Below are 110,170 nucleotides of genomic sequence, written 5' to 3' on the forward strand. Positions count from 1 at the left end.
TGATCTGTGGCAATTGAGTAACACCTCAAAGCCAGTGCTGGCACATGGGGCCTGCTTCGGTGGCCCCGGTGGCCCTGCTTCCGTAGCCTTGCCCTTCTAACGAACATTCCCGTCGATGACCGGCCGGCCACGTCGCGCCGGCCGGTCGATTTCATGTCAAAGAGAGCAGGGGGCTCCCATCCTTACGAAATTCGCAAACGGCGCGTCGGTCGGCGCGCTGGCAATCGCATTATTTTCACCCACGCTCGTGCAAGCGCAGAGCACCGATTCCACCCCGGCCGCCGGAGAGCGCGAAGCGCAGCCCTCCGCGTCGTCCCAACAACCACGCCAAGGCGGCGTGCAGACCATCGTGGTAACTGCGCAGCGCCGCAGTCAGGACCTGCAGGACGTGCCGGTCTCGGTTCAGGCGCTGGGCGAGGAAGGGCTGGAGCAGCTCAACATCAATACTTTCGAGGACTATCTCGAGCAGCTGCCCACCGTCACCGCCGGCGGAAGCGGGCCGGGCCAGAGCACGATCTACATCCGCGGCCTTGCCTCGACCACGCCGAACCTGGGCACTGCGGGCGTCGCCGGGCTCGCGCCCAACGTCTCGCTCTATCTCGACGAGCAGCCGCTGGCGCAGCCGGGCCGCAACCTCGATGTCTATGCCGCCGATCTGGAGCGGATCGAAGTTCTGTCCGGCCCGCAGGGCACGCTGTTCGGGGCCAGCTCGCAGGCGGGTGTCGTGCGGCTGATCACCAACAAGCCCGATCTGGCCGGCTTCGACGCCAAAGCGACCATGGGCACATCCTTCACCAAGGGCGGGGAGCAGAGCTACAAGGCCGAGGTCATGCTCAACGTGCCGGTCACGCAGAACTTCGGCTTGCGCGCGGTGGCCTTCGTGGACGACCAGGGCGGCTATATCGACAATGTGCAGGGCACGCGTTCGCTGCGCGACAGCGCCCGGTTCCGGCCTGAAGGCACGGTGCGCGACAACGGCGTGCCGGTCTCCGCGAACCGTGCCGGCTTCCAGTCTGATCCCGCGTCGCTGGCCTATGTCGACAACGACGTGACCTTCATCGAGGCGAACAACGCGACGCTGGTGGAGGACAATTTCAACGACACGCAATATTCGGGCTTTCGCGTCAGCGCGCTCTACGAATTCAACCCGGACTGGCGCCTCACCGTGGCGCACACCCGGCAGGGCATCGAATCGGACGGCGTGTTCTTCGCTGACCCGGAACTCGACCTCGACGATCTGGAAATCCAGCGCTATTCCGACGACAGCCTGCAAGACGATTTCTCGAACACCAGTTGGTCGATCGAGGGACGGCTCGGGACGCTCGATCTGGTCTATAACGGTGCCTACACCGACCGCGAGACGCAGCAGAACATCGGCTATTCCGATTATTTGTTCGTTGGCCAGTATATCCCATATTATGCCTGCGACACCGCTGTCGCCTATCCGGCGAGCGTGGATTCGGCCCCGGCCGATCCGACCTGCTACGCGCCCGATTTCTCGATCGGCTCGACCACCGATACCACCGTCTTCACGCAGGAATTCCGCGTCAGCACGCCGGAGCAGGACCGGCTGCGCGCGACGGCGGGCGCGTTCTATTCCAATCTCGTGCTCAAGGAACGTAACGACTATTTCTACGCCCGGGATATCTCGCGCGGCTCGGATGGGGTGACGCGCGGCTACGCCCCGATCTATCCCTTCACCAACACCGAGGTGACAGGGACGACGGGCAACGCCTTTCCCGGCTATTTCAGCGATCCCGGCCCGCTTCCCGTGGATTCCGGCTTCCGCAACGACGTGAAGCGCACGGACAAGCAGTTCGGCCTGTTCGGCGAGGTGTCGTTCGACATCGTGCCCGACACGCTCAGCATAACGGGCGGTGCGCGTTACTACGACGTGGAAGTCGACATCGAGGGTGCCGCGACCTCTGCCTTCTGCAAGAAGAACTCGCCCATTTTCGGAGCGAACGCGGGTGTTCCGGTGGAAGATCAGGTTAACATTCCCGGCTGCGGCGGCACCAATCTCTCGCTGATCTATGGCGAGGACAACGCGTTCGGCAATCCCGACAAGGCCAGTTCGGAAGGGGTGATCTTCAAGGGCACGCTGACCTGGACGCCGACGCGCGACCTGTTGTTCTACGGGACCTATTCCGAAGGCTTCCGTCCGGGGCTGCTGAATCGCCCCGGAGGCGCGCAGGGGCCGGGCGGCTTCACCGTACCGTTCGAACTCGACACCGATGACGTGAAGAATTACGAAATTGGTTGGAAAACCGAGATTCTCGACCGGCAGCTGCGCTTGAACGGCAGCGTATTCTACGTCGATATCACCGACCTTCAGACGACCATCTTCGATCCCAGCATCACCAACCTGTTCTTCTCGGACAATGCGGCGAATGCGGAGATCATGGGCATCGAGGCGGATTTTACCTATGCCCCGTACTCGCTGCCCGGGCTGTCGGTATCGGGCGCGCTGTCGATTCTCGATACCGAGGTGACCGAGGTCCTGACCCCGACCGACGACGTGGTGGAAGGCTCCGACCTGGCCTATGCACCGTCCTTCCAGGGCAATCTGCGCGTGCGCTACGAATGGGACCTGTCGGACGCAGTGGGTGCCTTCGTGCAGCCGCAGGTCAGCTATTCGGGTTCGAAATTTACCGACATTATCCAGATCAACCGGCTCAAGCTGGAAAGCTACACGCTGGTCGACCTGGCGCTGGGCGTGGAAACCGAAAACTACAGGGTTGAGCTGTATGGCCAGAACCTGTTCGACAAGCGGGCGCAGATCGCCGGCAATTTCAACTTCGATCGTGCGCGTATCACGGTCAATCGGCCGCTGACGGTAGGTGTGCGGGCGACCTACTCCTACTGATCGGCAACCGATCCGAACGGCTTCACGGCGGGAATGGGCTCCTTGCGGGGGGGCATTGCCGCCGTCTTGCTGTTTAGGGAAAGGGCGATGACCGAACGCGACGAGACATTGGCGGGCGCGCGCAAGGCGTTGGAAGCGGGTGATTTCGAGCGCGGCTTCGCGCTGGTCGAGCCGATGCTCGAAGGCGAGAGCGAGGGCGAGGACGAACAGGCGCTCTATATCGGGGCAGTCGCCGCCCGCTACCTGAAACGATACGATGTGGCAGCATCCTGCCTCGATCGTCTTGGCGCCGTCTCTCCAGAATACGGCCGGGCATGGCAGGAGGCGGGGCACCTGGCACGTGCCCGGGGTAACGCTGCGGCGGCGGAGCAGGCCTATATCCGCGCGACCCAATTCAACCCAGCGCTGGAGGCGAGCTGGCGCGCATTGTCCGCATTGCAGGCGGCGGACGGGCGACGCGAACCGGCGCAGGCCGCGCTGGCCCAGGCGCAACGGATCGCATCGCTCCCGCGCGAACTGCTGGCGGTCACGCACCACCTGCACGAAGGTCGCGTGGCGCGGGCGGAGGAAATCTGCCGCCACTACCTGCGCCGCCATCCGCGCGATGTGGAGGGCATGCGGCTGCTCGCCCAGATCGGGGTGAAGCTGGCAGTGCTCGACGATGCCGAGTTCCTGCTCGAAAGCGCGGTGACCTTCGCGCCCGACAATATCCGGTTGCGGCTCGACTATATCGACGTGTTGCGCAGACGCCAGAAATTCGCGCAGGCACGCGACGAGGCGGAGGCGCTGCTCGCCCGCGATCCAGCCAATCCGCTGTTCCAGTCGCATCTCGCGGTGGAGAGCATGCAGACCGGGGATTACGACCGCGCCTTCGCGCTGTTCGACGCCATTCTGGCGAAGCTGCCGAACGACCCCGCCACATTGACCACGCGCGGCCATGCGCTCAAGACCACCGGCCGGCAGGACGAAGCCATCGCCAGCTACCGCGCGGCCATCGCGGCGAAGCCCGACCATGGCGATGCCTACAACGCGCTTGCCAACCTGAAGACCTATCGCTTTCCCGACGCGGAACTCGCGGCCATGCGGGCGCAGGCGGCGCGCCCCGGCCGCACGTTGATGGACCGGGTCTATCTCTCCTTCGCGCTGGGCAAGGCGCTGGAAGATCGCGGCGCGTATGAGGAGAGCTTTCGCCATTACGAGGAGGGCAACCGCCTCAAACGTGCCCAGACGCGATACGATGCCGATACGATGAGCGCCGAGCTCGCGCGGCAGCGCGAACATTGCACGGCGGACCTGTTCGCCGCGAAGGCAGGGGCCGGGCATGACGCGCCCGACCCCATCTTCATCCTCGGCCTGCCGCGCGCGGGCTCGACGTTGCTGGAGCAGATCCTTTCCAGCCATTCGCAGATCGACGGCACGCTGGAACTGCCCAATATCCTCTCGCTCGCCCAGCATTTGCGTGGACGCAAGGCGGGGCAGAGCCAGTACCCGGCGATCCTGCACGACCTGCCGCGCGAGAAGCTGGAGGCGTTCGGTCGCAAATTCATCGATGAGACGCGCATCCACCGGCAGGGTGCGCCGTTCTTCATCGACAAGATGCCGAACAATTTCCGGCATATCGGCCTGATCCACCTGATCCTGCCCAATGCCACCATCATCGATGCCCGGCGCGATCCGCTGGATTGCTGCTTCTCAGGCTTCAAGCAACTGTTCGCCGAGGGGCAGGAATTCACCTATGGTCTTAGCGAGATCGGGCGTTACTACGCCGACTACGTCAGGCTAATGGAGCATTGGGACCGAGTCCTGCCGGGCCGCGTTCTCCGGGTAGATCACGAGCACGTGCTGGACGATCTCGAAGGCCAGACGCGCCGAATGCTCGAGCATATCGGGCTGCCCTTCGAGGACGCCTGCCTTGAATTTCACCGCACAGATCGCGCGGTGCGCACCGCAAGTTCGGAACAGGTTCGTCGCCCGCTCAATCGTTCAGGCCAAGGGGCTTGGCGATCTTACGATCTGTGGCTGGATGAATTGCGCGAAGCGCTTGCGGATTGTCAGCGGACAAGTTGATCGCGGCTCAGTCCGCTTCCGGGAATGTCCGGTTCCGGGGTGACTTCGGCTAAGCACGAAAGTCCGCAATGAAGGCGCAAAGCTGCCGCAAGTGTTACCTCTAATAAATCGCAGTTTTATTGGGAGGATTACGCGATCTTATTGGAAGAATGTCGAGGCCCAGTGTGATGATGAAACGCAACTTCCTGTTAAAAAAACTTGATCGGTTATTCCTGTGCGGGCTGAGCGGAGCGAAAGATGAGTTCCACCTCGCCGCTTTGACAGGCTCTGGTGACCCTCAGGTTAGTCAGCACTTCGCCAGAACCTATATAATTCCCGCTTGCTCCATTTCCGTTAGCTCTTCGGCCTTTATGCCCAACAAATCTGAATATACTTCGACGTTATGCTGGCCAACTTTCGAGGCTGCGGAACGGCGAACGGCAGACGGAGTATGCGAAAGCTTGGGGAAGGCGGCTTGCATTTTCAGCGGCCCATATTTTTCAGTCTCGACCTCGATAATCGCTTCGCGAGCCTTGAAGTGCGGATCGGCGAGCATGTCCGGCGCGCGATAAACCCGGCCCGCGGGGATCGAGTGTGCGATCATCAATTCATCGAGTTCCGCGATCGTCAGGGTCGCGGTCCAGGCGTTGATGAGATCGTCCAGTTCGTCCTGGTTTTCGCCGCGAGCGATATGCGTGGCATAGCGCGGATCGGTGCCAAGTTCCTCACGCCCCATCGCCGCCGCGAGGCGCTGCCACAGCGAATCCTTGTTGGCGCCGATCATGAACGAACCGTCCTTGCAGGTGTAGACGTTGGAGGGTGCAACACCCTTCAGGATCGAGCCTGTACGTTCGCGGATCAGGCCCATGTGATCGTATTCGGGCACCAGCCCTTCCATCACCTGCAACACGCTTTCGTAGAGCGCCGCGTCGACGATCTGACCCTTTCCGGTCCGCTCGCGCACATGCAGGGCTGCCAGCACGCCGAGACAGCCATAAGTCGCGGTGAGCGTGTCGCCGATCGAGATGCCCATGCGCGCGGGCTGGCGGTCCGGTTCGCCTACGACGTAGCGCCAGCCGCCCATCGCTTCCCCGATCCCACCGAAGCCGACCCGCGTGGAATAGGGGCCGGTCTGGCCGTAACCGGACATCCGGGCGATGATCAGCCCCGGCTGTTCTTCAAGCAGGCGCGCGGGGTCGAGGCCCCATTTCTCGAGCGTGCCCGGCTTGAAGTTCTCGATCAGGACATCGGCCTGCGCGATCAACTTTCGCACCAGGGCCTGCCCTTCCGGGACACGCAGGTTGGCCGATACCGAACGCTTGTTGCGGCCGATGACTTCCCACTGGACCTTTTCTTCGCCCTGTCCCCAGACGCGCATCGGATCGCCCGCGCCTGGCGGTTCGACCTTGATGATGTCCGCGCCCATGTCGCCGAGCAGTTGCCCACAGAACGGGCCAGCCAGGAGCTGGCCGAGTTCGACTACGCGAATGTCGCTGAGAGCACCCTCGCTCATCGCCTCGCTCCTTCCAGTACGTTAGCCCAGCGTGGCTGGATCGGCGCGGGAAGATCGGTTTCCGCTTCGCAATTGGCGCGCAGTTCCTCGATCGGGGGCCCCTTGTCGAATACCGGAACCGGCCCGCGTTCAGCGCGAAGGCGCTCGCGCAGTTCCCGGGTCGCCAAGGCATCGACCGCTCCGTCTTCGGTGATGACGACACCATAGGCCAGCGCGCCCTCAGCGGTGACGAGCCCCTGGACAATCTCCCTGGCGATCAGTGCAGGGTCGCGTTCGAATGGATCGCCCCAGCCGCCGCCGCCCCACGTTATGAAATGCAACTGGTCGTTCACGTCCACTTCCACGTCTTCCACCTTGTTGCCGATCACGCGCGTCGTCCCGTCGGCTTTTTCGAGAATCTTGCGCGCCCGCTTGCCGGGAGCGCCGCCATTCACGCCCCAAGGCGGAACGAACCATCGATCGTCGTGGACCGAGATCGTGCCGGGCGCGAGGAAGCGGTAGACCATGTGGATGCCGTTGCCGCCGCGATGAAGGCCCGCGCCGCCCGAATCCGGCTCGGTCTCGTAGCGTTCGATCATCATGGGAAAATAACGCTCAAGGAATTCGTTGGGCACGTTGGTGAAGCCCGGCCACAGCGAATGGCCATCAGGGCCATCGCCCAGAGGACGGCCCGGTATGCCGCCGAACCCGATTTGGAACAGCTGGAACCACTCGTTGCCACGCCCAGGTCGGGTATCGTTGCCAGAATAGAAGAGGTGCGGGCTCGACGAGAAACCGGCAGCGTTTAGAAATTCGGGCGTCTTCTGGCCCAGCAGGCCACCGAGGATGTCGAAAATCCGCCCCAGCGCGTGCGTCCGCCCCGACAGTGCCGCCGGAAATTCCGGCTTGAGCAGGGAGCCTTGCGGGATGCGGACGTCGATCAGATCGTAGAACCCGTCGTTGAACAGGACGAGCGGGTCGAAGACCATGATCATGTAGATCCCGAAGAACATCTTGAACATGTTCTCGTTCAGGAAGAAATTGATCGAAGCGGCCGATTGCGGGTCCGTTCCCACGAAATCGAGCACGACCCTGTCGCCCTCCCGCCACATCGTGCACCTGATGCGGTACGGGCCGTAACCCATGCCGTCGTCGCAGATGTAATCCTCGAAGCTGACCGGTTCCTCGCCCACCGCCTGCGCCAGCAGGTTCTTCATCGCCCGATGGTTGCGCGCGAGCAGTTCCTGCGTCGCGGAAACGTACACGTCGTCGCCGAACCGGTCGGCCATCTCGACCACGCGGCGCGCTGCGACCCGGCACGATGCGATCAGCGCATTCAGGTCCGCCGCGCACCAGTCCGGCTTGCGCGTCTGGTGCATGACCAGCTTCATCAGGTCGGCGTTGTATTCGCCGTTCTTCCATATCTTCACCGGCGGGATGCGGACGCCTTCCTCGAAGATCGACCGCGCCTTGATCGGCATGGAGCCAACCACCTTGCCGCCAATGTCGGACTGGTGGCCGAACATCGAGGTATAGGCGATCAGCCGCCCGTCCTTGAACACCGGCAAGAGCACCAGCCAGTCGTTCGAGTGGCTGATCGCGCCGCCGACGGAATAAGGGTCCGACAGGAAGATCATGTCGCCATCCTCGATCGTCCCGCCGAACTGCTCGAGAAACGGGCCGATGTAGCTGCCGAACTGCCCGACGATCATCTTGCCGTTGTGGTCTGCGATCAGCGGGAACGCGTCCCCCTGCTCGCGGATGCCCGGCGACATGGCCGTGCGGACCAGCGTCGCATCCATCTCCACGCGTGCGTTGCGCAAGGCATTCTCGACGATATCCAGCGTCACGGGATCAACCTCGACGCGCTGAAAGGGCTGTTCGTTGTCCTGGACGATTACCGCTGGCATGGTTGTGCCCTTCCGTTCAAGCGAGGTTGATCAGGATGTTGCCGACGCTGTCGACAGTTGCGACGCAGTCGCTTTCGATCAGGGTGGTCGAGTCCATCTCGCACACGATCGCGGGGCCCGGCACGATGTCGCCGGCCCGCAGTTTCGCCCGGTCGTAGATCACCGCATCCTGCTCGCGCCCATTCATCCACAGCGTGTGGTCGCGGATCTTCGCGGCAGCCGGATCCCCGTCGCCCTGCTCGAGCTGCGCTGCCGGCAGATCGAGCCCGCTGCCGAGGCCGACCGCACGCAGGTTCACGATCTCGTGCGGGGTTTCCATATTGAACGTGAACAGCCGTTCGTGCTCTTCGTCGAAACGCGCCAGGATGCCTTCGATTCCATCGCCGGAAAGCAGGTCCGGGGTGACGGACAGCGGAACCTCGAACGCCTGCCCCGCGTACCGTACGTCGATCTCGAACGTCGTCGTGATCTCGCCCTCAGGTACGCCATCGGCCAGCAATTCGCCGCGCACCTGCTCCGCCATTTCATCCAGCATGGCGATCAGGTCATCGACCTGCGTGGCCGAGGCCAGCCGCGACCACGACCGCGCCGTCTCGGTCCGCATCCGGGTCGTCGCATCGCCCAGCGCGCAAAGAACGCCCGGCGAAACCGGAGAAATGGCCGGCCACGAACCCATCAGGCGGGCGACCGCATTGACGTGGAGCGGCCCGGCCCCGCCGAAGCCCATCACCGCGAAGTCCCGCGGGTCGTATCCCTGTTGCACGGAGATCATGCGCAGCGCGCCGAACATGTTCTCGTTCACGATGTCGATGATGCCGCGCGCGGCATCCATCAGCCCGATCCCCAGCGCGTCGGCGATCGTCTGCACGGCCGCCTTTGCGCCATCCCGGTCGAGTTTGAACGCACCGCCGAGCAGGTTTTCCGGCAGATAGCCGAGCACGACGTTCGCATCCGTGACGGTCGGCAGTTCGCCGCCCTTGCCATAGGCGACGGGCCCTGGCACGGCCCCGGCCGATTGCGGCCCGACCCGCAGGGCGCCGGTCAGCTCCGGCACGTAGGCGATCGAGCCGCCTCCGGCGCCGACGGTCTTCACGTCGAGCGCCGAGGCGCGGACCGACAGATGGCCGACCTCGGTATTACGCTGCCGGCGCGCTTCAAGGTCCTCGATCAGCGCGACGTCGGTGGAGGTGCCGCCCACGTCCAGCGTCAGGATATTGCGGATGCCGGCATTCTGCCCCACCCAGATCGCGCCGGTGACGCCGCCGGCCGGCCCGCTCATCAGAATGTTGACTGGATGCTCCTCGGCTTTCTCGGAACTCATCAGGCCGCCGTCCGATCGCAGGAGCGACAGCCTGCCGTTCATCCCCTCGTCCGCCAGGCGGTTGCGGAGGTTCGAGACGTAGCGGGAGACGACCGGCCGCACAGAGGCATTGGCGACGGTGGTCAGCGCCCGCTCGTACTCCTGCATTTCAGGGAGGACCTCGTGGCTCACCGAAATAGGCACGTCCGGCAGGATTTCGGCCGCGAGTTCGCCGACACGCTTTTCGTGCGCACCATCGGCATAGGCGTTTATCAGGCAGACCGTCACGGCCTCGACGCCGTTGTCCCTCAAGCGTGTGAGGGCGGCGCGCACGTCACTTTCCACCAGCGGCCGAACCTCCTCGCCCGCCGCGTTCATGCGGCCTTTCACCGTGACGGTATTCTCCAGCGCGGCCAGCGGTTCCGGCTTGGGCCAGACGATCCAGCCCGCGAGGCCGCCGGGCACGAAGCTGCGCGCGATCTGCAGGATGTCGCGATAACCCTCGGTCGTCACCAGGCCGACCTTCGCCCCCTTGCCTTCCAGCACCGCGTTGGTGGCCACGGTCGTGCCATGGAGGAAATATTCGATCTCGCCGGCATCGATGCCCGCCTCGGCGCAGATCGCGGTCACGCCCGTCAGGATGCCTTCCGAACTGTCGGCGGGCGTGGAAGGCGTCTTGTGCCGCCAGAAATTGCCCGACGCCGCATCGAACAGCAGCAGATCCGTGAACGTACCGCCGACATCCACACCCAGTCTGTATCCCATGAGCCGGAATTCCCTTCTTCAGATTGACTTCGGGAAAGGTGGCGCACCGGCGACCATTCCCGGCAGGGAACGGCCCATCAGGCCGCTCAACCAGTGGTTCGTTTCGATCAGGCTCGCCAGATCGAGCCCCGTCCGCACGCCGGCGCGCTCGAACATGTAGAGGACATCCTCGGTGCACACGTTGCCCGCGGCGCCCGGCGCGAACGGACAGCCGCCAAGCCCGCCGATCGATGCATCCACCGAAACGGCCCCGGCCAGCACCGCGGCCCATACATTGGCGATCCCGGTCCCGCGCGTGTTGTGAAAGTGCACCCGGACCGGCACGTGCGGCACGGCATCGCGCAGTTTCATGACGAGCGACGTCACCCGCGCCGGATCGGCCACGCCGATGGTGTCGGCGATCGCGATTTCGACCGGCACCGCCTCGGCCAGCGCGCGAGCCATCCCGATCACGCGATCTTCGGCGACCTCCCCTTCGAACGGGCAACCGAACGCCGCGCCGATCGTGACCTGGCCGGTCTTGCCGGCATCGCGCGCGGCAGCGACGATTTCCTTCGCCGCATCGATCGAGCCATCGCTGCTCTGCCCCTGGTTCGCCATGGCGAAGGTATCGGTGGCGACCGCGACGGCGCCGAGTTGATCGATGCGACCGGTGGCCAGCGCACGATCCGCGCCGCGCCGGTTCATCACCAGCCCGATGAAGGTGACATCATCGCGCTGGGGCAGGCCGGCGCAGACCGCCTCGGCATCCGCCATCTGCGGCACCGTCCTGGGATTGACGAAGCTGGTCACCTCGATCCGGCGGCTGCCGCCCGCGATCGCACGTTCGATCAGCTCGATCTTGTCGGCGGTCGAGATCGACGCCTTCTCATTCTGAAGCCCGTCACGCGGCGAAACTTCGACCATTTCGATCGTGCGGCCGCCCTGCGTCACGGCCCCACCTGCCCGGTGCGGGGGCCGCACTGGCCTTCGGTCGACGGGATTGGATAACGTGTGCACCACATGGGCACGGTCTATTTGGGCCGGTCGCCCCGGCAAAGAATGAAGCCGATAATTTCCGCACAGCGGAACAACGGCTTCGCAGCCTCTATTTGCGTCCGGGAGTGGTGAATGGGCAGGACTTCAGGCGTTCGAGCAGGTCGAAGGCCAAGATGAACTTCGCCATGCCGGTTAGGATCGCCATGATCATCCCAAATTCCACCAATTCTCCCGTCGAGAAGGAGGTGCGCAATCGCGCATGGAGGTCCGGCTCCACGACATCGGCTGCATTGGCGAGCGACATGACGGATGCCAGCGCGAGAATGGCCTTCTCGCGTTCCTCGAACGGTCCGTTCTCCGGGTCGTGCAGGCTATCGAGTTGTTCCTCGGTATAGCCCGCCGCCAGCGCCGCGGCCCAGTCGCTGCGGTTGCACGAAGCGCAGCCGTGCCGGCCGGCAAGATAGAGGCGGACGAGTTCGACCAGCTTGCGGTCGACACGGCCCGAGTAGAACAGATCGCGATAGAACGCATCATTGTACCAGTCGTAGGCATCGGGGGCGTTGGCCAGCACTTCCACGAAGGTCGTGTCGCCGTGCAGCTCTTTTGAGCGATCCCATGAGGCCTTGTGCCGATCGCTCATGGCTTCTCGGTTCACTCGTTCGAACAAGGTGTCTGGCGACATGGCGGCTTCCATCCCTTCTTTTCTCAGTCTGCTATGCGAATGATCACGCGCCCGATATCCGCGGCTTTCTCGCCGCTGAGCAACGCGAACGCGTCCGCGGCGCGATCGAAGGCGAAGCGACGGCTGAGCGCCGACATCACGTCGAGACGGCCGTCAGCGATCATCGCCAGCACCTCCGCCTGTCCCGCGCCCGCACGAACTCCGAAAAGACGCAATTCGCGTTCGACGAGCGTCCATCCACCGATGCCGAGATCGCTCCCACCGGTAATGGCGATCGCGCCGCCCATCGCTGCGAGGCGAAAGGCCTGTTCATTGCCCCAAGGCGAAGCGGTGCTTTCGAAGATCGCATCGCTTGGGCCCTGAGCCTCGATCACCTCTGCGGCGACATCATAGCCGTGCACCGGTATCGGGTAGACACGATCCGCCCCGATCTCGCGGGCGATATCTGCGCGTTTCCCGCTTCCACCGACGGCCGTCACTTGCAGGCCGAGCGCCTTGGCGGTCGCGATTGCACCAAGGCCCATCGCACCGACCCCGATCACTGTCACCGCCCCCCCGGCGGCGAGCCCCATCAGCCTGAAGCCATTGAGCGCGTCGACTGGGCCGGCGAGCATCGCAGCCTCTTCGAACGATACTCCGTCGGGCAAGCGGCAAAGCTTGTTCGCGGACACGAGCGTATATTCCTCGCACGCGGTCTGTCGCACCTGCACCGCAAAAGCCGGGTCGATGCACTGGTTAGTGCGGCCTCCCAAGCAACGCGCGCATTCGCCGCAATGATCGAGCGACAGTGCCGAAACTCGTGTGCCAGGGGCCGGGCCGGTTACATCGGGACCCAATTCCTCGACAATACCGGAAAAGTCGGCCCCGATCCCGACCGGGTATTGCTGGACGTAGCGCCCACCGCGGTTGAGAAACGTGCCGATGTCGGTGCCGTAGGGCGAATAGGCGACAACCCTCACCAGCGCCTGCCCGGGGCCCGGCACCGGCCGCGGCACATCGTCGATCCGCAGGTCGGCGGGTCCGTGCAAGCGTGCCGCTTTCATCGGGCGCCGTCGAACATCCAGACCATCACCGTAGCGCCGCGCTCGCTGGCGGACGCGGCAAGCAGACCATCAGCGGCAGAACCGACCGTGTAATCGCCGTCGCCATATCGATGCGCCGCGCCCGCGACATCGCCGTCGAGCACGAAGGCTTCCCAGTCGCCCGCCATAGCTGGAGCCGAGCCAGTCCAGCCCGGCGGAACGATGGTCATGAAAGTCCGCGCTCCGGTTTGCGGATCGCGGCTGAGCGATTTGATCTTCCATTCGCGAGGAAAAGCCGGATCGCATTCCGCCGGAATGTCGTCCACCTTGACCGAAAACACGTGCCCGCGCGGATCGGTTTGTCCGGGCAGCGGATATTCGGTGCTTCTTTCCGGTTCGGGGACGAGCAGAAGTTCCAGCATCCGGTCGCAACGCACCAGCGCGCGGGCTCCTTCCTGCGAGCTTTCGGCAAGGCCATGCACCACATGCGCGGGGCGGTAGAAATAATCTCCGCCATGCCAGTGGTGCTGCCCGTCGAGCGTGACCGAGCCGGACAGCATCAGGACCTCTTCGAAGCCTTCGTGGTAATGCGCCACCCCTCCGCCGTGCCAGCCGCGCGGGATATCCAGCAAAAACGTTACGTGCCCAGTCGATACGTCGTGACCCAGCCGCTTGCGCCGCAGCCCATGCGTGCCCAGCACTTCCCAATCGACGTCGGCCGTGCGAACCGGTGCCAGCGGCGTTTCCAGCTTGGCGAGGGCAGTCATGCTGATGTCTCCCGTTCTGTCGAGGCCATGACCCGGCGGAAGCAGTAGCCGCACACCACGGCGACCGCGATCAGCGCGGTGCACACATAGAAGCCGGGACGATAGCTTCCGAAGACGTCGAACGTCGCGCCCGCCGCCCAGACGCCCATGCCCGAGGCGATGGCTTCGAACACGATGAACGCACCCGTGTATTGCCCGAGTCTCGGCCCCGCGAAGTAATCCGCGATCACCACCTGGGTCAGCACGTAGCATCCCGCCCAGCCCGCACCGAGCAGCAGCAGGCCGAGGAATGCGAACGCGGGCGTCGTGATGCTGAGCACCAGCGCGCCTGCCAGCAGGATCAGCTGCTGCGAGTTCCACACCCGGTTCGTGCCCCATTTCTCGGCCGCCATGCCGACCAGTACCTTGCCGACCAGGCCGGTGATGAACACCACGCTGAGCCCCATCGCGGCGCTGCGCGCATTCATTCCGATATCCTGCAGGTACAGGAAGAGATTGAGCAGGAACGCGGTCGACGCGAAGAACGTGCCGAACGTCGCCATCATGAGCAGCGCCAGCGCAAGAGGGCGGCGGAGGTGCGGAGCGGTGGCCTGCGCGGGCCGGGACCCGGCTTCGTCCGCCAGAGCCGCAGCTTGCCCGCCACGCACGAGAACCAGGGCCGCCGGCAGCACGACGAGCGGCACGATCGCGGCCCAGCGCACCACCTCGCGCCAGTCGAGCCCTTCCAGCGCCGCGACGGTTACGTTGGGAAAGATAGCCGCGCCGATACTGGTGCCGGACAGCGCGATGGATATCGCCAATGTGCGCTTCGTCGCAAACCATTCGCGAACCATCAGCACCACAATCACGACATGCGAGCACGCGAAGCAGAGACCGAGCAGAACATAAAGCAGGTAGATCTGCTCGATCGACGTGGCATACGAATAGGTGAACAGCGTCGCCGCCAGAAGAATCAACCCCAGGTGCACGATCCGGGCGGGCTGGACGCGCAGCGTCAGGAAGCCGATCAACAGGCCCGAGCAGCCCGACGACAGCAGAAAGATCGTTTCGCGCAGCTTGAGCGCCCCGCGTGATATTCCCAGATCTTCCAGGATCGCAGAATCGAGCGCGGGCAATCCCGCCGAGATGATGCCGTGGGAAACGGTCATCACCATCAGCAGACCGACAATCAAACCCCACGATCGCCAGCGCGAGGCGCCAGAAGGAGCGGCGGATCGGGCAATCGCAGTCATCGCGAGAGACGCTCGGCGCCGGGCGCACTGATCAGGTCCCATGGACCGTCATGCCATTCGAGCAGGACGCACCCACCCTCGGTGCGCTCGTCGAAACCATGGATAGAGCGAGCAGGATTAAGTAAGTACGAGCCGGTCCGCATCGGGCGCGTATCGTCGGGTTGAATATCCCCTGACACGCAGAATATTTCCTCGTTGACCGGGTGCCAGTTGGGCCCGCCCCCCGCGAATCCTCCCGGGACCTTGAGCAGGCGCGTGTCGGCGCCCGTCCGCGGATCCAGCCAGAGCACGCGCCGCTCGAATCCTTCGAGCAACCGGCCATTGATTGTTGGCACGAATGGGTCAACGGCGAAGCAGTCGGGGATATATACGGCCTCGGGGCAATCGCCTTCCGGCAAGACATCGCGGATCGCGACTACCGAAGCACCAGAAAGGGCCACGATCCGATGCGCGATCGCACCTGGCAAAACTGCGAAGCCATTTTCCCCGATGATGTTTCCGTCGACTATCAGAACGCCCTTCAGGACGAAAAGCTGCAAGGTTCCGCTGCAGGAAGGCCACTCCAACTGCTCTTCGCCGGCGAAATCGAGAATGGCACTGCGCAAACTGCCATCCGCTGCATTGTTCAACAGCTTGCCCTTCGCGCGGACGCCCTTGCAGAGCGTTATGACCTCGTCGGGCAGATCGGCTTGATGAAGGCAGATCGAGGTATCGATCGCCAGAGCGCCGGTTGCGGGGTCGGAATTCGTCGAGGTCATACCTGCCTGTTCGTCACCATCGCCCGACAATGAACCTCGAACTGCGGAGCAACCAAGGATTTTGCACTAATATCCACCAGGCGGAAACAGGGGCGCTTGGTCGATGGAGGAGTGTTGTGCGTGTGGTTTATTCTTTAACCACGCAAGCCGATCGCGGGAAGAGCAGCCATGAGACCCAGAATCGTAAACCTCGATGTCGATAGCCTCGAATGGAAGCCGTTGGGCCCCCCCGGCCTTTATTCGCGTGAGCTCAGCCGCGATCCCGAGACCGGCGCGCGCACGGCGCTGCAGCGCCTTTCGCCAGCGGATCGCTACGAGCCTCCCAAAGTCGCGCATTATCATCACACCTACGAAGAGATCATCGGGATATCCGGATGCTTCAGCTTCGATTCGCGTATTTGGGTCACTCCGGGCACGTATGTTTTCCATCCGCCCGAGACGGTCCACGGCTTCAAGAGCGCAATCCGCGAAGAATCGACATTCCTGTCACGCGTCGGCCGTGATCTGGACTTCAATTTCGTCGAGCAACCGGAGCAGGACGATCTCTATTGCGTCGCCGAAACAGCTCCCCCACGCCAACCGGTGGTCCACAAGAGCGAGGACAACACGGCATCCATGATTCCGGGCGAATTGCTCGGCGATCGGGTTCGCGCGAGAATCCTCAGCACGCATCCCGAAACTGGCGAGGGCTCGGCGCTGGTCGAACTGCCTGCCGGCTGGACCTCCAGAACAGCTCATTTGGGCTGTTATCTCGAAATATTCATGATGAGCGGCGGCATCGCGGTGGACGGAAACGCCCCGGTCAAGGGGCGCGGCTATTTCTTCTTCCCGCCCGGGAGCGAAATCGGGAAGCTTTGCGCAAACGAGCCGAGCCTCGCTTACGTGAATTTCGGCGGGGACATCGGCCTGTGAAGCCCTGTGGCATACTTGTCGTCAATGCCGACCACCCCTTCGGCCACCATGCCATAGCCGCCGCCACAAACGCAGGCTCGCGTGTGGTGGCGACCTTCCCGGCGGGGCGTCCCGCACCCGCATATGCCGATCTGACGGCCGTCGAGCTTTCCGGCGACGAGCGCGGCTGGACCGATCTCGTCAAACGCTCGGACGCAAGTTTCGATACCGTGATCCACTGTCCGTTCGGGGGTAGCGGTCGCGACGGCGCGGAAGGGGAAATCCGGTCCGCTTGGCTGACAGCTAAATTCGCCAACACGCTTTTGCCGGAAAACGGTGGAAAGCTGCTGACGCTCATCACCTCTCCTGAAGGAAACGATGCCGTCGATCGAGCGGCTGCGTCGGCCGCGATAGCTCAAGCCGGGCGCGCAGCCATGCTCGATGCCTCCAAGCTCGGCATCGCGATCTGCTCCAACCGCATGGAAATATCGCGGCACGCGCCGGCGATGCAGATCGAGCAGACGATCGAGGCATTCATCGGCGATCGTACCAGCTTCCTCGCCGGTGCGCAGGTGGCCCTCGGCCACGTCGTCGGCACTCCGGGTGATTTCGATCTCGCGGGACGTACCTATCTCGTGACGGGTGCGACATCAGGTATCGGACGCGCGACCGCGATTGAGATCGCCCGGCGGGGCGGCTGGGTCGCAGTCGGCGGACGCAAACTGGAACTGGCGCGGGAAACGGTGGAACTCGCGAGGGCGGCCGGTGGGGATGGCATGTTTGTGCCGCTGGATATCACGCAGGAAATCGACTGGCAGCGCGCGGTAACGTCCATCATGGCGGAGCGCGGGCAACTGGACGGCCTGGTGAATAACGCAGGGGATGCGAAGAACCTGCCGATCCAGGATCTGCCGGAAGAGACGCTGCGATATCTCGTGCATCTCAATTATGCGGGGTGCCGCGCTGGCATGATCGCCGCGGTGGACGCGCTGGCTGAAACCGGCGGCGCGATCGTAAATGTAGCCAGCGTGGCCGGAATACGCGCCGGCTACGGTGGATCGGCCTACGGTGCTTCCAAATCGGCCATGATAGCGCTGAGCAGCGCCTTTGCCGAACAGGTCGCGCAGCCGCGAGGCGTTCGTGTGAATTCGATTCAGCCCGGCCTGATTTGGAGCGACAGCGTTGTCGAATCGCTTGGCGAAGAAGGCGCGGCCGCTTTCCGTCGGATGGTGGAAGCGAAAACGCCTCTGGGCCGCGTTGGAACGCCCGACGAGGTCGCGCGCTTCATTGCGTTTCTCGTCTCCGGTGCGGCAGCTTCGATCTCCGGCCAGGCGATTCCGGTATCGGGCGGCCTTGAACTCCTCTTCCCCTGATCGCCGGGTCGCTATCGCGACACGCAAGAGAAAGGCCCCGCGCCTCGATCTGAGACGCGGGGCCTTTGCCATCACTCTCGACGGGGTCAGAAGTTCTTTATCAGTCGGATACCGATCTGGCGCTGAGCGGGTGCGGTGATGTACTCGCCGTTCGGCCGGCTTGGATTGAAGTTACCATAGTAGCGACTGAAATCCGGTGTCAGATCGTTGAGCAGGTTGTTCACGAACAGCAGGCCGGTGAAGCTGTCGGTTTTCACCCCGATCTGCGCATCAAGAGTAATCTTGTCGTCGAGTAAAACGCGATTGTCGAACCGCGCAAAGCGCTTCGAGCGATAGCTACCGGTCAACGACGCAAACCCGTCAAGCGCATCCGCCACCGGCGCTTCCACACGCGCGGTCCCGCTCGCAGAATGCTTGGGAATCAGTTGCACGCGGTTGCCGCCAAACTGACGGGTTGTGCCGGCAGGGGCAGGGAACACGTCGCGCGCTACGAAATCCTCGAACTTCGAGTCGGTATAGGCATAGCTCGCCGAGAGCGAAAACCAGTCCGTCAGCTGGGCGCTGGCGGCGAATTCCGCTCCCTTGACCTCGGCCGAATCCGCGTTGACGATGTAGTTGATCGAAACCGCGCCCGAAGTAGGGCATTCGGGCTCTGGGCCGAACGGACTGGCCGATCCATAGCAGATCGTCGTCGTCTGCACGTCCCTCCAGTCGGAATAGTAGGCCGACGCTTCCCATGTCACGGCATTGCTGAACGCGGAGCCTTTGGCGCCGATCTCGTACGACCAGATCGTCTCCTGGCCGAACGGACGGAGATCGTTGCGCACCTGACCAGTGTTGAACCCGCCGGGCTTCGAACCCTTGGCCACTGTAGCATAAAAGTTGAGGTCGGCGTTGACCTCGTAACCTACCGAAACCCGCGGGAGCCATGTGTCGTATGTAACCTCGTCGCGGAAATCGATCTCGTTGCTCCCGGTCAGGAACAGGATGTTCACCCCGGTCGCAGCAGCGGCTTCGATCTTCTCGTGATTGTAGCGAAGTTCGCCGGTCACAGTCAGCTGATCGGTGACGTCAAATTCCAGCGCGCCAAAGCCGGAATAGGTGTTCGTATTCAGCAGCGCTGGCCGGGCGGGAATATTATCCCTCGTGCTGGTGATGAAAGGGCGCGCACCGAGGAAACGGGTATAATCGATTTCCTCGTAATTCTCGTCGAATATGTAGCCGCCGATCATCGCCCGAAAACCGTCGGTCTCGTAGGCTAGGCGAAGTTCGCTACTGATCTGCTGCAGGTCGGTGTCGAAATCGAAGATGCCGACGCAGACATCCGGCAGACAGTTCACCAGACCGCCCGGCAGCTCCGTGCCTGACGGGATATTGTCCGGCTTTTTGTCGAAATCGAATTCAATCCGCGACTTGATCCGGTTGTATCCCGAAAGCGAATTGAGCGTCAGCCCGCCGCCGAGATCATATTCCAGATCAAGCACCGCACGATATGTCTTGGAATCATTGCCCGCGTATCGGTGGTCACTCGATATCGCGACCTGCGATTCGTCGAAGTCTTCTTCGGTTATGAGGTTCACGCCGTTCAGCGAGGTATCTTCACGCGGCAGAATGAAGCCCGCGCCGGTACCCGAATCCTGATCGATGAAGCTGCCACGGATCTTCGCTGTCAATCCGCCGGTTTCAATGAGCACGGCGCCGCCGATGCCCTTCGTCACGTAACCATCGAGATTATAACCGTCGCCCGGATTCTGGTAGAATCCATCGAACCCCCGGTAGGTCGCCGAGAGTTTCGCTGCCACGACATCGCCAACGATGGGGCCGGTGATATGGCCGGTCAACTCGCGCTGACCATGATCGCCCGCAGCAAGTTCGACCGATCCGCCAAGATCGAATTCCGGGTCCTTGCTTATGAAGTGGACAGCCCCGGCAAAGGCGCTGCGCCCGAAATAAACCGTCTGCGGTCCCTTTACGACTTCAACCCGCTCAAGGTCCATCAGTGCTGTCGCGGTCTGCGCGCCGCCACCGCCGATGACGGTGTTGAGCGAAACACCGGTAACATCGATACCGTCGACGATGATTGCGACGTTGGAGCGTCCCTCGACCAGTGCGATCCCACGCAGGGAGGGACGGATATCCGCAGGCGACGAGCCCGTGTCGAACTGCAGCGCCGGTGTCAGCGAAGCCACTGCGGAGACATCGTTTATGCCCTTCTCGGCGATAATCTGCTCGGACAGGACGTTGATGGCGACCGGGACTTCCTGAAGCGATTCGTCTCGGCGGCGCGCCGTCACAAGGATCACATTGGCATCCGAAGAGGCCGGATTGGCTTCGGCGACTTCATCGGTCGCGACTTCGTTTTGTGCGAGTGCTGGTTGAGCTGCGAGACAGGCGATTGCAATCGCCGGATAGCAGGCCGTGTAAACGAAATGTCGTTTCAAGGTCACCTCCCTGATATTTCCGTGTCAAAGTAACCTTGCATCGCGCAATACTCGTAGATGCCAGTCAGCTTTTATCCGCTTGGCGGAAATAAACCGCCATGGTTACCGTTCAGTCGATCGCCGCCGCATCCGCCAGGCTGCAGAACATGGCCTGCCTGAGCAAATAGGTCCGGCGCGCCTCATCGTTTTCGATCAGCGCCTGCATTTCGGCGCGACGACGTTCGTGCATTTCGCCCTGACCGTGTCGCATCATTTCCATGTTGCGAATCGTCTGCTGCTGGGTGAAGTCGTGCGTCACCTTGCGCCGCTGGCGATCGTAGAGATCGAGCAGTTCTTCCGGCTCGCCCCGGATTACTCGAACCAGCTTCTCGCACAGGTTGAAGGCATCATGAATCCCGCTGTTCATGCCGAAACCGCCCAGCGGATTGTTGAGATGCGCCGCATCTCCAGCGAGCAGCGCGCGACCGACCCGGAAGTTCTTCGCTACGCGCTGGTGTACGCGATAGATGGTGCTGTGTTCGGTCCGGACAGCCTCACCATCGGCGAGAAAGCCCCCGAATACCGCGCTCTTCTTCTCTTCCGACAACAGCTCGGCCGGGTTTTCCTCGTTCGCGGGCACGAGCACGCGCCAGAACCGCGGCACCCGCAACAGCACCAGCCATTCGTTCGGATCGGAGATGTAATTCACGTGGGCGAGATCGGGTATCTCATCGCGAATTTCCTGCTTCGTGGACAGACACAGAAAGCTCTCGGGATACGTGAACCCGTCGAACTCGACTCCGAGGCGCTTGCGGATGATCGAGTTCGCGCCATCCGCCCCGATGACGTAATCGGCCCGCACCTTCATCACGTCGGTCGGTGTTTCCAGCATCACGTCGACGCCGTCCGCATCCTGATCCATCCAGGTGACACGGTGATTGACCAGCACCTCGGCCCCGTCGCGTGACGACAGGCGGCTCGCCAGCCCCTGCGCGAGGTGCGACTGTTCGCACTGGAGCCGGAACGGGTACTTCGTGACGTCAGCGATCTCCGTCAGGTCGAACGACAGGAATTCGCCCGAGCGGCGATCACGCCATTGATAGACCGGGGCCTTGAGCCCGTTGGCCATCAGATGATCGGTTATCCCGAGCGTCTCCAGCATTTCCAGCGTGGGCGGGTGGAACGTGGAGGCGCGCAGGTCCAGCGCCGCTTCGGAACCGGCTTCGGCCAGAATCACGTCGATCCCCTGTCCCGCCAGATAAGCGGCGGCGACCGATCCCACCGGGCCGCCCCCGGCGACCAGCACCTGTGTTCGCTTCGTCTTCATTCTGGTTGCATTCCCCTGTGGGCTGAATTTCGTGCCGGATTCGCCGGGTGGATCAGAACTCGGCCATGAGGCGGCCGAAGCCGTCGATCTGGTCCGCGATCCCGGCCGTGCGCAGCGCATGCCAATACGTTGCCGTGTTGATCGCGATCACGGGCTTGCCGAGCCACGCCTCGGCACCGGCGGCGAAGCGCATGCAGTCGAGATTGGTGCCGACCTGAATCAGCGCATCGACGTCGTCGCCATCCAGGCGATGGAACGTGTCGCGCACCATGTCCTCGGTCGTCTCGGCGATGGCGATCCAGCTCGGCCGTTCGAGCGCGATGTCGCGCACGGTCTCGAAGCCGTAGTCGGCCAGGAAATTGCGCACCTCCGCATTGGCCGTGGGGAAATAGGGGGAAAGGAAGGCGATCTTCCTGATGCCGCCATAGGCCTGCAATGCCGCGGCGGTCGCTTCCGACCCGGTCGTCACGCCAAGGCCCGCGACCTGCTCCACCTGCTCGCGCCACTTGCGGCCGCCTTCGGCCCCGCCGAAGAATGTCACCGCCGACATTCCCATTACCAGGTGGTTGGGCTTGCACGTCAGCGCGCGGCGCACCGCGTCGTGGGTGTTGTCGCTGATCTTCCAGGCACCCGCCATGAAGGTCTCGTTCGAGATCGCCTGTGCGTTGTCGACATGGATGCGGGCATAGTGGTTGGTCACACCGCGTGGACGAAGATCGTCGAAATCGGGCTGGACGATCGTGTTGGTGGACGGGCCGAGAACGCCAAATTTCATCCGGTAGCCTTGCCGGTCCGCACTTTTTCGCTCGATCATCGCTTCATCCTCCGTGGCAGGGCAGCTGGCTCATGCATCGGCTGCAGTGCGGGGCGTGGGCTCGGCTTGCCCGGCATAGGGGACGTCGCGGGCGCCGAAGCGACGCACGCGGATATTGGCTTGCTCGCCATGCCCGGCGAACCCCTCGAGCGCGCACAGGCGCGAGCAGTATTCGCCGATCAGAGCGGAAGCCTCGTCGCTGGTGATGCGCTGATAGGTGCAGGTCTTGAGGAATTTTCCCACCCACAGCCCGCCGGTGTAGCGCGCGGCTTTTTTCGTCGGCAGCGTGTGGTTCGTGCCGATCACCTTGTCGCCGAACGACACGTTCGTGCGGCTGCCCAGGAACAGCGCGCCGTAGTTCGTCATGTTGGCGAGGAAATAGTCGGGATCGCGGGTCATCACCTGCACGTGCTCCGAAGCGATGTCGTCGGCGATCGCGACCATTTCCTCGTAACTTTCGGCCACGATCACCTCGCCGAAATCGTCCCATGCCTTGCGTGCGTGGTCCGCGGTCGGAAGGATTTCGAGGAGGCGGTCGATCTCGGCCATGGTTTCGTGCGCGAATGCCTCGCTGTTGGTCAGCAACACGCCCGGACTGTCGGGGCCATGTTCGACCTGGCCGAGAATGTCGGTGGCCGCCATCTCGGGATCGCAGCCGATCTCGTCGGCGATGATAAGCGTTTCCGTGGGGCCGGCGAACAGGTCGATGCCGACACGGCCGAACAACTGGCGCTTGGCTTCCGCGACGAAGGCATTACCCGGGCCGACCAGCATGTCGACCGGGTCGATCGTCTCCGTGCCGATCGCCATGGCGCCGACGGCCTGGATGCCGCCCAGCGCATAGATCGCATCGGCCCCTGCCAGCGCCTGCGCGGCGACGATCTTGCTCGCGAACTCGCCCTGAAACGGCGGCGCGCAGGTCACCACCCGCGGCACCCCGGCCACCTTGGCGGTGATGACGCTCATATGCGCCGATGCAAGCAGCGGATACTTGCCGCCGGGCACGTAACAACCGGCGGAATTGACCGGAACATTCTTGTGCCCCAGCACTACGCCCGGAAGCGTCTCGACCTCGACATCCAGCATCGAATCGCGCTGGATCTGTGCGAAGCCTTTCACCTGCGCCTGCGCGAACTCGATGTCCTTGCGTTCCTGCGCGGTCAGCCCGTCGACACAGGCGTCGATTTCCGACTGGCGGAGACGGTAGCTCTCGCGGTCCCAGCCGTCGAAGCGGATCGACATCTCGCGCACGGCCGCATCGCCGCGCTTCTCGATATCGGCCAGTGCCGCTTCCACGATGTCGCGCACTTTGCGGTCCGCATCCGCCTTCGCTTCCGCGGTCGCGCCGCGCTTCAGCCATTCAGCCATTTCGTATCGTCCTTCGGTTTTCGACCGTCATCAGCCACGGCGCATGCTCGCCCGCCTGTTGCTCGTGCGCAGCGATGAATTCTTCGTCGCCCAGCGTCAGCCCGATCTCGTTCAGCCCCTCGATCAGGCACTCGCGCCGAAATGGCTCGATATCGAAGCGCCACTGCGTACTTTCGGCGGTCGTAATCGTCTGCTCGATCAGGTTCACCGTGATCGGGCCTGCATGTGCAGCCTCCATCAAAGGCGGCAGCGCTTCTTCGTCGACCTGCGCGGCGAGGATGCCGTTCTTGAAGGCATTGCTCGCGAAAATGTCGGAGAAGCTCGGCGCAATGACGACCCGAATGCCGAAATCCGCCAACGCCCAGGCCGCGTGCTCGCGGCTGGAGCCGCAGCCGAAATTCGCACCCGCGACGAGAATTTCGGCGCCGGAGAATACCGGATCGTCGAACACGGTGCGCCGGTTCTCGCGCAGGGCGCCGAACACGCCCGCGCCGAGGCCCGTCTTGCTCACCGTCTTCAGCCAGTCGGAGCCGATGATGACGTCGGTGTCGATATTTGCCAGGCCGAGCGGGTAGGCACGGCTTTCCACGATCGTCAGGGTCATGCCGCTTGCCCCGCATAGTCGCGAACATCGGCGAGCCGCCCGGCCACGCCGGATGCGGCGGCCATAGCCGGCGAGACGAGATGGGTGCGCGCATCGGGCCCCTGCCGGCCGACGAAGTTGCGGTTGGAGGTGCTGGCACAGCGTTCGCGCGGAGGTATCTTGTCGGGGTTCATGCCGAGACAGGCCGAACAGCCCGGCTCGCGCCATTCGAATCCCGCGTCGATGAAGACCTTGTCCAGCCCCTCGGCTTCCGCCTGCAGTTTCACCAGCCCCGATCCCGGCACGACGATCGCACTGCGGATGTTCTCCGCCAGCTTGCGCCCGCGCAGGATCGCGGCCGCGGCGCGCAAGTCCTCTATCCGGCTGTTGGTGCACGATCCGATGAAGACATGCTGAATCTCGACCTCGCGCATCGCCTGCCCCGCGCGCAGCCCCATGTATTCGATCGCATTACGCGCCGAACGGGCCTTTTCCGGGCTTGCGAAATCGTCCGGGTCGGGGACGCTGCCGGTCACCGGCACCACATCCTCCGGGCTCGTGCCCCAAGTCACGAGCGACGCGATTTGCGAGCCATCGAGCACGACGGTGCGATCGAACGTCGCGCCCTCGTCCGTGCGCAGGTCGCGCCATGATGCGACGGCGCTGTCCCACGCGGCACCTCTCGGGGCCATGGGCCGCCCTTCCAGATAGGCGAAGGTCTTGTCATCCGGCGCGAACAGCCCGGCCCGCGCACCGGCCTCGATCGACATGTTGGCCACGGTCAGCCGTTCTTCGATCGTCATCGCCGCGAACACGTCGCCGCGGTATTCGATCACGTGGCCCACGCCGCCTGCGGTCCCGATCTCGCCGATCACCGCCATGATGACATCCTTGGCCGACACACCCGGGGGAAGCTGGCCGTCGATGCGTACTTCCATCGTCTTCGACCGGCCGAGGCGCAGCGTCTGGGTCGCCAGCACATGCTCCACTTCGGTCGTGCCGATGCCGAACGCCAGCGCGCCCAGTGCACCATGGGCCGCCGTATGGCTGTCGCCGCAGACGAGGGTGCAGCCCGGCAGCGTGAACCCCTGCTCCGGCCCGACCACGTGGACGATGCCCTGTTCGGGTGCCACGCTATCGAAGAACGGCACGCCGAATTCCGCGACGTTCGCTTCCAGCGTGGCGAGCTGCACGGCGCTAGCGGGATCGTCGATTGCGACCTTGCGGCCTTCGGCATCGATGCGCGGGGTGGTTGGCACGTTGTGATCCGGCATGGCCAGCGTCAGGTCGGGCCGGCGCACCGGCAGGCCGGCTTCGCGCAGCCCCTCGAACGCCTGCGCGCTGCTGACTTCGTGGACCAGGTGCCGGTCGATGTAGATCAGCGCGGTGCCGTCGTCCGACTGGCGGACGACGTGGGCATCCCAGATCTTCTCATAGAGCGTGCGCGGGGCGGCGGTCATGTCCGGTCCACCCATTTGCGCTCGAACTCCCAGACCTCCTCGAACCCTATAAGGCTGCAGAAATGGTTGAAATCGAACAGTTCGTTGTTGGTCGGCGCTTCCCCATTCTTGAGACGGGACAGCACATCGCGAACCGCAGCGGCGGCGGCGAGCGCGGTCATCGCGGGATATATCCCGATCGCATAGCCGAGCCGCGCGAGCTCGTCCGGCGGCGAGATGGGCGTCAGCCCGCCATGCGCCATGTTGGCGAGCAGCGGCGTATCGAACTCCGCTGTGATCGAGCGAACCTCGCCAGCGTCCGTCAGCGCCTCGGGAAACAGCACATCGGCACCGGCCTCGGCATAGGCTTCGAGCCGGCGCGCCACCCCGTCATAACCTTCCGACTGCCTGGCATCCGTACGCGCGATTACGAGAAAGCTGTCATTCCCCCGCGCATCCCCCGCAACCCGGATTTTGCGCGCCATCTCTTCGACAGGGATCAACCGCTTGAACGGTGTGTGCCCGCACTTTTTGGGAAACTCCTGATCCTCGATCTGAATCGCCGTAACTCCCGCCGCCTCGTAGGCGCGGACGGTGTGATGGACATTTAGCAAGCCGCCGAAGCCGGTATCAGCGTCAGCGATCACAGCGGCATTCGATGACGCCACCAGCGTGGCCATGCGGTCCGTCATCTGTGTGACCGAGGCGATCCCGGCATCCGGCAGACCGTGGGCTGAAGCGGCTAGCCAGTAACCCGAGCCGTATACGACATCGAACCCGATCTCGTTGGCGACGACAGCAGAAATCATGTCGTAGATGCCCGGCGCGGTGACGAACTCACCTCTAGCAATCTTTTCCTTCAGGATCGGCTTCGCCATGATATCCTTTCCTCCAGGCGTCGCGGCGATGCGCCCTTGATTTCGAGAAAGGGCATAAACCTTGGGATAGCGCCCCCTGCAGCGCCCTTGCAAAATACCTCCGCCCTGCGGATATCAAGCGGGGAAACGCCAGAAGAGATCTGCAATGGCCGGGAGATGCGAGAATGAGTTCGGACAAAGGTGTGCCAATCCGTTCGTTATCACGAGGCCTGTCGGTGCTTCAGGCGATCAACCGTGGCGGGTCGCTGACCATGACGGAGATTACTCGTGCCTGTGATCTACCCTTTCCCACCGCCACCCGCTTGATCCAGACACTTATCTACGAAGGATTGATCGAGCGCGAACCCAATAGACGGCGCTATCGGCCGACATCCCTGGTTCAGACGCTGTCGCACGGTTTCCAAGGCCACGGCCGGCTGGTGAAAGCCGCGCGTCCCCATATCGTGGAACTGACGCGCAGCGTCGCTTGGCCGATTACGCTGTCAACTCAGGTTGGACATTCGATGGTAATTCGGGATTCGACGCATTCGCTGAGCGCACTGACGTTTAATGAATATTTTCCGGGTTATGCGAGCCCGTTGCTCGAGAGCGCTGCGGGCCTCGCCTTTCTTGCTGCCATGGAAGAGCAGGATCGCGAAAATCTGCTACATTCCATGCGGATAAGCCACAATTCCGAGTGGGATCAGGCATTGGCATTGATCGCGGAAACCGAATTGCTTGACACCATCAGGGAACAGGGCTTCGCAGAGCGCAGTTTCAATCGGTTCACACGAAACCCGGGCAAGACTTCGTCGATTGCGGCGGTCGTTTTGGACGGGGGCAGGCCTGCCGGGGCTGTTTCTCTGGCCTATTTTGCGTCTTCGATGAAAGCCGACGAGGCTATCAATCGGTTCGCACCATACCTTCAGGCTTGCGCCGCTGCAGTAAGCGATAGCTTGGGTGCAAATGACGACTCGTCGGCTTGATCAGCGCGAGGCAAGCCAATCGAACACTTCGTCTACCGGTATCACATCGGCATATTTGAGCGAGAGATCGGTAAGATTTGCGAAGTGCGGACTCTCGTGCTTGTCGGCTGTGGTCTCGATGGGCACGATCGTGCGGTAGCCATGGCTTAAGGCATCGACAGCCGTTGCGCGGATGCACCCGGAGGTAGACCCGCCAGTGATGACGACCGTGTCTACGCGATGATACGTGAGCAGGCTGGGAATGATGGTCTCGTGGAAGGCGGACGCCATTTTTTTGTCGAGCACCGTGTCCGATACGAGATCAACCTCGCAGCGCGGATCGAACGCGTGTCGCTCCGAACCTGCACGAATATTCTGCAAAGCATCGGGGCCATCCTCGCGCGTCCCCCACACGCCGCAATCGCTCCCGTCCGCGGCATAGGCCACGCGCGTCCAGATTACCGGCATCCCGCAGTTTCGCGCTAAGTGGGAAACCTTATTGATATACTCGATTTGCCGAGGATCGGTTTCGTAGGCGGTGCGGAACAGGTCAGTTCGGGTATAAGCTTGTTGCACATCGACATTGATCACGGCCAATTTAGCGCCGAAACCAAACCGTGCCTTTACCGGATTGGCCATTACCTGCGCGAAATACTCGCGCGCGGTTAAATCCGAAAGTTCCATTGCTGCACCGGGCATCTGACAATCCTCATCGCTACCCGGCAAAATTGCGATTTTTTGCTGGTACTGCCAGTCCACCTCCACGCTCTCTCCGCCAGCCGGAAACTGCCAAAGGGCTAGTTGGCAAGTCACCCTATCTTTCCCACACGCTGGCCACGTTGACTAAGAATCCGGTGAACGGAAATGCGAATAGAATTTTTGGCGAGAACACGGACCATCCAAAAATTCCGAGACGAGCGGGATATGGGTATGAACGGGCGATCGATAGGCTGATGGCGCATATCGCAATCGTTGGATGTGGGTTTATTGGCGCATCGTGGGCCATGGTATTCGCCCGCGCTGGCTTCGATGTCGTTCTCTACGATCAGGCGCGGGGTTCCATGGATGCCGCGATCGCACTGGTTCGCCAACACGATGGCAACGCCGCAAAACTGGTTCGCGCGGCCCGGTCGCTTGAAGAAGCGGTCACGGGTGCTCGTTATGTGCAGGAAAATTGTCCGGAAGATTTGAAGATCAAGCGGCCTTTGTATGTCCAAATGGGCGAGTACACGTCGGACGATACGATCCTGGCGAGTTCCACATCGGGCTTTCCGGCGTCGGCTCTCGTTTCCGATCCGTCAATCAGCCACCGCTGCATCGTTGCGCACCCAATCAATCCACCGCATTTGATCCCCTTGGTTGAGATCGTTCCATCGCCCCGAACGCATTCCGCGATCGTTACGGCGACCCAACGTCTCATGCTGCGGACGGGACAAGTGCCCATTCTGCTTCAGCGGGAAATCGACGGCTTCGTTGCCAACCGGCTTCAGAGCGCGATCCTGGCTGAAGCGTTCAAGCTCGTAGAAGATGGAGTGGCGTCGGTCGAAGATATCGACCTTGCACTGACTGAAGGCCTGGCTCCCCGCTGGTTTTTCATAGGGCCATTTGAAACGATCGACCTCAACGCGCAGGGTGGGATCACCGACTATTGCCGCAAGCTCGGGCCGATGTACTACCGGCTGGCACAGCAGCAGGCCGAAGCGCGCACATGGTCGCGCGACCTTGTCGCCGATGTAGAGGCGCAACGCCGCACCAAGATTCGGTCTGACGAACTGGAGCAACGCCGCCAATGGCGCGATCGATGCCTTGCCCGGATGATTGCTGCAAAGCGCGAAATCTTCGAACTGGAGTCGTATAACGTACCGCGCTCCGCCGATGAAGCGAAGGTTCGCCCGACGACATTTAAAGCCGGTGACACATGATCGAAGAGCGCAACGACACGGCCCTTCCGACAACACCTGACCTGAGACTCGATGGTCGCCGTGCATTGGTGACTGGCGCCGGGCGCGGGATTGGGCTGGGTGCCGCTGCCGCCCTGGCGGAAGCGGGTGCCGAAGTGACGCTCGTTGCTCGAACCGTCTCCGAGATCGAGGATGTGGCGAAACGCATTGGCGAACGCGGACAGCAAGCCACTCCAGTAGGGCTCGACATATCCGATCATTCGGCGGTCGATACCTTCTTCGCATCGAGCGAGCCGTTCCATGTCCTGCTTAACAATGCCGGCACGAACCGGCCGATGCCGATGTGGGAGGTAACCGGAGATGACTACGATGCGGTCCTCGATCTCAATCTGAAATCCTCCTACTTCGTTGCGCAGGGTTGCGCGCGGCAAATGATAGACCACGGCATCAAGGGATCGCTCATTCACATGAGCTCGCAGATGGGTCATGTCGGCGGGGCCAAGCGCTCCTTGTACTGCGCCAGCAAATGGGCTGTCGAAGGTATGAGCAAGGCTTTCGCGCTGGATCTCGCCCCGCACGGCATTCGATCCAACACGATCGCTCCCACATTCATCGAAACGCCCATGACTAAACCATTTTTCCAAGACCGGGATTTTCGCGCAGAGGTGCTCGGCAGGATCAAGCTAGGCCGGATAGGCAAGGTAGAGGATCTGCTGGGCGCCGTCGTGTTTCTAGCGGGCGACGCATCGGGTCTTATGACCGGAGCATGCCTCAAAATCGATGGTGGCTGGACGGCAGATTGAGCAAATAGCTAAGCTCCACGCTTGAGAACGTCGCGTAAGCGATAATGGCACCGAACTGACCAGCATGGTGATTCCGCGCTGGTCGAAGGAGCGAAGCGTCGAGTGGCACTGCATCGCGGCGGGCGAACTAGACCAAAACGGGCTCATCGAGAGCTTCAGCGCGCGGCTTAGATACGAGTTCTAGAACGAGACGATCTTCACCAGCCTCGCCCATGCGCGCCAAGAGCTGTAAGCCTGGCGGCATGACCGCAACTATTGCGGCCCCACTCGAGCCTCGGGAACAGAACCTCGGCCGATATCGGGGCCGCATCGACCGGCAAACCGTGTCGGGGGCATGCCGCCCACGCACTCGTTGCCATCACGCCCAGCGATTGGAATCAAAACGGCCCACGGCTCTACTCGTAACTGGTAGAAACTTCGGGCTAAGACCAGACGCTTTTGCAAGGAGGCGACAGCTTTCGGGCATTAGCCAGGAAGTCCGGAATGACCGGGTCCAGGGCGCATAGCAGTCATTCGCCGACGCGCATTGAGGGTCATGCCATCTGACGAGCGCCACGGTAGCGACAGCCAGCATGCACACCAACTCGCAGACACTCTCGCTAGAGGGTTTGGATCCTCCTTCCTGAATTGCTGATCCAATGCGGTCTATGAAGCACTCGAGTCGAAGCTTTCTCGAACCTTGCTGGCCCGGGGGCGAGCAGGGAATGAAACTGCTACCCACATAGCGCTAGCTTTCTCAAGATCTCAGTTGTCGAATTTCGACGGACCGGTTGGAACATTTCCGGCTCGCGAATGAGTGCGTTTGAGTATATTCCGGGATAGTTCAGGGTGTGCGCTTCCAAAAATACAGGAAAGATCCTGCCCTGATAAATTGAAATATGTAATATCCTAAAACGTCCTGAGGATGATATTGCTATAAAAGCCACATTTACAGAATCTAAGTTTTCGAAAGGTGTGCTATGATTTATTGGATTTCGAAGTTGTACTTGGAGGATGTGAATGCTTAGTAATGATCTAATTTGCGGGGCGCTCGCCGCCGCAACCTATACGGGGCTGGAGCCGCGAACGATCTATCGGCTGTGTGCTCAAGATTATCTACCGTACGTCCGGCTCGGGCATCGGCTTTTCTTTCGGAAGAGCGAACTCGACCAAACGTTTGCGGGGGTGTCCCAGAAAGGCGGTGCGATCACATCCGGTTCGCAATCCTCCAGCAAAGGGGGGATGGCATGAGCATCCGAAAGCAAACTTGGGTGACTTGGGGGGTCAGCAGAAGACTGCTTGGGTGCTTGTATATTCTAACGGTAATGGAAAACGGAAACAGGAAACCTTCACCACGAAACGCGAGGCGGAGCGTCGGTGGAGTGAGGTTTCAGCCGAACTCCGTCGTGGATCACACGTCAGTCTTGCGGACTGTATAACTGTTGCCCAGGCTGGCGACCTCTGGATAGAGAGGGCAATCTCAGAAGGGTTGGAGAAATCTACCTACGAGGAACACCGCCGCGTTTTGAGGCTCCATATCGTTCCTCTCATCGGCAGCGTTAAGCTCGTTAGGCTCACTCGGGCAGATGTCGAGGATTTCAGAGATCAGCTGCTCAGTGAGCTTAGTCCCAAGAGCGCGATGCGGGTTTTCTCGTATTTCAAGATCATTATGAAACTGGCTGACGATAAGGGTCTAATTTCAACAAATGTAGCTGAAAAAGTGAAGCTGGTGACTTCGAAAAGGCACCGTCACCGCCCGGAATTTTTCCAAATGGACGAAGTAAATGCCGCGTTGGCCGCATCATTGGAGCTTGGCCCGGCGTTCAGTGCCTTTGCTCACCTCTTCTGGCTCCACGGTTTACGATCCTCCGAAGGACGCGGCCTAGCCTGGGAAGCGATAAATCTTGAGAAAGGGACGGTCACAATTTCACAACGGGCGGATCGATGGCGTACCATTGGGCCGCCAAAATCAGAATCCAGCTTTCGCACGATCCCGCTCACACCCAGTTGTCTTGAGGCGGTAGCGGTATTGAAGTCAAGGGCTAGACCAAGTTCCAACGACTTCGTTTTTCCGGATGGGAAAAGACGGCCGATGACCTATTTTCAGCAAATCAGTCAGCTATATGATCCAGTAATGTTCAAGGCTGGCCTGACAAAGGAGGTCAACGGCGCGGCCAAGCATCGTCGAAGCTTGCACGCTACGAGGCATGCTACAGCTTCGATATGGATTGAGATGGGGTTCTCAGCAAAGCGCGTCCAGAATCTTATCGGTCATTCCTCCATACAGATCACATTTGACCTCTACGGGCACCTCTTTGATCTCAAGGAAAGTGCCGCCGACATGATGCGTTCAGTGGATGATTGGGTTCACGAAAATCGTCCTTCTGAAGATGACTGTCCGCCTGGCGAGGACGGTTCTCCCGATCGCGACTAATCCCCAATGCAGCAAATTTGCGACATGGGGGCGCGAACGTTACTGTTTCTCGCAGTTTTCAACGGATGCCATATCCGTTCCAATGGGACTCTGACTCCGTCAATTGAGGTTCAAATCCTCACGGGGCATCCAGCTTCCCCAACATTTCGAAACGATCCGCCACGCTGCGCGCGCTGCCGTCGTGCACGTCTGCGACGTGCAAGCGGTTGACGGATGGTGAATCGCTCCATACACCGCTATTGAGAATTAATCGCAATATATGGCGGAGGAGATCGGTATGGCGCTCGGCAGGGACAGGTTCGCGCAAGGCATCGTCATTCGGCTCTTCCGCGCATGGTCGGCGCAGACCGAGGCTGGAGCCCCAGCGATGGCGCGATTGCAGCAGATCGTCGCGCCGCTGGGCCTGCCCGACGAAAGCGCGATCGCCTGCGCCAGCCTGTTCGAACTGATCGAAAGCCACCTTGGCCGACGGCTAGAGCGCGAATGCTGTTGCAGCCCGCGCTACTCGCGTGACGAGCGCGCCTTGCTGGGCGTCATAGAGCTCGCGCCTTCCCTGGGCTCGCTCGCCGGATCGGCCACGGGCTCGCGCGCGGTGCCGCATGGGCTGCCCGGCGCGATCGTCTGGGCTTGCGTCGCGATCCGGCGCGCCTTCGGCATGTCGGAGGGCGGGAGCGAGGCCGGGCATGCCGCCGCGCCGGACGGGCAATGTCCGTTCGCCGCAGGGCCGGCGGTGAGGGAGGTCGCGCATGGCGCTTGATCTCGCCGCGCTCACGAGCACGCCCGACCTGCGGCAGGTTTCGCCGGTCCACGCCCGGCTCGTCGCCGCGCTGCGCTATACCCACATCGCGCGGCGCACGAAGAGCTATCGCCAGGCCGACCTGGCGCAGCGGCTCGGGAGCCACTGCGCGGTGCACAGTTTCCACGTCTTCCTCGACGAGGCGGGCCGCGCGTGGCCCGAACCGATCACGCTAAACCCGCCGTGCCAGCCGCTTTTCAGCTACGACGAGATGCTGCTGGTCGATCTCGCGACCGCCGCTGCTCGGAGCGACCGGGGCGCGTTCGACGACCTCGTGCGCGACATGATCGGCCTCGGCGGACGCAACGCGATCTGGGCGGCCGGGCGGCGGCTGATGCGCCATCTGGTCACCGTCGTCGATTGACCGTCCCCGGCCGGAACCCTAGGGCTTCGGCAATGACCGACGAAGACAAGAAGAGCGAGCGCGATCTCGCCGACCGCAAGTTCTACCCCGCAGACCAGGAAGCCGCGTTCGAGGCCAAGGCGCCGAGCACACCGCAGACGCGGCACCCGGCCTACAAGCTGGCGTTCGCCGACACCGATTTCCTGTTGCGCGACGAGTTGCGCCCCGTCCGCTTCCAGCTCGAATTGCTGAAGCCCGAGATGCTGCTGGACGAGGCGGGGGTGGGGTCCACGCTGGTGATGTATGGGTCCGCCCGCATCCCGCCGCCCGAAGCGGTCGATACCGCGCTCGACGGCGCGAAGGATCTGCCCGATGACGAGCGCCGCGTGGTCGAGAACCTCGCCAAGAAGGCCAAGTATTACGCCGAGGCCTACAAGCTCGCCAAGATGGTCAGCGAGAAGTCGATCATCGAAGGCGGCAAGCGCCAGTTCGTGATCTGCTCGGGCGGCGGCCCTTCGATCATGGAAGCGGCCAACAAGGGCGCGAGCGATGCGGGCGCGGAATCGGTCGGCCTCAACATCGTGCTGCCGCACGAACAGGCGCCCAATCCCTACGTCACGCCGTACCTCAGCTTCCAGTTCCATTACTTCGCGCTGCGCAAGATGCATTTCCTGCTGCGCGCCAAGGCGGTGGCGGTGTTCCCCGGCGGCTTCGGCACGTTCGACGAGTTTTTCGAACTGCTCACGCTGATCCAGACGGGCAAGATGAAGCCGATGCCGATCCTGCTGTTCGGCAAGGATTTCTGGAACCGGGTGATCGATTTCGAGGCGCTGGCCGACGAAGGCACGATCAACCACAAGGATCTCGAGCTGTTCCGCTGGTGCGAGACGGCCGAGGAAGCGTGGGAGAAGATCGCCGGGTTCTACGGCCTCGAAGGGCGCAAGCCGCAGGCCGAGAGCTAGCCGCCGCGCACCGCGTGATGGCCGAGCGGGCCGTGGCCCGCGCCGAGGCCGGGCGCCTTGCGCAACGCCTCGATCACGAACCGCCGGGCCAGCCGCACCGCGTGCTCGAGCGACTGCTCGTGCCCCAACAGCGTGGCGATGGCGGAGGACAGCGTGCAGCCGGTACCGTGCGTGTGGCGCGTGTCGATCCGGGCATCGTCGAACGAGACGAAATCGCCATTGCTGTAGATCAACCGGTCGGTCACCCGGTCGCCTTCGCCGTGGCCGCCCTTGGCGAGCACCGCGCAGCCGTGATCGCGGGCCAGCGCCTGCGCGGCCGTGATGATTTCCTCGGGCGTGGCGCACGGCATCCCGGTGAGCGCGGCGAGTTCGGGCAGGTTGGGGGTGGCGAGCGTGGCGCGGCGCATCAGCGCGGCGAAGGCGGCGATCGTTTCCTCGCTCGCCAGAACCGCGCCGCTGCTCGCGACCATCACCGGATCGAACACCACGTGACCCTCGAAGCCGGCCAGCCGCTCGGCGACGGCATGGGCGCTCTCGGGGCTGCCGAGCATGCCGATCTTGGTCGCGTCCGCGCCGATATCGGCAAGGCAACTGTCGACCTGCGCGACCACCAGTTCGGCGGACAGCATCTCGACGCCCTGCACCCCGGTCGTGTTCTGCGCGGTGATCGCGGTGATCGCCGTCATCGCGTAGCCCCCGAGCATCGTGACCGTCTTGATATCGGCCTGGATGCCCGCACCGCCCGAGCTGTCGGACCCGGCGATGGCGAGGACACGGGGTGGGGCCCTCATGCCACGAACCTGCGCTCTTGCGAGGGCGGATACTTCTCGTGCAGCGCCGTCGCGCGCGTCGGGCGGTCCATCAACTCACCGCCGCAATTGGGACAGGCATCGTCGAGCGCCTCGGCGCACGGGGCGCAGAAGGTGCACTCGAAGCTGCAGATGAACGCGCCGGGTGCTTCGGCCGGGAGGTCCGCCCCGCAGCGCTCGCAATCGGGTCGCATTTCGAGCATCAGGCTGCCTCGCTCACCGCCGCGCAGACGCGTTCGACCACGCGTTCGACCTGCTGCGCGTCGTCGCCTTCGGCCATCACGCGGATCAGCGGTTCGGTGCCCGAGGCGCGGATGACGAGGCGGCCCTTGCCCATGAGTTCAGCCTCGGCATCGGCAATGCAGGCCTTCACCCGCTCGTCCGCCAGCGGCGCGCCGTCGTCGTAGCGCACGTTCCTGAGCAGTTGCGGCACCGGCTCGAACATGTGCAGCAGTTCGCTCGCCGGCTTGCCCGATTGCACCAGGCTGGCGAGCACCTGCAGCGCAGCCACGGTGCCGTCGCCGGTAGTCGCGTGATCGAGCAGGATCATGTGCCCCGACTGTTCGCCGCCCACGTTGAACCCGCCTTCGCGCATCCGCGCGAGCACGTGGCGATCGCCGACTTTCGTGCGCTCCAGCGTCAACCCCTGGCCGGCGAGATAGCGTTCGAGCCCGAGGTTCGACATCACCGTGGCGACCACGCCGCCGCCCGCGAGCGTACCTTCTTCGGCGAGGCGCGTCGCGATCAGCGCCATGAGCTGGTCGCCGTCGACCGTCTGACCCTTCTCGTCGACCACGATCAGCCGGTCGGCATCGCCATCGAGCGCGATGCCGATGTCGGCACCTTCGCGCACCACCGCATCCTTGACCGCATCGAGCGCGGTCGAGCCGACCCCGTCGTTGATGTTGGTGCCGTTGGGATCGACACCGAGCGTCACGACTTCCGCGCCGAGCTCCCAGATGGCAGAAGGCGCGACCTGATAGGCCGCGCCGTTCGCGCAATCGACCACGACCTTGAGCCCGTCGAAGCGGACGTCGCTCGGTACCGCCTGCTTCACCGCGTGGATGTAGCGCCCGCGCGCATCTTCGATCCGCCGCGCGCGACCGACCATGGCGGCGGGGGCGAGCGGCTGTTCGGCCTCGATCAGCGCCTCGATCGCCAGTTCGTCGTCGTCCGACAGCTTGAAGCCGTCCGGGCCGAACAGCTTGATGCCGTTGTCCTCGAACGGATTGTGGCTGGCCGAGATCATGACACCGAGATCGGCGCGCATCTCGCGCGTGAGCAGCGCGATCGCGGGGGTGGGCAGCGGCCCGGTCATGGTCACGTCCATGCCCACGCTGGTGAAGCCCGCGACCAGCGCGCTTTCCATCATGTAGCCCGACAGGCGCGTATCCTTGCCGATCACCACGCGGTGGCGATGCTCGCCGCGCAGGAAATGGCGGCCCGCCGCCTGCCCCACGCGCATCGCGGTGGCGGCGGTCATCACCCCCGCGTTGGTGCGGCCGCGAATGCCGTCGGTGCCGAAAAACTTGCGTACCATGTTCGAATTCTATTCCCGATGCGGTTTGCCACGCGCTTCTGGCGCGGTTAGGCGGCGAATGGAAGGGGACCTTCAGGCAGATGGCCGTCGAAAAAGCAGAATCGAGCGAACTCCTCGCCATCCGCCTGCCGGTGTGGTGGACGTTCGGCGGGCTCGTCGCCGGCCTGCTGGCGGGTCTCGCGCTGGCCGGGACGGCGGCGCTCGATCCGGTGCTGGCGGTGACCGAGCCGACCGGCACGCTGTGGCTGCGCGCCTTGCAGATGACGATCATCCCGCTCGTCGCCGCGCTGCTGGTGATCGGCATCGCGCAGATGGTACGCGCCGCGCGCGCGGGCCGGGCGGCGCGGCGAATGCTGGGCTGGGTGTTCGCGGTGCTGGTGTTTTCCGGTCTCGTCTCGGCGGTGTTCATGCCGCTGCTGCTGGCCGCTTTCCCGATACCGGCGGCGGCGAGTACGCTGCTCGACACCGGGGGGATCGCGCCGCAGCAGGTGCCGGGGCTGCGCGATTTCGTCACTTCGCTGATCGCGCCCAACGTGATCGCGGCGGCGGCGGAGACGACGATGCTGCCGCTGACGATCTTCTTCGCACTGTTCGCGGTGGCGGTCGCGCGGCTGCCCGATGCGCAGCGCGACGTGTTGCTGGGGGTGTTTCGCGCGCTCGCCAACGCGATGCTCACGATCATCGGCTGGGTGCTGTGGATCGCGCCGCTCGGCGTGTTCGCGCTGGCGCTGGGCGTCGCCTCGCGCGCGGGCGGCGGGGCGTTCGCGACGCTGATCCACTACGTGCTGACGGTCGCGGCGATGGGCGGGGTGATCCTGATCGCGGGATACCTGCTCGCCTCGCTGGCGGGCGGGATTTCGCCGCTGCGCTTCGCCAAGGGGATGATTCCGGCGCAGGCGGTGGCGGTTTCGACGCAAAGCTCGCTCGCCAGCCTGCCCGCGATGCTCGCGGTCGCGCGGCGGCTGGGCGTGCGCGAGAGCACCGCCGATTTCGTGCTACCGCTCGCCGTGGCGATCTTCCGCGCGACCAGCCCGGCGATGAACATGGCGGTGGCGATCTACGTCGCCACGCTGGCGGGCGTGGAGTTGACGCCCGCGGTGCTGGCAGCGGGCATCGCGGTGGCGCTGGTGATCTCGGTCGGATCGGTCAGCCTGCCCGGCTCCATCAGCTTCGTGATCTCGATCGGGCCGATCGCGCTCGCCATGGGCGTGCCGGTGGAGCCGCTGGCGTTGCTGGTTGCGGTGGAGATGCTGCCCGACATCATGCGCACGCTCGCCAACGTCACGATGAACGTCGCGGTGGCCGCCGCGACCGACCGCAACGACGAGAAAACCGCCTGAAATTTTGCAACCCATCGCCGACCTGCGCGTTGGCCGGGTGAGCCGGAACTTTTCAACACGAGAGACCAGGGGAAACCAGTCCAATGGCATTCAAACTTATCGATCTGCCCTATGCCGACGATGCGCTCGCGCCCGCCGTTTCGGCCGAGACGCTGAGTTATCACCACGGCAAGCACCACAAGGCCTATATCGACAAGGCCAACGCCGCGATCGAGGGCACCGACCTCGCCGACAAATCGCTGGAAGACGTCGTCGCAGCCGCGCGCGGCAAGGACAAGGGGCTGTTCAACAACGCGGCGCAGAGCTGGAACCACGGGTTCTACTGGCACTCGATGGCGCCCGACAGCGGCGCGCCCTCGGGCGATCTCGGCAAGGCTATCGACGACGCCTTCGGCTCGCTCGACGATCTCAAGACCAAGCTGGCCGAGCGCGGCGCGAGCCACTTCGCCAGCGGCTGGGTGTGGCTGGCGGAAAAGGGCGGCAAGCTCTCGATCGAGGAAACCCACGATGGCGACACGTTGGCGGATCAGGACTTCAATCCGCTGCTGACGATCGACGTGTGGGAACACGCCTACTACCTCGATCACCAGAACAAGCGCCCCGATTACCTCGACAAGGTGATCAACGAGAAGCTCAACTGGGATTTCGCGTCGGAGAATCTGGCGCGCGGCGAGACCTGGACGTATCCGGGTTGATGCAATCGCCCACGGCATGAAGGAAGGCCCGCCCCGGGATATCGGGGCGGGCCTTTTTCTATGTCGGTTCCTCCTCGGTGCCGATCTCCATCAGGTTGGTGGCGAACAGCGGTTCGCCAAAGATGAAGCCGACGAGATTCGGTCGCCCAACGTGGTCGAAGAAGGCGGTCAGCATCAGCAGGATCGGCACCGAGAGCAGCGCGCCGAACACGCCCCAGATCCACGAGAAATAGCTGAGCGCGATCAGGATCAGCACCGGGTTCATCGTGAACCGTGCGCCCAGGATTGAAGGGGTCACGGCGTTCGCTTCCACCGTGTGCAGCCCGAGATAGGCGGCAGCGGGGATCAGCCCGAGGATCACGGTTTCCGACGTGCCGATGCCGAACAGCGCGAGCAGCGCGGTCATCGCCAGCGGGCCGATGTAGGGCAGGAAGTTCAGCAGCGCGGCGAGGCCGCCCCACATCACCGGCGCCTCGACCCCGAGCGCCCATGCGCCGAGCGCGACGATCACCCCGACCCCCGCGTTGATCCACGAAACGGTGAGGATGTAGGCAGCGACCCGGTCCTGCACTTCGCGCATGACCCGTGCCGCCTTGATGCTGGTGCCGAAGCTCGCGCGGTCGAACAGCAGGTGGCGGCGCAGGCGCACGCGGGCCTCGATCATGAAGAAGGTCATGAGGAAGGTCAGCAGTACCTCCAGCAGCACGCTGGGAGTGGCGAAGGCGAGCTGCTCGATCACCGAAGGGCTGGCGACCACGACTTCGCGCCCGGTGCCCGAACGGCCGGTGAATTCGGCCAGCCGGTCGTTCACCATACCGACCCACGCGAACTGGTCGCGCAGTTCGGTAAAGCGCCGGCCGACCTGATCGACCATCTGGGGAAGCGTTTCGAACAGTGCGGCCGCCGGCTGGAGGATCAGCGCCAGCGCGAGGATGAGGACGCCGAAGAAGGACGCCAGCGCCACGAACGAGGCGAGCACGTTGGGCAGGCCCCACTCGGCCAGCTTGTCCGCCAGCGGGGAGAGGATGATAGTCAGCACGATCGCCGTCACCACGGGCAGGAACACGACCGAGCCGATCGAGAGAACAAACGGTATCGCCAGGAACAGCCCGAGCCCGATCAGCAGCACGAGCGCGGAGATCAGCCGCAGTTCCTGCTCGGCGAAGGCCGCGCGCCGGGTGGGCCGGGCGGGCGCGGGGTCGCCGGACCGGAGCTCTGGAGGGGACTCGCTCATAAACGCATCGACTCTCGGCTGGACTGGCGGCGAATCTTGCCGCCAGGCGGCCAGCCGATCAAGATGCGCGCGATGCGATGTTCACCGTGTCGGCGTCGTCTCGCCACGTCCGGCGGCGACATCGTCGAGTTCCTCCAGGATCGCGCGATGCGCGGCGTCGTCTTCCACCGAACGCCGCGGGATCGTGCCGTCCTGCAGCATCGCGCTGAGCGCGGCGCGCGCGCGACCGACGCGGCTCTTGATCGTGCCCACCGCGCAGCCGCAGATGGTCGCCGCTTCCTCGTAGGAAAAGCCGCCCGCGCCCACCAGCAACAGCGCCTCGCGCCGCTCCGCCGGCAGCGTCAGCAACGCGCGATGCATGTCGGACAGGTGGATCGGTTCTTCCTGACCGGCGGGCTGGGTCAGCAGCCGTTCGGCGACGTTCTCGTCGTATTCGCCGCGGAAGCGGTTGCGCCGCATGTCGGTGAGGTAGGCGTTGCGCAGGATCACGAAGGTCCACGCGCGCATGCTCGTGCCGGGCTCAAAGCGTTCCTGCGCGGCCCAAGCCTTGAGCAGCGTTTCCTGAACCAGGTCGTCGGCCATGTCGGGTCGACCGCACAGGCCGCGCGCGAAGGCGCGCAGATGCGGCACGACTTCGGTCAGCTCGCGCTTGAAATCGGCCTTTTCGGAGGCCGTCCGTTCGGTCTTGGTCATCAGGATTTGTCGTCCAGCTTCGCCAATAGATCCTTGAAGCTGTCGGGCAAAGGTTCGTCGACGACCGAATCGTAGAGCTGGCGCAGGCCATCCGCCCAACCGGGCTTCTCGCGATCGCCATGCTTCTCGTGCCTGTCGTCGCCCCCCCGGGCAGCCCCCGCGCCTCGATCCCTGTCAGTATGCATGCAAGCCCACTATTCCCTTGTCCGTCGTGTCCCAAGTTCGTTATGCGGCAAGCAGGCAAAATGGCCGCCGTTTGCGCGCGAATGGGGAACGAAGCGCGCCGTGCATGGTTCCCGCAAGGCAGCGGGGAGCTTTTACCGCGGCCGATGTTTGGAAGACCGGGTGCCAGGGGTGACACACGCAGCCTGATGCGAATGCAAGCGTCTCGTAAAATCCGCAGTCGCCGCTGGCTGGTGGAATTTCCCCGTGCTGCGCCGGTCGGGATATTCCTTCTCGTCATGGCCGTGACCGCGCTCAGCGTGTTCGCGATCGAGCGGGGTGAGCGCGAGAGCGAGGCGGTGATGCTGAACGACCGCGCGCGCGCTGTGGCCTCCGCGCTCGAACGCCGGGGCAACGCGAGTTCCGCCTATCTGCGCGCGGGCGCGGCGATGTTCGCGGCGGTCGACCGGGTCGACGAAGCGCTGTTCGACCGCTTCGTTTCCGAGCTTCAACTCGATTTCGATTATCGCGGTGCGGAAGGCATCGGCTGGGCGCAGAGCCTGCGGCCGTACGAACTCGGCCAGTTTCGCGCAGGCGCCACGCGAGAAGAAGGGGAGGAGGCGGACGAACTGATCCTGATCCGGCCCACTCCGACGAGCGTAAGCAGCCGTGTGGTGCCGATCACGTTCCTGCGCCCGGTCACCGAGCGCACCCGCCGCATGCTGGGTTACGACCTCTATTCGGAACCGGTGCGCCGCGCGGCGATGGATCAGGCGGAAAGCGACGGCCGCCCGACCGCCAGCGGCAAGCTGGTGTTGCAGGAGCCGGGTTCGAACGGCGCACCGGGCTTCGTGATCTTCATGCCGGTGTTCCGCGATATCGGGCTCGATCGGCGCTTGCGCGGGTTCGTCTACAGCCCTTTCAACGCAGAGGACTTCCTCGTCTCCGCTCTCGAACTGGCCGACGCTGGCGAGCGCGGCGTGCGTCTCTACGACGAGGAGGCATCACCCGATCGCCTGCTCGCCCACGTCGAACCGTCGAGCGGATCCGGCAAGGTGGTGCAGGAGCGAATCCTCATCGCCAACCGCCCGATGGTGCTCGAGGTGGAATCGGCGGGCTCCTATTCGCTCTCGCCGCTGTCGATGGTCACGCTGCTGTTCGGGCTGCTGGTTGCCACGTTGCTGCTGGTGGTCGCCCGGCTGGTGACGCAGCAGACGCGCGAGGACCATCTCAAGCTCGAATGGCTGGAGGAGCAGGATTCGATCCGCAACTCGCTGACCCGCGAGCTCAACCACCGGGTCAAGAATACGCTTGCCAACGTGCTGTCGATCGTGGCGCTCACACGCCGCCGCTCGGAAACGCTCGACGAGTTCGCCGACGGTCTCGACGGGCGGATACGCGCGATCTCCGCCACCCACGACCTGCTGACCCAGTCCCAATGGGGCACCACGCCGATCCGCGCGGTGGTGGAGGCCGAGTTGGCTCCGCACGCGCGCCATGGCGAGGACCATTTTGCGATTGCGGGTCCCGATGTCGAGCTCGCGCCCAACGACGCCCTCACGCTGGGCCTGGCGATCCACGAGCTTGCCACCAATGCAGTGAAATATGGCGCGCTAAGCACCCCCGAAGGGCACGTCTCGGTGCGATGGGCGCTCGAAGACAACATCGTGCGGATGGAATGGGTCGAGGCCGGAGGCCCCGTGCTTGCAGGTAAACCCAAAGGCCGCGGCTTCGGGCTTGACCTGATCGAGAAGATCGTCGCGCACGAACTCAATCAGGAGGTCGAACTCGATTTCCCGCCCGAGGGTGTGCGCTGTACGCTGCGCATTCCGGTCCGCCGCCCGAGCCAGTTCGCGATGCGCGCCGCGCGCCGCGAGGCCGCGCGGCGCGGCTAGCGCCTGCGCGGCATTGTTTTAGTCAGCCGGTAATGCCAGCGCCCGGTCGGGCGCAATCAGGCGAGCGCAATCAGGCGAGCGGGCGGCTCGAATTGAAGAACAGCGCCTGGCTGATCGCGGTGCGCACGGTCGCTTCCTTGAACGGCTTGGTCACCAGATAGGTCGGCTCGGGCCGGTCGCCGGTGAGCAGGCGCTCGGGATATGCGGTGATGAAGATCACCGGAACGCTGGTCAGCTCCAGGATGTCGTCCACCGCGTCGAGACCCGAAGATCCGTCTGCCAGCTGGATGTCGGCGAGCACGAGACCCGGGGTCCGTTCGGCGACGACTTCCTGCGCCTGCGTGCGCGTGGCGGCGGTGCCGCAGATTTCGTGGCCGAGCGAGGTTACGAGATCTTCGAGCTGCATCGAGATCAGCGGTTCGTCTTCGATGATGAGCACGCTGGTCGAGGACTCGCGATCGATTTCCTCGACCGCTTCCTGCACGAGCTTCTGCACCGAGTCGCTATCGAGATCCATGATGTCGGCTGCTTGATCGACGCTGAAATCCTCCAGCGTCGTTAGCAGAAGGGCCTGGCGATTGAGCGGCGTGATCGTGCGAAGGCGATCGTGCGCGGCGGACTCGTGGTCGCCCGCCGACGGTGCTTCGGTGGTGTCGAGATAGGCGCTCGACCAGACCTTGTTGAACGCGCGGTACAACGGCACCCGCCCTTCCGCGAGCGAGGCCTTGAGCTCCTCGTCGGCGAGCGCGGCTTCCAGCGTCTGGCGGACGAAAGCGTCTCCGGTCGATTGGGACCCGGTCAAAGCCCGGGCGTAACGGCGCAGGTACGGCAGATTGTTGGCGACCTGTTCTCCAAGCGGCATGAATTCCCTTCCCTCAAAATAGGCGTCGCTAGAACGCGCGCGCGCGCGCATGGTTCCGTTCGGCGCGCAGGTGAACGACAAGTGATTGTCGCGCAAGCGGTTTTGCTTTCAGCAGCCGGTGAGGACTGGCTTCTACCAAAAATTTCTCGCGTCGCGGGGAACCGGTTTTCGCGGCGAGCATTATTCGGTTATCACCGCCGAGACCCCCCCTCCCGTCCAAGCGGCTGGTGATACGATCCCGAAGGGCCCCCGCTCCTGAAAGAGTGGGGGCCTTTTTTCCATTCAGCTCGTGCGTCGTTCGGCTTGCGCCATGTCGCGGGAATGCGCCGCAGACGTTCAGCCGGCGGATTTGCGCAGGCGCGCGAGCAGCCCGCGGCGGCGCGGGGCCTGCACCGCGCGCACCAGATCGGCGGGCGCGTAGGGCTTGGCGAGAACCGCGCCGAGTTGGGCGATGTCGGGCGGAATATGATCGGGTGCCCCGGTCGAGAAGACGATCCGCGGGGGCTTCGGGCCGATCCCGTCGACGAGCTCCGCGATCGCCCAGCCGTCGTCGCGATCGGCAAGATGGACGTCGAGCACGAGGACGTCGGGCTTCGCGCGGCGCAGCGCTTCGAGCGCGGCATCGGTCGTACCGCAGATTTCGACCCGCTTCGTCCCGGCCTCGAGTAGCGCCTGCTCGATCGAGAGCGCGAGCACGGCGTCGTCTTCGACCACCAGCACGTGGCCGGGGCTGCGGGTCGATCGTCGTGCCGTTCTCGCCTGGGTCATGCCGTTCCGATTGCCGAGCCGCGATGAACGGCGCCTTGGCGCAAAAACGGCGGCGAAGCCGCGCCAGTTCCCGCCATCCGCCATTCGCGCGGCGCGGTTGCACGCGCGCAACAAGGCGTGCGCTATAGCGCCTTGCGGAAGATTACATATTCGCGGTTGATCCGGCTGTCGATCGTGTCCGCGATGGCGATCATCCCCTGGTTGTCGTCGAGAATCCAGCCGATCTCGCCCCGCGTGTGGCCGTGCGCGACGGTCGTATCGTCGCGGATATCGCTGATCATCATGAAGGCGAGCTGGCTCGCGAGCCGCGAATTGTGCAATTCGCGCAGCACGCCCATCAGTGGCACCCGCGCGGTGCGGCCCGCCGGCTTCCTCAGCCAGCGGAGCATCGTCAGCCAGCCGAACGGGAACAGCTTGCCTTTGATCCGCGCGAGCGGCTCGTTGATATCGGGCAGCGAGAGCATGAACGCGACGGGTCGTCCGTCGACTTCGGCGATCCGCACCATCTCGTCGCGGATCAGGGGTTTGAGCTTCTTTGCTCCATAGGCGATCTCAGCCTCGGTGAACGGCACGAAACCCCAGTTGCCCGACCACGCGTCGTTGAGGATGTGGAGCACGGTGTGCACGTCGCGCGTGTAGTTCGCCCGGTCGACCGAGCGGATGCGGATGCGCGAATTGCGCTGCCCCGACTGGACGATCCGCCGCACCAGCGGGGGGAATTCCTGGCTGATGTCGAGCTCGTAGGTATAGAGTCGCTTGGCGACCTCGTAGGCCGCGCCCTCGATATAGCCGCGATAGCGCTCGGGATGGTGGCCCATCAGCAAGGTCGGCGCGTGGTCGTGCCCGGCGACCAGCAAGCCCGGCTCTTCCCACATCGACAGCGAGATCGGGCCGAGCACCCGGGTCATCCCGCGGTCGCGCAGCCAATCCTCGGCGCGGGTCAGCAGCGCCTGCGCCACCGCGTCGTCTTCCGCGTCGAAATAGCCGAAAATGCCGGTGCCCGGTCCGAAGCCCTGCGCCGAATCCATCTCGAGCATCATCCGGTCGACGCACGCCGCGATCCGGCCCACCATCGCCTCACCGCGGCGGGCGATGAACAGCTGCACCTCGGCATGCGCGAACAGCGGATTCTTCGCCGGATCGAGCAGTTCGAGCTGCTCGCCGCGCAATTGCGGCACCGAATGCGGCGTTTCGGCGGAAAATCGCCGGCCGAGATCGACGAACGCGGCGCGCCCCGCCTTGCCGTCGACGGGTTCGATCACTATTTCGGCGTCAGTCACGGGCTATCCTGTTCAGCGTCGGTTAGCCCTGTGTTTGCTTGTCGCCCGTTGTCAAGCAGCGCGCCGAGCCCCCGGCCTCGAGGCGCGTCGATATGCGAATATTTTTCGCGCCGGGCATTTTTCGTGTAGATCGCAGCATCCGGGACGACATGGCCATGAACATGCAACAGACCATCGACCCTGCAGGCGCCGCTGCGGCGGAGCCGGCGGCGCGCGTGCCGTCGAAAGCCGCGATCGCCGACGACAAGGTGATGCTGCGCGCCGCGCGCGATCTCACCCGCGATCTGGCCGAGGCGCGCCCTGCGATCTACTGGACCGACATGCTGCTTTCCGCCGGGCTCGGCTATGCCGCGCTCGCCGGGGCGATCCTCGTCGGCAGTGCGCCGCTCGCCGTGGCGCTGGGCGTGGTCGCCGCGCTCGCGCTCTATCGCGCGCTGCTGTTCATCCACGAGCTGACGCATATCCACCGCGACGCCTTGCCCGGTTTCCGGCTGGGCTGGAACCTCGTGGTCGGCGTTCCCGTGCTGACGCCTTCGTTTATGTACGAAGGGGTGCACACGCTGCACCACGCGCGCACGCGCTACGGCACGGCCGAAGATCCCGAATACCTGCCGCTCGCGCTGATGAAATGGTGGAGCTTGCCGATGTTCGTGCTCATCGCGCTGCTCCTGCCCGTGGCCCTGCTTTTCCGCTTTGCGGTGCTCGTACCGCTGGGTGCGGTGATTCCGCCCGTGCGCAAGCTGGTGTGGGAGCGTTTCTCGGCGCTGTCGATCAATCCCGATTTCCGCCGCCGCGCGCCTGAAGGCGATCTGCGCAAGCGGGTCTTCTGGCAGGAACTCGGCGGCTGCCTGTGGGCGCTGGCGCTGATCGGCAGCGTGTTCGCGCTCGGCTGGCGTCCGCTGCTCATCGCGCTGGCGGTGCTGTCGCTCGCCGCCGTGCTCAACCAGTTGCGCACGCTGGTCGCGCACCTGTGGGAGAACGAGGGCGAGCCGATGACGGTGACCGCGCAGTTCCTCGATTCGGTCAACGTGCCGCCGCCGGGCCGGATCGCGGAGATCTGGGCGCCGGTCGGCCTGCGCTATCACGCGCTGCACCACCTGCTGCCGTCCATGCCCTACCACTCGCTGGGCGAGGCGCACCGTCGGCTGGCCGGTCATCTGGGCGGCGATTCGACGTACGACGGCGCGAACCATCCGGGAATGTGGACGCTGGTGGCGCGGATCGCGCGCAGCACCATGCGCGCCCGCTAGCTTTGGTCCCGGGCTATTCCTCGGTGCGAACGAGCACCGTCTCGCCGATCATCAGGAACAGGAAAAACGGCGCCCATGCGGCGAGCAGCGGCGGGTATCCGCCGAAGCTGCCCATCGCCAGCGCGGCGTTGTCGATCACGAAATAGGCGAACCCCAGCGCCATCGCGATGATCGCGCGCAGGAACAGCTGGCCCGAGCGGGCGAGGCCGAACGCCGCGATCGCGCCCAGCAGCGGCATCAGGAACGCGGAAAGCGGGCCGGAAATCTTATGCCACCACTTGGCGCGCAGCTCGCTGGTTCGGCGTCCAACGTCCTCGTAGGCGAGGATCGAACCGAACAATTCGACCACGTTTTCCGCATCGGCATCGACGCTTTCGAGTTCGATCTGTGCCGGAGTCAGCCCTTCGGCCACCACCAGCCGGTCGATCGGCGACGTATCGGCGGTCGCGACATCGAACCGGGTCGCATCCTCGAGCAGCCAGCCCGGCGCGGCATAGCGTGCGCTGGCAGCGCGGACCTGCTCGGTCAGCATCCCGCCGTCGCCGCGGCGATACCAGGTGACGCCGCGCATCTGCATGCTTTCGCCGGTTCCTGCGAGGGATGCGGCCATGAGGATGTCGTCTCCGTCCGCCAGATAGACGTTCGCGCGCATGTCGGTCGTCTGCGGCACCGGGCCGAACTCGTTCGCCTCCCACGCCTTGAGCGTGGCGGTCGCGCGGGTGACCACGGTCTCGTTGAACAGGAAGCTTATCGCGGCCACCCCGGCAGCGGTGAGCAGCAGCGGAGCGAGCACCTGATGCGCGGAAAGGCCGGCCGCCTTCATCGCGATGACCTCGCTGTTCTGGTTCAGCGTGACGAGCGCGATGATCGTCGCCAGAAGGACCGAATAGGGCAGGAACCGTGCGATCAGTTGCGGCACGCGCAAGGTCACGTAGGTCCACAGCTCGCCCTGACCGTTCCCCGCCACCGCGAGGATTTCGCCGCTGGTGCTCAGCAGGTCGAGCATCATCAGCACGAGCACTAGGATCGCCAGCATTGCCACGATGCGTACGATGAACAGCTTGGCGAGGTAGGCGGTCAGCGTCCGCGAGGGAAAGAAATCGAGCTGCACGGGGTTCCTTCGCTATTCGGCTGGAGCCAGCTCGGGGGCGCGTTGCCGCTGCCGCCCGAACAGCTTGCGCAGGCGCTTGGCGAACCTGTCGAACGCGGTTTCGAGCGCGCCGATCGGCTGCCCGCCAGGCACCACCGCGACCTTGCGGTACATCCATATGATCAATGCGGCGAACAGCACGAACGGCACCCATAGCGCCAACACGGGATCGAACCGGCCGAGTGCGGCGATATCCTCCCCGTACTGGTTTACCTTGTGGTAGGAGACCACCATCACCACCGAGAGGAACACGCCCAGCGCGCTGGTCGATCGCTTCGGAGGGATCGCCAGTGCGACCGCGAGCAGCGGCATCAGCGCCATCATCACCACCTCGACCATCCGGAAGTTGAAGCTGGCCCGGCTCGCATCGCGCTTGGCCTCGGTCGTGCCGTCGCTCCAGCCGATGCGCAGCAGTTCGGGCAGGATGTATTCGCGTTCGGCGTCGCCGCGGTCGCGGAACGCCTCGATCTGCGGCAGGTCGATCGGCAGGTCGTGGCGGGTGAAGCTGAGCACGCGCGGGGTCTGGCTGCCGGTGTCCTGCACGATCGTGCCGTCGGTCAGGCGTAGGATGATCGTGTTGGGATTGTCGGTCGTGGCGAGGAACGCGCCCTCGCGCGCCGAGATCGAAAGCACCTGGCCGCGTTCGTTGGCGACGCGCGCGAAGATGCCCTGCAGTCGCCGCCCGTCGTCCTCGCTCGCTTCGATCCGCAGCGCCATGCGATCGGCCAGCGTGGTGAATTCGCCGACCTTGATCGACGCCCCGAGCGCACCGGAGCGCAGCTCGTATTCCATCTGCTCGTAGTAATAGCGGCTGACCGGCTGGACGTAGAACACCAGCGCCACGTTCACCACCATCAGCACCGCAGTGATGATGTAGGGCACGCGCAGCAGGCGGAAATAGCTGAGGCCGACCGCGCGCATCACGTCCAACTCGCTCGATGTGGCGAGCTTGCGGAAGGCGAGCAGCACGCCGAGTAGGAGGCCGAGCGGGATCGCGAGGCTGGCGTATTCGGGCATCATCGCGCCGAGCATCTTGAACACCACGCCGACCGGCCCGCCTTCGACCGCGACGAAATCGAACAGGCGCAGCATCTTGTCGAGCACCAGCAGCGATGCGGCGATCGCGAAGACGCCGAACATCGGCAGCAGGACCAGCCGAAGGATATAGCGATCGATCGAGGGGATGGATTTCAGCAAGATTTCCGGCCGGCGGCTGCGTGTCCCATCGCCCTAGCGCGAAAATTCGCCCCGGTCATGCCCCGTATTCGTCGGCCCGTTCGCAGGGCTCGTTCGCCGGCTCGCCGCGGCTCACGCCTTCTCCAGCGTGCACTGGAGCGGGTGCTGGTTCTCGCGCGCGAAATCCATCACCTGGTTCACCTTGGTTTCGGCGACTTCGTACGGGAAGATGCCGCACACCCCGACGCCGCGCTGGTGGACGTGGAGCATCACCCGCGTGGCTTGTTCCATGTCCATGCGGAAGAAGCGCTTCAACACCATCACCACGAATTCCATCGGGGTATAGTCGTCGTTGAGCATCAGCACCTTGTACTGGCTCGGCTTCTTCGGCTTCGTCCGGGTGCGGGTGGCGACGCCGAGTTGGCCTTCCCCGCCGTCCTCGCGATCCGAATCGCCGTCGCCCGCAGCGAGGGGGCGCAGGCGTGGGTCGGCATGGGAGGCAGGGGTGAAGGTCATCGGCTCGCAATATCGTATGGCGCGGGCAATCTGCAAGGCGGGGTGCGACGGCAGGCGGCGATTGCCGAGCGGTTCTCGGCGCGCGGGCGAAAAAAAGGGCCGGTCAGCACCTGGCTGACCGGCCCGTATCATCGCAGGCCCTGCTCGGGAGAGGAGAGAGGCCGGGCCCGCGTCGCGCAGAGCGGTTCAGGCCGCCTTGCGAACCCTGTCCATCGCCAGGCTCATGCGGCTCGAGAGCGGCGCGGCGACGTCGCCGGCGAGCTTGACCCATGCTTCGGTCGCCTTCGACATCTGCGCGACGGCGGCGTCGAAGTTGCGGCTGGCGATCTTGCCCTGGAGCTCGACGAAATCGGTCGGCGACTTGACGGCGGCGAAGTCCTTGGCGTCGGTCGTCATGGTTTCCATGGCGCCCTTGCCGTTGTCCATCGCGCCCTTCGCCATGTCCTGCATGCCGGCGGCGAAGATCTTGCCCGATTCGACCATCGCATCGAGGTTGCCTTGCGAGAAATCGCGAGCCTCGGCGGCGTATTCGGTGCCCTTGTCGTAGGCGGTCTTCGCACGGGCCTGGAGTTCGGCGAGGCCGTCCTTCATCTGCGCAGCGTAATCGGTGGTGGCGGTCTTGGTCTTGGTCATGATGGTATCCTTCGAAACGGGTTTGGCCGGGGCTTTCGCCGCGGGCTTGCGTCTGGCGGCGACAGTGGCCTTGGGGGCCTTCTTCGCCGCGGTTTTCTTCACGGTGGTCTTTTTCTTGGGCTTGTTTGCCTTCGGCTGGACCGCGGCCTTGCGGGCCGGGGCTTTCGCCGGAGTCTTCGGAGCGGGAACGTCCGCCGCAGGGTCGGGCGCCGCTTCGGATTTCGGGGCCTCCGCCTTGCGGGCGGCCGAGGCTTCGGCGTAAGCCTTTTCGGCCGCGGCATCGATCTTGGCGTCGGGCTGGGTAGCCATCGCGATCTTTCCTGTGCTTCGCGGACATGGCATCCGCTTATGTTGCAGTGCACAAAATAGCTATCGCAAGCGCGAAGTCAAGCGATTTTTGTGCAGCGCACAATAAGGAACACTGAGGCTGTTGCTGGGCGGAAGGCCTATCGCGTCTTCACGTATCGGCCCGGCGCATCCTCGATCACCTTGTCGCCCTTGCCGCCCGGCTTGCGCTTGCCCTTGGCGGCGACTTTGGCGTCGTCGCGTGCTTCCAGCCAGTCGAGCCAGTGGGGCCACCAGCTGCCGGGACACTCGGTCGCCCCCGCGACGAAGGCTTCGAGCGAATCCGCTCCGCTGTCGCCGGTCCAGTACTGATACTTGTTCGCGGCGGGCGGATTGACGACGCCGGCTATGTGGCCCGAGCCGGCGAGGAGGAAGGTGGTGTCGCCCGCGAAGTGCTGCGTCGCGCGCCAGACGCTTTCGGCAGGGGCGATATGGTCCTCGCGCCCGGCCTGGATATAGGCGGGGGTCTTTATCCTCGTAAGGTCGATCTTCGTGCCGTCCGCCTCCATCGCGTCGGCTTCGACCAGCTTGTTGTCGCGGTAGAGGTCGCGCAGGTAGGCGGCGTGCCACTGGCCGGGCAGATTGGTGACGTCGCCGTTCCAGTGGAGCAGATCGAACGCCGGGTAGTCCTCGCCCAGCAGGTAGTTGTTGACCACGTAGTTCCAGATCAGGTCCTTGCCGCGCAGCGCGTTGAACGTCGCGGCGAGATAGCGCCCGTCGAGGTAGCCTTCGGGCGAGAGCTTGGCGATCGTCTCCAACTGCTGGTCGTCGACGAAATTGAGCAGTTCGCCCGCCTTCTCGAAATCGACCTGCGCGGTGAAGAAGGTCGCGCTCGCCACCTTGTCCGCCTCGTTTCGGCGAGCGAGGATCGCCAGCGTCGCGGCGAGCGTGGTGCCCGCGACGCAATAGCCGATCGTGTGCACCGCGGGCACGTCGAGCCGCTCGCGAACGTGATCGATCGCGTCGATCTGCGCGCGGATGTAATCGTCCCACACCACGTCCGCCATCGAGGCGTCGGCCGATTTCCAGCTGACCACGAAGACCGTCAGTCCCTGATCGACCGCCCACTTGATGAAGCTCTTCTTCGGCGTCAGGTCGAGGATGTAGAAGCGGTTGATCCACGGCGGGAAAATGATCAGCGGGACCGCGTGGACCTCGTCGGTCGAGGGCGCATACTGGATGAGCTGGTAGAGCGGCGTCTCGTGCACGACCTTGCCCGGCGTGGCGGCGAGGTTCTCGCCCAGCGTGAACGCGTCGGCGTCGGTATGGGTGAGCTGCCCGCGCTTCAGGTCCGCGATCAGGAACTGCATTCCCCTGACGAGGTTCTGGCCGCCGGTCTCGATCGTGCGCTTCAGCACCACCGGATTGGTGGCGAGGAAATTGTCCGGGCTCATCGCCTCGAGCAGCGATTGCGTGGCGAACCTGAGTTGCGCCTTCTTGTCTTCCGGCACCCCTTTCACATCCTGCGCCGCGCGGGTGAACCAGTCGGCGAGCATGAGGTAGGTCTGGTGGAGCAGCACGTAGGCCGGGTGCGCGCGCCACGCCGGGTCGGAGAAGCGGCGGTCCTGCCGGGGCAACCCGGCCGCATCGCTCTCGTCGTTCCCGCCGCCCAGCATCGTGCCGAGCACGCCTTGCCACAGCTCGATCCCTTCCTGCATCATCGTCTGCGCCTGCGCGGGATCGAACGGCGTGGCGCGCGCCCAGCCTTGCGTCATCAGCATCCATTGCTGCGGATCGAGCGGATTGGCGATGTCCGCGCCGCTTGCGAGCCGCTCGTTCGCGAAATCGAGCCACATCGTGCGCAACTGCTCGGCGGTCTCGGTCCATTGCGCCATGTCGGCCTGTGGCAGTGTTCCGCCCGTGTCGCTATCGTTGTCGTCGGTCGCCGGGGCGAACCGGCCGAACATCTCGCGCATCGCCTCCGCCTGCATGTCGAAAAAAGTGGCGAAAGGATCCTGCCGGTCGGCCATAGGGTGCGCTCCTCGTAGTCGCGGTTGGTCGAGCAATAGCCAAATGCGCATTTGATCGCGACCGCTATTCCGTTAGGAATCGGTATGCGCGAGCCGTTCGCGCGTTCCGGATCGAGACGAGGTTCATGGATACCGACTTCTACCGCATGAAGCGCCTGCCGCCCTACGTGATCGCCGAGGTCAACGGAATGCGGCACGCGGCGCGGCGCGCGGGGCGGGATATCATCGACCTCGGCATGGGCAACCCCGACCAGCCGCCGCCGCAGCACGTGATCGACAAGCTGTGCGAGGTCGCCGCCAAGCCATCCGCGCACGGCTATTCGCAGTCGAAGGGCATTCCCGGGCTGCGCCGCGCGCAGGCGAACTATTATGGCCGCCGCTTCGGGGTCGATCTCGATCCCGAGACCGAAGTGGTGGTGACGATGGGCAGCAAGGAAGGTCTCGCCAGCCTCGCCACCGCGATCACCGCGCCGGGCGACGTGGTGCTCGCGCCCAACCCGAGCTACCCGATCCACACCTTCGGCTTCATCATCGCGGGCGCGACGATCCGCAGCGTGCCGACGACGCCGGACGAAAACTATTTCCGCAGCCTCGAGAAAGCGATGCACTTCACCGTGCCGCGCCCGAGCGTGCTGGTGGTGAACTACCCCTCCAACCCGACCGCCGAAGTGGTCGACCTCGCGTTCTACGAGGGGCTGGTTGCCTGGGCGAAGGAAAACCGGGTCTGGATCCTCTCCGATCTCGCCTATTCGGAACTCTATTTCGACGGCAACCCGACGCCTTCGATCATGCAAGTGAAAGGTGCGAAGGACGTGGCGGTGGAATTCACCTCGATGTCCAAGACCTATTCGATGGCCGGCTGGCGGATGGGCTTCGCGGTCGGCAATGCCGAGCTGATCGCGGCGATGAGCCGGGTGAAGAGTTACCTCGATTACGGGGCCTTCACCCCGATCCAGGCCGCCGCCTGCGCCGCGCTCAACGGCCCGCAGGATATCGTCGAGAGCAACCGCCAGCTCTACCACAAGCGGCGCGACGTCATGGTCGAGGCGTTCGGCCGGGCGGGGTGGGACATTCCGCCGCCGCCCGCCAGCATGTTCGCCTGGGCCCCGCTGCCGCCCGCGCTGAAGGAAATGGGCAGCCTAGAATTCTCCAAGCAGCTCCTCACCCATGCCGACGTCGCGGTCGCGCCGGGCGTCGGCTACGGCGAGGAGGGTGAGGGCTACGTGCGCATCGCGATGGTCGAGAACGAGCAGCGGCTGCGTCAGGCCGCGCGCAACGTGAAGCGCTACTTCGCCTCGCTCGGTATCAACGCCGCCGCCGGGACGGGCTGACCGCGCAATTGCTCCATATCGGAGGCGAGCCGCGTTGACCGCGAGCCCCCCGGTTCCCTAGCCTGCGCGCTCAACCGGGTCGGGGGTCGCATGAAGTCGGGTGCAGGGTGATGTGGCGCGAAGGCGCCGCCGATCCGCCGCTGCTGCCGCGCTGGATGCAGGCCGGGCCTGTACGGCTCGACCTGTTCCACCGCGACGGGCAGGCCGCCGGCCGCTGGCTGGGCCTGCACCCGCGCGAGTTCGAGGTGTTCTGGTGGCTCGCCGAGCACGCGCCCGATCCCGTCCCGCAAGCCCGCCTGCTGCGCGAGGTCTGGCGGCTCGAGTTCGATCCCGAAACCAATCGGGTGGCGGTGGCGGTGTGCCGCATCCGCGCCAAGCTGCGCGCGGCGGGCTTGCGCGGGCTGATCGCGACGGTGCCCGATCGTGGATACCTCCTCCAGCCGCACGAAGCGCTGGACAGCGCCGCCGCGCTGGGCGACGATGCCGCGTCTCGCAACATGACAGGTGGTAGCGATGCAGTTTCGCCCGAACGACAGGGTGTCGATCGATCTGGGTAGCGACGGCGTCGCGCAGGTTCGCCTGACGCGGCCCGACAAGATGAACGCGCTCGACCCCGAGATGTTCGCGCGGCTGGTCGAGGCGGGGCAGGCGCTGCACGAGATGAAGGGGCTGCGCGTCGTCGTGCTTTCCGGCGACGGGCGGGCGTTCTGCGCCGGGCTCGATCTGTCGAATTTCGCCAAGCCGCCCGATCCCGACGCGCCGCAACTCACCGACCGCACGCATGGCAACGCCAACCTGTTTCAGCAGGTCGCGGTGCAGTGGCGCAAGCTGCCGGTGCCGGTGATCGCCGCGGTCCACGGCATATGCTTCGGCGGTGGATTGCAGATCGCCAGCGGGGCCGACATCCGCGTGATCGCGCCCGATACGCGGCTGGCGATCATGGAGATGAAGTGGGGCCTCGTCCCCGATATGGGCGGCTATGCGCTGTGGCGCGGGCTGGTGCGCGACGACGTGCTGCGCGAGCTGGTCTACACCAACCGCGAATTCACCGGCGAGGAGGCGAAGGAATACGGCCTTGCCACCCATGTTGATGCCGACCCGCTCGCCCGCGCCACCGCGATCGCGGGCGAGATCGCCGACCGCAGCCCGCACGCGATCCGCGGGGCCAAGCGCCTCGCCGCCGCGATGATCGACCGCACGACCGACGAGATTCTGGTCGAGGAAAGCATCGAGCAGCACAAGGTCATGCGCACGGCCAACCAGATCGAGGCGGTGATGGCGGGAATGGAAAAGCGCCGGGCGAAGTTCGCCGACGTCTAGCTGGAGGTTTGGATCACGCGGAGGCGCGGAGGCGCGGGGGGTGTTTTTCCAAGTGCATTGATCACATCATTCCCGCGAAAGCGGCATTCCATATTCCAACGGCAGCATTGGGACGTCCGCATTCGCGGGGAAGAGCGGCCGAGGTTCCAGCGCAACCTCCTCCGCGTCTCAGCGTCTCCGCGTGACAAATCCTGTGTTCAGCCGAAGATCGCCGCCGCCTGCATTCCGTCCAGCACACGCTTGCCCTCGGCGTTCCACAGGCGCAGTCGCTCGGAGGAATAGCCCGCGTCGGCGTGCTGGCTGGCGTTTTCGGACAGCCACCAGCCGTCGCGGGTCGCCGGCTCGGTATCGAGCAGGTTGAACGACCAGTTGATCGAGCTGACCGGACCCTGCCGCTGCATCGCGCGCATCGCGCCGGGCGGCAGCACGTCGCCCATCAGGATCAGCTCGGAGACGGGATCGAGCACCCCGCGTTCGGTCAGGCGCGCCCAGCGGCGCACGACCGGCGCGCCGGGCCCACGCTCGTTCTGCGCGCGGCGCAGTTCGAAGTTGTGGCGGATGAACGCGGGGCCCTTGTCGACCATCACCGGCTCCGCATCCTCCGGGCCGCCGGGCCAGTCCTCGGGCGGATCGGCGGGGTGGACCGCGTTGGCCTCGCGCGCGGTGCCGAACAGCCACAGCGCGGTGAGGGCGCAGGCGCCGTCGGCCCAGATTTCGCTGCGCACCTGCGCCACGTTGCGCCCCTGCCGCACGATCTCGCGCCTGAGCTCGATTTCCCCGCCGACCGGCGCGACGAAGCCGACCTGCGCGGCGCGCAGCGGGGGCAGGTCGGGAAAGGCGCGGATCGCGGCGGTGTAGGCGACCAGCGCGGACGCCCCGCCATAGAGCGTGCGCCCCTGCATCCAGTGCTCGGCGTGGGAGAGGTTGGCGGGGCCGCCCGCGGCGGCGACGGGATCGATCAGGCTGGCGATGCTCATGCGGAGCAGCTTTACGCGTTCGTCAAGCGCGGTCCAGACTGACGTAACGTAAGGCGGCGAGCATCTACCCGATTGCCTTGCCGCGGCCGAGCGGCTAGGGGGCCGCTTCCGTCCGCATCCACGCGATGCGGGAGGGCGAGGCCCGATGGCGGAGTGGTTACGCAGAGGACTGCAAATCCTTGCACGCCGGTTCGATTCCGGCTCGGGCCTCCACTCTTCGCGAACCAAGGCATTGCGGCGCGCCCGCAGCGCCGATAAGGGCCGCGATCAGTGCCGCTTTAGCTCAGTTGGTAGAGCACATCATTCGTAATGATGGGGTCACGTGTTCGAGTCACGTAAGCGGCACCATTTTCCCGATGCCGATACAGATATTCCGCGCCGCTGCATCCGGATCAGCCGGCTTCTGCCGGTTCCACCACTGCCAGCACGGCATCGACCTGCACCTGACCGCCTTCGCTGGCGGTAAGCTCGGTCACGGTGCCGTCGAACGGGGCGGTGAGGGCGTGTTCCATCTTCATCGCTTCCAGCACCATCAGGCGCTGGCCGGCGGTGACGCTGTCGCCTTCGGCCACGTCGACCGCGATGACCTTGCCCGGCATCGGGGCGACGATCGCGCCGTCGCCCGCGGCGGTCGCGCCGGTGCCGCGCACGGCGGTGGCGAATTCGTAGGCCGTGCCGTCCTCGAACAGCACCAGCCGCTCGCCTTCCGCGATCCCGGTCGCGTCGGTCAGGCCCGCTTCGGGTTCGACCACGTGCGTTTCGCCGCGGTGCGTCAGGGCGAGCGCGGTGCGCGGGGCGGCGTTGAGGCGGAAACCGGCCAGCGGGTCGTCCGCATCGGCTTCGGTATGGAGGCGGAACGCGGCGGCGGAGCGCCACAGTTCCTCATCCGCCTCGTCGCCCGGAACGAGGCTGTCGATCCGGTCGGGGATGAAACCCGTATCGAGCTTCTCCATCACGAAATCGGGATCGCGCAGCGCGCGGCCGAGGAACCCGGCGTTGGTGCGCACCGGCCAGATCTCGACGCCCGACACCATCGCATCGAGCAGCTCGATCGCCTCGCCGCGCGTTTCGCCCCAGGCGACCAGCTTGGCGACCATCGGATCGTAGAACGGCGAGATCGCATCGCCCTGTTCGACCCCCGTCTCGGTGCGGCCCGCATCGACGAACGCGAGATGGTCGAGCGTGCCGGTGCTCGGCAGGAAACCCTTCGCCGGGTCTTCGGCATAGAGCCGCGCTTCCATCGCCCAGCCATCGATCCTGAGGTCGTCCTGCGCCAGCGGAATCGGCTCGCCGCTCGCCACGCGCAGCTGCCATTCGACCAGATCGACGCCGGTGATCTCCTCGGTCACCGGATGTTCGACCTGCAGGCGCGTGTTCATCTCCATGAAGAAGATGCGGTCGGCGCGCAGCCCTTCGCTCGCGTCGGCGATGAACTCGATCGTGCCCGCACCTTCGTAATTCACGGCCTGGGCGGCGCGCACGGCGGCGGCGCAGATAGCACTGCGGGTTTCCTCGTCCATGCCGGGGGCGGGGGCTTCCTCGATCACCTTCTGATGGCGGCGCTGCAATGAGCAGTCGCGTTCGAACAGATGGACCACGGTGCCGTGGCTGTCGCCGAACACCTGCACCTCGATGTGGCGGGGCGAGGTGATCCACTTTTCCAGCAGCACCTCGTCGTTGGAGAAGCTGGCCTTGGCTTCGCGCCGGCAGCTTTCCAGCGCGGCGGCGAAATCGGCCGCGGCATCGACCTTGCGCATCCCCTTGCCGCCGCCGCCCGCGACCGCCTTGATGAGCACGGGGTAGCCGATCGCATCGGCCTCCTGCTTCAGGCGCTCGGCCGATTGGGCTTCGCCCCCGGACTCGGGCGTATAGCCCGGCGTCACCGGCACGCCGGCGGCTTGCATCAGCTTCTTGGCCGCATCCTTCAGCCCCATCGCCTCGATGCTGTCGGGCTTGGGGCCGACCCAGATCAGCCCGGCATCGATCACCGCGCGGGCGAACCCGGCGTTCTCGGACAGGAAACCGTAGCCCGGATGGATCGCCTCGGCCCCGGTTTCCTGCGCCGCGGCGATGATCCGTTCGCCGATCAGATAGCTTTCGGCGGCGGGCGAGGGGCCGATGTGGACCGCTTCGTCCGCCTGGCGCACGTGCAGCGCGCGGGCGTCGGCATCGGAATGGACCGCGACGGTGGCGATGCCCATCTCGCGCGCGGTGCGGATGATGCGGCAGGCGATCTCGCCGCGATTGGCGATCAGGAGCTTGGTGATCATGCGCTCGGCGCTAACCCAAATCTCGCGGCAATGCGAGCCGGGCGTGGCTCGTCGACTGTTACTCGTCGGCCATTACTCGTCCGGCAGGGGGTCCATCGGCGGTTCGGCGATCGGGCCCGCCATGCGCACGTCGATCAGGATGTCCCCGCGGTTCCATACGGGCATCGTTTCGGGAACGGGCGGGCGGTTGCGCAGCGCCTCGAACAGCGCGACGATCACATGGCCCAGCTTCTCGCGCCGCCCGATCACCACGCGCCGGTCCCACGCGGCGGTGCCCCGGGCGCGCACCTCGCGCCCGATCTCGCCGTAGATGCGCGCGGCGGCGAGCACCGCCCAGCGGCTGCGCAGCGGCAGGTGCCGCGTGCCCGGCTTCGCCGCGGCCTCGTGCCGCTCCATCAAAGTGACGAGCTGCGCGGCCATCTCCGCCAGTTCGGGGCGATGGTGCGGCTTCATGAGCTGGCCGGGCTCGATATCCTGCTCCACCAGCCACTCGACCGGCAGGTAGCAGCGGTCCGCCGCGTCGTCCTCGGCGATGTCGCGCGCGATGTTGGCGAGCTGAAACGCGATGCCGAGGTCGCAGGCGCGGTCGAGCGTTGCCTCGTCGTCCTTCGGCACGCCCATCACCACCGCCATCATCACGCCCACCGCGCCCGCGACGTGATAGCAGTAGCGCGCCAGATCGGCCTCGGTGCGCGGGCGCCAGCCTGCGGCGTCGAGCTCGAAGCCCATGATGACGTCTTCGGCCATCTCGCGCGTCAGCCCGCATTCGCGCGCGACGAGGCCGAAGGCGTCGAATGCGGGATCGGCGGTGGGCAGGCCTTCGAACGCGCGCTCGGTCAGCAGGCGGATCGCGCGCAGGCGGCGGGCCGCGTCGAGCTCGTCGGCGGGCGCATGGTCCTCGATCGGGCGGCCGTGGTCCTGCCCGTCGGCGAGATCGTCGCACCGGCGGCACCAGGCATAGAGCAGCCACACCCGCTCGCGCGTGTCGGGATCGAACAGCGCGCTGGCGGCGGCGAAGCTTTTCGATCCGGCGGCGATCGACTCGCGCGCCTCTTCCACCAGCGACCAGCGGTCGCGCCCGCCGCCCGCCTGCGCGGGGGTGGCGCGCAGGATCCGCGAAGGGGCGAGCATTCGCGGCCCGATGCGGCGTGCCCGTGCCATCAGCGCGGCCTCACAGTTCGCTCGCCTGCATCTGGAAGATCGGGCGGTGCGGGCGGTAGGCCGCCATCCGCTCGAGCAGATCGGGCAGGGTATCGGCGGCGACGATGATGCCCTGATGCGCCGGGCGGACGAAGCCGACGTCGGCCATATGGCGGTTGAACGCGATCAGATGGTCGTAGAAGCCGAAGGCGTTGAGCAGCCCGACCGGGTTGGTGTGATAGCCGAGCTGCGCCCAGCTGACCGCTTCCCACAGCTCGTCCATCGTGCCCACGCCGCCGGGGATGGTGACGAAGCCGTCGCTGAGGTCGGTGAAGCGCTGCTTGCGTTCGTGCATGCCCAATACGGTGAACAGCTCGGTGCAGTCGGTGTTGGCAACCTCGCTGCCCGCGAGCGCTTCGGGAATAACTCCGATCACCTCGCCGCCCACGTCGAGCGCGCCGCTCGCAACCGCGCCCATCAGCCCGAGCCTGCCGCCGCCGTAGACGACGCCGATCCCACGCTCCGCCAAGGTGCGCCCGACCTCGCGCGCAAGTTCGATGTAACGCGGATCGGCAGGCGAGGCGGACCCGCAATAGACGGCAAGGCGTTTCATGCGCGCTCCTTTGGCGCCAACCGCCAGGTTCGGCAATCGGCGATTACGATGCCAGATCCCCGATCATCAGCCCGGCGGTCGCCTTCGCGCTGCCCACCACGCCGGGGATGCCCGCACCGGGATGGGTGCCCGCGCCGACGAGGTAGAAGTTGGCGATCGCGTCGTCGCGGTTGTGGCCGCGGAACCAGGCGCTCTGGGTCAGGATCGGCTCGAGGCTGAAGGCGCTGCCGAGGTGGGCGTTGAGGTCGTGCGCGAAATCGCGCGGGGCATAGTGGAACTTGGTGACGATGCGGTCGTGGATGTCGGGGATCAGCCGCCGTCCCACTTCGTCGAGAATGCGTTTTTCGAGCACGGGGCCGAGCTGCTCCCAGTCGACCGCCAGCTTGCCCATGTGCGCCACGGGCACCAGCGCATAGAACGTCGATTGCCCCGGCGGCGCCATGCCCGGATCGGTCACCGTCGGATGGTGGAGATAGATCGAGAAATCGGCGGGCAACACGCCGTTCTCGTAGATGTCTTCGAGCAGCCCCTGGTAGCGCGGACCGAACAGGATCATGTGGTGCGGAATACCCGGCCAGGTCCCTTCGAGCCCGAAGTGGACCACGAACAGGCTGGGCGAAAAACGCTTGCGGCCGAGCGATTTGGCGTAGCCTGCGCCGCGCTTGGTCCCGGCAAGCAGATCGCGGTAGGAATGCATGATGTCGGCGTTGCTCGCCACCGCGTCGAAGCTCTCGCGCCAGCCGCTCGCGGTTTCGACCTCGCTCGCGCGGTTGCCCACGGTATGCACCTGCACCGCCGCGTCGCCGAGCCGCAGCGTGCCGCCCAGCCGCTCGAAATGGCGCACCACCGCCGCGATCAGCCGGTTGGTGCCGCCGCGCGCCCACCACACGCCGCCGTCCTTTTCCAGCTTGTGGATCAGCGCGTAGATCGCGCTCGTGGTCATCGGGTTGCCGCCGACGAGCAGCGTGTGGAAACTCAGCGCCTCGCGCAGCCGCTCGTCCTCGATGTAGTGCGAGACCATCGAATAGACCGACCGCCAGGTGCGGTATTGCATCAACGCCGGCGCGGCGCGGATCATCGCCTTGAAATCGAGGAACGGCACGCTGCCGAGCCGCAGGTAGCCTTCGCGATAGACCCCTTCCGAATAGCGCAGGAATTCCTGATATCCGGCGACGTCCGCCGGGTTGAGCCGGGCGATCGCGGCGTTGAGGCTCGCCTCGTCGTTGGAATAATCGAACGTCGTCCCGTCGGGCCAGTTAAGGCGGTAGAACGGGGAAACCTTCATCAGCTCGACATCGTCGGCCATGTCGGCGCCCGACAGCGCCCACAGCTCGCGCAGGCAGGCGGGATCGGTGATGACGGTCGGGCCGGCATCGAAGGTAAAACCCTCGCGTTCCCAGAAATAGGCGCGCCCGCCGGGCTTGTCGCGGCCCTCGATCACCGTCGTCGCGATGCCTGCCGATTGCAACCGGATGGCGAGCGCGAGCCCGCCGAAGCCCGCGCCGATCACGCAGGCGCGCTTGCTCCCGGTCGGCACCATCGGTTCCTTCGCCGCGACGGTTTCAGGGCGCAGGAACGATGGCTGGTAATCGGATTCGGTCATCGCTGCGGACCCTGCAACGGCGCACCCGCGCGTGCAAGCGCAGCCAGCGCGGCGCCGACCGGCACCGGCGGTCGGCCGACGAGCACGCGGGCCTTGTCCGCCATCGTCGGCCGCGCGGCGTAGAACCGCTCGATCAGCGGCTCGGGCAGGCGATAGAACCGCTCGAACACGCGGTAGCGCTCGGCGGGTTCGGCCGCGCCGAACAGCATCGCGCCCAGCCGCCGGAAGAACCGCGTGCGTGTCCACAGCCTGCGCCCGCGCGCATCGAGCAGCGCGGCAAGCTGGTCGCCGGGCAGTTCGGCTTCGGCGGCGACGGTCAGCGCCGTCTCCACCGCGAAGGGCAGGGTGTAGCTGGTGAGCGGGTGGAGGAACCCGCCGCGCCCGCCGGCGCGGGCCACGCCGGGCACCGCCAGTTCGCGCTGCCACGCCGCGAAGTCGCCTCCGGTCACCACCGGCAACACGCCGGTCTCGCCGCCCAGGATGTCCCCCTCGAGCCCCGTTTGCGTGCAATAGCGGTCGATCCGCGCCGACAGCGCGTTGCGGTCGAGCACGGGCGTATCCTGGTAATAGGTGTCCTCGACGAACAGCTCGTCCGCCCCCAGCGGCAGGACATAGACGAAACGGTAGCCGACCAGTTGCTCGACGGTCGCGTCCATGATGATCGGCCGCGCGATCCCGTGCGGGTGGGGCGTGCGCAGGTGGCGGCCCATGAAGACCTGCCATCCGCCCGAAAGGTGCGCGCTCGGCGCAAAGCCGCGGCAGTCGATCACCGCGCGCGCCGCGATCCGCTCGCCGCCCGCCAGCGTCACGCCGCCCGCATCGAGCGCCTCGACCACACGCCCCGCCACGATCGCTTCCCCCGGCAGTTCGCGCCGCAGCCCGGCGTCGAAATCGGCCGATGCGAGCGAGTTGTAGCGCGTGCCGAGCGTGCGGCGATACGCGGGGAAGCGCACCTCGTAGCCATCCCATCCGCTGGTGCGGAAACCGGCCAGCAGCGCCGTGCCCCCGGCGTCGAGATCGCTCGAGAACCAGCTCCAGCGGTGGTTGCCGCCGAGCGTCTCGCCCGCTTCGATCAGCGCGATCGGCATCGCGGGTTCGCGCCGGTGCAGCGCGAGCGCGATCAGCCCTCCGGCGAGCCCGCCGCCGACGATCGCGATCTCGACCCTGTGTGTGTCCATGATCGAGGGGTAGAGCCTGAAACGGGCGGCGGCAATCGCGCGCCGCGTGCTTATTCCTCGGGGAAGCAATCGGCGAAGCGGGTTTCCAGCACGCCGTCGATCGCGGCGTCCATCGCGCGCTCCTCTTCCTCGGAAAAGTCGGCGTTGGCCATCGCCAGTTGTAGCTCGGCGACCTGCGGTTCCAGCCGCCTGAATTCGGCGGCCCATTCGCTGCCTTCGAGAGTGGCGGAGATCTGCGCCCGGTCGGCAGGCTCCAGCGCCGCGATCGCGCGGGCGACCGAATCAGCGTCGTCCGCCGCCAGCGCTCCGGCGGAGATATGGCCCGCGCCGCTATCCGCCAGGTCGGCGATCATGGTGTCGGCCACCGCGGCGCCCGCCAATGCGACCAGGTATCGCTGGCCGAGCGGCGAAGCGAAGAAATCGGCCGCGCCGCGCGCGTGATCGTCGCTCAATTCGCGCTCGAACAGCGCGGCGAGGTCGGTGCGATAGGCGGCGTAGCCGCGCTGGTGCGCGGGCCACATCGCCGGCTCCACTGCCGCGCGCATCGCCGCGATCACGCCGGGGCACGCGCCCTCGATCTCGGCCATCGAGGCATCGGCTGCCAGCGCGCCTTCGAAGCCGACCTCCATCGCCTGATGAAAGGTCCGCTCGACATAGGCGTCCGCCGTCAGCACCTCGGCCAGCGCGTGCTGCGGATTGTCCTGCGCCAGCAGCGGAGCGGGGGCGAGACAAGCGAGCGCGGCGGCGGCCAGCGGGCGAACGATGGGCATGGGCTGCGAATTACCGCGCGCGGGGCGTGGCGGCAATCGGCTTGTGCGTGACGCGCGCTGTGGCACAACGGCGGCCATGCAGCTCTCGCTCCTCCCGCACCGCAAGGCCATCGCCGCGACCGCGATTGTGTTTCTCGCCAGCGCCGCGATCCTCTACGCGATGGACCGCCCGCCGATCTGCGAATGCGGCACGGTCAAGCTGTGGCACGGCGTGGTGCAGTCGAGCGAGAACAGCCAGCATCTGACCGACTGGTACAGCCCGAGCCACTTCACCCACGGGCTGATCATGGTCTTCCTTGCCTGGCTGCTGTGGGACAAGTGGCGCCTGTTCGGCGGCGCCCCCGCGCGCTGGGCGCTGCCGATCGCAGTGGTGGTGGAGGCCGCGTGGGAGATCGTCGAGAACACCCCCATGGTGATCGACCGCTATCGCGAAGTCACGATAAGCTGGGGCTATGCGGGCGATTCGATGGTCAATTCGCTGGCCGACATCGGCTGGATGATCGTCGGTTTCCTCGTCGCCGCGCGCATCCCGTGGTGGGCGAGCGTGGGCATCGCGCTGTTCTTCGAGGCGTTCACCGCTTGGGCGATCCGCGACAACCTGACGCTCAACGTGCTGATGCTGTTCTGGCCGCTGGAGGCCGTGCGCCAGTGGCAGGGTATGGCGTAATCGATGCGGAACGGTGTATACCGTCGATCGTTGCGAAGGATGGTTCAACGGGGAATCCCATTCATATGAAAAGAGCTTTTCTGGTCGCGGGCGGCGCGTTCGCCGCCTTGGTCGCATATCCCGCGATGGCGCAGGAGGAACGGGACGCGCCGCCGCCGCCGCCGCCAGCCGATGCCCCCACCGTGTACGACGGGGACTGGATCAGCGTGGGCGCGGGCGTGGGCTACGGCCCGAGCTACGAGGGGTCGGACGATTACGTCCTGTTCCCCGCGCCGCTGGTGATGGGGCAGATCGGCCCCGTCGGCATCAGCCCGCGCGCGGGCGGCGTGGCGCTCGATTTCATTCCGAGCGCGGACGGGGAAGTCGATTTCGATTTCGGCGTGGCCGCACGGCTGCGCTCCAACCGCGCCAGCCAGATCGAGGACGCCGTGGTCGAAGCTGCGGGCGAGCTGGACCGGGCGGTCGAAGTCGGCCCGACGGCGGGCGTCAGCTTCCCCGGCGTGCTCAATCCCTACGACAGCCTGTCGTTCACGACCGATGTCAAATGGGATGTGGCAGGCGCGCACAAGGGCATGACGATCAGCCCCGGCGTCGCGTATTTCACGCCGCTCAGCCGCGGCATGGCCGCCGCCCTGTCGGTGAGCGCGGAATACGGCGACGACGACTACGCCGATTACTATTACTCGGTCACCCCGGCGCAGTCCGCCGCCAGCGCGACTGCGGGCGAAGGCGCCCTGCCGCTCTATCAGGCCGATGGCGGCTTTAACAAAGTGGGTGCCACTCTGCTGCTCGCCTACGACCTGGATGGCGATCTCACCAACGGCGGTCTCTCGCTGGTCGGCATCGGCGGCTATTCGAGTATGCTGGGCGATGCCAAGCGCACTCCCTACACCAGCGTGCGCGGCGACGCGGATCAGTGGTTCGCCGGGCTGGGCATCGGCTACACCTTCTGATCGGGCAGGCATGAAAAAAGGGGCCGCGGTGGTTGCCGCGGCCCCTTTTCCGTGTCCGGAGCAGGATCAGTCCTCGGTCGGCGCGTCGATCTCCAGCGTCGGGCGCGGGCCGGGCAGGGGGGCGTCGCGGTCGCCGGTCTTCAGGTAGGTGTCGAACCAGCGCATCATCCGCACGTTGTAATCGTAGCGCGAGGCGGCGCGGGCGTTGCCGTGGCCTTCGCCCGGATAGAGCACCAGCCGCACCGGCGTTTCGGGCTTGCGCACCTTGATGTGGCGGTAAAGCTCGTAGCTCTGCGTGGGCGAGACGCGCGGATCGCTGTCGCCGTGCATGATGAGCAGCGGCGTCTCGGCCTTGTCGACGTGGTAGATCGGGCTGCGTTCGAGCAGGTGGTCCCATTCTTCCCACGGCCACTTCAATTCGTGCGCGAGATACATCTCGTTGGGAATGTCGGTCGTGCCGAACTTGCTGATGTTGTTGGAAATGCCCACGAACATCACGCCCGCGGCGAATTCCTGCGAGTAGTAGGTCGATCCCCAGGCGGTGGCGAAGCCGCCGTACGATCCGCCGGTCAGACCGACGCGGTCGGCATCGGCAACGCCCGCTTCCACCAGCGCGCGCTTGCCGTCCACCAGATCGTCGAACTCCTTGCCCGCGTAGTCGCCCTGATGTTGCTTGGAGAACGCCGTGCCGTAGGCGGTCGACCCGCGGTAGTTCGGGATGAACACGGCGTAGCCCTGCCCCGCGGCAACCTGTCCGGGGGAGGAATAGCCGGTCTGCCAGCCGTTCGCCTCGTGCGCCTCGGGCCCGCCATGGACGTCGAAGATCGTCGGCGCGCCGCCGCGCGGGGCGCGGCCGACCGGCTCGATCAGCACGCCTTCGATCTCCTGCCCGTCGCGCGCGGTGTAGGTGAAGGTGCGCTGGTTGCCCAGGTCGATATCGGCCAGCCACGGATTGTGCCGGGTCCAGCGGGTGAACTGCCCGTCGGTCACGACGTAGAGCTCGGGCGGATGCTGCGGCGAATGCGCCTCGACCGCGATGGTCTCGCCGCCGATCTCCAGATCGGACAGGATCAGCGCGCCGGGATCGTATTCGCGCTCCATCGTGCCGTCCGCGCCGTAGATGCGCAGCACGCTCTGCGCGCCCACGTCCACGATCGCCGCGAGCCGCCCGTCGGCCAGGAATTCGGCGTCGACCGTCGCTTCGGGCGCGCCCGCGTTGAGCGCGCGATATTCGCCGGTCGCGACATCGGCGAGGTGCAGCGTGGTTTCGGCCGGATCGTTGGCATCGACGCCCGCGATCAGCGAAATCTGCCGTCCGTCGGGCGAAATCTCGACATCGCCCAGCTTGCCCGGGGTCTCGACCACCTGCAGCACGCGCCCGCGCGCCAGGTCGATCACGTGGACCCGCTTGGAGGTGTAGCTGTCGTCCACCCGCGGTGAGGGCGCGCTTTCGACGATCGCGGTGGCGCCGCCCGGCGCGATCTGGATTCCGCTGACGTAGCCGGGGATGATGACCGCCTGCGGCGCGGCGTCCACCGTCTCGCCCACGCGGGCGGAGAACAGGCGGTTGAGGCGCGATTCCTCCTCGTAGACCACGGCGTCGAAGCCCGCGTCGGCTTGCTTGTCCCGCGCTTCGTCGGGCGCGGCGCCGGCCAGCAGGTAGAGCGTGCCGCCATCGGGCGACCAGGCGTAGCTGCGCACGTCCACGTCGGCCACTTCGGCCAGCTTGCGATGCCCGCCGCCGTCGACCGGAATGCCCCACACCGCGCGCTGCTCGTCTTCCGCGGTGTAGAGGAAGCTGACCATGCGCCCATCGGGGGAGAACTGCACGCCCGAGACGTTCATGCCTTCGGGCAGAAACGCCCGCGCGCTGTCCGGCCCGTAGGCGAGCTTGAGCTGCTGCTTCGTCGTGCCGTCGTCCTCGCCCGCGGTCACGTCGGGCAGGCGCGCGGTGGTGAAGGCGACGCGGTTGCCGTCCGGCGCGACGACCAGTTCGCCCAGACTTTCCATCTTCGCGACGTCTTCGGGCGTCATCGGCCGCGCGCTGGCGGTGGCGGCGATGGAAGCCGAGCCGAGCAGCGCGGCGGTGACAAGCAGCTTGCGGGTCATATGGGTGATCTGTCCTCTTTCCATGGATCTCGCCCCGCTCATACAGGCTCGCCGCGTTCTGGCAAACGGCGGGCCGTGCCCCTCTTGCGCCGGAACGCGGACGGGCGCATCACCCGCGCGAACACGAGGGAGAGGGGCTTTGCACATGCGAACGAAGGCTTTGCTGGCGCTGGCGGCGGCGATCGTATCCACGCCCGCGCTGGCGGATACCACGGTGATCCACGCCGGTTCGGTGATCGCCGACGCTGCCGGAGAGGCGAGCGGCCCGGCGACGATCACCGTCACCGACGGGCGCATCGTCTCGATCGCCGAGGGTATCCAGCCCGCGCCCGCAGGCGCCGAGCTGGTCGATCTGGTGGACAAGACCGTGGCGCCGGGCCTGATCGACCTCCACGTCCACCTCACCGGCGATCCGGGCGGCGATTTCTGGAAGGAAGCGGTCGAGCCCGACGAATGGGGCGTGGTCGTCGGCGCGAAGAACGCGCGGCTCACCGCGCTCGCCGGGTTCACTACCGTGCGCGAAGCGGGCAGCGCGCAGCATACCGGCTTTTCGCTGCGCCGGGGGACCGAGGAGGGGCTGATCCCCGGCCCGCGCATAATCGCCGCCGGGCCGCCGCTGGCGATCGTCGGCGGGCATGGCGACGTCACCGGCTTCCGGCCCGAGATCAACGCGCTGCTGACCTCCGGCTACACCTGCACCGGCGCGGTCGAATGCGCCGAGAAGGTTCGCAAGGCGAGCCAGAACGGCGCGGACTGGATCAAGATCACCGCGACCGGCGGCGTGCTTAGCCAGCAGGGCCGCGGGCTCGAGGCGCATTTCACATCCGAGGAGATGGAGTCGATCGCCGAGACCGCGCATTCGCTCGGCCTCAAGGTCATGGCCCATGCCCATGGCGCGCGCGGAGTGGAGGAAGCGAGCGCGGCGGGGATCGATTCGATCGAGCACGGCACCTACCTCGACGACGATGCGATCGCGGCGATGAAGGCGAACGGCACCGTGCTCGTGCCCACGCTGATGGCGTTCCAGGGCGTGACCGAGCGGCTCGGGCAGGGCGTCTATACCCCGGTGGTCGAGGCGAAGATCCGCGCCGTCGCCGAAGTCGCGCGGGTGTTCATGGGCAAGGCGCACGACGCGGGCGTGCGGATCGCCTTCGGCACCGACGCGGGCGTGTTCGAACACGGGCGCAACGCGGGCGAGTTCCGGCTGATGATGGGGCAGGGCATGTCGAGCCGCGAAGCCTTCGCCGCCGCGACCACAGTCGCCGCCGAGGTGCTGGAGATGGAAGACCAGATCGGCCGCCTCGCGCCCGGCTATTCGGCGGACATCATCGCGGTCGGCGGCAACCCGCTGGAAGACGCGACCGTGCTGGAGAACGTCGACTGGGTGATGGCGCGCGGGCGGGTGATCGAATAGCCGCCGCCCGTCGACCGTCCGGCCCCGCTCGTCGAAGCGGAGCCGCCGCCGCACCACCCACGGCCTATCGCTGGCCGGTTTCGAATTCAGGGGAGTTTTCACGCATGACCAAGCTTCGCCTCGCGCTCGCCGCGACCACCGCCCTTGCTCTGGCCGCCTGCACCACCGTCGATGGCACCGGCGCGACCGCGAGCACGCCGCGCCCCGCGCCCGAAGCAGCCGCGGGTGCCTCGCAGCAGGCCGAGCACGACGAGCTCTTCGCGCTGTTCGCGGCGGCGGACGAGAAGGACCTCGAGCTCAACCCGCTTTCGGCGCTGTTTCGCGGCGACATGCGCTACGCCGACCGGCTCGGCGGGTTCCTGACCGACGAATACAACGCGCAGAGCGTGGCCAACGCGCAGGCGAACCTCGCCGGTCTGAAGACGATCGAGCGCGCGGCGCTGAACCCGACCGACCGCATCGCCTACGACGTGTTCGAATACAACCAGGGCGAAATCCTGAAAGGCTTCTCGCCCGAAATCCTCGCGCTCACCGACGTGCGCCCGATCAACCACTTCTCCGGCTTCCACACGTTCTATCCGACCTTCGCCAGCGGCGAGGGCGCGGCGCCGTTCGAGACTCTGGAAGACTACGAGAACAACCTGAAGCGCCACGCCGAATACGTCCAGCTGATCGACCGCGCGATCGCCAAGTTCCGCGAAGGGCAGGCGAGCGGGGTCTACGAGACGAAGCTGACTATCGGCAACGTGGTCGAACAGCTCGACACCCAGCTCGCCCTCCCGCTCGAGGAATCGCCGCTGTGGGGGCCGGTGACGATGTTCCCCGACACTATCACGCAAGCCGATCGCACGCGGCTGACCGCCGAATACCGCACGTCGGTCGAGGCGATCAACGCCGCGCACACGCGCCTGCGCGATTACCTGCGCGACGAATATCTGCCCCAGGCGCGCGACAGCGTGGGCCTCAGCCAGATGAAGGGCGGGGCCAAGCTCTACGAATACCTGATCGAGAGCACGACCACGCTGCCGCTGACCGCCGACGAGATTCACCGCACCGGCCTCGCCGAAGTCGAGCGGATCAAGACGGGCATGGAAGAGATCAAGGCCGAGGTCGGGTTCGACGGCACGCTCAACGAATTCTTCGACTACGTGCGCACCGATCCGCAGTTCAAGCCCGAGAGCCGCGAGGCGCTGACCCAGACCTACTACGACATCGGGAAAGAGGTCGACGCGAAGATCGGCGACTACTTCTCGCTCGTCCCCAAGATCCCGCTGGAGATCAAGCCCTACGAACCGTTCCGCGAAAAGTTCGAGGCGGGCGGTTCGTACATGCCCGGGTCGCCCGACGGCACGCGGGCGGGCGTGTTCTACTTCAACGCCTACGACCTGCCGAGCCGACTGACGACGGGCAACGTCACGCTCTATCTCCACGAGGGCGCGCCGGGCCATCACTTCCAGATCAGTCTTGCGCAGGAGAACGAAGCGCTGCCCGCATTCATGCGTTTCGGCGGCAACACCGCCTATGTCGAAGGTTGGGGCCTCTATGCTGAGACGCTCGGCTATCCGATGGGCTTCTACGAAGACCCGTGGAACCGCTACGGCACCCTGCAGGACGAGCAGCTGCGCGCGATGCGGCTGGTGGTCGACACCGGCATCCATGCGAAGGGCTGGACGCGCGACCAGGCGATCGCCTTCATGCTGGAGAATTCGGGCATGACCCGCACCGAGGTCGTCGCCGAGGTCGAACGCTACATCGCCATTCCCAGCCAGGCGGTCGCCTACAAGACCGGCGCGCTCAAGATCCAGGAACTGCGCGAGAAGGCGGAGGCCGCGCTGGGCGACCGGTTCGACATCAAGGCGTTCCACGCGCAGGTGCTCGGCACCGGAGCGCTGCCGTTGCCGGTACTGGAAAGGAAGATCGACGACTGGATCGCCGCCGGGGGGCCCGCGGCCTGATGGCGGACGGCACGATCTGGCACGGCGGGGCGACGCTCGATCCCGCGGCGCTGACCCGCTTCGGCGACGGCGCGATGCCCGCGCATATCGGGATCGAGTTCGTCGAGGCCGGCCCCGATTTCCTGCGCGCGCGGATGCCGGTCGATCACCGCACGCACCAGCCGTTCGGGCGGCTCCACGGCGGGGCCTCGGTGGTGCTGGCGGAAACCGTCGGTTCGGTCGCGGCGGCGCACACGCTTGATCCCGAACGCTTCGCGGCGGTGGGCATGGAGATCAACGCCAACCACGTGCGCCCCGCGCGCGACGGCTGGGTCTATGGCACCGCGCGGGCCGAGAACATCGGCCGCACCACGCAGATATGGTCGATCCGCATCGAGGACGAGGCAGGGAAGCTCGTGTGCATCTCGCGCCTCACGGTCGCAGTGATCGAGGTCGCGCGGAAATAGACACGGCCCACGAGAAGACCCGCCGCTCGGCATTGCGAACGACGGGCCTTCCCGCGGGGGCGGGGTGGACCAGGGGGGACTGGGGTCGAAACTCGATCAGGTCGAGGATCCGTCTCGACCTCGTCCTGATCGATTTTCACCTTAAAAGCCGAACGCCACCCCGACCTGCGCGCCGACGCGGTCGTCGCCGGTGTTGCCCGCGACGCCGGCCGAGAGGTAGACCTGTTCGGACAGGCGGCCGGTCACCGTTCCGGCGAAGCCCTGCTCGCCGCCGTAGGTCGCGGCGTTGAGCGAGACCGAGAAGTTCGAGTCGGGCACCACCATCGCGCTGCCGAGCGCCATCGCGGCGGCGATCCCGCCTTCCATTCCTTCCAGCCGCAGGTCGAACTGGTCCATCCGGGTTTCCAGCGTCGAGACCCGGCCGCTCAGCGCGGTAAACTGCACGTCGGTCACCGCCGAGATCGGCGGCGCGGCGAGCGCGGCCAGCGCGGCGCCGTCGGCCGAAGCGGTGCGGCGCGCGGTCCCGCCGTCGAAGTTGCGCTCCTCGGGCGGCTCGGCCACCGCCTGCGTCTCGTCGCCCAGGGCGACTTCGGCCCGGCGCGCCGAGGTCGGTTCGCCCGGCGCGAAGCCCGCGGGCGCGTCGCTGCTGGTCTGCGTGATCGCCGGGGCAGCGGCCACTGCTGCGGGAGCCGCCGCGCTTGCGGCGGATCCTCCGGCCGCTTGGCCGACCGGCGTGGTGCTGTAGCCGAGGTTCCCTTGGCTATCGACCGTGACGTAGAACAGCGAACCGGACTGCTGGGCGTTCGACATCGCGGTCGGCAGCCCGGGCATCGTATAGGTGTAGTTCGCCGTGCCCAGCATCATCTGATTGGCGCGCGTGGCAGAGGCGAGATAGCCGAGCGCGACCGAGTTCTCGAACGCGGCATTCGCGAAGTAGCCCATCGCGAGGCTGTTCAGGCCACCTGCCGTGCTCGACGGGCCAAGCGCCGCCGAAAAGGCCGCGCTTGCACGCGCGTCGTTGCCGATCGCCAGCGATTGCGCGCCCAGGGCGGTCGCGCCTTCGAAGCCTTCGTCGCCGCCATCGCCGCCGATCGCGATCGCGCCGGTCTGGGTCGCGCGCGATGCGCCGCCGATCGCGACCGTGCGGCCTGCCGTGGCGGAAGAGCCGCGCCCGATCGCGGTCGAGGTGCCGCCGCTCGCGTTGGCGACCGTGCCGATCGCGGTGGCGTCGGCCGCGGTGGCGGTGGCGCCGTTGCCGATGGCGACCGTGTTGATCGCGCTGGCCACGCTGTTTGCGGAAAGCGCGCTCGAGCCGATCCCGGTCGCCCGGGCGGACTTGCCGATCGCATTCGCGCTGGCGGCGGTGGCGACGCTGTCGTTCCCCACCGCGACCGAGTTCACCCCGTCGGACTGCGACGCCGCGCCGAGCGCGACCGCGCCTTCGCCGGTCGCCGAAGCGAACGTACCGGTCGAATTGACGGCGAAGTAGCGGGTGGCGAAATCGAGCTGCTGCACGGTCACCGCGTCGGTCGCGGAAACGCCGTCGGCGAGGTTCACGATGCGCCGCTCGTTGCCGGCCGATCCGACCGACACAGTGTTCGCTTCGTTCGCGACCGAGCCTGCGCCGAGCGCCACCGAACCCACAGCGGCGGCCTGTGCGTCGCGGCCCAGCGCCAGCCCGTCGGTTACCGACGAGGCGCTGCGGCCGATGGCGACGCCCGATGCGCCGGCTGCGGTGTCGCGGCCGATGGCGATCGCGTCCACCGCGTTGGCCGTCGCGCCCAGCGCGTCGCCGTCGTCGGCATCGCCGCCGATGGCGATCGCGCCCGCGCCGCCTGCCTGTCCATTGCTGCCGATTGCGACCGCCTGTTCGCCGGCCGCGCCCGCGGCATTGCCCAGCGCCACCGCGTTGGTGCCGGTGGCGGTGGTCTGAGCGCCCAGCGCGGTCGAGCCAGTGCCGCCCGCTGCCGCATTGCGCCCGAGCGCGGTCGAATCGGTAGCGGTGGCGGTCGACGCCGCGCCGAGCGCGGTCGCGCCTTCGCCGGTTGCGCCGGCTTCGCGGCCGAGCGCGGTGGAATCGGTCATCGTGGCGTCGGCGGAATAGCCGACCGCGGTTCCCCCGCTGCCAACGGCGGCGCTGTCGGTGCCCAGCGCGGTCGAATTCGTCCCCGTCGCCGACGACGATTCGCCGTAGGCCGCGGCATTTTCGCCGCTGGCGTTGGAATTCGCGCCGGTGGCGGTCGAATCCTCCCCACTGGCCGTGGAGTTCGTGCCGGTCGCGGTCGAATCGAGGCCGCTCGCGGTCGAATTCGTGCCTGTCGCGGTGGAGTTGTCTCCACTGGCGGTGGAATTGGCACCGGTCGCGGTGGCATTGTCGCCGCTTGCCTCGGCGCTGCTGCCGACGGCGGTCGAATTGTCGCCGCTCGCGTCGGCGTCGGTGCCGATCGCGGTGGCGTTGTCGCCGGTCGCGCTCGCGTCGGGGCCGCAGGCCACGCTCAGGTCGGCGTCGTCGACCGTTGCGCCGCCGATCCCGTCGAGCAGCAGGCTCAGCAGGCCGTTGGTGTCGAGGTCGAGCAGGCAGGCCTGCGCCTTGGCCTCGGGTGCGGGGGCCATGCCCAGCGCGATGATCGCGGCTGCTGCGGTGGTGGTGAGAAGTGCTTGTTGCTTCATCGTCCCATTCCTCTTCCTGGTGTTGGCAGAGATTAGTGAATGGACGAAGCTTCGCTCGATTAAGCGAACCGTGTGTTACGGAATTCCACTTATTCGATGTTGATTATATTTTATTGACCAATGGAAGATTCATCTTTTGCAATTGCAGATATCTTTATTTCGACAATCCTTCGTGCGTCAACCGATGGTTGATTTATAATTATCTATTGTTCGATCCGGTTTCTCTTCGCGCTTTTTGTCCGGGCATAGACAACTCCGCCTGATGGCCCTAGAAGCAAGCCATCCCCGGGGAGCCTGTCGCGCGAACGCAGGTTGAGAGCGGAATAGCCCGCGACCCGTCGAACCTGATCCCGGTAATACGGGCGGAGGGAGGGAAGCGGCTTTCGCTCGTGGAATCCGTGGCCTCGCTCCGATTGCTACGGAGAACGAGCGCATGGCCGACATCGACAGCAAATTCGAGATCGGGGTCACCACCGGCCCGATCCGCGGCTCGAAGAAGATCCACGTCGGCGAACGCCGCGTCGCCATGCGCGAGATCGCGCTGGAACGCGGCGAGGCGCCGGTGCGCGTCTACGACACTTCCGGCCCCTATACCGACCCCGAGGCGCATATCGACATCGCCGCCGGCCTCGCCCCGCTACGCCGCCAGTGGCAGTTCGATCGCGGCGACGTGGAGGAATACGATCCGCGCGAGGTGCGCCCGGAGGACAACGGCCAGCTCGGCCCCGACCGCTCGGGCGGCGTCCCGGCGTTCCCGACAGCGCTGCGCAAGCCCCTGCGCGCGAAACCGGGCGCGAACCTCTCCCAGATGCACTACGCCCGCCGCGGCATAATCACGCCCGAGATGGAATACGTCGCCGAGCGCGAGAACCTCGGCCGCGAACGCCTGCGAGAGGCCCCTGAAGGCAATTCGTGGGGCGCGGAAATCCCGGAGTATGTGACTCCCGAATTCGTCCGCGACGAGGTTGCCCGCGGCCGCGCGATCATCCCCTCCAACGTCAACCACCCCGAGGCCGAGCCGATGGCGATCGGCCGCAACTTCCTCGTCAAGATCAACGCCAATATCGGCAACTCCGCCGTCGCGTCCGATGTCGCCAGCGAGGTCGACAAGATGGTCTGGTCGATCCGCTGGGGCGCGGACACGGTGATGGACCTCTCCACCGGCCGCAACATCCACGACACCCGCGAATGGATCATCCGTAACAGCCCCGTCCCCATCGGCACCGTGCCGATCTACCAGGCGCTGGAGAAAGTCGGCGGCATCGCCGAGGACCTCACCTGGGAAATCTTCCGCGACACGCTGATCGAGCAGGCCGAACAGGGCGTCGACTACTTCACCATCCACGCCGGCGTGCGCCTGCCCTACGTCCCGATGACGGCGAAGCGCGTCACCGGCATCGTCAGCCGCGGCGGCTCGATCATGGCGAAATGGTGCCTCGCGCATCACAAGGAGAGCTTCCTCTACGAACGCTTCGACGAGATCACCGAGATCATGAAGGCCTACGACATCGCCTATTCGCTGGGCGACGGCCTGCGCCCCGGCTCCATCGCCGACGCGAACGACGAGGCGCAGTTCGCCGAGCTCTACACGCTGGGCGAGCTCACCAAGCGTGCCTGGGAGCAGGACGTCCAGGTAATGATCGAGGGCCCCGGCCACGTGCCGATGCACAAGATCAAGGAGAACATGGACAAGCAGCTCGAGGCCTGCGGCGAGGCGCCGTTCTACACCCTCGGCCCGCTCGTCACCGACATCGCGCCGGGCTACGATCACATCACCAGCGGCATCGGCGCGGCGCAGATCGGCTGGTACGGCACCGCGATGCTCTGCTACGTCACGCCCAAGGAACACCTCGGCCTGCCCGACCGCGACGACGTGAAGGTGGGCGTGGTGACCTACAAGCTCGCCGCCCACGCCGCCGACCTTGCCAAGGGGCACCCCGCCGCCAAGGTCCGCGACGACGCGCTCTCCAAGGCGCGCTTCGAATTCCGCTGGCGCGACCAGTTCAACCTCTCGCTCGATCCCGACACCGCCGAGCAATACCACGACCAGACGCTACCGGCGGAAGGCGCCAAGACCGCGCACTTCTGCTCGATGTGCGGCCCCAAGTTCTGCTCGATGAAGATCACGCAGGAGGTGCGCGATTTTGCAGCGAAGCAGAATTCGGATAGCTATCTCGCGAGTGAAAACATCAAGCGCGAGACCTCACTCGAACAGGCCGAGGAAGCGCGCCGGGGCATGGAGGAGATGAGCGAGGTGTATCGGGAGAAGGGCGAGAAATTGTATTTGCCGGAGGGAGAACAGAACGATGGGTGATGCCGCGAAACTTCATGAGATTCTCGCTGCTAAAAATCGAGTGTTCTACCATTTTACAGACACTCGCAATCTACCATCAATTCAACAGCATGGGCTGCTATCGATGCACCAATTGAGGGAGCGTAGGATTATCGTTGCTCCCGGAGGGAATGATTGGAGCCTAGATGCAGATAAGCGCAGTGGGATGGACAGGTTTGTACATCTTTGTTTTTTTGAAGATCATCCTATGGAGTACGTAGCCAAGAAAGAAGGCCGGATAGAAAGAACTCGTTTTCTTCGTATCGATCCTAGTGTCATCACGATGGACGGCGTTCTTATTTCAACTGAAGTATCGAACAAAGCTGGTGTGTTGCCTAGGCCTGCTGACGAAATGGTGAACGAACTGGACCTCGAGGTTATTTACACTCGAACTGATTGGAAGGATCCGAAGGTGCAGGCTAGGTTGCGGGCTGCGCAAAAGTGCGAGTTGCTCGTGCCTGAGCATATCGCTGCTGACCGTATAAGAAACGCAGGCTAACTTTGGCAAAAAGGCCCATCTTTGTTCCCATATTAGACGGTAAGCGTTTCGTTCTTGAGCGTTACGTCGAATTTCAATGGCATTCGGGCTTCGCGAAATCGCAGAAGCAAAAAAGCATTAGGTCGCTGCATGATATGGCTTTGCGTGACTACGGGGTCCAAAACCCGTTAGAGGTTTCTTCAAAATCAGAAGATCCTCTCGGTGTGGCACTCTCCTCTTTCAACTTGACCTTCGAAACAACGAAAGGGCGAAGGTTAACAGTTGAGGCAGCCTTTCAAGGCAGCAAGGTGTTCGAGCGCGGAGGGCCATTTTCCGATATCTTTGCAATGAGGCCGATCGATGCAAAAAGGGATCCGCGGCTTAGAGAGAGCGGAAGGCTAACTGGTTTCCGGCTGTATAATCGAGAATGGGAGCTAGAACCCAAGACAGCCTTTTATGACTGGCTTTACATTAATGCGTTAATCAAAAACCCCGAACTAGCGGAAGAGGTCACAGACCGTGATGGGTTCACTGATATAGAGTTTAATCCCGAAAAATCTATTAACTGTCAGGCAAGATCAGTCGCGCTTTTTTGTGCACTGTTTCACAATGACAAGTTGTCGTTCGCATTAGAAAGCCGTGCCAATTTTCTTTCCCTATATGCGGGTCGTGTCTCTGATCCGCACCAGCCGGAAGAAGTACGGTATTTGATTTAGAGGATTGCATCACGCACTAGCTAAACTGCTACGACCAACCTCTCCACCAGCGCCCTCAACTCACTCGGCGTCGTGTGTCCCGCGACCACCTCGTGGTACCCAATGCCCGCCTTGCGCAGGGCTTCCTTCTTCACCGCGTCGCGGGCGGCGGCGCAGTCGCCGGTGTGGTGGCCCGAGCCCTGGTATTCGAGCGCGTGGACCACGCGGCAGTTCTCGTCCATCAGCGCGAAGTCGACGCGCTTGGAATTGACCGCGAGGAAGGCGTCCTTGTCGGGGCTGGCGAGGAACTCTCCCAGCGAAACTTGCGCCATCACCTGCCACCCGGGATTGCGCGCGATCACCGCCTTGTCGAGCGCCGCGAACACCTTGGCTTCCGACTTGTTGAGCAGGCTGCGCGAGATGAACCTCGCCCGGCTCACCGCCTTGAGTTGATCGGCGGCAAAATCGGCAGAGCCCTTTCGGGCTACCGCTGCGCTGCTTGAGCCCGACGCGCCGCGCTTCCCCTTCCAGTTCCGCCCGCGCCAGTAGGCCTTGCGCCTCTCGCGGTCGGCGGCGGCGACCATGCGCTCCACCACGATGCCGATCACCCCGCCGATCGCGAGCACGATCAGCAGCGCCAGCGGCCGGTCGAGCAGGAAGTTCACCGTCTCCATCGCGTTGCTCCGGTTATGCAGGTGCCATGCGCATTTTCGGCTTCTATCTTTTCGGACCAAGAATTTCGTTAATCGCACGCTAGCCACTGAGGTGGTCGGGTTTGTTCACACGAAGACACGAAGGCACGAAGATGGTTTGCCGGGATGCTTCGGTTTCGTGTGAACACCGGCGGTGTGGAGGAGGATGGCGCGCTGGTGCGCGCGTTTTCTTTGTGGCTTCGTGGCTTCGTGTGAGCCGAAACATCCCCGCCTCTCCACGCGCCCCGGCGGCAGAAACCGCTTTCCTACATGCCCCCACGCGTGCCTTACCCTGCGCGATGAGCACGCCGACCCCTCCGCCCGCCAGGCCCCGCCGCTCCAACGCCGACTATCGCTGGACGCTGCCCAAGGTCACCGCCTTCCTCGAAGCGCTCGCGCTCAGCGGGCGGGTGGCGGAGGCGGCGCGGACCGTCGGGATGAGCCGGCAGGCAGCCTACAAGCTGCGCGCGCGGCTCGACGGGCCACGGTTCCGCGCCGCGTTCGAGAATGCGCGCAAGGCGGGCATCCACGCGCGTATGGCGGCGAGCCGGGGCCGGCCGCGCTCGCGCTGGGAGGGGCCGGGCATCGCCGCGCTCGATCACTTGCGCCAAGGCGACAGTGGCGCCGCGCAAGGTGACGGTTCGCCCACGCTAGGCGACACCTCCGCCCCGCAAGGCGACACGTCCACCCTGCAAGGTGACGCCACCGCGCACAAGGCGACGAAAGTTTCCCAGGACAGTGTAACAACCGGTCCATGTCTCTCCCGCATTGAGGCCCGGAACGCCGCCGCCCGGCGCGGATTGTCGGAGGGAGGAGAGCCCCGATGTTCGTCGCCGCCTACTGGTGGAAGGTCCACCCCGGCAAGGAAGCGCAGTTCCGCAAGGCCTGGCGGAGCGGGACCGAGCTGATCGCCGAGCGCTACGGCTCGCTCGGCTCGCGCCTGCACTGGGAGGAACTGGACGAGGGCGAGGGCGGGAGCGATGGCGCGGGCGGCCGCTTCGTCGGCGTCGCCGAATGGCCCGATCGCGCGACCTGGCAAGCCGCGTTCGACGCGAAGATGGCCTACGACGACCCCGAAACCCGCGCCGCCTTCGTCGACGCCATCGCCGACACCGTCGACGAACCGCTGCTGCTGATGGAAGTGACCGACGACCTGCTGGCGCGCGAGTGATGACTTGCAAGCAAGTGCAGGAGAACATAAGAAGAACGAATGACACGATTCGCCGTTCTTCACCGCCTGTTCTTCGCGCTTATTCCGACAAAGCCGGCGGGGCGGCGGATGGAACTGATACGCAACGGCTTGTCCTTGGCGACCAAGGTCGATCCCGAACGGTTGCATATGACACTCGGCATCAGCGAGGATTTCGTCGAGTTTCCCTCAAGCGCCGCGAATGCAATGCTCGCGGTCGGCGATGCCGTCGCGGGCGAACCACAGAAGATCGCGCTCGATTGCCTGGCGGGCTCCGATGCCTCGGTCGCGCTCCGGCCTGCCCGATCACCGCGCGGCTTGCGTCTCATGCAGAAGGGAATCGGCGATCGGCTATTCCGCCGCGGCCTCGCCCGAAGCGGATGGCAATTCAATCCGCACGTCACGCTCGGCTATCGCCAAGGGCTGCCGTTCAGGACGCGTGTAGAGCCGATCGAATGGAAGGCGTGCGATTTCGTGCTGGTGCACAGCGTTGTCGGCAAGACGATCCACCGCGAACTCGCGCGGTGGCCGCTCGTCCCGCGCCAATATTCCCTTCCGTTCGTTTAGGCAGGGTGGGAAGGACGTATTGCGAAGACCGGAGACTGCGATGACGAGGTTGTTTGCTGCAAACCTAGCGTTCGCCATGGCTCTGGCGGCTTGCGCACCAGCCCCAGAGCATCCTGGCGGCACGATGGAAGGCTCATCTGCCCATACGCAGCCGGAAGGGCGTAGCTGTTTCTCGCCGCGCCTCGTCAGCGGTTTCCGCGAGGCGCCCGAAAGCGCGAGCGGGGCCGAGCAGGTCTATATCGATGTGGGCCGCGACACCTATCTGTTCGAGACGTTCGGGGGCTGCCCGGATCTCGACTTCTCCTACCGCATCGGGCTCGACCAGCGGATTCCGGGCCAGATCTGCGACGGGCTCGACGTCGACCTGATCGTGCCCGACGCGGCGCTCGGGCCGCGCAGTTGCCCGGTGCGCATGGTCAGGAAGTTGGGCGCGGACGAGGAAGGTTCGCGCTGGGGTGGCCGTGACTGAGAAGCGCGCGGCGGGATTGCGACCGCCGCGCGCTCTCGGCTTACTGCTGCGTCGCGGGGGTGGCCGCCGGGGCCGGGGCCGCCGCGGGTGCGGGCGTAGCGGCCGCGGGCATCATCTCGGCATCGGGCAGCGCGGCCAGTTCGGCCGCCGTCATCGCGGTCTGGATATCGATGTCGTCGCCATCGGGCTGGGTGGCCAGCCCGTCCAGCGGCACCATGACGTAGCGGTCGGGATTGCTGTCCTCGATCTCCACCAGCAGGCCGTCGACCGTGCCGGAGGAACTGCGGCGGATCTGCTGGACGTCGCCGAGATCGGCGCCGGTGGCGGTGACCAGATCGGCTTCGAGCAGCTGCGCTTCGGTCAGGCCGAGCGCGGCGATCGCGCCGCCCGCGGCGACCGCGCTGGCTTCGGCCTGCATCTCGACCTGGTCCTCCAGCGCGTCGGCTTCGCGTTCGGCCTGCGATTCGCAGGCGGCGAGCGCGGCGAGCGCGAGGGGAAGGATGGCGTAGCGATAGCGGGTCTTCATGACGGCATTCCTCGTTTCGTCGGGTCTTTTCGCTCAATCCACCGGACCGCAGCCGGTTCCGACCGCTGGCGCTCGGTGCCCGAAAGCCCTAGACCCGGCCGCATGACCTTTCGCCTCGCCATCGCCGCCTCCTCGTTCCTCGCTCTGGCTGCGTGCCAGCCCGGCCCCGAGGGCCCGGAAGGCACCACCCGCGAGAGCCCGGGCGCGGCATTCGCCGCCATCGGCCCGGAAGAAACCGTGCGCTTCGTCGGCACCGAACCCTTCTGGGGCGGCGAGGCGAGCGGTGAACGGCTGCTCTACACCACAGTCGAGAACCAGGAAGGGTTCGAGATCGCGGTGGAGCGGTTCGCGGGCAACAACGGGCTCGGGTATTCGGGCACGCTGGAGGGCGAGGCGTTCGACATGGCGATCACCCCGGGCGAGTGCTCCGACGGGATGAGCGACCGCACGTTCCCCTTCACGGTGACGCTGAAGATCGGCGCGGAGCAGCGGGGCGGCTGCGCCTGGACCGATCGTGCGCCGTTTACCGGCCCGGAGAATCCTTGACCCCGGCGCGCACCAGCTCGGGCCCGAGCCGCCCGGTCAGCCACAGCCACCACATGCGGAAATCGGCCGCGAGGCTCCACAGCGGATAGGTGAACGTGGCGGGCCGGTTCTTCTCCACCCCGAAATGCGCGACCCAAGCGAAGAAGTACCCGGCCACCGGCAGCGCCAGCAGCCACCACCAGCGGCCGGTGACGATCGCGAACACGGCGATCGCCACCACCAGCGTGGTGCCGATATAATGCAGCGTCCGCGTGCGCGGCTTGGAATGCTCGCGCAGGTAGAACGGCCAGAACGCGGCGAAGGTGGTGTATTCGCGCGCCATCAGAACAGCCCCGGCACCTCGCGCTGCGCGGGGCTCGGCGTGTCGGGCTGGAGCACCTGTCGGCGCGAGGTGAGCGGCATCGCCGCGGGATCGCGCAGCGTCGCGGTTGCGCTGCGCCCGCCGATCGGGCTGCACACCGGCGCGCCGCCGCGCAGGAAGGCGAGCGCCTGCGCCACCGAGGCCTCGTTCGGATCGCCGAGCTGGGTGAAGATGTCGTCGTCGGCGCGGCAGGTGACGGGCACCACGCTGGCGAGCCCGGTGAAGTACTCGCCCTGACGGTCGGCGTTCTCGGTCTTGAAGGTCACCGCGCGCAGCCGGTCGTCGCACTCGGTCTTGTCGAACGCGAACTGGCCGACCGGCTTGCCGAAGGTGTTGGTGCCCACCAGCGCCATGTCGGTATCGAGGTAGGGGATGAAGGCGTTGGTCACCAGTTCGCTCGCCGAAGCGGTGCCGCCGGTGCCGATGAAGGCGATCTTGGTCGCGGCGATGGCCTGTGCCTGGGTGCCGAACAGGTCGCTCTCGTTCTCGCTCGATTTCGACGGCCGCAGCGTGGTGTAGCTGAACACCTGGCCGACACGATCGCGGCCCATGAGATCGCCCATGAGTTCCGCGATCCGCACGAGCCCGCCGCCGTTATAGCGCAGGTCGACGATCACTTCGGTCACGCCCTGCTGGCGGAAATCGGCGAACGCCGCGCGCAGGTCGGGCTCGGCGGTGTCGATGAAGGTGCGCAGGTTGACGTAGCCGACCTTCTTGCCGCCATCGTCGATGATCTTCGCGCCGTAGCGGTCGGACACCGGATCGAGCGGGAATTCCGCCTTGATCACGGTGATCTGGCGCTCGGTGCCGTCGACTTCGCGGATCTGGAAGACGCGCTGCAGCCCGGGGTCGGAGGGGCCGAGCGCTTCGATCACCGCGTCGGGGCCGCCTGCGGCCATCAGCGAGGCGATCGACTGGAGCGACGATGCGCTGCGGCCGACAGAGAGCAGCTCGACGCCGCGGTCGAGGCCTTGCGGGAGACCGGGGCCATCTTCGAACGCCTCGATCACGAACACCCGGTTCGCGCCGGTATCGTAGCCGAGGCGAACACCGAACCCGGCGCTCGCCCCGGAATTGAAGAACGCTTCCTCCTCCTCGATCGAAGTGATGTAGGTGAAGAAGCGATCCTTCGATTCCGCGCGTGCGGGCGCGACCAGCGCGTCGATGTAGCTCTGGAGATCGCTGAAGCTGCCCTTGTTCACGCCGGTGTCGAGGAGGTCGGGGAACAGGTACCATTCGTCGAGCACCGCGCGGACGAAATCCTGCCTGGCGGAAAGCGAGCAGCCGGACGAGGTAGGCGTCGGCGTCGGCGTGGGGTTGGTGCCGATCGGGCCGCCCCCGTCGCTCGAACCGCCTCCGCCGCATCCCGCGAGCGATCCTGCCAGAACGATGCTGAGCGCCGTGCGACCGATACCCATGATGTCTCCCCCTCCAGACCCGGATCGAACTGCCGTGATTCCGGCTCCGGGTTCGCCCGCCAGAATGCCCGCCATCCGCCAAACGGGCAAGGCGAATGCCGCGAACCGGGTGAAAATGCACGATTTCGGGAGGAAAACGGGGCGCAAACCGCGTCTCATCGGTGGAAAACCCTCCTTTTGCCCCACTCCGCCCTCGCGAGAGCCTGCGGTTGTCCCTAGATTGCCTCGCCTGAAACCAGCAGGAGTTCGAATGCCCGATACCGTCCCCCCGTGGCTTGCCGGAGCGCTCAAGGGCTCGGGTCCGGGAGATGGGCGGCTGTTGCTCGCGCGGCTCGGCGACGAGCGGGCGCTCGGGCGCGGGGGCTTCGCCCTGTCGAGCCCGGCGTTCGCCGATGGCGGCGATCTCGATCCCTGCTTCACCGCTGACGAGGAAGATGCGGTCGCGCCGCCGCTCGAGTGGACCGCGCCGCCACCCGGCGCGATGGAACTCGTGCTGGTGGTCGAGGATGCCGACGCTCCCGCCGGCGCGCCGGCGTGCCACTGGCTCGTTTGGGGCTTGCCGGCGCAGCGGGCGAAGCTGCTGGAAGGCGAAGTGCCGCCGCGCGTCGGCAAGAACGCGCAGCGCAATTCCGAATGGCTGCTACCCGAGCCGCCGCGCGAGGACGCGGCGCATCGCTATGTGTTCCAGCTCTTCGCGCTCGACCTGCCGCTCACCCTGATGCCCGGCGCGGACGGCGACGAGCTCGCCGCCCAGATGAAGGACCACGTCGTCGCCACGGCCGTGCTGACGGGAAAGTACAAGCGTCAGCCGGAGGATGCCGGGGCGGACGCCTGGGACGATGATTGAACAACAACACGCCAAGACCAGGAAAGGAACCTAAAATGGCTGGCAAGAACAATGCACTGCAAAAGCCCGTGAATCTCTCGGGCGACCTCGAGAATGTAGTGGGCAAGGGTCCGATGACCCGCGCGCAGGTCACCTCGAAGGTGTGGGATTACATCAAGGCCAACGGCCTGCAGGACAGCAAGGACAAGCGGATGATCAATCCCGACGTCAAGTTGGGCGCGGTGATCGGCAAGGATCAGATCTCGATGTTCAAGATGACGGCTGCGGTCTCCAAGCACCTCAGCTAAGCGGGTTTCCGGCGGCGGAACGGCCAGTCCGTAACGCCGCCGGCCCATAGCGCGAGCCACACGATCAGTGGCTGCGCGATCATGCGCGGCACGTGATAGGCGAGGCCCAGCCCGCTGTCCGCGCGCGCCATGTCGAGCGCGAAATGATTGATATTGGCGGGAAACACGCACACCGCATAGAGCGCGAGGCCGATCGCCGCCGCTTGCCGCAGGCGCGGTGACCACGGTTGCACGAGCCCCAGCGCGCCTAGCAGTTCGGCGATCCCGGTCCAGAACACCACCGGCCCGGCCGCCGGCACCCAGTGCGGCATGATCGACAGGAACGGCTCGGGCCGGGCGAGGTGCACGTACCCCGCGAAAGCGTAGAATGCCGCGAGCAGCCAGCGCAGGGCGCGACGCCAGGTCAGCGCGGTGCTTGCGGGATTGGTCGAAGCCATGCCGCGTGCCATAGACCGCGCATGACGATCCGAACAGGCATAGGCGGCTGGACCTATCCCGAATGGCGCGGCGGGGCCTTCTATCCCGAAGGGCTGCGCCAGGCCGACGAACTCGCCTATGCCGCCGAGCGGCTCGGCGCGATCGAGGTGAACGGCACCTTCTATCGTTTGCAGAAGCCCGAGAGCTTCGCCAAGTGGCGCGACGAGACGCCCGACGGGTTCGTCTTCGCGCTCAAGGGATCGCGCTTCGTCACCAACCGCAAGGACCTGTCGCAGGCGGGTGAATCGATCGGGAAGTTCGTCGGGCAGGGGATCGGCGAGCTCGGCGACAAGCTCGGCCCGCTCCTTTGGCAGCTCGCCAAGACCAAACGCTTCGATGCGGACGAAATCCGCGCCTTCCTCGCCCTCCTGCCGCGCGAGCATGCTGGGCTGCGGCTGCGCCATGCGATCGAGGTGGGGCACGAGAGCTTCGCCTGCGCCGAGTTTGTCGATCTGGCGCGCGAGGCCGGTGCGGCGATCGTGTGGTCGGAAGACGAAGGGCGCGCCGAAATCGCCGACCGTACCGCCGATTTCGCTTACTTGCGCTGCCAGAAGATGCGCTCCAAATGCACGACCGGCTACGACGGGGACGGACTAGACCGCATCGCGCGCCTGTGCCGCGCGTGGGCGGATGGGCACGCGCCGCAGGGTGCGCCGCACTTTGGCGATCGCGCCGACAGCCGGGGGGAGGGCGGCGACGTCTTCGCCTTCATGATCAATGGCGCGAAGGAACGCGCCCCGGCGGCCGCGATGGCGCTCGCCGAAAAGCTCGGGGGTTCATGATGAGGTTTGCCTATCTGGTATCCGCAGCGGCGCTGGTGCTGGCGCCGGGCGCGCTGGCGCAATCGCCTGAGCAGGTGGCCGAAGCCGCGCTCGAGGCCGCGCCGGTGTTCGACGGGCACAACGACGTGCCGATCCAGCTTCGCGGCCGCTGGCGCAACATGATCGGCGATTTCGATTTCGTCGACACCACCGACACCGGGCCCGAGCATTCCGAAAAGCGCACGATGCACACCGATCTCAACCGCCTGCGCGAAGGCAAGGTCGGGGCGCAGTTCTGGTCGGTCTACGTCTCCGCCGCCTTGCCCGAGCCCGAGGCGGTGCAGGCGACGATCGAGCAGATCGACGTGACCAGGCGGCTGATCGCTCGCTATCCCGACGATCTCGCGCTGGCGCTGACCGCCGACGAGGTGGAGGCGGCACTGGCCGAGGGCCGGATCGCTTCGCTGATGGGGATGGAAGGCGGCTATTCGATCGGATCGAGCCTCGCCGTGCTGCGCCAGATGTATGCGCTGGGCGCGCGCTACATGACGCTGACGCACTCGACCACGCTATCGTGGGCCGACAGCGCAACCGACGATCCGGTGCACGGCGGGCTGACCGACTTCGGCGAGAACGTGGTGCGCGAGATGAACCGGATCGGCATGCTGGTCGATCTCAGCCATGTGAGCGAGGGCACGATGAGCGACGCGCTCGACGTGTCGGCCGCGCCGGTGATCTTCAGCCATTCGGGTGCGCGGGCGATTAACGGCCACGCGCGCAACGTGCCCGACGCGATCCTGCGCCGCTTGCCGGAGAACGGCGGCGTGGTGATGGTCGTCGGCCTGCCCGGCTATCTGGGGGAGGAGGCGCGCCAGTGGTACGCCCGCCGCGAAGCCGAGGACGCGCGGCTCTCGACGCTGTGGCAGGGCCAGCCCGAGCGGGTCGAGGCCGGACTCGCCGAATGGGACGCGGCCAATCCCGAACCCGCGACGACCGTCTCCGACATGGCGGATCATATCGACCATATCCGCGAGGTCGCCGGGATCGACCATATCGGCATCGGCGGCGATTACGACGGGATGCCGACCGGCCCTGTCGGCATGGAGGACGTCTCGGGCTATCCGGCGCTGTTCGTCGAACTGGCGCGGCGCGGCTATGGCCAGGAAGACCTCGAGAAGATCGCGATGCGCAACGTGTTGCGCGCGATGCGCGGGGCGGAGGCTGTGGCGGCGGCGCAGGCCGAGATGCAGCCGATCGAAACGCCGGTGACCGATTAGATCAGGGCGAGCGTTCGCGGGTCGCGCTTGCCATCGTAGAACGTGTCGAGCACCGCTGCGAACGGCGCCGGTTCATCCGCCACGGCTTCGAACAGGGTCATCGAACTGGCGAGCTTGAGCGCGTCGATTCCGCCGAGGATCGTCTCCGCGCTTCGGCGGCCCTGCCAGACCAGCAAGGCTGCGGCAGCCTCGCGCAAGCGCAGGCCTAGCTGCGGGTGGTCGAGATAGTCCCGCGCCTCCGCACGATTGGCGATGGCGTAGAACCGTGCGGTTTCGCTGCGCCCGAGGCCCGCGATCTGGGGAAAGACGAACCACATCCAGTGGCTGCGTTTTTCGCCGGCTCTCAGTTCGGCCAGCGCCCGCTCGTACACACCGCCCGACTGGGCTTCGACGAAGCGGCTCAGGCCGGGCAACCGATCAATCCGATTTCTTCTCGGGCAGGCCCTTGCGCTTCGTCTCGGCGAAATCCTCGAGTTCGCTCTCGCTCATCGAATCGTACATATCCTTCGATGCGCCTTGCAGGTCGGAAACCTTGGTGTCGCCGCGCTTGGCGGACAACGCCGCGCCGGCGGCTTTCTGCTGGGCCTTGGACTTGGCAGGCATATCGACGTTCCTTCACGCTGCGCTGAGTTCGGACCCCAGCTTGAGCACTTCGCCCCCGTCTTCCTGTTTGATCAGATAGGCGGGATTGTCCTCGCTGCCGTTGCGCTTGATTTCCGATCCTTCAATCGTGCGCGTGACTTCGCGCTCGAAGCGCTCGGCAATCTGACCGTTCGCGGTGCCGGAGGCCCATTTCCACGCGACATGCTGGCCGGTGCGAAAGCTGTTGGCCTCGCTCATGCCGTCAGGTGCCGACGCGGCCCGGATCGTCGGCTGCGGTGCCTTCGGGCGCCTCGTCGATCTGGTCGAAATCATCGGATACGATGCTGTCGGTCGAACTGTCCGACTGCGCGGCCTCGATCCGACCACTCGCGGTCGCCTGGCTTTCGGCCTCGTCTTGCGTCAGCGCGCCGGTCATCCAGATGATCGAGAGGAACCCGATCACCAGGACAAGCCCGATCAGCAGGATCCACCTCACCACGCCTTCTTTCGAGCCACCGCTGACCTCGGTCTCGGTGGTGTGAACCTGTTCGCCCCGTCGTTCCATTCGCATGCTCCCGCTAAATCTAGCCGAATTACGTTCGGGCGGGGCGTATGTTCCTGCTCCGGGCGGCGGATCAGTCGCGCAGAAGCTCGTTGATTCCGGTCTTCGCGCGGGTCTGCGCATCGACGGTCTTCACGATGACCGCGCAGGCGAGCGAGGGGCCGCCGTTCGGGTCGGGCAACGTGCCCGGCACCACGACCGAATAGGGCGGGATACGGCCGCGCACGACCTTGCCGCTCGCGCGGTCGACGATCTTGGTCGATTGCGTGACGAACACGCCCATCGCCACGACGCTGCCTTCGCCGACGACGACGCCCTCGACGATCTCGGAACGCGCGCCGATGAAGCAATTGTCGCCGATGATCGTGGGGTTGGCCTGTAACGGTTCGAGCACCCCGCCGATACCCGCGCCGGCGGAGATGTGGCAGTTCGCGCCGACTTGCGCACAGCTGCCGACCGAGGCCCAGGTGTCGATCATTGTCCCGTCGCCGACGTAGGCGCCGATATTGACGAAGCTCGGCATCAGCACCACGCCGCGCCCGATGTGGCTGCCGCGGCGCACGATCGCGCCGGGCACCACGCGGAAGCCGACGGCGGAAAAGCGCGCGTCATCCCACCCGGCGAACTTACTCGGCACCTTGTCGTACGCGGGCGCGCCGACCGCGCCTTCGATCACCGCGTTGTCGCGCAGGCGGAAGCTCAGCAGCACCGCCTTCTTGAGCCACTGGTTGACCTGCCAGCCGCCACTGCCATCCGGCTCGGCGACGCGCGCCGCGCCGCTGTCGATCAGCGCGATCGCCGCCTCCACCTGCTCGCGAATTTCCGCCGAGTGCGGGCCGACTTCGGCGCGGTTTTCCCAGGCGGCTTCGATGGCGGCGGCGAGGTCTGCGGTCATTGTGCTGGCGCTCCGGTCGTTGCGGTTCGACCGGCTGCTAGTCGAGCCCCGCGGCTTGCGCAAACTGATAGGCGCGCTCGACCAGCGGGCCGACGCGCTCGGACATCTGTTTCGCATGGGCGGAGGACGCGGTGCCGTCGATCACCCGCTTCTTGATACCCTGCATGATCCCCGCGAGGCGGAACAGGTTGTAGGCGAAGTACCAGTCCATCGGCGGTACCGGATAGCCGGTGCGCGCGACATAGCGCTCGACGGCCTCGTCCACTGTGGGAATGCCGAGCGCGGGCAGGTCGAGCCCGAGCAGCCCGGCGCGTCCGTCGGTCGGGTTGTGCCAGTTGAGCATCAGATAGGCGAAGTCCGCGATCGGATCGCCCAATGTCGACAATTCCCAGTCGAGCACCGCGATCACGCGGTTTTCGCCATGCGCGAAGATCATGTTGTCGAGCCGGTAGTCGCCGTGGACGACCGAGCTTTCGTGCTGCGCCGGCACCGTCTGGGGCAGCCATTCGATCAGCCGCTCCATCTGGGGCATGGGCTCGGTTTCGGAGAGGCGGTATTGCTTGCTCCAGCGCGCGATCTGGCGCGCGCAGTAATCGGTCGGCTTGCCGAAACCGCCGAGGCCGATTGCCTCCGGATCTTTCAGGTGGAGATCGGCGATCGTGTCGATCATCGCATGGTAGATTTCGCGGCGGTCGGCGGGCGCGGACTTCGGCAAGGCGCCGTCCCACAGCGAGCGGCCGTCGGCGAGGCCCATGACGAAGAACTTCGACCCGATGACCTCCGGGTCCTCGCACAGCCCGTAGGTCTTCGGCACCGGAAAACCCGTCGGCCCGAGCGCGGCCATCACCGTGTATTCGCGGTCGACCGCGTGCGCGCTCGGCAGGAGCTTGCCGAAGGGCTGGCGCCGCAACACGTAGGACGCACCGGGGGTATCGACGCAGTAGGTCGGGTTCGATTGGCCGCCCTTGAACTTCGCCAGCGTCAGCGGCCCGGCGAACCCTTCGACGTTCGCGCCCATCCATGCTGCAAGCGCAGACTCGTCGAGCTTGTCGCGCTCGGGGACCGCGACAGTGCCGACCATTTCGGTTTCGTAATCGATCGCGGGCGTATCGGCATCGCTCATCAGTCGAACACCACCACGCTGCGCGCGCTGTGGCCCTTGCGCATCTTGTCGAACCCGGCGTTGATCTCTTCCAACGGGATCCGCTCGGCAATGATCGTGTCGAGATCGAGCAGCCCGCGCATGTAGAAATCGACCAGGCGCGGCAGGTCGACCGGGAAGTGGTTCATCCCCATGATCGCGCCCTGCAGCTTCTTGCCCGAGAGCAGGTCCATCGCGCCCAGCCCAACCTTGCAGTCCAATGGCATCATGCCGAGGATCGTCGCAGTACCACCCCGACGCAGCAGCTTGACCGCGAGGTCGGCGCTCGCCTGCCGTCCGACCGCCTCGATCGCATGGTGCACCCCGCCGCCGGTGATGCGCATGACCTGCTCGACCGCGTCGTCGGCCATGGCGTCGATCGTGTGGGTCGCGCCGAGCACCTGCGCCAGTTCACGCTTCTCCGCGATCGGATCGAGCGCGATGACCTTGCCCGCCCCGGCGATCTTCGCCGCGTTGATCGCCGCAAGGCCCACTCCGCCGCAGCCGACCACCGCGACCGTCTCGCCCGGGACGACCGAGCAGGCGTTGAAGATCGTGCCCGCGCCCGTGGTGACCGCGCAGCCGATCACCGCGGCGCGGTCCAATGGCATCTCCTTGTCGATCGCGACGCAGGCGTGCTCGTGAATCAGCATCTGCTCGCAGAACGCCGAGAGGTTGAGCATCTGCGCGACCGGGCCCGAACCGTCGGCGCGTGCGATGCGCGGCGCGTCGGTCTGCGCGCGGCGGGTGTCGCCGCCCATGCACAGCGCCATGCGCCCGGTGACGCAGAACTCGCAGTGGCCGCAGAACGCCGAGAGGCAGGTGACGACGTGGTCGCCGGGTTTCACCATCTTCACTTCGCTGCCGACTGCCCGCACGATCCCCGCCGCCTCGTGGCCCGGGATCGCGGGGACGGCGTGCGGATAGGCGCCATCGATGAAGTGCAGGTCCGAATGGCACAGCCCGCAGGCCTTGGTGTCGATCAGGACCTCGTGCGGGCCGGGATCGGCCAGTTCGACCTCGCCGATCGTCAGGCTGCCGACGCTCTCGAGAATTGCCGCCTTCGCCATCAGCGCGTCGCTCCCATGTCGCCCGAACTCATGCGGTCGCTACCCGGCTGCGGGGCGTGCTTGGCGAACTCCATGCGCGCGATCGAGCGGGCGTGGACCTCGTCCGGCCCGTCGGCGAGGCGCAGCGTACGCTGGTGGGCATAAGCCTTGGCCAACCCGTAATCCTCCGACACGCCGCCGCCGCCGTGCGCCTGGATCGCGTCGTCGATGATCTTCAGCGCCATGTTCGGCGCCTGCACCTTGATCATGGCGATTTCCTGCTTGGCCGTCTTGTTGCCGACCTTGTCCATCATGTCGGCCGCCTTGAGGCACAGCAGGCGCGTCATGTCGATGTCGATGCGGGCGCGGGCGACCCGTTCCTCCCACACCGAATGCTTGTAGATCGGCTTGCCGAACGCCTCGCGCTCCTGCAGCCGGCGGCACATCTTCGCCAGCGCTTCCTCGGCGACGCCGATCGTGCGCATGCAGTGGTGGATGCGGCCCGGCCCGAGGCGGCCCTGCGCGATCTCGAACCCGCGCCCTTCGCCGAGCAGCAGGTTGTCGGCGGGCACGCGCACGTTGTCGAGCGCGATTTCCATGTGGCCGTGCGGCGCGTCGTCGTAACCGAACACGGGCAGGTGGCGCTCGATCGTCACGCCCTCGGCATCCAAAGGCATGACGATCATCGATTGCTGCGCGTGGCGCTGGGCGCCGAAATCGGTCTTGCCCATGACGATCGCGATCGAGCAGCGCGGATCGCCCGCGCCCGAGGACCACCACTTGCGCCCGTTGATGACGTAGTGGTCGCCGTCCTTCTCGATCCGGGTTTCGATGTTGGTCGCGTCCGACGATGCGACGCGCGGTTCGGTCATCAGGAAGGCGGAGCGGATCTCCCCCTCCATCAGGGGCTTCAGCCACTGGTCCTTCTGCGCGCGGGTGCCGTAGCGGTGGAACACCTCCATGTTGCCGGTGTCCGGGGCCGAGCAGTTGAACACCTCGCTCGCCCAGCCGATGCGGCCCATCTCCTCGGCGCAGAGCGCGTATTCGAGGTTGGTGAGGCCCGGCCCGTCGAACTCGAAACTGTCGTCGACGTGGCTCAACTGCCCCTGCGGCGGCATGAACAGGTTCCAGATGCCCTGCGCCTTGGCCTTGGCCTTCATGTCCTCGACGATCGGGATGACCTTCCACCGGTCGCCTTCGGCGTCCTGATCACGATAGGTCGCGGCGTTCGGGCGTACGTTTGCTTCGATGAAGTCGCGCACCCGGTCGCGCCAGTACTGCTGCCGTTCGGTGGGTTCGAAATCCATGATCTATCGTATCCTTTTTCAAATTCTCTAGGTCGGTTTCGCTAGGAAGCTGGCAGAGGCGCACAGCCCCGCCAACCGGCGATGTTATGCGATGTCAGGGCGTGGCTCCGCTGGCGTCGACGTCTCCCCGTGCGGCGGCGTCGAGCGTGGCGAGCCGCGCCTCGTGGTCTTCGCGGCTGATCGGGAAGCGCGCCAGCCACCATGCCGAGAACAGGCCCAGAATGGCGACCGCGACGCAGTATTGCGCGATCAGGCTGTCGATGATCGGCGCGGCCACCGTGCCCGGCTCCGCCCCGGTCGGCAGGCCCGAGACCGAGATGATGATGCCCGCGATCAGGATGCCGGCCCCGGTGGCGCATTTCTGCACGAACCAGTTGCCTGAATAGAACGAGCCTTCGGCGCGCCGCCCGGTCCGTTCCTCGAACGCCTCGACGATCTCGGCGACCATCGAGGAGGCGGACACCAGGATCATGACGCTCAGGCTGTTGCTCACCAGGATGAAGGCGAACAGGAGCATGTTCGAGGCATCGCTCCCCACCTCGGGCCACTGGCCGGCGAAGCGCAAGGCATAGGGGATCAGCCAGAAGGTCATCGACAGCAGAGTTGCTGCCGCAGCGACCCGCACTTTGCCGAAGCGCCGGTGAAGCGCGCCGAGCGTGACGAACACGATCACCACGCTGGCGAACAGGATCAAGGGATAGACCGCCAGCGCCGCTTCGTCGAATTCCCACGCGAACAGGTAGAGGTAGTTCGACAGCGAGAACGTCATCCCCTGGCTCACGTAGGCGGCGACCGCGCCCGCCGAAAGGATCAGGAACGCGCGTTCCGAAAACGCCTCGACGATTTCGGCGAAGGCGGTCTTCAGGCTGAACGGCGGCGGACGGGTTTCGGGGTAGCGGGCGACATACGTGTGCTGGCCGAGCGCCGAGATCAGCGTCGTGACCACGATCACCAGCGCGCCGACGAGGCCGTAGACCTGATAGCTCTCCGCTTCGGTCAATCCGTCGCGCAGGAACACGTTGTAAGCGAGGAACAGGAGCACCAGCCCGCCTGTCCAGCCGAACAGGTAGCGGAAGCGGAACAGCGTGGTCCGCTCGTCGTAGTCGCGTGTCAACTCGGGCACCAGCGCGACCGAGGGCACCTCGCAGGCCGAGAGCAGCAGGCGGATCACGATCGCCATGCCCAGCAGCAGCGCGAAGCTGGGCGGCCCGTCGACCGGCGGCGACCACAGCACGTACCACGCGATTCCGAGCGGGACCGCGGCGAGATAGAGCCACGGCAGGCGCCGCCCCCAGCGGGTATAGGTCCGGTCCGACAGGTTGCCGAGCAGCGGATCGACGAACGCATCGACCACCAGCGCAATCACCAGCGCGAGGCTGACCAGCCAGGCTTCCATGCCCAGCGCCTGGTTGTAGAAGATCAGCAGGAAGACCGAAAAACCGTTGTCCTTCACTCCGAACGCGATCGAGCCGATGCCGTTGGCAAGCTTGACCCGCATCGGCAGGGGGCGCGTGTGATCGGATGCCGTCATGCTGTGGCGCGGCCCCGTGCCGATCGCTGCGGCAGGAGACCGGGTATGCTCGTCAGGCAATGGATTCGCATGCGGGCCTCTCCTCCCGTGGTTTACCGCCAAGCTTACGGGAACGTAAGGCCGCGTCAACGCGATTTCGATGACGTTACGGAATCGCCGTCCGGCATCTTCGAGCTTGCGGTATGGCTCCGAATCACCCTAACGTAAGCGTCAAGAGAACGCTTTTTACGAGAGGAAACGGTCATGGCTGACCTCGACGCATTCCGCGCCGAAACGCGCGCCTGGCTCGAAGCCAATTGCCCGCCCGAGATGCGCGAACCGGTGAAGGACGAAGGCGACGTCTACTGGGGCGGGCGGAACGCCACCTTCAAGAGCGACGCGCAAAAGGCGTGGTTCGAAGCGTGCCGCGACAAGGGCTACACCGTCCCCGCCTGGCCGAAGGACTGCGGCGGCGCGGGCCTTTCGCCGGCCGAGGCCAAGGTGCTGCGCGAGGAAATGGCGCGCATCAACGCCCGCCCGCCGCTTTCCAGCTTCGGCATCTGGATGCTCGGCCCGGCGCTGCTCCAGTTCGGCACCGAGGGGCAGAAGCGGCGCTTTTTGAACGAGATCGCGCGCGGCGAGATCCGCTGGTGCCAGGGCTATTCGGAACCGGGCAGCGGCTCCGACCTCGTCTCGATGCAGACCTTCGGCGAGGACAAGGGCGATCACTGGGTGGTCAACGGCCAGAAGATCTGGACCTCCTACGCCGACGAATGCGACTGGATCTTCTGCCTCGTGCGCACCGACAAGGCGAACAAGTATCAGGGCATCACCTTCATGCTGTTCGACATGGCGAATGCCGGGGTGACCACCAAGCCGATCAAGCTTATCAGCGGCAACAGCCCGTTCTGCGAGACCTTCTTCGACGACGTGAGCGTGCCCAAGAGCTACGGCGAGGACGTGCCCGGTTACGTCGGCGAGATCAATCGCGGGTGGGACGTGGCGAAGTACCTGCTCGGCCACGAGCGCGAGATGATCTCGGCCACCGGCGGCGGCGACCGGGCGACCTCGCTCGGCGCGGTGGCGAGCCGGCAGGGCGCGCTCGACCCGGTGCTGCGCGCCGAGATCGCGCTGTTCGACATCGACGCCTTGGCCTTCACCGCGATGAGCGAGAAGTTCCTCGACGAAGTGAAGGTGGGCAAGGGCCACCCCGCGCAGCCCAACATGCTGAAATACGCGGGCACCGAGCTCAACAAGCGCCGCCACGAACTGGTGATGGCGGCGGGCGGCTCGACCGCGCTCGAGTGGGACAGCGAGGAGACCCGCGGCGGCGCGCCCGCGCGCAGCTGGCTGCGCACCAAGGCCAACTCGATCGAAGGCGGGACGAGCGAGGTGATGCTCAACGTCATCGCCAAGCGCATCCTCGAACTGCCGGGGGCGTAATAACCCTCTCCCCTTGGGGAGAGGGTTGGGAGAGGGGGCCGCGCGCTCCCTTTATTGGCAGGATCAACGAGGGCCGGGGTGCGGATTTCCCCTCTCCCCGGCCCTCTCCCCTGAAGGGGAGAGGGAGAATCGAATGCCGCTTTATCACGACGACGATCAGGCGATGCTCGCCGACACCGCGGGCCAGTTCATGGCCGAAGAAGGCGCGATCGCGAAACAGCTGCGCCACTGGCGCGACCGCGAGTGCAAGGACGGCTTCGGCCATGCGCTGTGGAAGCAGATGGCCGAAATGGGTTTCACCGGCCTCCTGCTCGACGAAGCCGACGGTGGGCTCGGCATGGGCCATGTCGAGGCGGGCATCGTGCTGGAAGAGATCGGCCGCAACCTCACCCCCTCGCCGTTCCTGACCAGCTCGGTGATGGCGGCGAGCGCGCTGAAGGGCGCGAGTGACGAACTGCGCGGGCGCTGGCTGCCGGGCCTCGTTTCGGGCGACAGCGTGTTCGCGGTCGCGATCGACGAAGGCGCCAAGCACCGGCCCGAGCGGATCGCCTGCCGCGCGGAGAAGTCGGGCAACGGGTTCAAGCTCTCGGGCCGCAAGGACTTCGTGGTGCAGGGCGCGAGCGCGGACATGATCGTGGTCGCCGCGCGCACCTCGGGCGCCGACGACGATGCCGGGGGGATCACCCTGTTCGCCGTGCCCAAGGACGCGGCGGGCCTCAGCCACGACGCGGTGCGGCTGGTCGACAGCTCGATGGCGAGCCACCTGACGCTCGACGGCGTGGAACTCGACGGCGACGCGGTGATCGGCGAGGTCGATGGCGGACGCGAAGTCCTGAACCGCGTGCTCGACGCCGGGCGCGTCGGCGCAGCCGCCGAGGGCGTCGGCGTCGCGCGCGGGGCGATGGACATGACCGTCGACTACCTCCGGCAGCGCAAGCAGTTCGGCAAGGTGATCGGCGAGTTCCAGGCGCTCCAGCACCGCGCCGCGCACCTCTATTCGGAAGTCGAGATCGCGCGTGCGGCGACGATCAAGGCGCAGCAACTGCTCGATGCCGGGGCCGACGCCGCCAGCCTCATGGCTTCGGTCGCCAAGGCCAAGGTCGGCAAGGCGGCGGGCCTCGCGGTGAAGGAAGGCGTGCAGATGCACGGCGGCATCGGGATGACCGACGAATACGACATCGGCCTCTACATGAAGCGCGACCGCGCGCTCGCCGAGTTCATGGGCGATGTCTACTACCACGCGGGCCGGGTGGCCGAACTGAGCGGATACTGACGGAGAATCCACATGAACCTCGAAGACCTGTTCGGCCTCAAGGGCCGCGTCGCGCTCGTTACCGGCGGCAGCCGCGGGATCGGGCGGATGATCGTGGAAGGCTTCCTCGCCGCCGGGATCGACCGGGTGTACATCACCGCGCGCAAGGGCGGCGAACTGCACGAGGCTGCCGAGGAACTGGGCGACAAGGTCGTGCCGATCCAGGGCGACATCTCGACGATGGAAGGCATCGACGAACTGGTGACCGCGATCTCCGCGAAGGAGAGCAAGCTCGACATCCTCGTCAACAACGCGGGCGCGGCGTGGGGCGCGGACTACACCGAGTTCCCCGAAGCCGGGTGGGACAAGGTGATGGACCTCAACGTCAAGACCCCGTTTTTCCTCACCCAGAAGTTGCACGGCCTGCTGACCGCCGCCGCGAGCGCGGAGCGGCCGGCCAAGGTCATCAACATCACCTCGGTCGACGGGCAGCGGGTTAACCCGTGGGAAACCTACAGCTACCAGGCGAGCAAGGCCGCGCTGATCCACCTGACCCGCCGCATGGCAGCGCGGCTGGTAAGCGATCATGTCCACGTCACCAGCCTGGCGCCGGGCGCCTTCCCATCGAACATGAACCGCGCCGCGCGTGATCACGAGGAACGGTCGGCCGCGGGCATTCCGGCGAAGCGCGTGGGCGACGTGCGCGACATGGGCGGCACCGCCGTCTACCTCGCCAGCCGCGGGGGCGACTACACGATCGGCGAGACGCTGACGGTGGACGGCGGCGTGGTGAACGCGCACCTGCCGACGCACTTCGCAGAGCCGGGTTGAGGGAGCGTGGTGGACCGCTGACCCACCCCTTTTGAAAAACTCTGCCGTCACCGTCCGCTTCCCGCGAGCAGCGCTTGACGGTCTATTGCATCGAACCGCCGCAGCAGCCGGAAAAGCGCGGAATTTTCGGGTTTCTGGCGGATCGCGGCCATGCGGCCGCGCTGGAGCAGCGGCTGGACGAGGCCCGCTTCGGCCTGCCGGAAGACTGTGTCATTTGTCACCTTCCGAAAATCGGCCTTCGGCGCGACCAGCCGCCCCGATCCGGGCGGCGTGAGCACGTAATCCCAAGCATTCGCGAAACTCGACGCATCGGCCCGCGAACGCAGGCGATAGGCACTGTTGCGCGTCATCCCCGCCGCGCGCGCCGCGTTGGTAACCGAGCCGGTAAGATAGAGCGTTGCGAGGAACGCGCACTGCCGCACCTCGCTCCACCCGTCGCGCCGTGCACGCAGCGGCACCGGCTGGAAGAACGGCGGACGGCGACGGACGCGATGGGCGGCCTGTTTGCGCATCCGCGAAGGTAAGGCAGATTTGGCGCGTGTAGGAAAATGGATTTTGGGAGCGGCGACTAACGGGTGGCAGGCGGACTCAACCCCAACCACCCGCCAGTTCAGCAATACCGCCTGCCGCGAAGGCCACGGCTATCGCGGCGAGGAAGATTCCGTAGCCAATGAGAATTTTCCGGCCGTATCCTTCGTGGCCTTCCCGCTTCCTAAAGCCTGCTGCCCAGCGGGGAAGGAAAAATCGAGTGGCATAGATGCGGGCAACCGCAGCCACGCACCATGCCGCGATGAAAACCCCAAGCATGATCTGAGGAACGATGCTCATCATTTAAGGCTAGAATGTAGTGATTATGTTCGCAATGGGGTCGAGACCCACCCCTACGCTTCACCCCATCAATTCCCGCACGAACCCGATCAGCCCGGTCTGCCGCGCGCGTTTCATGCGTTCCGCATGGAGGATACGGCGGACTTTCTCGAAGCAGACATTCACGTCGTCGTTGACCACGACGTAATCGTAGCCGTCCCAGTGGCTGATTTCGGCGCGGGCGCGGTCCATGCGGCCGTCGATCACTTCGTCGCTGTCGGTCGCGCGCGCTTTGAGGCGGCGGTGCAGCTCGTCGAGGCTGGGGGGCAGGATGAACACCCGGACGACGTCCTGCTGGTCCTTCTGGTAGAGCTGCTGAGTGCCCTGCCAGTCGATGTCGAACAGGAAATCCTGCCCGTCCTTCAGGCCTGCGCGGATATGGCCCTTGGGCGTACCGTAGCGATGATCGAACACCGGCGCCCATTCGTAGAAATCGTCGTGCTCGATCATCCGGTCGAACTCGGCGTCATCGACGAAATGATAATGCACCCCCTCGATCTCGCCGGCACGCATCGGGCGCGTGGTGGCGGAAACCGACAGCCGGATCTCGCTCTCCGCCTCCAGCAGCATGCGCGAGATCGTCGTCTTGCCGGCGCCCGAGGGCGAGGAGAGGATGAACATCAGCCCGCGGCGATGGAGGGTGTCGGGTTCGGCCATGCGCGCTCATGCGCCGAGCGGTGCGGCGAAATCAAGCCCCGCGCGCGGGGGCGAAGGCGGTTATTTCTTCCGCTTCGCCTGCTTGCGCAGCGCCTTGTCGCCCTTGCGCTGGGCGGACAGGCGGGACTTGCGCCGATCGAGCAGCGCGCGCGCCAGCAATCCGCCGCCGACCACGACCGCGCCAGGGATCGAGCGGGTGGCGACGCGCGCCACGACCACCGAGCCCAATGTCTGCAGCAGCGTGCGGTTCTCGACGATATCCTTGGCGGTCGATCCGCCGTAGCGGTTGCGGAGCAAGCCCTTTTCCAGCCCCAGCCGCATCAGCCGCCCGCCGCCACGCAGCAGGATATCGTGGATCAGCAGGTTGGTGGCGGGATTGGGGCTGGGGCCGACGACCTTGTCATCGTCCGGCACGATGCGATCGCCCGTCTTGTCGACCGCCTTCGCGATCCGATCGCTCGCGTGTGTGGTGCGTTTGCGCCTCGCCATGCCCGTGCCCCTTGCTTGTTCCGGCGGGCAGTGCCGGCCAGACCTTATTTCTTGCGGCCGAAATCGACCGTGACGACGTTCGAGCCGTCCTCGCTTTCGCCAACGGTCGGCCGGTCGCCGCGTTCCGGCCCGTCGTTTTCGGCATCGTCGTGCGCTTCGGGCGCCATGTCGGCGACGCTGGCCTGGAACTGCAGCCCGAAATCCACCGCCGGATCGACGAAGGCGGTGATCGCGGCATAGGGAATATCGAGCTTCGACGGCAGCTGGTTGAAGCTGAGGCCGACGGAGAAGCCATCCTCCCCCACGTCGAGATCCCAGAACTTGTTCTGCAGCACGATCGTCATCTCGTCGGGGAACCGCTCGCGCAGGTGCGCGGGGATGGAGACGCCGGGCGCGTGGGTCTTGAAGGTGATGTAGAAGTGATGGCCGCCGGGCAACTCGCTGCCGTTCGCCTGGATTTCGCCGAGCACGCGGCCGACTACCGCGCGCAGGGCCTCCTGCACGATTTCGTCGTAGGGGATCAGGCTGTCGGGTGTTTCGTCGGTCATCTCGCCCGCTTGGTGGCGAGGCTTCGCGCGCCGGTCAAGCGCCAATGCTTGCGCGATGCCCGGGCTTGCGTATAGCGCCGCAGACATGCGCAAGGGCAGGATCGAGCGGAAGACGGCGGAAACCGCGATCGCGGTCGAGGTGAACCTCGACGGCAGCGGCACCTATTCGGTTTCCACCGGGATCGGTTTCCTCGACCACATGGTCGAGCAGTTCTCCCGCCATTCGCTGATCGACGTGACGATGACGGTCGAGGGCGACCTGCACGTCGACCAGCACCACACGACCGAGGACAGCGCGATCGCGTTGGGCCAGGCGCTGAGCGATGCGCTGGCCGACAAGGCGGGCATCGCCCGCTACGGCCAGGCCTATTCGCCGATGGACGAGACGCTGGCACGCGTCGCGCTCGATATCTCGGGGCGGCCCTACCTCGTGTGGCGCGCGGGCTTCAGCCAGACGCGGCTGGGCGAGTGGGACACCGAACTGATCGAGCACTGGTTCCACTCGGTCGCGCAGGCCGCCGGGATCACGCTGCACGTGGAGCTGCTCTACGGCACCAACAACCACCACATCTGCGAGGCGATCTACAAAGGCTTCGCCCGCGCGATGCGGCAGGCGGTGGAGATCGACCCGCGCAAGGGCGGCGCGATTCCCTCGACGAAGGGCCAGCTCGGTGGCTGAGCGCGTCGCGCTGATCGATTACGGCGCGGGGAATCTCAGGTCTGTCGAGAACGCGCTGCGCACCGTGGGCGCGGATGTGCGGGTGACCGCCGACCCCGATGCGGTGCGCGGGGCGGAGCGGATCGTGCTGCCGGGCGTCGGTTCCTTCGCGGCATGTGCGCACGGCCTGCGGGCGATCGACGGGCTGGTCGAGGCGCTGGAGGAGCGGGTCCGCGCCGGCGGCGCGCCGTTTCTCGGTATCTGCGTGGGGATGCAACTGCTGGCGGAGCGCGGGCTGGAGCACGGCGCGACGCCCGGCCTCGGCTGGATCGCGGGCGAAGTGCGCGAAATCGCGCGGACCGACCCGGCGATCAAGGTGCCGCACATGGGCTGGAACGACGTCGCCCCCAGCGCGCACGCCGGGCCGGTGCTGGCGGCGGGCGAGGCCTATTACCTGCATTCGTATCACTTCGCCGCGTCCGAGCCGCACGACATCGCGGCGATGACCGACCACGGCGGCGGAATCGTCGCGGCGGTCGCGCGCGACACTGTGCTGGGCGTGCAGTTCCATCCCGAAAAGAGCCAGGCCTACGGGTTGGAGATGCTCGCCCGCTTCATGGAGTGGAAGCCATGATCGTCTTCCCCGCGATCGACCTCAAGGGCGGGCAGGTCGTGCGCCTGGCCGAAGGCGACATGGCGCGCGCCACCGTCTACGGCGACGATCCCGCAGCGCAGGCCATGCTGTTCGCCGAGGCGGGCGCGGGCCACCTGCATGTGGTCGACCTCGACGGATCGTTCGCCGGGCGGGCGGAGAATCGCGCGGCGGTCGAGGCGATCGTCGCGGCCTTTCCCGGCTACGTCCAGCTCGGCGGCGGCATCCGCACGCGCGCGGCGGTGGAGGGGTGGTTCGATCTCGGCGTGGCGCGCATCGTGATGGGCACCGCCGCGCTGAAGGACCCGCAGTTCGTGCGCGACATGGCGGGTGAGTTCGCGGGCGGCATCGTGGTCGCGGTCGATGCGAGGGACGGCATGGTCGCGACCGAGGGCTGGGCCGAGGTGTCGGACGTGCCGGTGGCCGATCTCGCGCGCCGGTTCGAGGATGCCGGGGTCGCGAGCCTGCTGTTCACCGATATCGGGCGCGACGGGCTGCTGAAAGGCTGCAACGTCGATGCGACGGTGGACCTCGCGCGCCGGGTCGACATTCCGGTGATCGCCAGCGGCGGGGTCAAGGGCCTGTCCGACATCCGCCTGCTGGCGCTGCACGAAGGCGACGGGATCGAAGGCGTTATCACCGGCCGCGCGCTCTATGACGGACGGCTCGATCTGGCGACGGCGCTGGCTATGGCGGGCGGGGCGTGACGGTTCGCATTCGCGTCATTCCCTGTCTCGACGTGGCCCAGGGGCGCGTGGTGAAGGGGGTGAACTTCGTCGATCTGCGGGACGCGGGCGATCCAGTCGAGCAGGCGCAGGCCTACGATGCGGCGGGGGCGGACGAGCTGTGCTTCCTCGATATCTCCGCCAGCCACGAAGGGCGCGGGACGTTGCTCGATATCGTGCGGCGCACGGCGGAAGTGTGCTTCATGCCGTTCACCGTGGGCGGCGGGGTACGCACGGCGGAGGATGCGCGCGCGCTGCTGCTGGCGGGGGCGGACAAGGTCGCGGTGAACAGCGCGGCGGTGTCGCGGCCCGAGGTCGTGGCCGAGATCGCCGCGCGCTTCGGCAGCCAGTGCTGCGTCGCTTCGGTCGATGCGCGGCGGGTGAGTGACGGTCGGTGGGAAGTATTTACCCACGGCGGGCGGCGGGGCACCGGGATCGACGCCATCGAACATGCCGCGCGGCTGGCGGAACTGGGCGCGGGCGAACTGCTCGTCACGTCGATGGACGGCGACGGGATGCAAGGCGGATACGACCTCGCGCTGACCCGCGCGATCGCCGATGCGGTGCCGGTGCCGGTGATCGCCAGCGGCGGGGTGGGCACCTTGCAGCATCTCGTCGATGGCGTGACCGAGGGCCATGCGAGCGCGGTGCTCGCCGCCTCGATTTTCCACTTCGGCACGCATTCGATCGCCGAGGCGCACGCCGCGCTGCGCGCCGCCGGGCTGCCTGCGCGCGGTTAACTGGCTGGCGCCGACAGTGCCATGGCGGGACGGGGCTGGGTTCGCGCTTGTCCGGTCCGGACAAACGCGCTCTTCCGCAGCCGTCATGCGCGCCGCACCATTCGCCCTCCTATTGATTGCCGCTCCGGTGCAGGCCGGTGCCGGGACGCCGATTCCCGAACCGTCGAACCTCGCGCTGTTCGGCCTCGGGCTCGCCGGGCTGGTGATCGGACGGCGCATGGCGGCACGCCGCAAGTCTCCCGACAAGGATCGGTCGGGCAGGGATTGACCCGCCACCGCGCCGTCCGCATGGATGGCGCGATGGACGCGCTTTCCCGCCTCGAACGCACGATCGCCGAGCGCCGCGGCGCCGATCCACAAGCCAGCTACGTCGCGCAGCTGCACGACCGCGGCGTGCCCGTGATCGCTCGCAAGGTGGGCGAGGAAGCGGTCGAGGCCGCCGTCGCCGCGCTCGCGGGCAGCCGCGAGGAGCTGGTGGGCGAAGCCGCCGACGTGTTGTTCCACCTGATGGTCCTGTTGTCGGCCAAGGACATTCCGCTGGCCGAGGTGCTGGCGGAACTGGACCGGCGCGAGGGCGTCTCGGGTCTCGAGGAAAAAGCCAGCCGGAGCGAATGATGCCGATCGACGCGACCAGACCCTACGACGACGACAACGTGTTCGCCAAAGTGTTGCGCGGCGAGATCCCCGCGAACACCGTCTACGAAGACGAATGGGCGCTCGCGTTCGAGGATATCTCGCCGCAGGCCGAGATTCACACGCTGGTGATCCCCAAGGGCAGGTACGTGAGCTGGGACGATTTCACCGCCAAGGCGAGCGAGGCGGAGATCGCCGGGTTCGTGCGCGCGGTGGGCAAGGTCGCGCGCGACAAGGGGCTGGTCGAGCCCGGATATCGCCTGATGGTCAACCTCGGGCAGCACGGCGGGCAGGAGATCCCGCACCTCCACGTCCACGTCTTCGGTGGCGAGCCGCTGGGGCGGATGATCGCGAAATAGGCACGGGTCACGGTTTCGTTTGCTCGGCGAGTCCCGCTTCCGCTAGGGGCGTTGCAGATGCGTAACAGCCCGACACCCCCCGGCGGCCTGATCGACGGCACGCGCCACCTCTACGCGGTGCGCGTCTATTACGAGGATACCGACCTGTCGGGCGTGACCTACCACGCCAACTATCTGCGCTGGTTTGAACGCGCCCGGTCCGATCTGCTGCGCCTGCTGGAGATCGACCAGCGCGCCGCGATCGAGGCGGGCGAGGGCGCCTATGCGGTCGCCGACCTCGCGATCCGTTATCTGCGCCCGGCGAAGCTCGACGACGACGTGACGATCGAGACGCGCTGCACGCAGTTGCGCGCGGCGAGCTGCCGGATGCACCAGCGCGCGCTGAGGGGCGACGACCTGCTGACCGATGCGACCCTGCGCGTCGGCTTCGTCGCGCCCGACGGCCGCCCGCGCCGCCAGCCGCAGTCGTGGCAACACGCTTTCCAGACTCTACTCACCAGCGAAGAAGAAGCTCTATGATCCTTTCGCAACTCGCCGCGGCCGCGCCCAACCGGCTCGACCCGGTGCAACTGTTCCTCGATGCCGACATCATCGTCCAGCTCGTGATGATCGGGCTGCTCGCGGCCAGCGTGTGGACGTGGACGATCATCGTCTCGTTCTCGATGCGCATGGGCGGCATCCACCGCCGCGCCAGCGAGTTCGAGGCGGAATTCTGGCGCACCGACGATTTCGACGGTTTCATGAAGCATCATGCCAAGCAGAACGTCCCGGTCGCGCGGATCGCGGGCGCGGGGATGGCCGAATGGCGCCGCTCGACCAAGGGCGGGGTGAAGGACCGCGAAGGGCTGCGCGAGCGCGTGGCGCAGGCGATGGAAGGGCAGGTCGCGGAAGAGGCGGACACGCTCGCCGCGCGGCTCACTTTCCTCGCCACGGTCGGCTCGGTCGCGCCGTTCGTGGGCCTGTTCGGCACCGTGTGGGGCATCATGAACAGCTTCTTCCAGATCGGGGCGCAGGAATCGAGCTCGCTCGCGGTCGTCGCGCCGGGCATCTCGGAAGCGCTGTTCGCCACCGCGATCGGCCTGTTCGCCGCGATCCCCTCGGTCATCGCCTACAATCGCTTCAGCCATTCGGTGAACGCGATGGAGGCGCGCCTGCAGCGCTTCGCCGATCGCTTCCACGCCAGCCTCAGCCGCCAGCTGGAGCGGATGTAACATGGCGATGGGACTGGCCGGATCGGGCAGGCGTGCGCGCGGGCGCGGCAGCCGGCGCACGCCGATGGCGGAGATCAACGTCACGCCGTTCGTCGACGTGATGCTGGTGCTGCTGATCATCTTCATGGTCACCGCGCCGATGCTGACCGCGGGCGTGCCGGTCGACCTGCCCGACAGCCGCGCCAACGCGCTGCCGCAAGAGCAGCAGGAAATCACCGTCTCGATCACCGGCGACGGCATGATCTATCTCGACGATGTCGGGCTGGCGCCGGGCGAACTGCCCGAGCGGCTCGCGAACGCGGGCTGCGACGTGGGCGAAGGGCGGCAGATAACGCTGCGCGCCGACCGCACGCTCGACTACGGCCGGGTGATGGGCGTGATGGGCGAGCTCAACCGCGCGGGCTGCAACCGCATCTCGCTGGTCACCCACGGTTCAGTTTCGGCTCCATAGCTGGCTGAAAGATGGCAAGCGTCGCTCTGACCCGCGAAGAAAGGATCGGCCTCGGCATCGCCGTGGTGCTGCATGTCGCACTCGTCGTGCTGCTGCTGATCCAGCCGCGCGTCGCCGAGCCGCCACCGATCCCCGAACGGATGACGGTGAGCCTGGCCGAAGACGTGGGGCCGGTTTCGGTCTCGCCCGATCCGGTGGCCGAAAGCCGCGCCGCGATCGCCCCGACGCTGAGCGAGCGGCCGATGCCGATGCCCGAGCCGGTGCAGGACCAGCCGCGGCCGGTGGAAGTCGAGCGGCCCGCACCGCCCGAACGCCCGCAGCCGCGCGCCACCAGCGCGCCGCGCGAACGGCCCGCGCCGCGCCGCGAACCTACGCCCCGGCGCGAAACCCGCCCCGAGCCGCGCCCGGCGCAGGAGCGCAGCGGCGGCAGCCGGATCGGCAGCGACTTCCTCGGCGGTTCGGGATCGAGCACGACGACCGAGGAGACGCGCGTTCCCGCCAGCCAGATCGGCGCGAGCGCCAAGGCCTCGATCATCCAGGCGATCATCCGCCAGATCAAGCCGCACTGGTCCGCCCCGCAGGGGGCCGACGCGGACCAGCTCGTATCGATCCTTTCCTTCCGGCTGAACGAGGACGGGAGCCTTTCGGGCACCCCGCGCGTAGTCAGCCAATCGGGCGAAACGGCATCGAACCGGCCGCAGAAGGCGCTCCACGCCGAACGCGCGGTGCGCGCGGTGCAGCTCGCCGCACCGTTCGACCTGCCGCCCGAATACTACAACGCCTGGAAGTCGATCGACGGCGCCAGATTCGACAGGAACCTTTCGCGATGAAGCCGATCCTAGCCCTCGTTTCCCTCGCCCTGTTCGCCGCGCCCGCCGCCGCGCAGGATGCACCGCCGCCGCAACCGGTGCCGGCCCAGCCCGCGCCGACCGCGTCCGCGCAGGACCTCGGCACGCCCTTACCGACCGGCGGCGAAGTGGAGACGATCGAGCAGCAGGACAGCGGGCTGACCTTCACCGTCACCGACGAGAGCGAGTGGCAGGATCTGGGCATCGCGATCCCCGGCTTCGCGACCGACCGCGATGCGCCGACCCCGGCCAATTCCTCGGGTACCGCCGCGCTGGGCAAGGAACTGGCGCGCGTGGTGTTCAACGATCTGCGCAACAACGGGCTGTTCAAGCCGGTCGGGCCGGATTCGCTACCCCAGCCGACTTTCCCGCAGATCACCGCGCCCAACTGGCCCACGTGGTCGAGCCGGGGCGCGGAAATGCTCGTCCACGGATACGTCCGCGCGCGTGACGACGGGCAGCTGATCGTCGGCTGCTATCTCTACGACATGGCGCTGCAGAGCGAGCTGGTGCGCGAAGGCTGGGTCGTGCCCCCGGCGGACTGGCGGCGCGCGGCGCACAAGTGCTCCGATCTCGTCTATTCGCGCCTGTCGGGCGAAGACCCGTTCTTCGACAGCCGCATCGCCTATATCGCCGAGACCGGGCCGAAGGATAACCGGGTCAAGCGTCTGGCGATCATGGATTCGGACGGGGCGAACCACCGCTTCATCACCACCGGCCGTTCGACCGCGCTCACCCCGCGCTATTCGCCCGACTACCGCAAGCTGCTGTACCTTTCGTACGTCGACGGCAATCCGCGGCTCTACATCTACGATATCGGCAGCGGCCGTCAGACGCTGGTGACCGAGAGCGCCAATCCCACCTTCGCTCCGCGCTGGAGCCCGGATGGACGCTGGATCCTTTATTCCATGGCGGTCGCGGGCAATACCGACATCTACCGCGTGTCGGTGCAGGGCGGCGAAAGCGTGCGGCTGACCAACGCGCCGGGCATCGACATCGGCGGATCGTATTCGCCCGATGGTAACCGGATCGTGTTCGAGAGCGACCGTTCGGGTGGGCAGCAGATCTACATCATGAACGCCGATGGATCGAACCAGCAGCGCATCTCGTTCTTCGGCGGGCGCGCGGCGACGCCGGAATGGAGCCCGCGCGGCGACCAGATCGCCTTCACCCGCATCGCCGGCGACTTCAACGTCGCCGTGATGAGCCCCAACGGCCGCAACATGCGCACGCTGACCGGCGGCTGGCAGGACGAGGCACCGACCTGGAGCCCCAACGGCCGGATCATCCAGTTCTTCCGCACCGAGCGCAACTCTGGCAAGAGTCAGCTGTGGCAGGTCGATCTGACGGGGCGCAACGAACGGCGTCTGCCGACACCAGTGGATGCGTCGGACCCGGCATGGGGACCGATTCTGCCGTAGAAGCATTTGAGAAAGTACTGCGGGGGTCGCACCCAATTTTTGGTATGAGGGAAACGTCCATGAACACACGCTTCGTCACCATCGCCGTTATTGCCGGCGCCACCGCCCTGGCCGGGTGCAAGAAGGAACCGCCCGAATCGCTTCCGCCCGAGCCCGCTCCGACGACTTCGACCCCGGCACCCACCACGCCGACCGGTCCGGTGCTCGGCACGCAGGAGCATTTCGAGAATGCGGTGAACGGGCAGAACGTGATCTATTTCGATACCGATCGCTACAACATCGACAGCGCCGATCAGGCCGCTCTGCAAACGCAGGCGCAGTATCTGGCGCAGTACGCGAACATCATGATCACCGTCGAAGGCCATGCCGACGAACGCGGCACGCGCGAATACAACCTCGCGCTGGGCGAGCGCCGTGCGAACGCGGCCAAGAACTACCTCGTCAGCATCGGCGTGCCCGCGAACCGCGTGCGCACGGTGAGCTACGGCAAGGAACGCCCGGTCGCGCTGGGTTCGAACGAGCAGGCATGGGCGCAGAATCGCCGCGCCGTCAGCGTCGTCGTCAACTGATCGGAGCCGGTCGCGCTGCGCCCCGTGGCGTGGCGCGGCCGGTTCAGCCGCCGATGGCGGCCGTCATCGCCAGCGGCGCCACCACGTCCGCATCGCCGGCGATGGTGTTCGTGCCCGAGCCGCTCGCGAGCACGAACAGCGCCATCACGAGCGCGCAGATGGTAGCTGAAAAGGCGAGTTGGCGGCTCATGTCGTGTCCGGTGGCGTCTTTGCGCGCCGTGCTAGCCGCGCAAACATGAACGCCGTGTTGCGGTGCAATATTTTTTCGCTTCCGTCCGTCTGCACCTTGCCGCCGCGCCGGTGATCCTTACAATTTGCCTCGCATGATCCTCGCTCTCAACCCGTCGCGGGCGCCGGCATGAGCCGCGCGCGCCGCTCCCTCGATTGGGGCTTCCCGCGCTGGCGCCCCTATGGCGCATCGCGCGAGGCGACGACTGTGCGCCTGTGCGATCGCCACGGATGCGAGGAGCCGGGCGATTGCCCCGCGCCCAAGTCCCCCAACAGCCCCGAGCGGTGGTATTTCTGCCAGCGCCACGCGGCCGAATACAATTCGAAGTGGGACTACTTCGAAGGGCTCGACAAGGCGGAAAAAGCCGCGCGCGCCAAGGCGGAGCAGGCCGAGAGCGCAGGGTATGCAGAGGCGCAGCACTACGGCTGGAGCGGCAGCGGCGACGGCTCGCGCTCGGCGGACGAGATGCGCGCGCTCGAAGTGCTGGGGCTGGAAGCGGATGCGGACATCGCCGCCGTCAAGAAAGCCTACCGCGCCCACGCGAAGGAAGTGCACCCCGACGTGCGGCCCGGCGACGCCGAAGCCGCGAAGCGCTTCCAGGCCTACCAGACCGCCTACGAAGTGCTGAAACAGGCCGAAGAACGGCGGGAGTGGAAGGGCTGAGGCGACAACCGGGGGACATACGATGAGAGGATGGATTGCGATTTCGCTGGCGCTGGCGAGCGGAGCGACGGGCACGGCGGCTGCCCGCACGCCGCCGCCGCCGATCGTCGCCTCGCCTGTCGCCGGGGAGAACCAGCGTCTGCTGCTGA

113 protein-coding genes, 2 tRNA genes and 1 riboswitch (1 of these 116 cut by a window edge) are annotated in these 110,170 nt (G+C 65.8%); of the genes, 55 read left to right on the plus strand and 60 right to left on the minus strand.

All coding sequences use genetic code 11. The annotated features are described in order from the left end of the window. The first annotated feature begins 337 nt into the window (after positions 1–337). Together ACE3QC_RS10700 and ACE3QC_RS10705 are read left to right on the plus strand one after the other, a co-directional pair. The gene (locus ACE3QC_RS10700) at positions 338–2,866 is read left to right on the plus strand and encodes a TonB-dependent receptor (RefSeq protein WP_374408070.1); all 2,529 of its coding nucleotides are present in this window, start codon (positions 338–340) and stop codon (positions 2,864–2,866) included. Positions 2,867–2,953: 87 nt separating this feature from the next. Next, positions 2,954–4,933: a sulfotransferase gene (locus ACE3QC_RS10705; protein WP_374408072.1), complete on the plus strand. Its 1,980-nt coding sequence runs from the start codon at positions 2,954–2,956 to the stop codon at positions 4,931–4,933. Between the two features lie 304 nt (positions 4,934–5,237). Here ACE3QC_RS10705 and ACE3QC_RS10710 read toward each other — a convergent pair whose 3' ends face one another. The 9 genes from ACE3QC_RS10710 to ACE3QC_RS10750 form a co-directional block, all read right to left on the minus strand. Beyond that, entirely contained in the window at positions 5,238–6,425 is a 1,188-nt protein-coding gene (locus ACE3QC_RS10710; protein WP_374408074.1) for a CaiB/BaiF CoA transferase family protein, read from the minus strand. Next, positions 6,422–8,314: a hydantoinase B/oxoprolinase family protein gene (locus tag ACE3QC_RS10715; protein ID WP_374408076.1), complete on the minus strand. Its 1,893-nt coding sequence runs from the start codon at positions 8,312–8,314 to the stop codon at positions 6,422–6,424. The genes ACE3QC_RS10710 and ACE3QC_RS10715 overlap by 4 nt, the downstream gene beginning before the upstream one ends. A 16-nt stretch (positions 8,315–8,330) precedes the next feature. Next, entirely contained in the window at positions 8,331–10,379 is a 2,049-nt protein-coding gene (locus ACE3QC_RS10720; RefSeq protein ID WP_374408078.1) for a hydantoinase/oxoprolinase family protein, read from the minus strand. An 18-nt stretch (positions 10,380–10,397) separates the two neighbouring features. Then, on the minus strand, positions 10,398–11,285 hold the full coding sequence (locus ACE3QC_RS10725; protein WP_374408534.1) for a hydroxymethylglutaryl-CoA lyase: 888 nt from the start codon (positions 11,283–11,285) through the stop codon (positions 10,398–10,400). A gap of 181 nt (positions 11,286–11,466) precedes the next feature. Continuing rightward, positions 11,467–12,051 (minus strand): carboxymuconolactone decarboxylase family protein, encoded by a 585-nt coding sequence (locus tag ACE3QC_RS10730; RefSeq protein ID WP_374408080.1) that lies wholly within the window; start codon positions 12,049–12,051, stop codon positions 11,467–11,469. An 11-nt stretch (positions 12,052–12,062) separates the two neighbouring features. After that, positions 12,063–13,082: a zinc-binding dehydrogenase gene (locus ACE3QC_RS10735; RefSeq protein ID WP_374408082.1), complete on the minus strand. Its 1,020-nt coding sequence runs from the start codon at positions 13,080–13,082 to the stop codon at positions 12,063–12,065. Further along, positions 13,079–13,828, minus strand: a complete 750-nt coding sequence (locus ACE3QC_RS10740) for a cupin domain-containing protein (RefSeq protein WP_374408084.1) — start codon at positions 13,826–13,828, stop codon at positions 13,079–13,081. The genes ACE3QC_RS10735 and ACE3QC_RS10740 overlap by 4 nt, the downstream gene beginning before the upstream one ends. Further along, a complete protein-coding gene (locus ACE3QC_RS10745; RefSeq protein WP_374408085.1) occupies positions 13,825–15,060 on the minus strand; it encodes an MFS transporter in 1,236 nt (411 codons plus the stop codon). The genes ACE3QC_RS10740 and ACE3QC_RS10745 overlap by 4 nt, the downstream gene beginning before the upstream one ends. Beyond that, on the minus strand, positions 15,057–15,818 hold the full coding sequence (locus ACE3QC_RS10750) for a cupin domain-containing protein (RefSeq protein WP_374408087.1): 762 nt from the start codon (positions 15,816–15,818) through the stop codon (positions 15,057–15,059). The genes ACE3QC_RS10745 and ACE3QC_RS10750 overlap by 4 nt, the downstream gene beginning before the upstream one ends. Before the next feature lie 168 nt (positions 15,819–15,986). On the opposite strand from ACE3QC_RS10750, the gene ACE3QC_RS10755 reads away from it, so the two are divergent. Both ACE3QC_RS10755 and ACE3QC_RS10760 read left to right on the plus strand, forming a co-directional pair. Continuing rightward, positions 15,987–16,730, plus strand: coding sequence for a cupin domain-containing protein (locus ACE3QC_RS10755; RefSeq protein ID WP_374408089.1), 744 nt, complete (start codon positions 15,987–15,989; stop codon positions 16,728–16,730). 83 nt (positions 16,731–16,813) lie between these two features. After that, on the plus strand, positions 16,814–18,082 hold the full coding sequence (locus ACE3QC_RS10760; RefSeq protein WP_374408091.1) for an SDR family NAD(P)-dependent oxidoreductase: 1,269 nt from the start codon (positions 16,814–16,816) through the stop codon (positions 18,080–18,082). Positions 18,083–18,168: 86 nt separating this feature from the next. On the opposite strand, the gene ACE3QC_RS10765 is transcribed toward ACE3QC_RS10760, so the two are convergent. The 7 genes from ACE3QC_RS10765 to ACE3QC_RS10795 form a co-directional block, all read right to left on the minus strand. Continuing rightward, on the minus strand, positions 18,169–20,523 hold the full coding sequence (locus ACE3QC_RS10765) for a TonB-dependent receptor (protein ID WP_374408093.1): 2,355 nt from the start codon (positions 20,521–20,523) through the stop codon (positions 18,169–18,171). A gap of 109 nt (positions 20,524–20,632) precedes the next feature. Next, positions 20,633–21,829 (minus strand): FAD-dependent oxidoreductase, encoded by a 1,197-nt coding sequence (locus ACE3QC_RS10770; protein WP_374408094.1) that lies wholly within the window; start codon positions 21,827–21,829, stop codon positions 20,633–20,635. Between the two features lie 52 nt (positions 21,830–21,881). Continuing rightward, entirely contained in the window at positions 21,882–22,604 is a 723-nt protein-coding gene (locus ACE3QC_RS10775) for an arylmalonate decarboxylase (RefSeq protein ID WP_374408096.1), read from the minus strand. Between the two features lie 69 nt (positions 22,605–22,673). Next, positions 22,674–24,011, minus strand: coding sequence for a histidinol dehydrogenase (gene hisD, locus ACE3QC_RS10780; RefSeq protein WP_374408098.1), 1,338 nt, complete (start codon positions 24,009–24,011; stop codon positions 22,674–22,676). Continuing rightward, on the minus strand, positions 24,004–24,615 hold the full coding sequence (gene leuD, locus ACE3QC_RS10785) for a 3-isopropylmalate dehydratase small subunit (RefSeq protein WP_374408100.1): 612 nt from the start codon (positions 24,613–24,615) through the stop codon (positions 24,004–24,006). Before leuD ends, hisD begins: the two co-directional genes overlap by 8 nt. Then, positions 24,612–26,054: a 3-isopropylmalate dehydratase large subunit gene (gene leuC / locus ACE3QC_RS10790; RefSeq protein WP_374408101.1), complete on the minus strand. Its 1,443-nt coding sequence runs from the start codon at positions 26,052–26,054 to the stop codon at positions 24,612–24,614. Before leuC ends, leuD begins: the two co-directional genes overlap by 4 nt. Beyond that, positions 26,051–26,911, minus strand: a complete 861-nt coding sequence (locus ACE3QC_RS10795) for an oxaloacetate decarboxylase (RefSeq protein ID WP_374408103.1) — start codon at positions 26,909–26,911, stop codon at positions 26,051–26,053. Before ACE3QC_RS10795 ends, leuC begins: the two co-directional genes overlap by 4 nt. A gap of 164 nt (positions 26,912–27,075) precedes the next feature. Here ACE3QC_RS10795 and ACE3QC_RS10800 point away from each other — a divergent pair, with 164 nt between their 5' ends. Further along, positions 27,076–27,876: a helix-turn-helix domain-containing protein gene (locus tag ACE3QC_RS10800; RefSeq protein ID WP_374408105.1), complete on the plus strand. Its 801-nt coding sequence runs from the start codon at positions 27,076–27,078 to the stop codon at positions 27,874–27,876. Here ACE3QC_RS10800 and ACE3QC_RS10805 read toward each other — a convergent pair whose 3' ends face one another. After that, complete coding sequence (locus ACE3QC_RS10805) at positions 27,877–28,554, minus strand: isochorismatase family protein (protein ID WP_374408536.1); 678 nt, start codon at positions 28,552–28,554, stop codon at positions 27,877–27,879. A 254-nt stretch (positions 28,555–28,808) separates the two neighbouring features. Between ACE3QC_RS10805 and ACE3QC_RS10810 the strand changes: the two genes are divergently transcribed. From ACE3QC_RS10810 to ACE3QC_RS10840, 7 genes are all read left to right on the plus strand, one after another. Then, positions 28,809–29,777, plus strand: a complete 969-nt coding sequence (locus ACE3QC_RS10810) for a 3-hydroxyacyl-CoA dehydrogenase (RefSeq protein WP_374408107.1) — start codon at positions 28,809–28,811, stop codon at positions 29,775–29,777. After that, entirely contained in the window at positions 29,774–30,559 is a 786-nt protein-coding gene (locus ACE3QC_RS10815; protein WP_374408108.1) for an SDR family NAD(P)-dependent oxidoreductase, read from the plus strand. Before ACE3QC_RS10810 ends, ACE3QC_RS10815 begins: the two co-directional genes overlap by 4 nt. 999 nt (positions 30,560–31,558) lie before the next feature. Further along, positions 31,559–31,789 carry a helix-turn-helix domain-containing protein gene (locus ACE3QC_RS10820; protein WP_374408109.1) on the plus strand — a complete coding sequence of 77 codons (231 nt, stop codon included), beginning with the start codon at positions 31,559–31,561 and terminating at the stop codon, positions 31,787–31,789. Continuing rightward, positions 31,740–32,972: a tyrosine-type recombinase/integrase gene (locus ACE3QC_RS10825; RefSeq protein ID WP_374408111.1), complete on the plus strand. Its 1,233-nt coding sequence runs from the start codon at positions 31,740–31,742 to the stop codon at positions 32,970–32,972. The genes ACE3QC_RS10820 and ACE3QC_RS10825 overlap by 50 nt, the downstream gene beginning before the upstream one ends. A 277-nt stretch (positions 32,973–33,249) precedes the next feature. After that, on the plus strand, positions 33,250–33,729 hold the full coding sequence (locus tag ACE3QC_RS10830) for a hypothetical protein (RefSeq protein WP_374408113.1): 480 nt from the start codon (positions 33,250–33,252) through the stop codon (positions 33,727–33,729). Then, positions 33,719–34,132 carry a hypothetical protein gene (locus ACE3QC_RS10835; protein ID WP_374408115.1) on the plus strand — a complete coding sequence of 138 codons (414 nt, stop codon included), beginning with the start codon at positions 33,719–33,721 and terminating at the stop codon, positions 34,130–34,132. The genes ACE3QC_RS10830 and ACE3QC_RS10835 overlap by 11 nt, the downstream gene beginning before the upstream one ends. Positions 34,133–34,164: 32 nt before the next feature. Then, positions 34,165–35,073, plus strand: coding sequence for an LOG family protein (locus tag ACE3QC_RS10840; RefSeq protein WP_374408117.1), 909 nt, complete (start codon positions 34,165–34,167; stop codon positions 35,071–35,073). On the opposite strand, the gene thiD is transcribed toward ACE3QC_RS10840, so the two are convergent. The 3 genes from thiD to glmM are packed head-to-tail and all read right to left on the minus strand — an operon-like array spanning position 35,070 to position 37,422. After that, complete coding sequence (gene thiD / locus ACE3QC_RS10845; RefSeq protein ID WP_374408118.1) at positions 35,070–35,864, minus strand: bifunctional hydroxymethylpyrimidine kinase/phosphomethylpyrimidine kinase; 795 nt, start codon at positions 35,862–35,864, stop codon at positions 35,070–35,072. The two genes, ACE3QC_RS10840 and thiD, sit on opposite strands and share 4 nt — an antisense overlap. Beyond that, positions 35,861–36,085 carry a DUF1272 domain-containing protein gene (locus tag ACE3QC_RS10850; RefSeq protein WP_374408120.1) on the minus strand — a complete coding sequence of 75 codons (225 nt, stop codon included), beginning with the start codon at positions 36,083–36,085 and terminating at the stop codon, positions 35,861–35,863. Before ACE3QC_RS10850 ends, thiD begins: the two co-directional genes overlap by 4 nt. Next, positions 36,085–37,422: a phosphoglucosamine mutase gene (gene glmM / locus ACE3QC_RS10855; RefSeq protein ID WP_374408122.1), complete on the minus strand. Its 1,338-nt coding sequence runs from the start codon at positions 37,420–37,422 to the stop codon at positions 36,085–36,087. Before glmM ends, ACE3QC_RS10850 begins: the two co-directional genes overlap by 1 nt. 80 nt (positions 37,423–37,502) lie before the next feature. Between glmM and ACE3QC_RS10860 the strand changes: the two genes are divergently transcribed. Further along, positions 37,503–38,762, plus strand: a complete 1,260-nt coding sequence (locus tag ACE3QC_RS10860; protein WP_374408124.1) for a dicarboxylate/amino acid:cation symporter — start codon at positions 37,503–37,505, stop codon at positions 38,760–38,762. Between the two features lie 83 nt (positions 38,763–38,845). Beyond that, positions 38,846–39,457: a superoxide dismutase gene (locus ACE3QC_RS10865; protein ID WP_374408126.1), complete on the plus strand. Its 612-nt coding sequence runs from the start codon at positions 38,846–38,848 to the stop codon at positions 39,455–39,457. 58 nt (positions 39,458–39,515) lie between these two features. Here ACE3QC_RS10865 and ACE3QC_RS10870 read toward each other — a convergent pair whose 3' ends face one another. The 3 genes from ACE3QC_RS10870 to ACE3QC_RS10880 form a co-directional block, all read right to left on the minus strand. After that, positions 39,516–40,691: an AI-2E family transporter gene (locus tag ACE3QC_RS10870; protein WP_374408128.1), complete on the minus strand. Its 1,176-nt coding sequence runs from the start codon at positions 40,689–40,691 to the stop codon at positions 39,516–39,518. Positions 40,692–40,772: 81 nt separating this feature from the next. After that, the gene (locus ACE3QC_RS10875) at positions 40,773–41,384 is read right to left on the minus strand and encodes a sigma-70 family RNA polymerase sigma factor (RefSeq protein ID WP_374408129.1); all 612 of its coding nucleotides are present in this window, start codon (positions 41,382–41,384) and stop codon (positions 40,773–40,775) included. Continuing rightward, positions 41,384–41,569, minus strand: a complete 186-nt coding sequence (locus ACE3QC_RS10880) for a NepR family anti-sigma factor (RefSeq protein WP_374408131.1) — start codon at positions 41,567–41,569, stop codon at positions 41,384–41,386. The genes ACE3QC_RS10875 and ACE3QC_RS10880 overlap by 1 nt, the downstream gene beginning before the upstream one ends. Positions 41,570–41,800: 231 nt before the next feature. On the opposite strand from ACE3QC_RS10880, the gene ACE3QC_RS10885 reads away from it, so the two are divergent. Continuing rightward, complete coding sequence (locus ACE3QC_RS10885; protein ID WP_374408132.1) at positions 41,801–43,441, plus strand: CHASE domain-containing protein; 1,641 nt, start codon at positions 41,801–41,803, stop codon at positions 43,439–43,441. A gap of 70 nt (positions 43,442–43,511) precedes the next feature. On the opposite strand, the gene ACE3QC_RS10890 is transcribed toward ACE3QC_RS10885, so the two are convergent. From ACE3QC_RS10890 to ACE3QC_RS10900, 3 genes are all read right to left on the minus strand, one after another. After that, positions 43,512–44,303 carry a response regulator gene (locus ACE3QC_RS10890; RefSeq protein ID WP_374408134.1) on the minus strand — a complete coding sequence of 264 codons (792 nt, stop codon included), beginning with the start codon at positions 44,301–44,303 and terminating at the stop codon, positions 43,512–43,514. Between the two features lie 336 nt (positions 44,304–44,639). Then, positions 44,640–45,071, minus strand: a complete 432-nt coding sequence (locus ACE3QC_RS10895; RefSeq protein ID WP_374408136.1) for a response regulator — start codon at positions 45,069–45,071, stop codon at positions 44,640–44,642. Between the two features lie 122 nt (positions 45,072–45,193). After that, on the minus strand, positions 45,194–46,351 hold the full coding sequence (locus tag ACE3QC_RS10900; RefSeq protein WP_374408138.1) for an N-acetyltransferase: 1,158 nt from the start codon (positions 46,349–46,351) through the stop codon (positions 45,194–45,196). Between the two features lie 155 nt (positions 46,352–46,506). On the opposite strand from ACE3QC_RS10900, the gene ACE3QC_RS10905 reads away from it, so the two are divergent. Next, complete coding sequence (locus ACE3QC_RS10905) at positions 46,507–47,601, plus strand: fatty acid desaturase (RefSeq protein ID WP_374408140.1); 1,095 nt, start codon at positions 46,507–46,509, stop codon at positions 47,599–47,601. Between the two features lie 13 nt (positions 47,602–47,614). Here the strand turns inward: ACE3QC_RS10905 and lptG are convergent, their stop codons facing one another. The 5 genes from lptG to ACE3QC_RS10930 form a co-directional block, all read right to left on the minus strand. Then, a complete protein-coding gene (gene lptG / locus ACE3QC_RS10910; RefSeq protein WP_374408143.1) occupies positions 47,615–48,712 on the minus strand; it encodes an LPS export ABC transporter permease LptG in 1,098 nt (365 codons plus the stop codon). A 12-nt stretch (positions 48,713–48,724) separates the two neighbouring features. Continuing rightward, positions 48,725–49,948 carry an LPS export ABC transporter permease LptF gene (gene lptF, locus ACE3QC_RS10915; RefSeq protein WP_374408144.1) on the minus strand — a complete coding sequence of 408 codons (1,224 nt, stop codon included), beginning with the start codon at positions 49,946–49,948 and terminating at the stop codon, positions 48,725–48,727. Positions 49,949–50,059: 111 nt separating this feature from the next. After that, entirely contained in the window at positions 50,060–50,443 is a 384-nt protein-coding gene (gene clpS / locus ACE3QC_RS10920) for an ATP-dependent Clp protease adapter ClpS (RefSeq protein ID WP_374408146.1), read from the minus strand. A 186-nt stretch (positions 50,444–50,629) separates the two neighbouring features. Further along, on the minus strand, positions 50,630–51,385 hold the full coding sequence (locus ACE3QC_RS10925) for a phasin family protein (RefSeq protein WP_374408148.1): 756 nt from the start codon (positions 51,383–51,385) through the stop codon (positions 50,630–50,632). 137 nt (positions 51,386–51,522) lie between these two features. After that, the gene (locus tag ACE3QC_RS10930; protein ID WP_374408150.1) at positions 51,523–53,391 is read right to left on the minus strand and encodes a PHA/PHB synthase family protein; all 1,869 of its coding nucleotides are present in this window, start codon (positions 53,389–53,391) and stop codon (positions 51,523–51,525) included. 125 nt (positions 53,392–53,516) lie between these two features. Here ACE3QC_RS10930 and ACE3QC_RS10935 point away from each other — a divergent pair, with 125 nt between their 5' ends. From ACE3QC_RS10935 to ACE3QC_RS10945, 3 genes are all read left to right on the plus strand, one after another. Continuing rightward, entirely contained in the window at positions 53,517–54,722 is a 1,206-nt protein-coding gene (locus ACE3QC_RS10935; protein WP_374408152.1) for an LL-diaminopimelate aminotransferase, read from the plus strand. Between the two features lie 110 nt (positions 54,723–54,832). Next, a complete protein-coding gene (locus tag ACE3QC_RS10940; protein WP_374408154.1) occupies positions 54,833–55,279 on the plus strand; it encodes a winged helix-turn-helix domain-containing protein in 447 nt (148 codons plus the stop codon). Continuing rightward, complete coding sequence (locus ACE3QC_RS10945; RefSeq protein WP_374408156.1) at positions 55,236–56,042, plus strand: crotonase/enoyl-CoA hydratase family protein; 807 nt, start codon at positions 55,236–55,238, stop codon at positions 56,040–56,042. The genes ACE3QC_RS10940 and ACE3QC_RS10945 overlap by 44 nt, the downstream gene beginning before the upstream one ends. 197 nt (positions 56,043–56,239) lie before the next feature. On the opposite strand, the gene ACE3QC_RS10950 is transcribed toward ACE3QC_RS10945, so the two are convergent. Continuing rightward, a complete protein-coding gene (locus tag ACE3QC_RS10950) occupies positions 56,240–57,019 on the minus strand; it encodes a thioesterase family protein (protein ID WP_374408157.1) in 780 nt (259 codons plus the stop codon). A 139-nt stretch (positions 57,020–57,158) separates the two neighbouring features. Here ACE3QC_RS10950 and ACE3QC_RS10955 point away from each other — a divergent pair. Further along, a tRNA-Cys gene (locus tag ACE3QC_RS10955) sits at positions 57,159–57,232 on the plus strand. A gap of 59 nt (positions 57,233–57,291) precedes the next feature. After that, positions 57,292–57,367, plus strand: a tRNA-Thr gene (locus ACE3QC_RS10960). 44 nt (positions 57,368–57,411) lie between these two features. Here the strand turns inward: ACE3QC_RS10960 and ACE3QC_RS10965 are convergent. The 6 genes from ACE3QC_RS10965 to ACE3QC_RS10990 all read right to left on the minus strand — a co-directional run bounded on the left by ACE3QC_RS10965 (position 57,412) and on the right by ACE3QC_RS10990 (position 64,593). Further along, complete coding sequence (locus ACE3QC_RS10965; RefSeq protein WP_374408159.1) at positions 57,412–59,289, minus strand: biotin carboxylase N-terminal domain-containing protein; 1,878 nt, start codon at positions 59,287–59,289, stop codon at positions 57,412–57,414. Positions 59,290–59,361: 72 nt separating this feature from the next. Then, positions 59,362–60,420: a phytoene/squalene synthase family protein gene (locus ACE3QC_RS10970; protein ID WP_374408161.1), complete on the minus strand. Its 1,059-nt coding sequence runs from the start codon at positions 60,418–60,420 to the stop codon at positions 59,362–59,364. A 40-nt stretch (positions 60,421–60,460) separates the two neighbouring features. Further along, the gene (locus ACE3QC_RS10975) at positions 60,461–61,042 is read right to left on the minus strand and encodes a TIGR00730 family Rossman fold protein (RefSeq protein WP_374408163.1); all 582 of its coding nucleotides are present in this window, start codon (positions 61,040–61,042) and stop codon (positions 60,461–60,463) included. Positions 61,043–61,085: 43 nt separating this feature from the next. After that, positions 61,086–62,582: a phytoene desaturase gene (locus ACE3QC_RS10980; RefSeq protein WP_374408537.1), complete on the minus strand. Its 1,497-nt coding sequence runs from the start codon at positions 62,580–62,582 to the stop codon at positions 61,086–61,088. Positions 62,583–62,641: 59 nt separating this feature from the next. Then, a complete protein-coding gene (crtY, locus tag ACE3QC_RS10985) occupies positions 62,642–63,823 on the minus strand; it encodes a lycopene beta-cyclase CrtY (protein ID WP_374408165.1) in 1,182 nt (393 codons plus the stop codon). Between the two features lie 50 nt (positions 63,824–63,873). Continuing rightward, positions 63,874–64,593 carry a hypothetical protein gene (locus tag ACE3QC_RS10990; RefSeq protein WP_374408167.1) on the minus strand — a complete coding sequence of 240 codons (720 nt, stop codon included), beginning with the start codon at positions 64,591–64,593 and terminating at the stop codon, positions 63,874–63,876. 76 nt (positions 64,594–64,669) lie between these two features. Between ACE3QC_RS10990 and ACE3QC_RS10995 the strand changes: the two genes are divergently transcribed. Further along, positions 64,670–65,260, plus strand: coding sequence for a DUF2585 family protein (locus ACE3QC_RS10995; protein WP_374408169.1), 591 nt, complete (start codon positions 64,670–64,672; stop codon positions 65,258–65,260). Positions 65,261–65,325: 65 nt separating this feature from the next. Continuing rightward, positions 65,326–66,213: a MipA/OmpV family protein gene (locus ACE3QC_RS11000; RefSeq protein ID WP_374408171.1), complete on the plus strand. Its 888-nt coding sequence runs from the start codon at positions 65,326–65,328 to the stop codon at positions 66,211–66,213. A 66-nt stretch (positions 66,214–66,279) separates the two neighbouring features. Here the strand turns inward: ACE3QC_RS11000 and ACE3QC_RS11005 are convergent, their stop codons facing one another. After that, positions 66,280–68,346, minus strand: a complete 2,067-nt coding sequence (locus ACE3QC_RS11005) for a S9 family peptidase (RefSeq protein ID WP_374408173.1) — start codon at positions 68,344–68,346, stop codon at positions 66,280–66,282. A gap of 121 nt (positions 68,347–68,467) precedes the next feature. Here ACE3QC_RS11005 and ACE3QC_RS11010 point away from each other — a divergent pair, with 121 nt between their 5' ends. From ACE3QC_RS11010 to ACE3QC_RS11020, 3 genes are all read left to right on the plus strand, one after another. Then, positions 68,468–69,736: an amidohydrolase family protein gene (locus ACE3QC_RS11010; RefSeq protein ID WP_374408174.1), complete on the plus strand. Its 1,269-nt coding sequence runs from the start codon at positions 68,468–68,470 to the stop codon at positions 69,734–69,736. Positions 69,737–69,840: 104 nt separating this feature from the next. Further along, a complete protein-coding gene (locus ACE3QC_RS11015) occupies positions 69,841–71,691 on the plus strand; it encodes a DUF885 family protein (RefSeq protein WP_374408176.1) in 1,851 nt (616 codons plus the stop codon). Continuing rightward, positions 71,691–72,137: a hotdog fold thioesterase gene (locus tag ACE3QC_RS11020; protein WP_374408178.1), complete on the plus strand. Its 447-nt coding sequence runs from the start codon at positions 71,691–71,693 to the stop codon at positions 72,135–72,137. The genes ACE3QC_RS11015 and ACE3QC_RS11020 overlap by 1 nt, the downstream gene beginning before the upstream one ends. A 141-nt stretch (positions 72,138–72,278) precedes the next feature. Here the strand turns inward: ACE3QC_RS11020 and ACE3QC_RS11025 are convergent, their stop codons facing one another. Further along, the gene (locus tag ACE3QC_RS11025) at positions 72,279–74,807 is read right to left on the minus strand and encodes a hypothetical protein (protein ID WP_374408180.1); all 2,529 of its coding nucleotides are present in this window, start codon (positions 74,805–74,807) and stop codon (positions 72,279–72,281) included. A gap of 276 nt (positions 74,808–75,083) precedes the next feature. Beyond that, positions 75,084–75,195, plus strand: a riboswitch (TPP riboswitch). 45 nt (positions 75,196–75,240) lie between these two features. Between ACE3QC_RS11025 and thiC the strand changes: the two genes are divergently transcribed. The 3 genes from thiC to ACE3QC_RS11040 are packed head-to-tail and all read left to right on the plus strand — an operon-like array spanning position 75,241 to position 78,333. Continuing rightward, positions 75,241–77,121, plus strand: coding sequence for a phosphomethylpyrimidine synthase ThiC (thiC, locus tag ACE3QC_RS11030; RefSeq protein ID WP_374408182.1), 1,881 nt, complete (start codon positions 75,241–75,243; stop codon positions 77,119–77,121). Then, complete coding sequence (locus ACE3QC_RS11035; RefSeq protein ID WP_374408184.1) at positions 77,114–77,638, plus strand: DarT ssDNA thymidine ADP-ribosyltransferase family protein; 525 nt, start codon at positions 77,114–77,116, stop codon at positions 77,636–77,638. The genes thiC and ACE3QC_RS11035 overlap by 8 nt, the downstream gene beginning before the upstream one ends. Positions 77,639–77,640: 2 nt before the next feature. Then, positions 77,641–78,333, plus strand: coding sequence for a hypothetical protein (locus tag ACE3QC_RS11040; RefSeq protein WP_374408186.1), 693 nt, complete (start codon positions 77,641–77,643; stop codon positions 78,331–78,333). A gap of 20 nt (positions 78,334–78,353) precedes the next feature. Here ACE3QC_RS11040 and ACE3QC_RS11045 read toward each other — a convergent pair whose 3' ends face one another. After that, a complete protein-coding gene (locus ACE3QC_RS11045) occupies positions 78,354–78,986 on the minus strand; it encodes a DUF2726 domain-containing protein (protein WP_374408187.1) in 633 nt (210 codons plus the stop codon). Between the two features lie 841 nt (positions 78,987–79,827). On the opposite strand from ACE3QC_RS11045, the gene ACE3QC_RS11050 reads away from it, so the two are divergent. From ACE3QC_RS11050 to ACE3QC_RS11060, 3 genes are all read left to right on the plus strand, one after another. Then, entirely contained in the window at positions 79,828–80,175 is a 348-nt protein-coding gene (locus tag ACE3QC_RS11050) for an antibiotic biosynthesis monooxygenase (RefSeq protein WP_374408189.1), read from the plus strand. Between the two features lie 108 nt (positions 80,176–80,283). Further along, a complete protein-coding gene (locus ACE3QC_RS11055) occupies positions 80,284–80,760 on the plus strand; it encodes a 2'-5' RNA ligase family protein (RefSeq protein WP_374408191.1) in 477 nt (158 codons plus the stop codon). 40 nt (positions 80,761–80,800) lie between these two features. Continuing rightward, positions 80,801–81,229 (plus strand): DUF6491 family protein, encoded by a 429-nt coding sequence (locus ACE3QC_RS11060; protein ID WP_374408192.1) that lies wholly within the window; start codon positions 80,801–80,803, stop codon positions 81,227–81,229. A gap of 40 nt (positions 81,230–81,269) precedes the next feature. Here the strand turns inward: ACE3QC_RS11060 and ACE3QC_RS11065 are convergent, their stop codons facing one another. Further along, on the minus strand, positions 81,270–81,755 hold the full coding sequence (locus tag ACE3QC_RS11065; RefSeq protein WP_374408194.1) for a PRC-barrel domain containing protein: 486 nt from the start codon (positions 81,753–81,755) through the stop codon (positions 81,270–81,272). Between the two features lie 102 nt (positions 81,756–81,857). On the opposite strand from ACE3QC_RS11065, the gene ACE3QC_RS11070 reads away from it, so the two are divergent. Then, positions 81,858–82,301 (plus strand): COG3650 family protein, encoded by a 444-nt coding sequence (locus tag ACE3QC_RS11070; protein ID WP_374408196.1) that lies wholly within the window; start codon positions 81,858–81,860, stop codon positions 82,299–82,301. Here the strand turns inward: ACE3QC_RS11070 and ACE3QC_RS11075 are convergent. After that, entirely contained in the window at positions 82,279–82,623 is a 345-nt protein-coding gene (locus tag ACE3QC_RS11075; protein WP_374408198.1) for an Mpo1-like protein, read from the minus strand. The genes ACE3QC_RS11070 and ACE3QC_RS11075 overlap by 23 nt on opposite strands. Beyond that, on the minus strand, positions 82,623–84,080 hold the full coding sequence (locus tag ACE3QC_RS11080) for a S41 family peptidase (protein ID WP_374408199.1): 1,458 nt from the start codon (positions 84,078–84,080) through the stop codon (positions 82,623–82,625). Before ACE3QC_RS11080 ends, ACE3QC_RS11075 begins: the two co-directional genes overlap by 1 nt. A gap of 250 nt (positions 84,081–84,330) precedes the next feature. Here ACE3QC_RS11080 and ACE3QC_RS11085 point away from each other — a divergent pair, with 250 nt between their 5' ends. Both ACE3QC_RS11085 and ACE3QC_RS11090 read left to right on the plus strand, forming a co-directional pair. Continuing rightward, on the plus strand, positions 84,331–84,927 hold the full coding sequence (locus ACE3QC_RS11085) for a YbhB/YbcL family Raf kinase inhibitor-like protein (protein ID WP_374408201.1): 597 nt from the start codon (positions 84,331–84,333) through the stop codon (positions 84,925–84,927). Positions 84,928–84,962: 35 nt separating this feature from the next. Further along, the gene (locus ACE3QC_RS11090) at positions 84,963–85,214 is read left to right on the plus strand and encodes an SWIB/MDM2 domain-containing protein (protein WP_374408203.1); all 252 of its coding nucleotides are present in this window, start codon (positions 84,963–84,965) and stop codon (positions 85,212–85,214) included. Here ACE3QC_RS11090 and ACE3QC_RS11095 read toward each other — a convergent pair. Beyond that, positions 85,211–85,651 (minus strand): DoxX family protein, encoded by a 441-nt coding sequence (locus tag ACE3QC_RS11095; RefSeq protein ID WP_374408205.1) that lies wholly within the window; start codon positions 85,649–85,651, stop codon positions 85,211–85,213. The genes ACE3QC_RS11090 and ACE3QC_RS11095 overlap by 4 nt on opposite strands. A 21-nt stretch (positions 85,652–85,672) precedes the next feature. On the opposite strand from ACE3QC_RS11095, the gene ACE3QC_RS11100 reads away from it, so the two are divergent. Together ACE3QC_RS11100 and ACE3QC_RS11105 are read left to right on the plus strand one after the other, a co-directional pair. After that, complete coding sequence (locus tag ACE3QC_RS11100; protein ID WP_374408206.1) at positions 85,673–86,473, plus strand: DUF72 domain-containing protein; 801 nt, start codon at positions 85,673–85,675, stop codon at positions 86,471–86,473. Continuing rightward, positions 86,470–87,729: a dipeptidase gene (locus tag ACE3QC_RS11105; protein WP_374408208.1), complete on the plus strand. Its 1,260-nt coding sequence runs from the start codon at positions 86,470–86,472 to the stop codon at positions 87,727–87,729. The genes ACE3QC_RS11100 and ACE3QC_RS11105 overlap by 4 nt, the downstream gene beginning before the upstream one ends. Here ACE3QC_RS11105 and ACE3QC_RS11110 read toward each other — a convergent pair. The 9 genes from ACE3QC_RS11110 to ACE3QC_RS11150 form a co-directional block, all read right to left on the minus strand. Further along, a complete protein-coding gene (locus ACE3QC_RS11110; protein WP_374408210.1) occupies positions 87,726–88,142 on the minus strand; it encodes a DUF1810 domain-containing protein in 417 nt (138 codons plus the stop codon). The two genes, ACE3QC_RS11105 and ACE3QC_RS11110, sit on opposite strands and share 4 nt — an antisense overlap. 4 nt (positions 88,143–88,146) lie before the next feature. Then, entirely contained in the window at positions 88,147–88,332 is a 186-nt protein-coding gene (locus tag ACE3QC_RS11115) for a DUF3008 family protein (protein WP_374408212.1), read from the minus strand. Between the two features lie 12 nt (positions 88,333–88,344). Continuing rightward, positions 88,345–88,569 (minus strand): DUF2945 domain-containing protein, encoded by a 225-nt coding sequence (locus ACE3QC_RS11120; protein ID WP_374408214.1) that lies wholly within the window; start codon positions 88,567–88,569, stop codon positions 88,345–88,347. A 4-nt stretch (positions 88,570–88,573) separates the two neighbouring features. Then, positions 88,574–88,876 (minus strand): hypothetical protein, encoded by a 303-nt coding sequence (locus ACE3QC_RS11125; RefSeq protein WP_374408216.1) that lies wholly within the window; start codon positions 88,874–88,876, stop codon positions 88,574–88,576. A gap of 70 nt (positions 88,877–88,946) precedes the next feature. Further along, positions 88,947–89,768: a 2,3,4,5-tetrahydropyridine-2,6-dicarboxylate N-succinyltransferase gene (gene dapD / locus ACE3QC_RS11130; RefSeq protein ID WP_374408218.1), complete on the minus strand. Its 822-nt coding sequence runs from the start codon at positions 89,766–89,768 to the stop codon at positions 88,947–88,949. A gap of 37 nt (positions 89,769–89,805) precedes the next feature. Next, on the minus strand, positions 89,806–90,891 hold the full coding sequence (locus ACE3QC_RS11135; protein WP_374408220.1) for a phosphotransferase family protein: 1,086 nt from the start codon (positions 90,889–90,891) through the stop codon (positions 89,806–89,808). Beyond that, entirely contained in the window at positions 90,891–91,979 is a 1,089-nt protein-coding gene (locus ACE3QC_RS11140) for a Zn-dependent alcohol dehydrogenase (RefSeq protein ID WP_374408221.1), read from the minus strand. The genes ACE3QC_RS11135 and ACE3QC_RS11140 overlap by 1 nt, the downstream gene beginning before the upstream one ends. Next, positions 91,979–93,265, minus strand: coding sequence for an acyl-CoA dehydrogenase family protein (locus ACE3QC_RS11145; protein WP_374408223.1), 1,287 nt, complete (start codon positions 93,263–93,265; stop codon positions 91,979–91,981). Before ACE3QC_RS11145 ends, ACE3QC_RS11140 begins: the two co-directional genes overlap by 1 nt. A 94-nt stretch (positions 93,266–93,359) precedes the next feature. Then, a complete protein-coding gene (locus ACE3QC_RS11150; protein WP_374408226.1) occupies positions 93,360–94,796 on the minus strand; it encodes an MFS transporter in 1,437 nt (478 codons plus the stop codon). Positions 94,797–95,039: 243 nt separating this feature from the next. Here ACE3QC_RS11150 and ACE3QC_RS11155 point away from each other — a divergent pair, with 243 nt between their 5' ends. The 3 genes from ACE3QC_RS11155 (at position 95,040) to ACE3QC_RS11165 (ending at position 98,301) form a co-directional block, all read left to right on the plus strand. Next, positions 95,040–96,218: an acyl-CoA dehydrogenase family protein gene (locus ACE3QC_RS11155; RefSeq protein WP_374408228.1), complete on the plus strand. Its 1,179-nt coding sequence runs from the start codon at positions 95,040–95,042 to the stop codon at positions 96,216–96,218. A gap of 133 nt (positions 96,219–96,351) precedes the next feature. After that, positions 96,352–97,491 carry an acyl-CoA dehydrogenase family protein gene (locus tag ACE3QC_RS11160; RefSeq protein ID WP_374408230.1) on the plus strand — a complete coding sequence of 380 codons (1,140 nt, stop codon included), beginning with the start codon at positions 96,352–96,354 and terminating at the stop codon, positions 97,489–97,491. 12 nt (positions 97,492–97,503) lie between these two features. Beyond that, complete coding sequence (locus ACE3QC_RS11165) at positions 97,504–98,301, plus strand: SDR family oxidoreductase (RefSeq protein WP_374408232.1); 798 nt, start codon at positions 97,504–97,506, stop codon at positions 98,299–98,301. Positions 98,302–98,348: 47 nt separating this feature from the next. Here the strand turns inward: ACE3QC_RS11165 and ACE3QC_RS11170 are convergent, their stop codons facing one another. From ACE3QC_RS11170 to ACE3QC_RS11190, 5 genes are all read right to left on the minus strand, one after another. Then, on the minus strand, positions 98,349–98,813 hold the full coding sequence (locus tag ACE3QC_RS11170; protein ID WP_374408234.1) for a hypothetical protein: 465 nt from the start codon (positions 98,811–98,813) through the stop codon (positions 98,349–98,351). A gap of 76 nt (positions 98,814–98,889) precedes the next feature. Next, entirely contained in the window at positions 98,890–99,132 is a 243-nt protein-coding gene (locus ACE3QC_RS11175; RefSeq protein ID WP_374408236.1) for a hypothetical protein, read from the minus strand. Positions 99,133–99,189: 57 nt separating this feature from the next. Beyond that, positions 99,190–99,825, minus strand: a complete 636-nt coding sequence (gene gmk / locus ACE3QC_RS11180; RefSeq protein WP_374408238.1) for a guanylate kinase — start codon at positions 99,823–99,825, stop codon at positions 99,190–99,192. A 60-nt stretch (positions 99,826–99,885) separates the two neighbouring features. Next, positions 99,886–100,314: a hypothetical protein gene (locus ACE3QC_RS11185; protein ID WP_374408239.1), complete on the minus strand. Its 429-nt coding sequence runs from the start codon at positions 100,312–100,314 to the stop codon at positions 99,886–99,888. A gap of 44 nt (positions 100,315–100,358) precedes the next feature. Continuing rightward, on the minus strand, positions 100,359–100,862 hold the full coding sequence (locus ACE3QC_RS11190) for an SspB family protein (RefSeq protein WP_374408241.1): 504 nt from the start codon (positions 100,860–100,862) through the stop codon (positions 100,359–100,361). A gap of 85 nt (positions 100,863–100,947) precedes the next feature. Between ACE3QC_RS11190 and hisB the strand changes: the two genes are divergently transcribed. The 13 genes from hisB (at position 100,948) to pal (ending at position 109,129) form a co-directional block, all read left to right on the plus strand. After that, positions 100,948–101,541, plus strand: a complete 594-nt coding sequence (gene hisB / locus ACE3QC_RS11195; protein WP_374408243.1) for an imidazoleglycerol-phosphate dehydratase HisB — start codon at positions 100,948–100,950, stop codon at positions 101,539–101,541. Further along, on the plus strand, positions 101,534–102,154 hold the full coding sequence (gene hisH, locus ACE3QC_RS11200) for an imidazole glycerol phosphate synthase subunit HisH (RefSeq protein WP_374408245.1): 621 nt from the start codon (positions 101,534–101,536) through the stop codon (positions 102,152–102,154). Before hisB ends, hisH begins: the two co-directional genes overlap by 8 nt. Beyond that, positions 102,151–102,879, plus strand: coding sequence for a 1-(5-phosphoribosyl)-5-[(5-phosphoribosylamino)methylideneamino]imidazole-4-carboxamide isomerase (gene hisA, locus ACE3QC_RS11205; RefSeq protein ID WP_374408247.1), 729 nt, complete (start codon positions 102,151–102,153; stop codon positions 102,877–102,879). Before hisH ends, hisA begins: the two co-directional genes overlap by 4 nt. Beyond that, positions 102,876–103,637 carry an imidazole glycerol phosphate synthase subunit HisF gene (gene hisF, locus ACE3QC_RS11210; RefSeq protein WP_374408249.1) on the plus strand — a complete coding sequence of 254 codons (762 nt, stop codon included), beginning with the start codon at positions 102,876–102,878 and terminating at the stop codon, positions 103,635–103,637. Before hisA ends, hisF begins: the two co-directional genes overlap by 4 nt. 85 nt (positions 103,638–103,722) lie before the next feature. Continuing rightward, positions 103,723–103,905 carry a PEP-CTERM sorting domain-containing protein gene (locus ACE3QC_RS11215; RefSeq protein WP_374408251.1) on the plus strand — a complete coding sequence of 61 codons (183 nt, stop codon included), beginning with the start codon at positions 103,723–103,725 and terminating at the stop codon, positions 103,903–103,905. Positions 103,906–103,937: 32 nt separating this feature from the next. Continuing rightward, positions 103,938–104,252, plus strand: a complete 315-nt coding sequence (locus ACE3QC_RS11220) for a phosphoribosyl-ATP diphosphatase (protein ID WP_374408253.1) — start codon at positions 103,938–103,940, stop codon at positions 104,250–104,252. Next, positions 104,252–104,629: a histidine triad nucleotide-binding protein gene (locus tag ACE3QC_RS11225; RefSeq protein ID WP_374408539.1), complete on the plus strand. Its 378-nt coding sequence runs from the start codon at positions 104,252–104,254 to the stop codon at positions 104,627–104,629. Before ACE3QC_RS11220 ends, ACE3QC_RS11225 begins: the two co-directional genes overlap by 1 nt. A gap of 57 nt (positions 104,630–104,686) precedes the next feature. Then, positions 104,687–105,148, plus strand: a complete 462-nt coding sequence (locus tag ACE3QC_RS11230; protein ID WP_374408255.1) for a YbgC/FadM family acyl-CoA thioesterase — start codon at positions 104,687–104,689, stop codon at positions 105,146–105,148. Then, positions 105,145–105,840: a protein TolQ gene (gene tolQ / locus ACE3QC_RS11235; protein WP_374408257.1), complete on the plus strand. Its 696-nt coding sequence runs from the start codon at positions 105,145–105,147 to the stop codon at positions 105,838–105,840. Before ACE3QC_RS11230 ends, tolQ begins: the two co-directional genes overlap by 4 nt. Position 105,841: 1 nt before the next feature. After that, positions 105,842–106,291, plus strand: coding sequence for an ExbD/TolR family protein (locus tag ACE3QC_RS11240; protein WP_374408259.1), 450 nt, complete (start codon positions 105,842–105,844; stop codon positions 106,289–106,291). Positions 106,292–106,302: 11 nt separating this feature from the next. After that, positions 106,303–107,121, plus strand: a complete 819-nt coding sequence (locus tag ACE3QC_RS11245) for an energy transducer TonB (RefSeq protein ID WP_374408261.1) — start codon at positions 106,303–106,305, stop codon at positions 107,119–107,121. Continuing rightward, a complete protein-coding gene (tolB, locus tag ACE3QC_RS11250; RefSeq protein WP_374408263.1) occupies positions 107,118–108,560 on the plus strand; it encodes a Tol-Pal system beta propeller repeat protein TolB in 1,443 nt (480 codons plus the stop codon). Before ACE3QC_RS11245 ends, tolB begins: the two co-directional genes overlap by 4 nt. Positions 108,561–108,619: 59 nt before the next feature. Next, on the plus strand, positions 108,620–109,129 hold the full coding sequence (gene pal, locus ACE3QC_RS11255) for a peptidoglycan-associated lipoprotein Pal (protein WP_374408265.1): 510 nt from the start codon (positions 108,620–108,622) through the stop codon (positions 109,127–109,129). 43 nt (positions 109,130–109,172) lie between these two features. Here pal and ACE3QC_RS11260 read toward each other — a convergent pair whose 3' ends face one another. Beyond that, positions 109,173–109,319 carry a hypothetical protein gene (locus tag ACE3QC_RS11260; RefSeq protein WP_374408267.1) on the minus strand — a complete coding sequence of 49 codons (147 nt, stop codon included), beginning with the start codon at positions 109,317–109,319 and terminating at the stop codon, positions 109,173–109,175. 168 nt (positions 109,320–109,487) lie between these two features. Between ACE3QC_RS11260 and ACE3QC_RS11265 the strand changes: the two genes are divergently transcribed. Together ACE3QC_RS11265 and ACE3QC_RS11270 are read left to right on the plus strand one after the other, a co-directional pair. Then, positions 109,488–110,021 (plus strand): J domain-containing protein, encoded by a 534-nt coding sequence (locus ACE3QC_RS11265; protein WP_374408269.1) that lies wholly within the window; start codon positions 109,488–109,490, stop codon positions 110,019–110,021. A 22-nt stretch (positions 110,022–110,043) separates the two neighbouring features. Continuing rightward, positions 110,044–110,170, plus strand: partial view of an energy transducer TonB gene (locus ACE3QC_RS11270; protein WP_374408271.1) — the 5' portion only. Its footprint extends 1,007 nt past the window's final position; only the first 127 of its 1,134 coding nucleotides appear in the window; its start codon is at positions 110,044–110,046; its stop codon lies beyond the right edge, outside the window.

This window comes from Pelagerythrobacter sp. (genome assembly GCF_041912895.1).
Lineage (GTDB): Bacteria > Pseudomonadota > Alphaproteobacteria > Sphingomonadales > Sphingomonadaceae > Pelagerythrobacter.

Excerpts from the sequence above, each read along its gene's own strand:
- ACE3QC_RS10705 (WP_374408072.1), top strand. The coding sequence starts at position 2,954 with ATGACCGAACGCGACGAGACATTGGCGGGCGCGCGCAAGGCGTTGGAA.
- ACE3QC_RS10710 (WP_374408074.1), bottom strand. The coding sequence starts at position 6,425 with ATGAGCGAGGGTGCTCTCAGCGACATTCGCGTAGTCGAACTCGGCCAG.
- ACE3QC_RS10715 (WP_374408076.1), bottom strand. The coding sequence starts at position 8,314 with ATGCCAGCGGTAATCGTCCAGGACAACGAACAGCCCTTTCAGCGCGTC.
- ACE3QC_RS10720 (WP_374408078.1), bottom strand. The coding sequence starts at position 10,379 with ATGGGATACAGACTGGGTGTGGATGTCGGCGGTACGTTCACGGATCTG.
- ACE3QC_RS10725 (WP_374408534.1), bottom strand. The coding sequence starts at position 11,285 with ATGGTCGAAGTTTCGCCGCGTGACGGGCTTCAGAATGAGAAGGCGTCG.
- ACE3QC_RS10730 (WP_374408080.1), bottom strand. The coding sequence starts at position 12,051 with ATGGAAGCCGCCATGTCGCCAGACACCTTGTTCGAACGAGTGAACCGA.
- ACE3QC_RS10735 (WP_374408082.1), bottom strand. The coding sequence starts at position 13,082 with ATGAAAGCGGCACGCTTGCACGGACCCGCCGACCTGCGGATCGACGAT.
- ACE3QC_RS10740 (WP_374408084.1), bottom strand. The coding sequence starts at position 13,828 with ATGACTGCCCTCGCCAAGCTGGAAACGCCGCTGGCACCGGTTCGCACG.
- ACE3QC_RS10745 (WP_374408085.1), bottom strand. The coding sequence starts at position 15,060 with ATGACTGCGATTGCCCGATCCGCCGCTCCTTCTGGCGCCTCGCGCTGG.
- ACE3QC_RS10750 (WP_374408087.1), bottom strand. The coding sequence starts at position 15,818 with ATGACCTCGACGAATTCCGACCCCGCAACCGGCGCTCTGGCGATCGAT.
- ACE3QC_RS10755 (WP_374408089.1), top strand. The coding sequence starts at position 15,987 with ATGAGACCCAGAATCGTAAACCTCGATGTCGATAGCCTCGAATGGAAG.
- ACE3QC_RS10770 (WP_374408094.1), bottom strand. The coding sequence starts at position 21,829 with ATGAAGACGAAGCGAACACAGGTGCTGGTCGCCGGGGGCGGCCCGGTG.
- ACE3QC_RS10775 (WP_374408096.1), bottom strand. The coding sequence starts at position 22,604 with ATGAAATTTGGCGTTCTCGGCCCGTCCACCAACACGATCGTCCAGCCC.
- hisD (WP_374408098.1), bottom strand. The coding sequence starts at position 24,011 with ATGGCTGAATGGCTGAAGCGCGGCGCGACCGCGGAAGCGAAGGCGGAT.
- leuD (WP_374408100.1), bottom strand. The coding sequence starts at position 24,615 with ATGACCCTGACGATCGTGGAAAGCCGTGCCTACCCGCTCGGCCTGGCA.
- leuC (WP_374408101.1), bottom strand. The coding sequence starts at position 26,054 with ATGACCGCCGCCCCGCGCACGCTCTATGAGAAGATCTGGGATGCCCAC.
- ACE3QC_RS10795 (WP_374408103.1), bottom strand. The coding sequence starts at position 26,911 with ATGGCGAAGCCGATCCTGAAGGAAAAGATTGCTAGAGGTGAGTTCGTC.
- ACE3QC_RS10800 (WP_374408105.1), top strand. The coding sequence starts at position 27,076 with ATGAGTTCGGACAAAGGTGTGCCAATCCGTTCGTTATCACGAGGCCTG.
- ACE3QC_RS10805 (WP_374408536.1), bottom strand. The coding sequence starts at position 28,554 with ATGCCCGGTGCAGCAATGGAACTTTCGGATTTAACCGCGCGCGAGTAT.
- ACE3QC_RS10810 (WP_374408107.1), top strand. The coding sequence starts at position 28,809 with ATGGCGCATATCGCAATCGTTGGATGTGGGTTTATTGGCGCATCGTGG.
- ACE3QC_RS10815 (WP_374408108.1), top strand. The coding sequence starts at position 29,774 with ATGATCGAAGAGCGCAACGACACGGCCCTTCCGACAACACCTGACCTG.
- ACE3QC_RS10820 (WP_374408109.1), top strand. The coding sequence starts at position 31,559 with ATGCTTAGTAATGATCTAATTTGCGGGGCGCTCGCCGCCGCAACCTAT.
- ACE3QC_RS10830 (WP_374408113.1), top strand. The coding sequence starts at position 33,250 with ATGGCGCTCGGCAGGGACAGGTTCGCGCAAGGCATCGTCATTCGGCTC.
- ACE3QC_RS10835 (WP_374408115.1), top strand. The coding sequence starts at position 33,719 with ATGGCGCTTGATCTCGCCGCGCTCACGAGCACGCCCGACCTGCGGCAG.
- ACE3QC_RS10840 (WP_374408117.1), top strand. The coding sequence starts at position 34,165 with ATGACCGACGAAGACAAGAAGAGCGAGCGCGATCTCGCCGACCGCAAG.
- thiD (WP_374408118.1), bottom strand. The coding sequence starts at position 35,864 with ATGAGGGCCCCACCCCGTGTCCTCGCCATCGCCGGGTCCGACAGCTCG.
- ACE3QC_RS10850 (WP_374408120.1), bottom strand. The coding sequence starts at position 36,085 with ATGCTCGAAATGCGACCCGATTGCGAGCGCTGCGGGGCGGACCTCCCG.
- glmM (WP_374408122.1), bottom strand. The coding sequence starts at position 37,422 with ATGGTACGCAAGTTTTTCGGCACCGACGGCATTCGCGGCCGCACCAAC.
- ACE3QC_RS10860 (WP_374408124.1), top strand. The coding sequence starts at position 37,503 with ATGGCCGTCGAAAAAGCAGAATCGAGCGAACTCCTCGCCATCCGCCTG.
- ACE3QC_RS10865 (WP_374408126.1), top strand. The coding sequence starts at position 38,846 with ATGGCATTCAAACTTATCGATCTGCCCTATGCCGACGATGCGCTCGCG.
- ACE3QC_RS10870 (WP_374408128.1), bottom strand. The coding sequence starts at position 40,691 with ATGAGCGAGTCCCCTCCAGAGCTCCGGTCCGGCGACCCCGCGCCCGCC.
- ACE3QC_RS10875 (WP_374408129.1), bottom strand. The coding sequence starts at position 41,384 with ATGACCAAGACCGAACGGACGGCCTCCGAAAAGGCCGATTTCAAGCGC.
- ACE3QC_RS10880 (WP_374408131.1), bottom strand. The coding sequence starts at position 41,569 with ATGCATACTGACAGGGATCGAGGCGCGGGGGCTGCCCGGGGGGGCGAC.
- ACE3QC_RS10890 (WP_374408134.1), bottom strand. The coding sequence starts at position 44,303 with ATGCCGCTTGGAGAACAGGTCGCCAACAATCTGCCGTACCTGCGCCGT.
- ACE3QC_RS10895 (WP_374408136.1), bottom strand. The coding sequence starts at position 45,071 with ATGACCCAGGCGAGAACGGCACGACGATCGACCCGCAGCCCCGGCCAC.
- ACE3QC_RS10905 (WP_374408140.1), top strand. The coding sequence starts at position 46,507 with ATGAACATGCAACAGACCATCGACCCTGCAGGCGCCGCTGCGGCGGAG.
- clpS (WP_374408146.1), bottom strand. The coding sequence starts at position 50,443 with ATGACCTTCACCCCTGCCTCCCATGCCGACCCACGCCTGCGCCCCCTC.
- ACE3QC_RS10925 (WP_374408148.1), bottom strand. The coding sequence starts at position 51,385 with ATGGCTACCCAGCCCGACGCCAAGATCGATGCCGCGGCCGAAAAGGCT.
- ACE3QC_RS10930 (WP_374408150.1), bottom strand. The coding sequence starts at position 53,391 with ATGGCCGACCGGCAGGATCCTTTCGCCACTTTTTTCGACATGCAGGCG.
- ACE3QC_RS10935 (WP_374408152.1), top strand. The coding sequence starts at position 53,517 with ATGGATACCGACTTCTACCGCATGAAGCGCCTGCCGCCCTACGTGATC.
- ACE3QC_RS10940 (WP_374408154.1), top strand. The coding sequence starts at position 54,833 with ATGTGGCGCGAAGGCGCCGCCGATCCGCCGCTGCTGCCGCGCTGGATG.
- ACE3QC_RS10945 (WP_374408156.1), top strand. The coding sequence starts at position 55,236 with ATGCAGTTTCGCCCGAACGACAGGGTGTCGATCGATCTGGGTAGCGAC.
- ACE3QC_RS10950 (WP_374408157.1), bottom strand. The coding sequence starts at position 57,019 with ATGAGCATCGCCAGCCTGATCGATCCCGTCGCCGCCGCGGGCGGCCCC.
- ACE3QC_RS10965 (WP_374408159.1), bottom strand. The coding sequence starts at position 59,289 with ATGATCACCAAGCTCCTGATCGCCAATCGCGGCGAGATCGCCTGCCGC.
- ACE3QC_RS10970 (WP_374408161.1), bottom strand. The coding sequence starts at position 60,420 with ATGCTCGCCCCTTCGCGGATCCTGCGCGCCACCCCCGCGCAGGCGGGC.
- ACE3QC_RS10975 (WP_374408163.1), bottom strand. The coding sequence starts at position 61,042 with ATGAAACGCCTTGCCGTCTATTGCGGGTCCGCCTCGCCTGCCGATCCG.
- ACE3QC_RS10980 (WP_374408537.1), bottom strand. The coding sequence starts at position 62,582 with ATGGTGCCGACCGGGAGCAAGCGCGCCTGCGTGATCGGCGCGGGCTTC.
- crtY (WP_374408165.1), bottom strand. The coding sequence starts at position 63,823 with ATGGACACACACAGGGTCGAGATCGCGATCGTCGGCGGCGGGCTCGCC.
- ACE3QC_RS10990 (WP_374408167.1), bottom strand. The coding sequence starts at position 64,593 with ATGCCCATCGTTCGCCCGCTGGCCGCCGCCGCGCTCGCTTGTCTCGCC.
- ACE3QC_RS10995 (WP_374408169.1), top strand. The coding sequence starts at position 64,670 with ATGCAGCTCTCGCTCCTCCCGCACCGCAAGGCCATCGCCGCGACCGCG.
- ACE3QC_RS11000 (WP_374408171.1), top strand. The coding sequence starts at position 65,326 with ATGAAAAGAGCTTTTCTGGTCGCGGGCGGCGCGTTCGCCGCCTTGGTC.
- ACE3QC_RS11005 (WP_374408173.1), bottom strand. The coding sequence starts at position 68,346 with ATGGAAAGAGGACAGATCACCCATATGACCCGCAAGCTGCTTGTCACC.
- ACE3QC_RS11010 (WP_374408174.1), top strand. The coding sequence starts at position 68,468 with ATGCGAACGAAGGCTTTGCTGGCGCTGGCGGCGGCGATCGTATCCACG.
- ACE3QC_RS11015 (WP_374408176.1), top strand. The coding sequence starts at position 69,841 with ATGACCAAGCTTCGCCTCGCGCTCGCCGCGACCACCGCCCTTGCTCTG.
- ACE3QC_RS11020 (WP_374408178.1), top strand. The coding sequence starts at position 71,691 with ATGGCGGACGGCACGATCTGGCACGGCGGGGCGACGCTCGATCCCGCG.
- ACE3QC_RS11025 (WP_374408180.1), bottom strand. The coding sequence starts at position 74,807 with ATGAAGCAACAAGCACTTCTCACCACCACCGCAGCAGCCGCGATCATC.
- thiC (WP_374408182.1), top strand. The coding sequence starts at position 75,241 with ATGGCCGACATCGACAGCAAATTCGAGATCGGGGTCACCACCGGCCCG.
- ACE3QC_RS11035 (WP_374408184.1), top strand. The coding sequence starts at position 77,114 with ATGGGTGATGCCGCGAAACTTCATGAGATTCTCGCTGCTAAAAATCGA.
- ACE3QC_RS11045 (WP_374408187.1), bottom strand. The coding sequence starts at position 78,986 with ATGGAGACGGTGAACTTCCTGCTCGACCGGCCGCTGGCGCTGCTGATC.
- ACE3QC_RS11050 (WP_374408189.1), top strand. The coding sequence starts at position 79,828 with ATGTTCGTCGCCGCCTACTGGTGGAAGGTCCACCCCGGCAAGGAAGCG.
- ACE3QC_RS11055 (WP_374408191.1), top strand. The coding sequence starts at position 80,284 with ATGGAACTGATACGCAACGGCTTGTCCTTGGCGACCAAGGTCGATCCC.
- ACE3QC_RS11060 (WP_374408192.1), top strand. The coding sequence starts at position 80,801 with ATGACGAGGTTGTTTGCTGCAAACCTAGCGTTCGCCATGGCTCTGGCG.
- ACE3QC_RS11065 (WP_374408194.1), bottom strand. The coding sequence starts at position 81,755 with ATGAAGACCCGCTATCGCTACGCCATCCTTCCCCTCGCGCTCGCCGCG.
- ACE3QC_RS11070 (WP_374408196.1), top strand. The coding sequence starts at position 81,858 with ATGACCTTTCGCCTCGCCATCGCCGCCTCCTCGTTCCTCGCTCTGGCT.
- ACE3QC_RS11075 (WP_374408198.1), bottom strand. The coding sequence starts at position 82,623 with ATGGCGCGCGAATACACCACCTTCGCCGCGTTCTGGCCGTTCTACCTG.
- ACE3QC_RS11080 (WP_374408199.1), bottom strand. The coding sequence starts at position 84,080 with ATGGGTATCGGTCGCACGGCGCTCAGCATCGTTCTGGCAGGATCGCTC.
- ACE3QC_RS11085 (WP_374408201.1), top strand. The coding sequence starts at position 84,331 with ATGCCCGATACCGTCCCCCCGTGGCTTGCCGGAGCGCTCAAGGGCTCG.
- ACE3QC_RS11090 (WP_374408203.1), top strand. The coding sequence starts at position 84,963 with ATGGCTGGCAAGAACAATGCACTGCAAAAGCCCGTGAATCTCTCGGGC.
- ACE3QC_RS11095 (WP_374408205.1), bottom strand. The coding sequence starts at position 85,651 with ATGGCTTCGACCAATCCCGCAAGCACCGCGCTGACCTGGCGTCGCGCC.
- ACE3QC_RS11100 (WP_374408206.1), top strand. The coding sequence starts at position 85,673 with ATGACGATCCGAACAGGCATAGGCGGCTGGACCTATCCCGAATGGCGC.
- ACE3QC_RS11105 (WP_374408208.1), top strand. The coding sequence starts at position 86,470 with ATGATGAGGTTTGCCTATCTGGTATCCGCAGCGGCGCTGGTGCTGGCG.
- ACE3QC_RS11115 (WP_374408212.1), bottom strand. The coding sequence starts at position 88,332 with ATGCCTGCCAAGTCCAAGGCCCAGCAGAAAGCCGCCGGCGCGGCGTTG.
- ACE3QC_RS11120 (WP_374408214.1), bottom strand. The coding sequence starts at position 88,569 with ATGAGCGAGGCCAACAGCTTTCGCACCGGCCAGCATGTCGCGTGGAAA.
- ACE3QC_RS11125 (WP_374408216.1), bottom strand. The coding sequence starts at position 88,876 with ATGGAACGACGGGGCGAACAGGTTCACACCACCGAGACCGAGGTCAGC.
- dapD (WP_374408218.1), bottom strand. The coding sequence starts at position 89,768 with ATGACCGCAGACCTCGCCGCCGCCATCGAAGCCGCCTGGGAAAACCGC.
- ACE3QC_RS11135 (WP_374408220.1), bottom strand. The coding sequence starts at position 90,891 with ATGAGCGATGCCGATACGCCCGCGATCGATTACGAAACCGAAATGGTC.
- ACE3QC_RS11140 (WP_374408221.1), bottom strand. The coding sequence starts at position 91,979 with ATGGCGAAGGCGGCAATTCTCGAGAGCGTCGGCAGCCTGACGATCGGC.
- ACE3QC_RS11145 (WP_374408223.1), bottom strand. The coding sequence starts at position 93,265 with ATGGATTTCGAACCCACCGAACGGCAGCAGTACTGGCGCGACCGGGTG.
- ACE3QC_RS11150 (WP_374408226.1), bottom strand. The coding sequence starts at position 94,796 with ATGACGGCATCCGATCACACGCGCCCCCTGCCGATGCGGGTCAAGCTT.
- ACE3QC_RS11155 (WP_374408228.1), top strand. The coding sequence starts at position 95,040 with ATGGCTGACCTCGACGCATTCCGCGCCGAAACGCGCGCCTGGCTCGAA.
- ACE3QC_RS11160 (WP_374408230.1), top strand. The coding sequence starts at position 96,352 with ATGCCGCTTTATCACGACGACGATCAGGCGATGCTCGCCGACACCGCG.
- ACE3QC_RS11165 (WP_374408232.1), top strand. The coding sequence starts at position 97,504 with ATGAACCTCGAAGACCTGTTCGGCCTCAAGGGCCGCGTCGCGCTCGTT.
- ACE3QC_RS11170 (WP_374408234.1), bottom strand. The coding sequence starts at position 98,813 with ATGCGCAAACAGGCCGCCCATCGCGTCCGTCGCCGTCCGCCGTTCTTC.
- ACE3QC_RS11175 (WP_374408236.1), bottom strand. The coding sequence starts at position 99,132 with ATGATGAGCATCGTTCCTCAGATCATGCTTGGGGTTTTCATCGCGGCA.
- gmk (WP_374408238.1), bottom strand. The coding sequence starts at position 99,825 with ATGGCCGAACCCGACACCCTCCATCGCCGCGGGCTGATGTTCATCCTC.
- ACE3QC_RS11185 (WP_374408239.1), bottom strand. The coding sequence starts at position 100,314 with ATGGCGAGGCGCAAACGCACCACACACGCGAGCGATCGGATCGCGAAG.
- ACE3QC_RS11190 (WP_374408241.1), bottom strand. The coding sequence starts at position 100,862 with ATGACCGACGAAACACCCGACAGCCTGATCCCCTACGACGAAATCGTG.
- hisB (WP_374408243.1), top strand. The coding sequence starts at position 100,948 with ATGCGCAAGGGCAGGATCGAGCGGAAGACGGCGGAAACCGCGATCGCG.
- hisA (WP_374408247.1), top strand. The coding sequence starts at position 102,151 with ATGATCGTCTTCCCCGCGATCGACCTCAAGGGCGGGCAGGTCGTGCGC.
- ACE3QC_RS11215 (WP_374408251.1), top strand. The coding sequence starts at position 103,723 with ATGCGCGCCGCACCATTCGCCCTCCTATTGATTGCCGCTCCGGTGCAG.
- ACE3QC_RS11220 (WP_374408253.1), top strand. The coding sequence starts at position 103,938 with ATGGACGCGCTTTCCCGCCTCGAACGCACGATCGCCGAGCGCCGCGGC.
- ACE3QC_RS11225 (WP_374408539.1), top strand. The coding sequence starts at position 104,252 with ATGCCGATCGACGCGACCAGACCCTACGACGACGACAACGTGTTCGCC.
- ACE3QC_RS11230 (WP_374408255.1), top strand. The coding sequence starts at position 104,687 with ATGCGTAACAGCCCGACACCCCCCGGCGGCCTGATCGACGGCACGCGC.
- tolQ (WP_374408257.1), top strand. The coding sequence starts at position 105,145 with ATGATCCTTTCGCAACTCGCCGCGGCCGCGCCCAACCGGCTCGACCCG.
- ACE3QC_RS11240 (WP_374408259.1), top strand. The coding sequence starts at position 105,842 with ATGGCGATGGGACTGGCCGGATCGGGCAGGCGTGCGCGCGGGCGCGGC.
- ACE3QC_RS11245 (WP_374408261.1), top strand. The coding sequence starts at position 106,303 with ATGGCAAGCGTCGCTCTGACCCGCGAAGAAAGGATCGGCCTCGGCATC.
- tolB (WP_374408263.1), top strand. The coding sequence starts at position 107,118 with ATGAAGCCGATCCTAGCCCTCGTTTCCCTCGCCCTGTTCGCCGCGCCC.
- pal (WP_374408265.1), top strand. The coding sequence starts at position 108,620 with ATGAACACACGCTTCGTCACCATCGCCGTTATTGCCGGCGCCACCGCC.
- ACE3QC_RS11260 (WP_374408267.1), bottom strand. The coding sequence starts at position 109,319 with ATGAGCCGCCAACTCGCCTTTTCAGCTACCATCTGCGCGCTCGTGATG.
- ACE3QC_RS11265 (WP_374408269.1), top strand. The coding sequence starts at position 109,488 with ATGAGCCGCGCGCGCCGCTCCCTCGATTGGGGCTTCCCGCGCTGGCGC.